Raw genomic sequence first — 115,343 nt, forward strand, 5'->3', positions numbered from 1 at the left:
ACCACCGGCAGCATACACAGAAAATGCACCAGTATAAGAAAACAAATTCAGTACTTTGAGCCCTTTGCTCATCTCGCCAACCATCTGTCTGGTCCTCATATGGTCAAGAAACAAGCCGGTATCAATATGACTGGTCAAATCAACTGTAAAGGAATAGCCACTTTCCTTTACCGGTACTTTCAGGCTTTCCATAGCCTGAAGACCATGCTGTTGTCGGCCTTCTCTTTTCAGACGATGCATAAAAACAACATGATCTGACTGAATATAGCACATACGACGAACAATATCACAGCAATCAGATATGACGTCATCAGCCAATCCCTCAGGACTATAATCAGTTACCCTTGCATAGAGACCATATAAATCAACAGCAACAGGGAGTAAGCCAAGATTTCGGTCATATACCCTCATGCAATCCGTATTCTCATTGAGTACAATGCGCCTCATCGCCAGAGAATTATGTTTGAGTATCTTTCCAAAATCCTTGTATGAATATTCCAATTCCGTCAATTCTCAGTCCCTTTCTCTGAAAAAACTTTCAATAATCTGCTGACTATGATACAGTAATAACAAGATTATTTCAAGGAGAAACAACATGGAAGACACTGAAGCAACAGAGTTTCTACATGAACTAGAAAACAAATGGCAAGGCACTATTTCATGGAAAACTTTCGCCACGTGGTATTGCTGTTCCGATGGAACTCTCAGAGAGTATGGTGTTTTCTTGTTCAAGATCAACAATACCTTTCATTTTGAGGACTTCTATCGGGAATCAACAATCTTCGGCATTCCTTTACCAAAAAAGAAAAATGAAAAAAAGTTCATAAAAATGGAAAGATCTTTCACGATAGGAGATGTTGCAGATGTCTTTCAGATTTCACAAAAATCAGCATTGGATATCGCTGAAGGACGACTACGCATTGAGCAAGCAAAGAAAATTGGAAAATTCGATAAAATATTTAGGAAAGTCGTTACCATTGTCAAACTCAAGGACGGTAGTGCCCATTGCTTTGAACTTCTCGATACAAAACAATTCAAGACCCAATTACAATGAGATAAAAAGCCCCATGTATGCTGCCATGGGGATTTTATCCTGAAAATATATTGAAAAATCTACTTTGAGTAGAATTCAACGACCAACTGATCATTGATTTCTACAGGTACTTCGCTACGTTCAGGAAGTCTCAGCAAAGTGCCTGAAAAAGCTTCCTCATTCTTTTCGATATATGCCAGCTTAAAATGAGCTGCACCTAGGAAATTTTTTCTAAACTGTTCGTTCTTGGTAGATTTCTCTTTCATGGAAATAACATCACCAGGTCTGCAACGATAGGAAGGAATATCAACCTTCTTCCCGTTGACCAAGATATGACCATGTGAAACCAACTGACGTGAAAGTCTGATGGAATTACCAAAACCGATACGATATACAAGGTTGTCAAGCCTGCATTCCAGAGTCGTGATCAATGCATCACCAGTTCTCATAGTTGTAGACTTGGAAGCCTGCTCATAATAATTGCGAAGCTGCCTTTCAAAGATACCATAATATGATTTGACTTTTTGCTTCTCAGTGAGCTGCATACCATAATCAGATACTTTGTGTTTCTTTCGAAAAGCAGGATCATTTGCTCGATCCATAGCCTTGGGGTGACCACAAGTATTCACACCAAGTCTACGACATTCTTTAAAACGGGGACCTCTTCTAGTTGCCATCGTCAATTCCTTTAAGAAAGTCAGATACAATTCCAGCATGAACCAGCATGTTCAGACTTCAATTGTGTGGTACGTAACTTCGTCTCTCGTACCTTAAGACAAAAAATGACTTCCGTCGTTACCTCAGGAAGCCACAGTTGCTCGCCCGGAGGGATTTGAACCCCCGACAGGGTGGTTAACAGCCACCTGCTCTGCCAACTGAGCTACAGGCGAATATCATGCGAACGATAGGAACATTACCCTATCAGCCTTTTTCTGTCAATATATCCCAACTTTTTTTTCAAACATTTTTCTATCAAAAAAACAATGACAAATAAATAGAAAAAACAGAATAAAATACAACTGTCTAAAACCATTTGCCAACAGCACATAAAGAATTTCTACCTAATAAATATTTTTGCAAAAAAAGTACAGAAGTGGGGAAGCATCCGAAGCTGCTTCCCCACATAATTTTACTTATCAACCAAAGCCTTTACCTAACTGGATAATTAGCTTTGAGATAATCCATCAAGGCATCGCTAAGCATACCATATGTGCCGATCACCTTGGTAAACATCGTGTAGCCATCACCACCAGCAACCATGAAGTCATTGGTACAGACTTTATATGGAGTAGAATCCTTCTTGATAATCTTGTCACCAACCAAGACTCTCAGAATCCGCTTGCCAGGCTTTCCGTACTTATTGTACACAACCCTGAGATCTGTCTGGCTATATGAACCTGCAGGTTCAGGCAATCCAGAATAGCCATGCTCCAAAGCTGCATAGACCTGTTCACCAGTCAATTCGCAGACTGTCATGGTATTACCAAACGGCAACACAGTCATTACATCATTGATCGTAACATCGCCTGCAGCAAGGCTAGCTCTGATACCACCACCGTTGGTGATTGAGAAATCAGCGCCTGTAGCTTCAGTCATTGCAGTACAGATCATCCTTGAAAGGTCAGTAGGCCTTGTACGGACATCAGCCCTTTCACCATCCAACCATACTGGCAGTTTGGCAATGACCGTGCCATATTCCTTATCAAGCGCAGCCTGCTTGTCTGCAATAAAGGATGCAACTTCAGGATCATCTGGGACCTCAGTAATTCCATATTTCTGTGCAAGCTTGCTCTCAGCAGGATCCAACACATCAGAAGCCTTGACAAGAGTCTCTGTCTGACCTACGGCCTTGTCGTTGCGAACTGACACATCGACAACACCTACATTCTTCATGTATTCCCCGGCCTGTACAATCAAAGCCCCGTTTACAACCTTGCCACCTTCGATAGCATCATGGCTATGTCCGTCTATAAACAGATCAATACCATTGATATGTTTGCAAATGTCAATGCTTGTCAAGCCACTGGTAACATTCGGATTGATGCCGACGTGACCAAGTACCACTACATAATCAGCATACTTATGAGCCATGTTGACTGCAGCTTGCGCCTCATCAAGTACATCCAAAGGATTCACGAACTTAAGACCGACAACATTCTTTGGATTGGTAGAAGTCATGGTATCAGGAGTAGTGAGACCAATGACAGCCACTTTGAATCCATTGAATTCATAAATTTGATATGGCTGCAACAGGAAATTGCCCTTGCTATCGAGAATGTTGGCACTCAACACCTTAATATTGGTGTACTGGTCAGCATATTTGGCAGCTTGGATAAGTCTATCCTGTCCAAAGTCAAAATCATGATTTCCTGGTGCAACTGCATCATAGCCCAGCATATCAAGCATTACACCGGCAGTCTCACCCTGGAACATGTTGACAATATTAGTGCCTTGGCTTACATCACCTGCATCCAAAACCAAGATATTGTCAGTCAAACTCCTTGCAACCTGCAACATGGTAGAAAGTTTTGGATAACCAATTGTGGCCTTTCCATCAGAAGCGAGCCGTCCATGCACATCATTGGTATGAACAATAAACAAATCGAAATTAGGATTAGAACCCTTGGCTTTAATTATCGGAGTCACACCATACGGATATTTGACAGCAGCCTTTTCGGCAGCAGCCTTCTCGGCAGCGGCCTTCTCAGCGGCAGCCTTCTCAGCGGCAGCCTTCTCGGCGGCAGCCTTCTGGGCAGACATATTCATTTTAGCCGTATATGCCGCACTTACCTTGGCAAGGTAACAAGCAACATCATTATCCGCAGGAATGGAAGCTATACCATATTGTTTTGCCAGCGCACTGTGGGCAGGATCGTTGATGTCAGAGGCCGATACAAAACCAAGGACCTTCGTGGACATCCTGTCACCCTTCACGGACACATCCACCAGACCAATCTGCTGCAGCCCGGCTCCGGTCCCTACCAACGTCGTCCCGTTCACCATTTCGGTATACGGCTTGTCCGACGCCTCAACGAACAGGTCAATGCCCTTGATGTTCTGGCAAATCAGCTTAGCCGTATACTGGCTGTCGTCGACGTTGCCAAGCACCACGACGTAGTCAACCATCGACTTCGCCATGTCAACTGCCGCCTGTGCGTTCTTTATGATGACAGGATCAGTAAAGCTGAGCCCCTCAGTGTCATTCTTTGCAGCCGCAGGAGAAGTCAGCCCGGCAACCAGCACGGTCTTGCCGTTGAAATAGTAGACCTGATACGGCTGGAACACAGGGTTCCCCTTCTTCGTGAGCGTATTGGCCGAAAGGACCTTCAGGCTCGTGTTCTGGTAGGCATAGGAAGCAGCCTGCTCCAGACGAGCGGTACCATAGGCAAAGTCACCGGCACCAGGAGCCACGGCATCATAGCCCAGCATCGCCATCAGCACGCCTGCAGGCTCCCCGCCGAAACTCTCGACCAATGCACTGCCACTGGTCGCATTGCCCGCATCAAGGAGCAAGGTATCGGCAGTAAGACTCCTGCCAGCCTTCAGCAAAGTAGCGAGCTTGGCATAGTCTATGCCATCAAGCGCGCCCTTCACGTTCCCGGTAGCGGCAATGTACAAATCAAAGTCAGAAACCGCCTTGTCGCTCTTCACGATAGTCGAGACATTATAGGGATATTCAGTAGTCTTCTTGGCGGCAAGTTTCTCAGCAGCAGCCTTCTGGGCAGCGGCTTTCTCGGCAGCGGCTTTCTCAGCGGCAGCCTTCTCGGCAGCGGCCTTCTGGGCAGCGGCCTTCTGGGCAGCGGCCTTCTGGGCAGCGGCCTTCTCGGCAGCAGCCTTCTCAGCGGCAGCCTTCTGGACTGGTGTCATCATTTTTTCTGCATATGCCGCACTTACCTTGGCAAGATAACAAGCAACATCATTATCCGCAGGAATGGAAGCTATACCATATTGTTTTGCCAGCGCACTGTGGGCAGGATCGTTGATGTCAGAGGCCGATACAAAACCAAGGACCTTCGTGGACATCCTGTCACCCTTCACGGACACATCCACCAGACCAATCTGCTGCAGCCCGGCTCCGGTCCCTACCAACGTCGTCCCGTTCACCATTTCGGTATACGGCTTGTCCGACGCCTCAACGAACAGGTCAATGCCCTTGATGTTCTGGCAAATCAGCTTAGCCGTATACTGGCTGTCGTCGACGTTGCCAAGCACCACGACGTAGTCAACCATCGACTTCGCCATGTCAACTGCCGCCTGTGCGTTCTTTATGATGACAGGATCAGTAAAGCTGAGCCCCTCAGTGTCATTCTTTGCAGCCGCAGGAGAAGTCAGCCCGGCAACCAGCACGGTCTTGCCGTTGAAATAGTAGACCTGATACGGCTGGAACACAGGGTTCCCCTTCTTCGTGAGCGTATTGGCCGAAAGGACCTTCAGGCTCGTGTTCTGGTAGGCATAGGAAGCAGCCTGCTCCAGACGAGCGGTACCATAGGCAAAGTCACCGGCACCAGGAGCCACGGCATCATAGCCCAGCATCGCCATCAGCACGCCTGCAGGCTCCCCGCCGAAACTCTCGACCAATGCACTGCCACTGGTCGCATTGCCCGCATCAAGGAGCAAGGTATCGGCAGTAAGACTCCTGCCAGCCTTCAGCAAAGTAGCGAGCTTGGCATAGTCTATGCCATCAAGCGCGCCCTTCACGTTCCCGGTAGCGGCAATGTACAAATCAAAGTCAGAAACCGCCTTGTCGCTCTTCACGATAGTCGAGACATTATAGGGATATTCAGTAGTCTTCTTGGCGGCAAGTTTCTCAGCAGCAGCCTTCTGGGCAGCGGCTTTCTCGGCAGCGGCTTTCTCAGCGGCAGCCTTCTCGGCAGCAGCCTTCTGGGCAGCGGCCTTCTCGGCAGCAGCCTTCTCAGCGGCAGCCTTCTCGGCGGCAGCTTTTTCAGCAGCAGTCTTTTCAGCTGGCACAGGTGCCTCTGCAACTGGTGTGCTTGGAACCTGTTCGACCTTAGTCGCAGTAGAAGCACAACCTACAAGGGATATGATCAGCGATGCCGTAAGCACCGATGTCATAATTTTACTGGACAAACGCTTCACGAGTCTTCCTCCTCAACGAAAATCATATGAATTGCTATTTTAAATAATCAATTACGACTATTATAACACAAATTAAAAAGTATATATACAAAATTCCTTACTCTGACAAACAAAACTGCCCCCCTGATATGCCAATTTTCAATTGTACCGTTGGTCAAATCATTCGGGTGGCGGTCAATGCAGTATCAGTGTGTTTTTCAATCATAGCAGACTCCAAGAACACGATAATAAAGTTTCCTCAACTTCCCATACGGATGGGCACAGTCGTACTTCATCCTTTTCCTTATATTACCCCTCGGACTCTCTCATACCGCCCTTTATTATAGACATTAGATATCCAAGTCGTCAATTGGCAATTGTTAGAATTTCAAGCAACTAGCTGGTTTATCTTACAAACATCCCATTTTTTATCATTTTATTAACAAAAAACAATTTCAGTGACTTTACTTTCAAGAAAAAACACACTTTGGTTTTGTTAAGCTAAAAAAATGCCTATGGAATCAAATCCATAGACATTACTACAAGAGCCATGAGACACCTACATCAGGTCCTTGGCTTTACGGGCTGTGTTGCCAGTCTTCTCGCAGTAAGCTACATGTCGCAACTTGCCATTCTCAAAAACGGACTTCATCTTGATCTGTCCGCCCCAGCGGCTGGTCAAAACCGAAGCTCCGGCACGACGTGCATTCTTGGATACAGTACCTGCCATATTGATATTCCTCCATTGACATTACTAAAGACTCAGGCCAACTTAACATGTTCATAGGCAAAAGTCAAATCCCTTACTTCATTTATTGCATAAACCTTAAAAACGGGCTAAATTCAAAGTATGCAAAACCTGCGTAACATACTACGCCAAGTATATCTTATTCCAGTCTATTTATACAAGGGATTGCTATCCCCTTATATGGGTGGATCCTGTATTTACTCACCGACCTGTTCGACATATTTTGTCAATGCAGTTGCAAAACATGGGATAATACGGGGAACTATCATGGGTATCGCCCGCATTACTCGCTGCAGCCGCCATTATCTTGGCGGTAATGATCCGGTACCGGATACTTTCAGCTGGAGTAGGTTCCGTTATGATCGAAAAGTCTTCAGACGGAAACGGAAATAAAATCAACAAACGGAAAAAGTATATTCAGTTACTTCCTCATACACTTTTCCAGCACCATACAGGCAGGAAGGGAAAGTCGGCTGATTCGGAGAATCTGGATAAAATTCTGTTTCCAAGGCAAGGCCCCCATATTGGCAACACGGTATTCCTTCCTTTGTAAGCGTTTCCGATGAAAGAGTATTCGACGTATACATCTGAATGGCAGGCATCGTAGTGGATATATCCAGCTGGCGCCCGCTGTTTTTCTCCCTTACCGTAACCCTATGTTGCAATTTTCCATCAACATCTGCAAACGCAAAACAATGATCATAGCCCCCAGCAAGAGCAATTCTTTCGCCAATTTCATGGAAGAAAGAAAAATCAAAGGGAGTATGCTGACATGGCAGTATCCTGCCCGTCGGAATAAGTTTGCCATCTACTTCAACATAACCTTTGCTGGGCAACAAGACTTCATGTCCAAGAATTCCCTGCCTGACATCTCCTGTAAGATTGAAATAACTATGATTGGTGAAATTCAAATACGTTTTCTTCTTGCTGATTACCTGATAACGTATTCTCAGTTTTCCTTCAGAAGAAAGTGAAAAAAAGACACTGGCATTGATCGGCCCCGGCCAGTTACCTTCACCATCCTGCAGTCCTGAAGTAAAAACAACCGTAGGAGTGCCGTCAATCTCGCTGATAGCATAAGCCCAGTTTTTCCAACAAAGACTGGAACTCCCGCTATGGAGAGAATCCGTACCATCATTGATATTGGCTTCCAGATGATATTCTTTGCCATCGATAAAAAAACGGGCTTTGCCGATACGATTTGCAAAAGGCCCGATTGTCATGCCAAAATAAGTCGTACCTTGCATATATTCCTTGACACTGTCATGCCCAAGTACGACATCTGCAACATTTCCATTCCGATCAGGCACCATCAACCGCCGTATGGTAGCTCCCAAAGTAAGAAGTTCCACAGAAAACAAACCGGACTCGATGGTAATACTCTTGACAGGAGAGCCATCACCATAGGTTCCGAAATCAGTAACTTTAATCAATTCCCTTTCCTCCTTTGTCAGTGGCAACACCCAATTTTACTATCATGAATCGGTTTCGTCACTCTTCAGCACAGCGAGAAAAGCCTGCTGAGGAATCTCGACATTGCCGACCATCTTCATCCGCTTCTTGCCTTCCTTCTGTTTCTCCAGCAACTTTCTCTTCCTGGATATATCACCGCCATAACATTTTGCAGTAACGTCTTTGCGGAAAGCATTGACGGTCTCCCTTGCAATGACCTGGCCGCCTATTGCCGCCTGTATCGCTATTTTATACTGTTGGCGATGAATTTCTTTTTTTAGTCTTTCACAAACCACACGTCCACGGGAAACTGCGTTGTCTCGGAAAACGAGCTGAGAAAGTGCATCGACCTGTTCACCATTGACAAGGATATCCAACCGAACCAAATCCGTCTGCCTGAAACCCTTGACCTCATAATCAAAGGAAGCATACCCTCTTGAAATGGATTTCAGCCGATCATAGAACTCAAAAAGTATTTCAGCCAACGGCATATCATAAGTAAGTTCAACCCTTTTCTGATCCAAATACTGCATACCGGTCTGTGTACCCCGTTTTTCCATAGCAAGGGACATGATGGGGCCTATGAATTCAGACGGAGTAATCACATGGGCCTCTATATAAGGTTCTTCGACAAAGTCAACTTGCATCGGCTCCGGATACTCAAGAGGATTGTCAATAATCAATAATTCCCCATTTCTCATATGGACCTTGTATTTTACGGAAGGACTGGTAAACACAATTGACAGATTGAATTCTCTTTCAATCCTTTCCTGTACGACTTCCAAGTGAAGCAAACCAAGGAACCCACACCTGAAGCCGAAACCTAAAGCCGCAGATGAATCTTTTTCATAGACCAGCGAGGCATCATTCAGTTTCAGTTTCTCCATTGCAGAAGACAACTCTTCATAATCATTGGAATCAACCGGATAAATGGAGGAAAAGACTACAGGCTGGACTTCTTTGAAACCTGAAAGAGGTGCCTTGGCAGGATTATCAGTCCTAGTCACCGTATCACCGACCCTGATATCTCCAATCGTCTTGATACCCGCAATGAAATAACCGACATCACCGGCATGCAGTTCTTCTACAGGAGAAAGTACCAGCTTGAATATGCCTACTTCCTCAACTGTATACTCAACATTCCCATGCATAAACCGAATCTGATCACCGACCTTCAGGCTACCATCAAACAAACGGCAATTGACAACAATTCCCCTATATGGATCGTAGTGGGAATCAAAAATCAAAGCTTGCAAAGGATCTGTATCACAACCCTTCGGAGGTGGAATCAACCGTACGATCTGTTCCATCAGATCATCAACTCCGAAACCAGTCTTGGCACTTACCTTGACCGTAAGATCAGGATCCAATCCCAGGTCATTGTCTATTTGTTTCAGACACATATCGATGTCCGCGGACGGCAAATCCACTTTGTTGATTACTGGTATGATTTCCAAGTCATGTTCCAACGCCATATACATGTTGGCAAGCGTCTGTGCCTCCACACCTTGGGTTGCATCAATCAATAGCACAGCACCTTCGCAGCTGCTGATTGCCCTGGAAACCTCATAGCTGAAATCAACATGTCCCGGCGTATCAACCAAATTCAGTTCATACTGCCGACCATCCTTGGCAACATAAGGAACAGTCACTGCCTGGCTCTTTATGGTAATGCCCCGTTCCCTTTCGATATCCATACTGTCAAGCACCTGGTCTACCTTAGGACCATGTTGATTGCCCAGTTTCGCTTTCTCAATGAAACGGTCAGCCAACGTTGACTTGCCATGATCTATATGCGCTATGATACAAAAATTTCTTGTCAGTGAAGAATCTTTTCCCATTCTTACCCCTTGAGGCTCAGATGTCCGTCCGTAGCCTCAAAGCCAAGCAACTCCCTGATTTCAGCATCGTCCATGGTCTCCCGTACCACAAGCTCCTCCGTCAGGCGATCCAACTGGTCCCGGTGCTCACTGAGAATCTGTCTTGTTTCCTCAAGAGCCGTATCCAATATCTTGCTCATCTCAACATCAATCAGCCTAGCTGTCTGATCTGAAAAATTCTTATGTTGCTGAATATCCCTGCCAAGGAACAACGGTTCATCTTCATCCCCTAGATTTATAAATCCAAGCTCACTCATGCCAAATTCGGTGACCATTCTCTTTGCAATATTCGTTGCCTGCTGAATATCATTGCTCGTTCCCGTCGTGGTTTCCCCATATACAAGTTCTTCCGCGACATATCCACCCATACAGATTTTTATACGGTCAACCAACTTTGACTTCGTCATGGTATAATCATCTTTTTCAGGCAAGCTGATCGTCAACCCCAATGCCCGGCCATGAGGTATGATCGTTACTTTATTAAGCGGATCGACATGCTTAAGATAATAATGCAGAAGCGTATGCCCTGCTTCATGGTATGCCGTAGCTTTTTTATCCTCTTCCGTCATGAATCTACTTTTCCTTGCTACGCCAATAGTTACCTTATCTCTCGCTTGATCAATATCATCCATTGACACAGCGCTCCTGTTTGCACGTGCTGCCAACAGGGCTGCCTCATTGACGATATTTGCCAAATCGGCTCCGCTACAGCCTGGAGTAGCCCTGGCGATACGGCTCAGATCAATGGAGCCTTCAAGCTGTACTTTCTTGCAATGAATCTTCAGGATTGCTTCTCTTTCATGTACATCAGGAAGATCTACGACAACCTGCCGGTCAAAACGACCGGGACGAAGCAAGGCCTTATCAAGAATATCCGGTCTGTTTGTCGCTGCCATGACAATAACATTTGACTTGGTGTCGAAACCATCCATCTCAACCAGAATCTGGTTAAGTGTCTGCTCTCTTTCATCATTGCCGCCGCCAAGGCCACTTCCACGTGCACGGCCGACAGCATCCAACTCATCAATAAAAATAATACAAGGTGCGGCTTTGCGCGCCTGTTCAAAAAGATCCCTGACACGTGATGCACCCATTCCGACAAACATTTCAACAAAATCAGAACCACTGGTATGCAGGAATGATACACCGGATTCACCTGCTACGGCTTTTGCAAGCAAAGTCTTGCCGGTACCAGGAGGACCCACCAGCAACACACCCTTGGGAATCTTAGCCCCGATGGCGTGGAACCGATTAGGATGTTTGAGAAAATCAACGACTTCGGATAGTTCGGTCTTGGCTTCTTCTTGCCCTGCAACATCAGAAAAGTTTATCTTGTTTTCGTCCGGTTTATATTCCTTGGCCAAATTCTTGCCAAGTCCACCACCCATCATGCGTGAATTCATACCGGATGTCTGCTTCCAAAGCATGATGGTAAATCCTATGAAAATAATCCATGGAATCAATTGCAGCAACAATGCTACGTAGCTTACATGCTGGGCAACACCTGTAACGGTGACATGTTTGTCCATCAGCTTCTGCAACAATGTACTGTCCGTATAGGGAATCCTAGTCCTGAACTGTATATTGTTGGCCGTAGTAAATGTAATTTCAGTATTTGCCTCAATGGTTACAGAAACGACCTGTCCAGCGTCCACAGACTGCAGGAAGGAAGAATATGGAACTTCCTGCCCTTTGCCCGATGAAGAAGTGTCAAAGAACATAAAGGCAAGCATTATGAGCAAAAAGACAAACAGGCCCAACGAAAACATGTTTCTTGGATTCTTGCCGGAGCCTCCGCCATTCTTGGGGTTGCCGCCACTGCGCAATCCATTCCAAAAATCGCGGTCATCCTTCTTTTTTTTGTCATCATCGGTATTTCGGTTTCCCTCATCATTTGAAAGAGCCCAAGGGTATATACTTAGCATTGTTTCGTCATTCACTTTTATTTTCCTTGTTTATGATACTATATAGTCTAACCGTCTTTGATACAAGGCTTTTCTTCAGGGTACGGGACAGTCTGTCGCGTCCTCCCGCATGCCGTAGGAAAAGGGCCTTCACACCTTTCCCATCTTCCAAGACAAAACATTTTTGTCTCTCAGCCGGACCGACTTTCCATGATGCAATCAATTTGCTTACAGCCACTTTGCCACCATCCGTAAGCAACATATCCCCTGGTTCAGGACTTCTCAGCACCAGAGGAGGTTTCAAATCCTCATCAGCTATACGGAGTATCCTACCATCGTCTTCCGATAAGTCACTGTTAATTTTCAGTTCAAGTCCATTATCAAGATGTATATCAGCGTCTTTCCCATATGGGACAGGATAACATTGATGGGAAAGAGGACATACGGCATGGTATGTTGCCACTCCATCAGACAATTGGATGTCATAGGTATCAAAATGTTGGGTTCCTTCTTTGCTACCAAGAAGAAAATCATCAATATACTGCAACCTGGCATAAGGAACAGGACTATGGTTTTTCAGTAAGAAAAGGAGAATACGGTAGCGCACAATCGGTATCTGATGCTTATATGCATCAATATGGATTTTTTTTGAACCGTCATACACCTGTGCAACTTTTTCATCAACCAAATTGGAAATACCCGAAGCCAAATAGGTTTTGCGAGCAACTATTTGCTTTGCCTCGGGAAATATCCTTCTGATGACCGGTATGATTTCAGTACGTATCTTGTTGCGCAGATAAGCAGTTTCACCATTGGTCGAATCTTCGCTCCAAGTCAATCCGTTGACTTTGAGCTGCAACCTAAGTTCCTCTTTGCTATAGCCTAACACCGGGCGTATCACACGGATTCCGTCCATAGTCCAATCATCTCTGATACATGTCAGCGAAAGAGGAGAGGAACCATTGAATGTCCTCATGACCATCGTTTCAAGCTGGTCATCGCCGGTATGGGCGGTGGCAAGCATCGGATAACCATGTTCCTCACAATATTTCAACAGAAGATCATAGCGCATGTGACGTGCCGCAGCCTCAATGCCACAGTCATCACTTTTTGAAAGCTGCTCAATCTGCCCCTCATCAAGCCATAGCTCCTTATAGGCAACTCCGATTCTCCGGCAGTTCTCTGCATTCAGTACAGATTCATTTTCCAATTCGGCCTTGTCCCTCAACCGATGATTGACATACAGGGCAATCAGATGATCTGGCTTGAAATAGCAACTGCACGACAGCAGCAAAGCTAGACTATCACTGCCACCAGAAAAGGCAATGGCAAGTCTTTCATTTCCATCAATGCCATGGGAAAGAAAAAATGTCCGAATTTTTTCCAAAACGGTACCTCCTGCAGAAAGTCACGTAAAAAAGATAGCAAGATACCGCAAAAAAGCAAGCAAAAATCTGAATCAGCCGATTGAATTGGTACGATTATATTTCCGCATGACTTCCTGAAGATCCATTCCACCGATAATATCTTCCAGTGCTTCTGCAGCCCGTCCGATTCCCTGTTTCCTGCTCCTTTCATCCGGTTCTTTTCCTAAAACATGGTCAACGACACTGGTACCATTCCCAGGTCTTCCGATACCGACATAGAGTCGGACGAAACCACGGTTACCATGCAAAGCCGCAATAATGCTTTTGAGACCATTGTGACCGGCATCTCCTCCACCTGTCTTTATCCGTATCATACCGACCGGCAAATCCATCTGATCGCAAACGACAATCAGATCCTTTGCCTCAATCTGGGGAAAATAAGACAGGACATCCCCGCTATCATTCATATATGTCAAAGGCGTCACCAGCAGAAACTGTTCCTGCTTTCCTTCCGCCAAGGCATAACGATATGGACGGAAACAGCGTTTCCTCAGTTTCAACTGAAGAAACGCTGTAACCTGACCAATGGTATCAAAACCACTGTTATGTCTCGTAGATTCATACTTGACGCCTGGATTTCCTAATCCAAGCACGAGTCTCATAAATCCTTATTCCTCAGCTGGTGCCGTTCCATCTGCAGGAGCAGCTCCTATTACCTCAGCTTCTGCATTTGCAGACTCAGGCGTAGCAGGTTCAACCTCAGCCTTTACCGTCTTGACGGAAGCAACTGTATCAGCAAGATTATGATGAATCGTAATCCCTGCACCCAATTGCAGATCCTTGACAGCCAGATGTTGGTTAATTCCCAAGCCACTTACATCAACGATAATCTCCGAAGGCAAGTCCTTCGGCAGACATTCAACTTCAATTTCATGCAATACGACATCCAGAACACCACCCTCGCGACATCCTACAGGGTTGCCCTTTGCTATGATAGGTACATATGCACGTAGCTTTTCACCACGCTTGACTGCATAGAAATCTATATGACGGATGGTATCTGACAACAGATCATCCTGGAACTCCTTCAGAAGGACTTCATACTTCTCTCCATCCACGTCCAGAACTATCAATGTGGATTCAGTAAGCTTGCCAACAGCAATTTCAAACTCATGTGCATCAAGCACGATATGCTGCGGAGCGACATGTCCATAGATTACTGCTGGAATCTTTCCAGCACGAACAAGACGACGAGAGCCGGCACTTCCGAAATCTGAAGTACGGCGATGAGCATTAAAAGTCATTTCAGACATTGCTTTCTCCTACTACTCTCATTGGATATAGGTCCAATTACCATGGGATACGGATTCATACGAATCCACAGTCCGTCATCATACAGGAGAAACATCAGCTGTTGCAAGACTCGATACAAAGGAAAATAAAAAAAGAGAAAAAAAATGATCCGCCTGAGCGGATCAAACTGGGAAGGCGGGATTCGAACCCACGATGCCGGCACCAAAAACCAGAGCCTTAACCACTTGGCGACTTCCCAAATCTTACGTTGGAAAAATATATAAGATTGCAACTTCTTTGTCTAGTATGGTCAGAGAAACAAAAAGATCACCAAGCAGTTTTGAAGGCTTATGGAGCCGGACGCTCCAAAGCATCCAAATAGGCAGCAATCACTTTCTTCTGGAGAAGATTCCTGAATTCTGTTGTTATAGGATGGGCAACATCCTTGTATTCATGATTGCTGGTCAATCGGGTCGGCATGGCAATGAAAAGATTGTCATCACTCCTGATGACCTTAATATTGTGAACAACAAACACACCGTCAAACGTAACTGTCGCATACGCTTTCAACTTGCCTTCATCGCCGACCGTCCGAACACGAATGTCAGTAATTTCCATAAGACTCTCCTCCTTTTTCCAATACAACAAAAAAATTAACACTGTATTATTCTACATACGCGAAACTACATTTTGCAACAGAAAAACGTGAAACTAGAGAGACTTTCCTTGATTAATTCAATTTTTTCTTTTCTTTCAGGTACTTGAGAACCCATAAAAGCATAGCAACAGGACCCACTGCCGCTCATTGACACATAGCCATCCAAGCCGACCCGTGCTACAGCATCCCGGAATTGTTGCAATGCTACTTGGCCAGAAACCATACAGAAATCATTCCTGAACAAACCATCCCACAGGGAAAAAGGTGCTGAAAGAGCAGCAACAAGTCGGTCTTTCCCCAGAAATCCTGCCCGTGGAAGCACATCAAGAAGCGAAAACGCGTGTTCCGTTACGATACCATGGTCTGGCATGGCAAGCAAAAAACAACCATCAAGCATTGTTTCAACCGGTATGACATTTTCTCCTCGTCCGGTAACATAGGCAACAGGAACATCCCAGAGGAAAAATGGAACATCTGAACCTATCTCCAATGCCAAAGCCAACAAATCATTCTTCATCAGATGTGACTCAGGAAAAAATGAATCAAGCAAGGACAACAAAGCCGCAGCATCAGCAGAACCACCGCCAAGTCCTGATTTTACAGGAATATGCTTGGTTATTGACACTCGGGTTTCTAGTGCAATTCCCGAACGTTTGCACCAAAGCCTCACTGTCTTTGTCAATGTATCCGTTCCTGCAGGACACAGCCCTTCCAACCCCAAAACCACACAACTGGCTTTTTCCGCCTTTCTACAGGAAAGTTCTATGACATCAGAAAGAGATGGAAGACGCACGAAAATGGATTCCAAATCATGGAAACCGTCATTTCTCTTCTTACCTACCGCCAAGTGAAGGTTTATTTTTGCAGGAGCAAGGGCTGTCCCACTCAGCCAATGGCCGGATGACAATTTCAGTTCCATAGACCAGCGGCTTTTATCTGAGCTGTACAGATACCAGCCCAATCTTTGTTCGCCAAAGGATTGGCAGGAGAAGGATGCAGCAAGGTAATGACATCCTGACCGTCTTTACAGATATGCTTCAGCTTCTTTGCAGCATAATTGCCTATTCCTCCCACATGCAGGGGAGACAAAAGGACAAGTATATCCGTCAGGTAGGCATCACAGACAACTTCCAGCTTCTTCCGGAACTCAAGAGGAAGCTTGTCCGGTGTTATATTCCTGCCATTTTTCTCATTGCTGATGAACGCAAGAGGACAATAGTTGGATACAAAGAGCTTACCCTCCATGGCTTCCTTGTTTCCATAATGGCTCTGCATCAATGTCCATAGTCTTTTTCCTGATATTTCACTTCTGGGACAGGAAAGGCCAAGTACAGGTCGCGAAGGATGTTCGTTTTCAGGTTTGTCTACTTTACCGTCAATTTTCAGAAACTGCTTGACAAAATTGACTTCTCCGAATGGAACCCCGTCCTGGACCATACCAAAGGGTCCTGGGTTCATGCCTAATAAAAAAATTTCAACATGCTCCTGTCCAAAAGTCTCCAGATATTGCCGATGAAGGTCCCATGCATAGTCAAGCGGATTGTACACGGTAACAGCATTTCCAGGCAATTGGGCGATTAATCCATCAGTTTCCATGGCAAAGGCACGAGTCCTCTCGACCAATTCAAAAGTTACTTTATTTATCATCCTGCTCTTCCTTCCCCACTAGGCAAAACCGACCTTCTCGCCTATTATCCATATTATGGAAAATGGCACTCACAAAATCAAGGCAGTAATCTTTGATAAGGACGGAACACTCTATGATTATGCTGAAATATGGAACAGCATATTCACACTTTCCATAAATGAAGGCCTGGCGTTCTTCGGGTTGACTGCCACCGATGATATCGAAAAAGGACTTTTGTCTGTCCTCGGAATTGACAGCACAGGCAAACCTTTGTCAAAGGGTATTGTATTTAATCACAAGAAACGGAATATATTTTTCCGGTCTTTGTTTTTTTGCATAAAATATCGGATTTCCATCAATACATATATAAAATTGGCACATTATATCTATGACCGTTGCGATATCCATTTGGAAAAGCGACTACAAGAAATCGACTTCATCCAATTGCGTCAATTGTTTTCTGCACTCAAACAGCAGAAATATCTGCTCGGCATGATTACCCAAGACAAAAAAGCATCAGTAGACCTTTTTCTTCGCTATATGGGCATTGCCGATAAACTCGATTTCATAAGTACCAGGGATGACAAGCTTCCGGAAAAGCCAAATCCGAAGGCTTTCCATGTTTTCTGCAAAAAATTCAATCTGTCAAATGATGAGGTAGCATTGGTAGGTGATTCCCAAAGCGACATGGAATTTGCAGAAAATGCAAAGGCCGGTTATAAAATCGGCATTCTCTGGGGAGCAGGAGACAGAAAAAGTCTCGAAAAGACATGCAATGCAATCTATCCGGATATCTATGGAATTGGCAAGGATCCGGTACTTTTCCCCAAAAACATGAATGTTGACATTTGAGAAGTGAAATGGGAAAATGGAAAAAGATTATTTTCTGTCGGAATGCCAGTGTGTCGATTGGCACAACAGAATATTTAGGAAAAAAACCGAATGGAACATATGTGGAATGAAAAACTTGCCGATTACAGAGGCACATTCTTTGAAGGTGAATGGCCTACTATTACCCAGGCATTCCTTATTACCCACAGTAAATTCCCAGATAAACCCTGCTTCACAACCTTCAGCCCTGACAGGATCAGCTATACATTTGATGAAATCTATCAACGCCTGCTGAAAATCAGCTCATACTTGCGGGAACATGGATTAAAAAAAGGTGACAAAGTCGTTATAAATGGCAAAAACAGCATCGAATGGGCATTAAGCTACCTAGCTATCAATTTTGCAGGTGGCGTTGTCGTACCATTGGACAACCAACTTCATACACAACGGATAGTACAGTTATGCCAGTTCAGCGATGCCAGTTTTATATTTGCAGATAAAAATGTCTTATTGTCCATTGAAAAAGAAGCTCCGAAACTCCTTTCTTCCATGCAAGGAATTTTTACATTGCAGGGAAAAGATGAAAGGTTTCCTTCGATAATGAATCTGGAACCTTCGGCCATCATGACTCCGGAAGAAGGAAATGAAAATGACATTGCAGCCATTTTGTTTACAAGCGGCACTACAGGCATGGAAAAAGGTGCAATACTGACTCAAAAGAACATCGTAAGTGATGCCTTCCAAGCCTGTGAACCGGAATTTCTTCCTGTAGATGAGACTGATGTCCTCTATGCCCTGCTGCCGCTCCATCATAGTTATTGCTGTACGGCAGTTCTGATTGAAACAGTACTGATCGGATGTGAATGTGTCTTTGGCCATGGTATCGTCATTTCAAAAATGATCAACGATCTCAAGCAGGGACAAATAACCTTCTTCATGGGAATCCCTCTTTTATTCAACAAGTTGCTTTCCGGTATGATGAAGGAAATAAGGAAAAAAGGACCGCTGGTCAATGCTTATATCCACACCCTAATGTGGATCAACGGTTTTTTCAAAAAATACTTCAGAAAAAATCCCCTGAGACCTTACTTCAACAAAATACTGCTTTCAAAAATAGGATTTGCCCACAACAGGATTCTCATTTGCGGAGCAGGTCCCCTTTCGCCTAAGGTCTTCAGACAATACCAACAGCTCGGACTGGACTTCATCCAAGGCTATGGACTGACCGAAACCAGTCCGATCATAGCCCTTAATCCGACCCAGCATTTCAAGGTCAAATCAGTCGGGAAAATACTTCCTCTTGTCGATGCAAAGATCATTGACAAAGACGAAAGGAACATAGGAGAACTGGTAGTCAAAGGTCCGATAACGACTTCAGGTTACTATAAGGACCCAAAGAATACGGAAACATTGTTTACAGAAGATGGTTACCTTAGGACAGGTGACCTAGGATATCTCGATAAGGAGAATTACCTTTACCTCATGGGAAGGGCAAAAAATATCATTGTCACAGAAGGCGGAAAAAATGTCTTCCCTGAAGAAATCGAGGATATGTTCCAGCTCCAGCCGGAAATAGAACAAGTACTTATCAGGGGTTATCAGGCAAAGAAGGATTATCCTGCAGAGTGTATCGAGGCGGTCATCTATCCTTCACCGGAATATTTCAAGGGTAAGGAAAATACAATAGATTCCGCAATTGCATCAGTTATTTCTTCTGTAAACAAAGAACTGTCCGGTTACAAGAAAATCGGTAAAGTAACCATCATAGACAAGCCGATGGTTACTACGAGCACAAGAAAAATCAAGAGAAATCTTGTCAACTGAAGAGAGGTCACACGAAGATGAATATCCTGATCAGGAATGCATTGATCATTCCTATGACCAAAAGAAATTATAGTTACAAGGGGAATCTGTATATCAAGGAAGGAAAGATTTCCGACGGCAAGGATTTCAAGGCTGACAAGATCATAGATGCTTCCCACATGATTGCCATGCCGTCCCTGGTCAATGCCCATACACATGCTGCCATGGAACTGATGAGAAACTACAAGGATACTGCTCCTGACCTCATGTCATGGTTAAGCCAGATATTTCCTATCGAAGCCCGCTTGACTGATGAGGATATCTACTGGGCCTCGAAATTGGCAACAGCAGAAATGATTTCAACAGGCTGTACGGTTTTCAACGACATGTATTTCATGCAGGAAAACACAATAAAGGCGACCTTGGAATCAGGCATCCGAGGAAGTATCGGACTTACCCTTTTCGGTGACATCGATGATACGAAGCAAAGAATCAGCAAATTCGATGAATTCTTACCAAAATATTCCCAGGAAGATTTGATTACCTTCATGATAGCTCCCCATGCCATTTATACGACGACGGCTGCCAGTTACCTGTATGCACATGACTGGATCAAGGAAAGACATCTGAGGATGCATACCCATATGAGCGAGACACAGACAGAAGTCAAGGATTGTCTAACTCAGCATAAGACTACTCCGTTGATGTATCTTGAAAAAGAAGGAGCACTTGAAGACATCAATGTCGTTCTCGCCCATGGAGTCTATCTGACCAATGATGAAGTGAAGCTCTGCAAGGAACGAGACTTCTCCATAGTGCATAATCCCAGCAGCAACTGTAAGCTTGCCAGCGGTATTGCACCGGTATCAAAATTCCGCAAGGCCGGCATCACCATGGCTCTTGGTACGGATGGTTCAAGCAGTAACAATAACCTTGATATGTTTGAGGAAATGCATGTGGCGGCCCTTCTAAGTTCTGTAAGTACAATGGATCCCATAGCAAATACTCCTTACGATATCCTTTCAATGGCAACAACAGGGGGAGCAAAGGCCCTTGGCCTTGCTGATAAAATCGGGACTCTGGAAGAAGGAAAAGATGCCGACATTATCCTTGTCGATACCCATAAGCCACACCTGACACCACTCAATGATCCATTCTCTGCATTGGTCTTTGCGGCACAGGGATCAGATGTCGATACCGTACTTTGCAGAGGCAAGATACTGATGGAAAACAGGAATTTCACTACCATCAATGTAAATGAAATCATGAAACAGACGGAAGCCTGCTGGGCTTCCATACAGAACAGGAAATGAGGCAATATATGGACGAACCATTCAAGACATTGGAATTTACTGACGGCGAATTGAAACTTATTGACCAAAGACAGTTGCCGGCAACCTTCACATACTATACCTGCAAGACATACAGGGATGTCCGTTTTGCCATCAAGGACATGGTCGTCCGAGGAGCACCAGCCATCGGCACCAGTGCAGCCTACGGTGTATACATGGCTTTCCGGGAACTGGGAACCGATGAACAGGATTTCAAGGAAGCCTGTACATTCCTTGTCGAAGCACGGCCGACTGCAGTCAATCTCAAATGGGCCGTAGACAGGATGCTCGTATGCTATGAGACACACAGACATGACAATGACTTGGACAATATCCTACTTGAAGAAGCAAGAAAAATAGAAGCTGAAGATATTGCAGTCAATAAGATGATCGGAGAAAACGGCCTCAAGGTAGTGCCGCAGAATGCTACGATATTGACCCATTGCAATGCAGGCGCACTTGCAACTTCAGGATGGGGTACAGCCTTAGGGGTAATAAAAAGCGCTTTCTATGCAAAGAAAAATATTTTTGTCTATGCAGATGAAACCAGACCTAGATTGCAGGGAGCAAGATTGACAGCTTGGGAACTGACACAGGCAAAGATTCCTAGCAAGCTTATCCCTGACAGTGCTGCCGCAACACTTATCAGGGACGGCAAGATAGATCTTGTCGTGCTTGGTGCCGACAGGATTGCGAAAAACGGTGATGTCTGCAACAAGCTCGGTACTTTTGCGCTTTCTGTCATCTGCAAACACTATGGAGTGCCATTCTATTCAGCAGCTCCTCTCTCAACCATCGATTTCAGCATTGAGGACGGTTCCCAGATTCCCATTGAAGAACGAAGTGCAGACGAGGTAAGGTTCGTCGGAAAAACGCAAGTAGCACCATTGGAAATGGATGTCTATAACCCAAGTTTTGACGTTACACCCCATGGCAATGTCACGGGAATAATCACTGAAAAAGGAATCGTATATCCTCCCTTCAAGGAAAACATTGAAAAACTTCAAGCCGGAATTTCTCTGTAAGGGTTTTCGACAAGATGCAATCCAATCGGTTGCATCTTTTTTTATCAAAATCATAGAATGTAGTCTGGAAAGAAAAATTAATGATAATAATTCTTATTTTCATTAATTTTCTCTAGCCTAACAGCAAAGATGGTGGTATATTAAAGACAAGGAGAAAAAAATGAAAGAACAAGAATTTTATCTTTGCAAGCATTGTGGCAACCTTATAGCTATGGTACACAGTGCAGGTCCCCGTGTCGTCTGTTGTGGAGATGAAATGACCCGGTTGATTCCGAATTCAACTGACGCTGCCGGAGAGAAACATGTACCAGTTGTAACGGTCAATGGCAATACCATTGAAGTAAATGTCGGTTCAGTTGACCATCCGATGACCGAGGCACATCTTATCCAGTGGATTTATATCCAGACCGAACAGGGTGGACAGAGAAAGATACTCAAGGCCGGTGACAAGCCACATGCTACATTCTCACTTGCAGCAGGCGACAAGGCTGTAGCTGCTTATGCATACTGCAATCTCCACGGGCTTTGGAAAGCAGAAATCAAATAGGTTGAAAAGAGACAACCTCAACAGAAAATCGAATCTCCCCTGTTTGACATAGGGGAGATTCTTTCTGCAATATGCTTTGTTATTGCTGTTATTTTACAATGATTCGGAAATATCTCTTTTTCCCGGCTTTCAGCAACAGCTCGCCGTGAGCATCCAGCAATGAAGCATCAACTATGAATTTTGGATCAGAAATCTTCACATCGTTGATTGATGCTCCTCCGCCGACAACAAGCCGTCTGGCATCACTGTTGCTTGCACAAAGCCCTACAGAACTGAACAAGTTGAGTACCGGCAGCCCTTCATCAAGTTCTGCTTTAGAGATTTCCTTTGAAGGCATACCATCCCGCGCTGCAACGGATGTTCCAGCTCCACCGAACATGGCTTTTGCTGCAGTCCTTGCCTTTTCGGCTTCCTCTTCCCCATGTATGATCTTTGTCTGTTCATAGGCAAGACGTTCCTTGGCCTCATTGATATTGACAGAAGGCTTGTCATAACCCTTGATTTCCTCAAGAGGAAGAAAGGTAAAAAGCTTCATGAAGCGAATCACATCTGCATCATTGACATTCCGCCAGTATTGATAGTAATCGTATGGACTGAACATCTCAGGATCAAGGAAAACTGCTCCGTTTTCGCTCTTTCCCATTTTCTTCCCATCTGCACGGGTAATGAGATTGAACGTAAGGCCATAGCATTCTGTCCCTTCCAGTTTCCTGATCAGATCAATGCCGGCAACGATATTTCCCCACTGGTCATCTCCTCCTATCTGAAGCCGACATCCCTGATTACGGTAAAGCGTCAGGAAATCATACGATTGGAGCAACTGATAATTGAACTCAATGAAAGAAAGGCCACGTTCCAACCTTTGCTTATAGGATTCAAAAGTCAACATTCGGTTGACAGAAAAATGCCTGCCGATGGTACGGAGAAAATCAATATAGTTCAGGTTAGTAAGCCAATCTGCATTGTTCAGCATCTTGGCATGCCCCATTCCCTTTCCAGGATGATCAGAAAGATCTACGACCGTCCCCAGCTGGGCACGTAAGCTCTTGGAGTTCTCGGCTACTTGCTCGGGTGTAAGCATCTTCCTCATTTCAGTCTTTCCTGAAGGATCCCCGATCATCGCAGTACCTCCACCGACAAGAATAATCGGATTGTGTCCTGCCTCCTGAAGATGATGCATGGCAAAAATCGGGACCATATGGCCGACATGTATCGATTTACCAGTAGGATCGACCCCGGCATAAAGAGTCACCTTCTGTTCGTCCATAAGATCACTCAAGGCATCTATATCCGTACAAGCCTTGAAGAATCCCCGGTCAATCAATGTCTGTAGTGCACTGTTCATCCTTACGCCCTCTTGTAATCCTTCGTAGCTTTGCGGATAGTTGCAACGATATCATCCATAGGAACCCTTATCTGCTGCATGGAATCCCTATATCGCAAGGTCACGGTATTATCCTTCAAGGTATCATAATCAAGCGTAATGCAGTATGGAGTCCCGACTTCATCCATCCTTCTGTATCTTCTTCCAATCGCACCACCCTGGTCATAGAAAGTAGTAAACTCTTCCCTAAGGCTCTCTTCAAGAGCCTTTGCCTTTTCAGCAAGCCCATCTTTCTTTACCAAAGGAAGCACAGCTACCGTAATCGGTGCAATCGTGGGATGGAAATGCAACACGACACGTGTATCTCCATCTACTTCTTCTTCATCATAGGCATCACACAGTGCCATCAACACATTGCGGGTAAGGCCAGCACTGGTCTCTACGACATACGGAACATACTTTTCATGGGTAACAGGATCAAGGTAATCCTGTGGTTTGCCACAGAACTTCGAATGTTGGGTAAGATCATAGTCAGTCCGGTCATGAACACCTTCCAACTCCTGCCAACCCATCGGGAAAAGGAACTGAATGTCATAAGCATCCTTTGCATAGAAAGCCAGTTCATCAGGCCCATGCTGATGCCATCTGAGGTGGTCCATCCTGATGCCCATCTTGTCATAAAAACTCATTCGCTGTTCTCTCCAGTAGGGGAACCATTTGTCATCGCTACCCGGCTGGCAGAAGAACTGCATTTCCATCTGTTCAAATTCACAGGACCGGAAAATAAAATTCTTCGTAGTAATCTCGTTACGGAATGATTTGCCGATCTGTGCAATGCCAAAAGGAATCTTGACACGTGAAGAATCGACAACGTTCCTGAAATTGACATAGATGCCCTGTGCAGTTTCAGGTCTAAGATACACAACTGATGCAGCATCACTGTTTGCTCCGATATGAGTGGCAAACATAAGGTTGAAGTTCTTCGGCTCAGTAAAGGAATTCTTGTTCCCGCAAACCGGACAGGGAGCATTGAGGTCAATCTGATCTGCCCGGAACCTACTCTTGCAGACCTTGCAGTCTACCATCGGATCACTGAAGTTCGACACATGGCCTGATGCTTCCCAGACTTTTGAAGCCATAAGAATAGATGCATCCAACCCGACGATGTTGTCATGTAACTGGGTCATCTCCTTCCACCATAAATCACGGATATTGTTTTTTAGCTGTACCCCCAACGGACCGTAGTCATACGCACCGTTCAAACCGCCGTAGATTTCACTTGACTGAAAGATAAAGCCACGCCTCTTGCACAGGGAGACGATCTTGTCCATTGTTACATCAACCATACTATCTAACCTCACTCTTGAGCTTTTCTATCGCTCTTTCAATTCTTTCACAGGTTCTGTCCTTGCCAAGCAATGCAATCATATCCTGCATCGGAAGAGTTACATTGCTGCTGGCAAGAGCTACACGCAAAGGAGTAAATACCCCATTGGCTTTCAGTCCCTTTTCTTTTGCCATCTCATTGATTGCGGCCTCGCTTTCACTGAAAGGACGGCCAGAAGCAAAACCTTCCTTGATAATCCTATAATCAGCCTCGAGGGCTTCCAGGGAAGACTTCAGATCCATTTTCTTTGCTATGAACAGTTCAGTAGCGGCCAAAGGTACATCAGTAAAGAAGAAACGTGTCAGTTCAACGACATCAGAGAGAACTTTCATCCGAACCTTTACGGACGGAAGCATCTGCTGGATTTTCTTGTCCTCTGCCTCAGTCGGCGGATCATTGATAAAACCAGCTTTCGCCAAGAATGGTATAAGAAGCAAACGCAACCGTTCATCATCACATTCCCTGATATACTGACCATTGAACCAATCAAGTTTCTTATAGTCAAAGACTCCCGGAGCCTTGTTGATCTTGGCAATGTCAAACAGCTTTTCCAAGTCTTCCCTGGAAAAGAACTCACGTTGTCCATCATAGGACCAACCGACCAAACTGACATAGTTCAGCAAAGCTTCCGGCAAATAACCGGCCTGTCTGAAATCCCTCACACTGGTAGAACCATGACGCTTGGACAATTTCTGTCCATCTTTTCCCATCACCATCGGAAGATGGCAATAGACAGGAGGTTCCCAGCCAAAGGCCTTGTACAGCAGGACATGCAAGGGACCGGAAGGAATCCACTCCTGGGCCCGCATAATATGGGTAATCCCCATAAGATGGTCATCGATGACATTTGCAAGATGATAGGTAGGATACCCATCACTCTTCAGAAGGATGGGATCCGGAGAAACATCACGGTTTCTCCTCGTGATGTCTCCCATCAATACATCATGAAAAGTCGTCTTGCCATCAAGAGGCACTTTAAGCCGTATCACAGGCTTTATACCTCGGGCTTCATACATAGCCCTCTGCTCGGCCGTCAGGTTCCTGCAATGACGATCATATCCCTGTACAGGACTTTTCGAAGCAATCTGTTCTTTCCTGACTTCTTCAAGCCGTTCAGGAGTGCAATAACAATAATAGGCCTGTCCTTGCTCGATAAGCCAGTGTGCATATTTCTGATATATTGCGTATCGTTGGCTTTGTATGTATGGACCATATGGACCACCGACGACCGGACCTTCATCCCACTTGATTCCAAGCCATTCCAACGTATCGTATAAGTCCTGAAGGCTGTCGTCGCTGTAACGTTCCCTATCTGTATCTTCAACACGGAGGATAAACTTGCCGCCTTGGCTCTTGGCAAAAAAATAATTGAACAGTGCCGTCCTTACCCCACCGATATGCTGCAATCCCGTCGGAGACGGAGCATAACGTACTCTCACTTCCATGGAACTCAAAGACTCCTTGTAAAAATTACATATTGTATGTTGTACAGTAAATCAACAGGAATAGCAACCTGACAAAACAACAGCCTTGCAACAGCAGGCAATGCAGTATCTGCGAGACAGTACATAAAAATGTCAGCTGACCGAGATCTTTCAAAACCTAACACAATAAGTCTGGAAACATACTTTTGTACAGAAGCATGAAACGTCCATACATCAGCCAAGGTAAAAAAGAACGCCTCCCCTGCCCAAGGAAAGACGTTCTTCCATAATCAATCGAATGGAATTCAGATCAGATTGAACAATACGGAAACTCCGAATTTACCATTGTCCCATACTGGTTCCATCTTTGAAGCATCAAAATCATTGAAGCTCATGTCAGTCGGAACTGAATAGGAAATACCAGCCATTATGTTACCAAGCATGACATCAGCCGATGCACGGTAGGTAAGTGGTGCAGAAAGCAAAAAATCACCAAAATTATCTGGAGTTTCACCATTTGCACCATAGTAAGTCACTTCATCATCTACATAGCCAGTAGTAAAGGTAGGACCGATACCGACACCGACGCGTACCAGCTTGAGCACATCAAAGGAAACGCCAGCTGTCAACAACGTATCGAACAGATAATCACCATCATCTGAAGAACTCATCACCGCGGATCCCGTTACTTCCAGAATGGCAATTCTGACTCTGGCATCAGCTCCAAATTTGTAGTTACTCAAATCACTGAAATCAGAATCAACAGCATCGCTTGGTTTTTCCTGGTACTGGGCAGTTGCACCAAGGCTGATATCAAAAGCATCATTTGCAAAAACCGTAGCCGGAGCCAGCAAACATGCCACCAAGGCAACCAATAACATTTTCTTTTTCATTTCTTTCTCCTTATGCTTCATCCTAAATGGATGTTCCATCTACATTCAAAAACAGTATGGTAAATTTTTCGTTACATTTGTTATATAAAACCACAAAACACAATCCAAGGAATGAAAGAGCCTATAAATGCGAGAAATATTCCTTGCCGATATTTGTACTCTATAGGTAAAGCTGGACATGGGTCAAGTGAATAAGTATCATAAAGCATACAATTGCTGAAGAATGTATCCTTCCTGTCAGGCAAAACAGACAAACATGAGGTCCCTTCCTCGGTGCTTTTCTGAAATAGGAGTCAAAACAATGAGAAAATATATATTGTTGCCTGTTTTTCTCCTCTGCAGCTGCCTGCAGCTGGCTGCAATGGGAACTACGGAACATGCCGAAACAGGTAATAGTTTCACTGATTCATATGGACGGACTGTTACCATACCGGCAAATCCTCAGAAAATCGTCACCATAGGTCCGAACCTTACTGAAATACTCACCTTCCTTGGAATGGAAGATAAAATAGTAGGAGTCACGGACTATGACGATTGGCCGGCAACCATTACCCATGTTACAAAAATCGGTTCAATTACTTCTCCGGACCTGGAGAAAATCATTGCATTGTCACCCGATCTAGTCCTTGCTTCCACACATTGCCCGCAAAAAGTCGTTGATGCTTTATCGCAAGCAGGTATTCCTGCCTTTGCCATTTACCACGAAGGGAATCTTGAAGCTACGTATCTGTCGATAGAAGATGTCGGTGCCATAACAGGCAAATCTCAGGAAGCAGAAAAAATTGTCCGCGACATGAAGGACAAGATAACAGCAGTCCAAGAAAAAGTTGCTGGCCTGGCCAAGCCAACGGTCTACTATATGATCAGCTACGGACAGTGGGGTGACTTTACTGCAGGAGGAAATACTTTTATCGGCAACATGCTGGATATCGCAGGAGGTTTGAATATCGCACAGAGTGTATCGGGATGGAGTTACAGCCAAGAAAAACTCATAGAAGAAGATCCTGATATGGTGCTCTGCTCAAAGTCAGGAAATGTAGTACAACAGTTCAGCAGTACTTTTCCATACAGTGATTTGAGTGCTGTGAAAAATCATAAGGTATATGCTGTCGATACCGACAGACTTGACCGCCAGACTCCCAGGAATGCAGAAGCCGTGGAAGCATTGGCAAAGATCTTTCATCCCGATGCATTCTAGAAGAAATCCATACCTGATCGCCACGATATTGTTGGCATGTCTTATAGTATGTTCGCTGTCAATCGGCAGTGCACAGTTCAGCTGGAAGGAAACAATGCTTTTCCTGTCAGGGAAAGACATCACAAAAACCCATGCCTACATACTGCTTAACCTACGTCTGCCACGAATCATAACATCCCTGATCATCGGTATGGCAATATCGGTTTCAGGCGTCATATTCCAATCCTTGTTCTGCAATCCCCTTGCAGATCCTTATATCCTTGGCATTTCATCAGGGGCAGCTCTTGGTATTGCAATAGCTTCGACTGCCGGCATTGCCTCTGCAATACTGTTGGACGGCTCGGCATTTTTTGGTGCACTTGCTGCAAGTGTGGTAATTTATTTCATGGCAGGCAGAAGCAGAGCAGATTCAAATACATTGCTGCTAAGCGGCGTTGCTATGAATTTTCTCCTATCATCCGTATTGTCATTGCTGCTGTTCTTCCGTAGAGATAAATTGCAGGACATCATATTCTGGCAAATGGGTTCCTTCGGCTATTCCAGTTGGGACAAGATACTCCGTACAGGTCCCATCCTGTTGCTGTTGATTGCATTGGTTTTCCTGTTCCGCAAGGACCTGGACCTCCTGCTACTCCGGGAAAACTTAGCTCAGACCATAGGAATGGACACAAAAAGAAAACGCCCGATCCTCTTGGCCCTGGCGACCCTGCTGGCGGCTCTTTCTGTCGCTCTCTGCGGCATAATAGGTTTCATAGGCCTGGTAGTACCACACTTGTGCCGATTGCTTGTCGGACCTTCACACAGACGTCTGTTGCCGGCTACGCTCATTTTCGGCGCCATCTTCACCTTGGTCGCCGATACCATTGCAAGAGGCATAATCCCTGGTACTGAAATTCCTGTCGGTATCATCACCTCTCTCTGTGGGGCTCCGATTTTCCTGACATTGCTCAGGAAAAAAAGGAAAGGAGGCCTATGATGGAACCTTTGCTTTCCTGCAAAGACGTCTGGTTTGGTTACCAAGAGGAAAAACCATTGCTGAAAGCAGTAAGCTTCCAGCTTGAAAGTGGCTGCCTGACTTCCATATTGGGACCGAATGGCGCAGGAAAATCCACTTTGTTTTCCCTGATGCTTGGATTGTGCAAACCCCAAAAAGGTATCATCGAACTCCAAACCAAGGATATAAGAACGCTCTCCAGAAAAGAAATCGCCCAAAATATTGCCTGGGTTCCCCAGAGAGAACAGATAAACTTTGAATTTACCGTTGATGAAATGGTTTCAATGGGAAGCTATCTGGTCCAGCCAAATGTACAAGAACGCGAAAGCATTATGGAAAAGGTAGGTATCGCGGAACTCAGAGATAGATCCGTAACCAGCCTAAGCGGCGGCGAATATCAAAAAGTCATGATAGGCAGAGCTTTGATGCAACACCCCCGCCTGCTTCTTCTGGATGAACCGACTACGTATCTCGACCCGCTGCAACAGCAGTATCTGATGGGATTGCTTGCCGACCTAGCTGCACAGGGATTATGCATCTGCTGCATCCTTCATGAAGTCAACATTGCACTTTCATACAGTAGCCGGACCCTTCTGCTCAAGGAAGGGAAAACCCTTGCCTTCGGCCCTACGGACAAAGTACTCACAGAAACAAACCTGACCTCACTTTATGACGTCAGGACAACAATTGAAAACGGCACTAAGACAGGAAAGATTTACTGCAGTTTCACCCTTTGAGCAACCAATCTACAGCGGCTTTGTTGCAAAGGTCCTGGGCATCCCTGTTCTTTTCATATTGGATGAGATGTCCAGCTGCAGGGATGAGCAGGCTACTGTTTTCTCCCGTACCTGTAGTCTCTATCAAATGGGCTACCTCAGGACTGACTGCAAGATCTTGTTCTCCACAGATAGTCAAGGTATCGGTAGCTATGGAAGGTAAAAGTCCTCTCGCCTCTTTGGCAAGTCTTCCTAATTCAAGCAACTGTCTGAAAGCATCATAAGACCAATATTCCCTGCCTAGATACGCATCATCATCAGGATCCCGTTCACAAGTCCCTTGAAAACCAGGATCTGACTGCCAAGGTTTGGAGCGAGTCAAAGCATGCCGGCCGGCTGTTTCCAGTTGTTTCTCATCATAGCCGGTCAACAGCAATGCAGGAGCGAACAATACCATCTTCTTCACAGGGAAACGCGAGGCAAGGATCAAGGCAATAAGTCCACCCATTGAATGCCCGATCAAATAAATATCTTTGTATTGCCTTGGAAGTTCCTTGGCAGCACATTCAGCAGTTCCAAGCCAATCCTGGCCCGTTGTTGCCAAAAAATCCTCCCTGCTGGTCCCATGCCCGGAATACCGGGGACAAAAAACATCAAAACCCGCGGAAAAGAGATCTACTCCCGGTCTAGCCATTTCACCAGGATAGCCAGTATAACCATGACAACATAGTACAGCTACGTCAGGCTTCTTATCATGGACCAATTTCCATGGGCGGGCGCATTTTCTCGGTTTCTTCACATCCCGATAACTTCCGGTATTCCAATCTGTAACATCAAATGAAAATAAAGACATACATGTATCCTGATAAAAAAGAAAGAAAACTTTATTCTCCCCTATGTTTTGTCATGCTAGCGTTTCATACCTATCATTTTTTGGTTATGGGTTATGTCAGCCAGCCCGCAGTTGTCTGTTATTGCATTGAGCATATAGACAAGATTCGTCGCAGGAAGACTGGTTTTCGCCTCAGCCATCTGGTTGTACGAACGTGCATTTATGGCAGCCTTTGCCTTGTTCGGATACAAGGCAAGATGCAGATTCAACCCATCGGCCCCAAGCAGAAAGTCTTTTCCTGGAAAATATCCAGGAATATAACGCGGCAATGCATCATCAATGGCAGCAGCTGTATCGACATAGCCCTTGGGAGCCATTATATGTAACATATACCAAAGCTGTATGCCTGGATTACACCATGCAAGCTTAACTTTTTTCTTTTCTGCAAACGATGTAATAGCTTTGACATCGACGGCAGTAATCCCCAATTCCTCAAATCCGAACAAAAGCCAGGCCTCATTGAATTTACCATGGCTTCGTTTCCTTGCAGTATAGAGAATAAGAGCTTCAAGTTCATCTTTTACTCCCTCAGCCCATTGTACCGTCAGGTTCGTATATCGACAATCCTTGCGCATCTGGGAAAAAAAGAGTGATTCCTCTTCACTTGCCGTAACAATCAGCATCGTCTTCTTGGGAGCGGTAGTAATTCTTTTACGAGCCATGGTTACTTATCCTCCTTTCCAGCATCCTGGAAGCTGAACTCACTGAGCAGTGGCAAAGCACCGAAAGCACCGTTCAGATACTGCTGACTGGTCAAATCCCTTCTGCGGGAATATTTGAATTGTGCCAAGCTGAAATAGACTGTGGAACTTTCCCAGTTTTTTTCGGCAAAATAGATACCGTCACGTCTCATCAATCCCGGTCTCAGAAGAGTCGGATTACAATCAACTGCCAACAATTGTGAACCTGCCTTATCATTGCAGGCTTCAAAGATTTCTATGATATGTGTAAGCACATCAGGATGGAGCAACATGCCGAAGTCATCGATGACGAGAGTCCGCTGCGCCACAAAGCTTTCAAAAAAGGCAATTCCGATCAGTGTCAGTCTTCGTAAAGACAGACTTTCCTGCATGAAATAGGAAGCATAGTGCATGGTCACGTTCGTATGAACAAATATCAGCCGGTCATTCTTTACCAAGATGTTCCTGATATCCGTTATATCGACAGACCAGAGAAAATTGATAAGCTGCTGTACCCATGCCGGATGTGCAGTAATCTGTTCGATGATATATTTCTCACTGAGAGATGAAACTCCCATGGGAAGGATATTCAAACGGACCTTGAACCATTGCTGCACAGAGGAAGCGGTTTCTCCCCCCCGTTCGGCAGCTGCAGCCAAGAAGGTATGCTTTTCATCAACCTTGTTCATCAACCGTCTCTTGTCACCCCTGTACATCTTGCCGAATCGGTATGCATACGTCTTTGGTGTATCATCTGTAGCAAAGGGATCTTCCTTCACCGTCCGCTCGAACATCAGCTTCTTGCTCCTGTCATAGATAAAATACAGGGATTCGCCCGTTATTTGCTTATAGGTAGAATGAAGCGTATAGACGGCTATAATCGATGGTTTGCCAGCCTCCGTATTGCCTTTGTCCAGCAATATCCGCAACTTGATAGTACAAGGTTCACCTTTTTCTTCCGAATAGGCGAATCCAGTGCCCGACAATACCTGGATGGGATTCTCGCTCTCAGCTGGAGCACAGACAATGCTTTTGATTGATTCAAGTGCCCTGACAAAGGAACTCTTGCCGGCACCATTTGGTCCGATTATGGCTGCGGTCTTGATAAGTCGCAGTTTGTCGTTGACCATTACGGTCTTGGAATCGGCAAACCTGTTGTCCCTGACAGCCTCATAAGAAATGGTCTGAGGCTCTTTGACGGACTTGAAGTTCGCAATCGTCATATCCAACAACATACGATAGTACCTCCAAAGTTACAATTAGGTAATCATCTGCACAAAAACTTTCAACTACTCAGAAAGTATATCCTCATTTATGAAAATATGGAAGAAAAAAACAAGTAAAGTTCAAAAATGGGCTATTGTTTGCAAACAATAGCCCATATTTGTCATTAAAAGATCAAGTTTTTGAGAATATAACAGCCTCAGGATGTCATTTGATTATTCTATCAGCTACCTTCTTCATTTTTTCACCGACTGTCGTTCCGCTGATAAACAAGTCAGGAAAATCATCCTTCGTTTTATGGTCAATAATCCAGTCAATAAACTTATCATGTTCAAGTTCCTTTGCACCATCCACTACGGCAATCTGTGCAAAAGCTCCGCTGGAAACCCATCGTTTCAGCTGTTCATATGCCTTGATGCCGTCTCCGGCAGCATAGCGCCTGCATGATGTATTTCCAGTGGCTGCACTTCCTGAAAAATCAATCACTGCCGTCTTCTTTCCTTCTTCAAGCATAGTCAGGACTTTCCCTGTGTCTGCACTTTCTACCATAATGACTTTTGCCATTGACTTGCTCCTATCTATCGGACAATTGTTCCTCTGCATCAGAATTGATGTTTTCGTAGAGTTTCATTCTGTTGATTGCCGCACGAACCTGGCTGTTACCGCTTTTTGCATAGATTTCCTGCAACAGGGATATTGCCTCTTTACGTTTTCCCATTGCCTCTTTGACAATAGCAGCATTATACCCAGACGGTATATGACCATCCTTCTGCCATGCAGCAACAAATACATCATAGGCATCCTGCAGTTTCCCTCGCTTCACCAAATCATATCCTGAGGAAGCTACAGCATTCTTCGGCTTGTTATCCATCAGCGTCACGTTCGTATAGACAGTAGTCGGCACCAAATCAGACAACATGTTCTTTACATAGTTTCTTTCCAACCGCATGTATAGATTTTCCATAGATGGCAATTCAGTACCGTCATCATCAGGGTCTGCAGTAATGCTATGTCTGATTTTATCCGTGTAGGTATCACTGGTAATGAGAGAACCGTCATGGACATTTATCAGCTTATAAGTAATACCAAGCGTCGCCGTCTGGACAATTGTCACTTTTCTTTTGCCTGACGATATGTATTCTTTTCCTGAAGAACCCGATACATAGTCAGGGTTACGAAGCCAGATTTCATCACCGATATATACGCGCTCGCTTTCATCAAGGAAGGACACTTGGCTTACCAACAAGGCATCCATACCTTGGCTTGCAAGTTTTTCAAAGCTACGGGTCCCGTAGTTCGTAGCAAAAAGATAGGTTTCTGTCACAGATGGTTTCATGACATTGAAATAACCGCTGGCAATCAGCTTGTCTGCAATATCGGAAGAGAAAGCAGAAGCCACTTCATCAGGAATCATCCGATTATACCCACTATATCGATATGCAGAAACATCGTCATATTCTATATCAACTTTTCTGTCATAGAACACAGGCACATTGCTTCCGACGGATGTCGGAGCAATTGCTATGTTCGTATATTTTTTCAAATCGTATTTAGCTCCTTTCAGATAGGACACAGTTACTGATGTTGAACAAGACATCAGCAGCAGGCAGGTGCCTGTAGCAAGCAGCAAGAACAATTTCTTTGCTTTCATTTTTTCTCCTTTTGGATTCATCAAGGAAATGCAGTCAAATATATAATAGGGATACCCCTCCCAACTGTCAGCAACAATGCTAACAAAAATACGTATACCTGTCCAGAAAAACAAAATAATAATTGACGTCCTCAGGCAATCAAATTATCATGAGGCCAAGACAATTTCCCAGGAGTGTTGCAATGGCACGTGAAACTGACGAAAAAAAACTTGATCAGGAAGAAGAACAATACTTCAACGACGCCGCATATGATGACAATGAATATGCTGACGATTTGGATTCTCCGCAGGTCATTGACTACGATGATGACGACTTCATGGAAGAAGAAGACGAAGACAATGATGACGAACTCATCAATGACAGTTTTCTTTTCGGTGATGATGAATCATACGAAGAAGATGAAGAAAAGGATGACCAAGACGAAGATCTGGAGGGAGATCTGGACAATTTTGAGGACGTCTACTTCGATGATGATGAAGATGACGACGATTTCCCCGATGACGGCGGTCCGGATGAGGACATGGATTTCTGATAATCACGGCAAACAAGAAAAAACAGGCTGTTGTCACTTCACGACAGCTTGTTTTTTATATTTTGTATTTTTCCTTACGAAACCATCAGTGAATTGAAAATTTGATCATGTTTCTCTATAAAGATACTTGACAGGTCATAGGTTTCTACATATAGTAACATCATTACTATTGAAAGAAACAAAGTACACTGAAGGGAGAAACAAAATGAAAAGAATCATAGCAATGGCATTAGCCATCATGACCATAAGCCAGATAGCCTTTGCACAAGGAAATCCAGAGTTATCAAGCAAAGTCCAGCAGAGCACTGCAAAACCTCTGAAGATCGGCATTTCCAAGTTGGTTTCGCATCCTGCATTGGACGCCATTGAAAAAGGTATACAGGATTATCTCAATGACAACGGTTATTCGGCAGATTTCGACCTGGAAAATGCAAACGGAGAAATTTCGACTGCAATCCAGATTGCCCAGACATTCAAGAACAAAGGTGAGGATATGGTAATCGGCATCGCTACCCCACCTGCCCAGGCTTTGGCTACTGTATATCAGGACAGCAAAGTGCCTGTCATCTATGCAGCAATTACAGATCCGGTGGCAGCAGGCCTGACCTTTCCTGCCGGTACAGATACAAATGTCTGTGGTGTTTCAGATCTCAACCCCATCGATCTCCAAATCAAGACTTTCGTTGAAGTCACGGGCCTGAAAAAGCTTGGCATGATTTATACCAGTGGGGAAGCCAACGGGGTCGCTATGGAAGAAAGAGCAGCAAAATACTGTAAAGAAAACGGCATCGAGTTCATAACTGCAGCAGTAGCGAACAGTGCCGAAGTAAAAACCGCTGCGCTCTCGATCATACACAGGGTTGATGGCATGTTCATAGCAAATGACAATACGGTTGTCAGCGCCCTTGCCAGTGTCGACCAAGTCTGCAAGGAAGCAGGAGTACCTCTTTTCAACAGTGATATCACAAGTAGCTATGGTACGGATTTCCTGATGAGCTGGGGCCTTGACTATTATAAGGTAGGATTGGTAAGCGGCCAAGTTGCAGCCAAAGTCATTGATGGAGAGAAACCAAGTGACATAGGAGCTATTTACCTTACAGACATCAAGCAATTCAAATTGATGCTCAACCTCGATAGGGCAAAGGAACTGGGAATTACCTTCCCGAAGAATGTAAGGGAAGCTGCCAGCATCTTGGTAGAAAATGGCAAAGAAGTAGAACTATAGGAACAATCTCCTCCTTTTTGGCCTCTGATGCAGCCTTTTCAGGCTGCATCTTTCGTATAGGGCGAATCACCATGTTTTTCCCATATTCAGCAGATAAGTTATGATTATATCGATGGACCGATCATTGACTGGCATTCCTACATACAGCAGAAGCACAAAACAGCTACTTGATAAGAAATTGTTCCTTGATAAACAGGATATGTCGGTTTACTATGGAAATGGAGGGACCATGATGGGAAAAAAGAAAATACTGCTTGCTGATGATGAGCAGAACATTACTGAAATCCTCAAGGCTTATCTTGAAAAAGAAGACTATGAGGTCTTTATTGCCGACAATGGGCAACAGGCCCTTGATATATTTTCGGCAATGGTTCCTGATTTGCTTGTACTTGACTTGATGATGCCTGTCCTGACCGGTGAACAGGTCTGCAGACAAATCCGACGACATTCAAGGGTTCCTATCATCATGCTGACGGCAAAAGGCAGTGAAGAGGACCTTGTGAAAGGCATAGAAATGGGAGCAGATGACTACATAGTCAAGCCATTCAGACCTCGCGAAGTCATTGCAAAGATCAAGGCAGTACTCAGACGTAGCGAAGCAGATGTCCTTGTTTCACATCCCCTAGCATTTGGGGACCTTACCATCGACTTCCAGAATGAAACAGTCAGACGGAATGCCATGCCCGTCAAGCTCACGCCGACAGAACGCAAGATCCTTATTACCATGGCCAGGAATCCAGGCAGGCCATATTCACGGGACCAATTGATTGAATTTGCACTTGACGGTGACTTTGATGGTTATGATAGAAGTATCGATACCTATATAAAGAGTCTGAGGAAAAAACTTGAACCCGACAGACATCATCCGGTTCATATCAAGACAATCCATGGACGAGGATATCAATTTGAAAGTTAGTTTTTCAGTTCGCTCCCATCTGGCCTTTGCCTTCGGCCTGCTTTCCCTCTGCGTCACCCTCTTGACAGGCCTTGCCATCAACTACTATGTAGATTATCAGTTTTCACGTTATGCAGAAGGCAGAGGAACTGAAGAATTGCAGACTTTTGCACAGCTGCTCAATGACAGTTCCGACAAGAACCTGATCATCAGCCAGGCCAATCAGCAGGGACTGGAAATATCAGCGGCAGGTAATCCGGCAAAAACAGGCCAGCCTTACCATGGAAATGCCATCCATTTGAATGACGGTACCATATTGCATCTGCGGAATGCCTCAAAACTGGGAACCTTGGAACAGCAGCTCAAGGATTCCATCAACAGGAGTATCCTGGTCATCGGAAGTATTTCCTTCATCATTGCATTGCTCATCGGTATCCTTCTGTCTCACAGGTTTTCTAGGCCAATCAGGAACATAACAGAAGCTACCAAGGAAATTGCAAAGGGAAACTATGGAATTGAGGCCCAAGAGCACTCTTCCATCTCGGAACTCCAGGACCTGGACACAGCAGTTTCAACCATGTCAAGACAGTTGAAACAAAACATGGAACATGACAAGCGGATGACCCAGGATATCCAGCATGAACTCAGGACACCCATCACGAACCTGCAAGCGCAGACAGAAGCAATGCTGGATGGAATCTGGGCAAAAGATGAGCAGCATCTGCAGCTTTGCCATAAGGAAATCGAAAGGCTGGCAGATATCGTCGGGCAGCTACAGGAACTGGGACAGATTGAAGATGGTATTGAAAAGGCTGAAAGACAACAGACAGACATGGCATCATTGGTAACCACGTTGATTGATGAAGCACATCTCAGGCTTGAAGCACAAAGAATGAAAGCCCTGAATGATATTCCTAAAGGAACTAAGATTTTTTGTGACAGCAGAATGATCAATACGGCCTTGACAAACCTGTTGTCCAATGCCATACGGTACAGTGGCAAGGATACCACCGTAACCTTCAGCATAGATTACATCGACAGCCCGATGAGTAGAGAGCAGCAGGAAACCTTTGAACGGCATGGTTTTTCAAAAAGTGCAACATTACAGGATTTCGCAATACTCAATGTTGCTGACAACGGAATAGGTATCCCAAAAGAAAATCTCGCATACTTGACTGAACGTTTCTATAGGGTAGACAAATCACGGTCAAGACAGCTAGGTGGCAGCGGACTTGGCCTGTCTATAGTCGAGGCCATTGCTGTTTCCCACGGCGGGTTCTTGGACATTGCCAGCGAAACAGGAAAAGGGTCTCGTTTTTCACTATTCATCAGGTTATAGCCGACCAACATCCTAAAAAATCAATGGGATGTATTTTTCTTATCACAATATTTTTTTCTACACATTCAGTCCAAGAGCTATAATTTTTTACCTAATAAAGATAGCTTACTATTAATAAAGAATACTATACTACCATAATACCGGTTTATTTTTTATACAAAATACATAATTTGTATAAATTTTAGAAAAATTCACATCAAGTGCTTGAATTACACACTGTGTGAATTTATATTCTGCTTGTATTAGAAAAACAGAAGAACAGAAGACCGGAGGTACTAATAAATATGGTACGATCATCACGAAAAGCTTGGCTGACCATCATAGTGACTGTCATCCTGACAGGCCTGATGGGGTATCAGATTCCAAGCATCATCATTGACAATGACATCAAGAATTACCTTCCGCATACACTTCCGGATTACAAGACAATGGAAGATGCAGACAAGGTATATGGTAGCGAAATATTGATGGATGTTGCATTGCAGACAACAGGTAAAACGATACTGACTGCCAGCAATGTCAAGGAAATCAGGTCGCTTTCAAAGGATATCAAGAACCTGGCACATGTTGATGATGTCCAATCATTGACAAACATTGATTTTCTTACTGCTGTAGATGGCGGCATGGAAGCAAGATCACTTGTTCCTGATGATTTCACGGGTACTGCCGAAGAAGTCGAACAGCTCAAAAAGGATATCGTGGACTGGCAATCCATGTATGATAAGGTAATCATCTCAAAGGACAGAAAAGGAAGCCAGGTAGTAATTACCATAGACAAGGATATTACCCCCCATGAAATGGATGTACTGTATGACCAGGTTGCAGAGATTGTCCAAAAATACAATACCGGTGACCTGAAAGTAACCATGGCAGGCGATCCTGTCTTGTCCCAAATGGCTCGCAGATATATGAATACTGACTTGGCCCATTTGATTCCATTGGTAACTCTTGTCGTCCTCATCTGCCTCTTGCTTTCGTTCAAGAAACTGGAAGGAATGTTATTGCCTGTCATCACCGTGTTGATCAGCACAATATGGACGGTAGGACTGATGGCCGTTACGGGGGTACATTTTACCGTTGTCTCAAGCTGCCTGCCGGTAGTATTGATAGCAGTAGGCTCCGCCTATGGTATTCATGTCCTTAATCACTACTATGAAATGATTGCCAAGGAACATGGAACGGTATCAAAGGAAAGGCAATCCGAAATAGTCAGGGAATCCATGAAAAAGATCAAAGGACCGGTCATCTTGGCCGGCATCACGACTATCGCAGGTTTCATTTCAACAATCACCAGCCCCATCATTCCTTTGAAAACCTTTGCCCTGTTCAGTGCAATCGGTGTTACCATTGCATTGCTCCTTTCCCTTTATTTCATACCTGCCTTACTTATAGTCAAGCCACTAGGTGCAGAAAACAGACGGATAAAGAGAAGACTTGAAGCAGCCAAGACCTTACAGGATGCAAAAGAAGGAAAAACAACCAACAACCGCAGGAACTTGGTTGCCGCTAAGTTGGCAACACGTTCTGATTCATGGCACAAGTCTTTTGTAGGCAGTTTCTACGGCTACTTGGCAGGTAACAGAAGCAGACTCATATTTTTCTTTGTCGTAATCATGGGTCTGTCTTTCTGGGGACTGTCCAGACTCAATGTCGAATCAGCAATCATAAATTATTTCCCGGCATCTTCTTCTATCCGTCAGGATGCAAAGATGATTGATGAAAACTTTGCAGGTTCAAATACCTTCAATTTCTCAATTGAAGGCACAAAGGCCGGTGATTTGACAAATCCTGAGATATTGCAGGACATGGATGACCTTTCTACTTATCTGACAGGAAAATATCCACAGATAGGGAAAATAATTTCCTTCTCCGATTTTATCAAGCGCATGAACCAGGTCATGCATGTAGAGACGGAAGCATCTGCCGAAACCACGGAAGAAACTACAAATACCGGTGCTGCTCCTGACAGCTTCTTCAGCAGTGACACTTCATCCTCTGATACGGGCTCCGCTCCTGACAGCTTCTTCAGCAGTGACACTTCATCCTCTGATACGGGCTCCGCTCCTGACAGCTTCTTTGGCAGTGACGCATCATCTTCTGATACGGGTTCCGCTCCTGACAGCTTCTTCAGCGATTCCGCTGACACAACAGGAACCTCCGAAGGCACTACAGCTTCTACTGAGGTCAAACCTTATGGTTCTTCACAGATGCTTTCACAGACAGTCACAGTTGATCAGATGATGGCCCTGCTTGCAAAATCATATGCAAGAGCTGGTGGTGGAAAAAATCTGACAGTTGATGAATTCTATGAAGCGCTGGAAAAAGAATTGAACTACAATGGCGCGGCTTATGACGAAATCCCGACGGACATAACGAAATATCCTGTGGAAAACGAAGAGGGATTGAAGAATCTCATTTCACAGTACCTGCTGTTATATTCGGGTTCCTTGGACCAATTTTCCAATGATCCGTTGCAGCCTTCAATGGCAAGGATGCAGGTACAGCTTACTACTCATGAAACAAGGGTCGTCGCTGACATAATTGCTGATGCAAATGCCTACGTCGCTGCTCATTTCCCTGCAGGATACACCTTCAAGGCCTATGGAATAGCCGAACTGGAAAATGCATTGACGAACATGATTACTTCAAGCCAGGTTTCCAGCCTGATACTTGCAATTGCCATCGTATTCCTGATTCTGACACTCTATTTCCATTCCCCGATTGCAGGTTTGATCGGTGCCATACCTTTGATGCTGTCAATCCTGATCAACTTCGGCATCATGGGACTTGCACATATCAACCTGGACATGGTAACCAGTCTGATCGGTTCCATTGCCATAGGTATCGGCGTTGATTATACCATTCATTTTATGAGTGATTACCATAATGAATGGCTTGTCTACCACGATCCGGAAAAGGCAACTCTGAATACGCTTGCAGTATCCGGCAAAGCAATTGTCGTGAATGCCGTATCTGTTGGATTAGGTTTCTTAGTATTGGCACTCTCACAGTTCGTCGTCCTGCGATATATAGGTATCCTGGTCGCTATCGTCATGTTGACCAGTTCCCTCACAGCGATGACGATCCTTCCTGCGATGCTGAATGCTTTCCAGCCAAAGTTCCTAAACAGGCCTGTAGCAGGAAAGGCTGAAAAATAAAAAGATGATCTTTTGGGATCAAAAAGAAAACGACTCTTCAGTTGCAGCAAGAAGCTGCAACGACGACATGACAAGGAGAAATGTTATGCAGACAAAATTTAATCTTGGAAAAAAATTTTTAGGTATGCTTTCCATAGGAATAATTACTTCGGCTTCTGTATTCGCCACCGTAACGGGTACAGATGTCATGCAAAAGGCTTATGATGTAAAGAAACCTAATTTTACCCATTCAGCAGTTGAAATGGACCTGATAAGCTCCAATGGCGATGTCCAAAAACGTCTGGTAGAAGAATGGAGCAGAGAAAAGAATGACCTGGCTTCAACTGTTATGATTTTCAGGAGCCCTTCCTCAGTGAAGGATACCCGCTTTCTACAGATAGAAAATGAATCAGGGCCAAATAGCAAATGGATCTATCTACCGGCCTTGAGAACTGTACGTCGTGTTTCTTCTGCAGAAGGTGACAAGTCCTTCATGGGAACAGATGCAACTTATGATGACATGGAAACTAGGAAAGTAGACGTAGATAACCATGAACTGCTTGGCTCAGAATCTTTCAATGGCTACGACTGCTACAAGGTCAAATCGACGGCAAAAGATCTTTCCTCTTCCCAATACGCTTATAGAATTTCTTGGGTAGACAAGAATAGCTACGTACCGGTCAAGATTGAAATGTATGATAAACAGAATGCTCTGGAAAAGGTATTGACGGTTGACAAGCTTCAACAAGTGCAGGGGTACTGGATTCCTCTGATTGATACTATGAAAAATGTCCAGAGCGGACATTCCACAAAGATCGGCATACTGAAACTCGAACTTGATAAAGCAGTTTCAGATGGTATGTTTACTTCTGCCTTCCTCAAGACAGGTCGTATTTGACAAATGATAAATAAAATTTATTACAGAGGCATATATAGATGAAAAAAACTACATTATTAACACTTGCAGGAGCTTCTTTGCTGGTCTGTGCCCCTCTTTTTGCTGATGGCATGGATATGAGCGGATTCTCTGATTTCAGTGACGATGCAACAACAGCCATATCATCAGACAGCACAGACTCTTCGGATAGTTTCGGATCCTTCTTCGGAGGTACTTCATCCTCTTCTGACAGTTCATCTTCCGTGCAGATTACGGGTAAAGCAAAGCTGCAGTCCAGGGCTTATCTGCAGGATAATGATACTGCAGGCTCAGATGCACTGGATACAGGTGTCCTTCCTTCACTGAAGCTGAACCTGAACTATTCAGGTGCAAATTCAGATCTGAGTGGTACAATCCTGCTTGATCCCACGACGCTTGAAACCTATCCTGAAGATATCATCAATGAGTTCAGCTACAGGGCTTACCTGGGAAAGTTCGTATTTGAAGCCGGAAAAACAAAGATTGTATGGGGCAGAGGTGACAAGCTGCACGTTCTTGATCTGTTCAATGCAAATGACTACACCGATTTTGTCATTCCTGATTATATTGACCGAAGGATTGCAGAACCGGAAATAGATATGACATGGAACAGCGGCAACACCCACGACATCAGCATCCAGGCTGTATGGACGCCGGGAATGACCCCTGACCGTTACCCTACCAGCGGACGTTGGGAACCATCACAGATAAGCGATATCTATTCTACAATAGAAACCTATGCGGCAACACAAGCTGCAACAGCAAGTGCAACTGCATATGGAAATACATATGCTGAAGCTTATCAAACCTTTTATGAAACTACATACCAGGCTGCAATAGAAGCTGGGGCAACTACAACTGAGGCTACTGTTGCTGCAACTGCAAAAGTTGAATCCATTGCTACTGCCTCTGCTATCATCGCAGCAGCACAGGCTGACGAAACCTATGGCTCCGAAAGCTACTACCTGGCTGATACCGATAGCCTGAAGTACAGCCAGTACGGCCTGAGGGTCACCGGTACGACAAATAATATCGATTGGGGTACAGAATACTATCTGGGTCACTATAAGACGCCTTCCCTGTCTATCGATGCAACTACAAGCGAACCAAGCCTTGACTATGACCGCTTGCAGGTCTTCGGAGCAGATGCAGAAACAGTCAAGGGACCTTATACCCTCAGGGGCGAACTTGGTTACTATTTGACTGATGATATCGATGGAGATGATCCTTCCGTACATAACAACAGCATCCAATGGCTTGCAGGCTTTGACAGGGATCTGCCTTGGAACGAGATGAACATCAATGTACAGACCATCGGTTCTTTCATCCTCAACTATGATGATGTCAAGGATAATACCAGTGATGTAGACTACAACAGTGCAAAGGCCTGTACCAATGACAAGATTGCAGTCCAGTTCTCTGACAGCTTCATGCATGAAAATCTCAAGCCTTCAGTTACCGTAATGTGGGGGATTCGAGAGAGAAGATCTGTTGGTAATGCCAAAGGTAGAATACGTCGTCAAAGATGGCTTCTCTGTGACTGCAAAAGGCGTATTTATTGCAAGTGGGGATGACGGTGAATTCAATTCCTACAAAGACAATAGTTTCGTACAGTTAAGTGCAGACTATAGCTTCTGACAAATAGTTGTTTTTCACTACTCTGGAGGCTGCATAGCTTCCAGAGTTTTTTTATCGGGTAAGGAAAACATATAAGATAATTGGGAAATAGACCCGAACGCTCCATGCTAAGCTATAAGCAACCTGATCTTATTCGGTTGAAAGAAAATGATACATCGCCTTCAAGGATTCATTGATAAACTCAGTAGGATCTATGTGCAGAGCAATACGAAGCAAGTCATTGTCAGTATCGACACTCTGGATAAAGCTATGCATCATACTTATGAGAATGGTAGCAATTTTTGAGCTGTTTTCAAATTTCCTTATACTCTTGTCATGCATCCCTTCAATAAGATATTGCTCCACAATCCCTGATATCTGTTGAACGGTCCTTTCACAGCTGATGACAGTCTCATCCTCTTTGCCAAGGGACTGCACGCAACTGGTAAAATTCGGTATGAATTGGAAACTGGCACTGTCCATAAGGAAAAGATCACGGTATTTCCCTGCAATCGTCATAACCTTATCCAAGCCACTGTCAGTCGGAGAAATTTCCTTTTTCACCTCATCTACCAACTTATGCAGGGTGTTGACGGCTATCGTCAAAAGTATTTCTTCCTTGTTATGAAAATACAGATACAGAGTTCTTCGGCTTAGATTGGACATATCAGCAATGTCATTCATCGTTGAATCACGGAATCCCTTGAGATTGAATATATCCCTTGCACCATCAAGGATTTCCTTGATTCTCCTTTGTCGATCACGCCTTTTCCGCTCAATTATACCCATTCTTATCCTTTTCCTTATCCTTAGATGAATGATTTTGTAGTACTACATTCCAAATAGTTTGAATATTTTCTTTTGAATTATTGATATAGGTTGTAATGCGCTGTATATTATGTAGTGATATAAAAGACTACTTAAGAGGCGAACATGGCTTTTATCAAAACTCAGAAGACTTGTTGCGATGCCGCAGGCAATTTCATATCCGGTTCGGCTTCGATCAAGGACGTCGCATACGTCCGCGGAGCTAAATATCATTCCAGGCAGATTTCAAGGGAAGTGCTGGGGAAGATAATATTCCTTGATGCTGCAAAGAAAAGGGGGGTCTTCGTTTCTCCGACCAGGGGCCTTGTCTCCTATGATGTGGAAAAGGATGAGTTCAGTCCCGTTGATGACGATGACGGGAGGATCATGTCGCACGGGGAACTGAAGAAGGAGGTACACACCGTCTTCGGGGATGCCTATCTCCTTTTGGAGTTCCTGAGGAAACAGGGGCTGGCAGGGCTCCTGGCGGACGTCTTTACGAAAAAAAAGGACCTCCAGAGGGTGTATGCCCATCTCCTGCATGGGATACTGAGGAACGGAAGTGCGATATCGTGTGACAGCTTCCTGGACAAGTCCTTTGCAGCCTGCCTCCTTGATGACATAGGGACAGCCTCGTTGCATTGTGATTCGGGCTTCTTCTCCCTGCTGGGGGATGACCGTGTGAAGATGGCATTCTTCAGGGGGTTCGTGTCCTTCATGAAGATGAAGGATCCTGGTTTCGGCAATGCGTGCTATGTGGATTCGACCCCCCTGCCGAACAGCATGGCGGACAATCCCTTCGATGCACTGTGCAGCCACGGGGTACATGGGAGCGCCTGCATGATGAGGCTTGTCCTGGTGCTGGACGCACGGCATTCCCTTCCGGTATGGTTCGACATCATCCCGGGGAACCTGCTTGACGTGAGCACGGTGATGGGCATCGTGGAAGACGTGGAGTCAAGCCTGTGCATCAGCGTCGGTTCCCTCACCCTTGATGCCGGATATGCATCAAAGGAAATCATAAGGGCGTTTTCTGACTGCGGGGACAAGTCCCTGATACTGAGGATGCCGGCAAGGAAGGGATATCCATACAAGGAACTGTACTGGAGGCACAAGGAGCAGATCCCAAAGGGCAGATATGCATTTGTCCGCAACAGGCATACTTATTTCGGGACCTGTGAGGAGGCCAGGCTCTTTGATGCGCATGTGTTCCTCTATCCGTTCGTCGACAAGGAAAATGCGCTCATGGGATTCCGTGACGGCATCCTGAGGGATGAGGATGCATACGGGAAGCTAAGTGCCAGGGACAAGGACTTCCTGACAGTGAAATCCGGATATTTCGTACTCATTGCAAACTACCGGGCTGCTCCCAAGGACATCCTTTCCCGCTACTTTGACCGTGCCGACATAGAAGGAGCCTTCAAGACATCCAAGGCATATCTCAAGCTGCTTCCCCTTGCAAAGTGGACCGACTGCACGGTACGGGGCAAGATCCTTGCAGATATGATCTGCCTCATCATCACGCTTCTGTTCAGGAAGGAAGCGAATGGGGACGGCCATCCGCTTGCGGAGATCATCGGCAGGACACAGTCCCTGATGTGCTTCAGGAAACAAGACGGAACGGTCATAGTCGAAACTCCGAACAGGCAAGTAAAGGAATGCTACAGGGCTTTTGGGATTGATGTTCCCTCAAGTCTTGACTCAGGAAAGTTCAAGGAAGCATTGGGGTTAAAAATGTAGTGCTACAATTTCGGGCATCTTGGGCTTATTAAAAGAGTATACTACATCATATAGGAGTTGATAAGTAAATTTTACCCATATGGACAGGAAAAACGTCTATTTGCCATTGTTATTATCAAAATACAGCCAATCTCCCCCGACCAAGAACAGCACTACCATAACATGTATATTTTCTGCATATTATTTCACATAATGTATAAAAAATATTTACAAAGCCAACAATTATCGATATAGTGACAAAAAACACTTAAAGAGGACAACAATGAGAAAACAGTTCAAGTCTTTCCTGATGACAGCGACTCTGGCTGCTCTTGTCGTAGCTCCAGCCTTCTCCAACGGGACAACCGAACAGACGGCAAACGCCAGCACGACAAAGACGTATAAAATTGGAGTTTCTAAGATCATTGCTCATCCTGCACTTGATGCAGATGAAAAAGGATTGCAGGATTATCTTGCAACCACGGGCCTGGATGTTACCTATAATTTTCAGGTAGCGAACGGAGAAGTTTCTACCGCTGCAGCAATTGCACAGCAGTTCAAGGCTGAAGGCTGTGATATCACCGTTGGTATCGGTACACCATCAGCACAAGCTCTTGCAAATGTTTTCCATGACAAACCTGTTGTATTCTCAGCCATCACGGACCCGAAGGGTGCAGGTCTGGTGGCAGACAACCTCTGCGGCGTTTCAGATGCAAACCCCGTTGAAGCTCAGATTTCATTGCTCGTCAAAGTAACAGGAGCAAAAACAATCGGAAACATCTACACCAGCAGTGAAGCCAACGGCGTCGTCCTTAACCAGGAAGCTCAGGCAGCCTGCGATAAGTTAGGTCTAAAGCTCGTCAGTGCAGCAGTCACAAACAGCTCTGAAGCCATGATGGCTGCACAGTCCATCATGCCTAGGGTCGATGCAGTCTATATTGCAACTGACAATGCAGTTATCAGTGCATTGGCTAGTATTGCCGATGTCTGTACAAAGGCTGGTAAACCACTGTTCTCTGCTGATGCAAGTGGTATTGACGGCCTTGATTTCCTCATTGCATGGGGCTTCAACTACTACAATATCGGACGCAAGACCGGTGAATTGATTGAAAAATGTATAAAGGGAGCAAAACCGGGAGACATTGGTAGCGTCATGTTGACCGATCCTGCGGATTTCAAACTTGTTCTAAACCTTGACAATGCAAAGACTCTCGGGATAACATTCCCCGACGATGTTCTGGCCTCTGCAGCTGTTACGGTTGAAAACGGGAAAATGATAGAAAAGAAATAGTCTCATAGACATCATCTTTTTCCCAATGTCATCTACAGGATGCCCGGCTTCCGGACATCCTGTAGTCGTAAAGGGGTTATTATGATTGAAGGCATTTTCGTTGATGGATTGATATTTTCCATCATGGTAATCGGCGTACTCATCTCATTCAGGATTATGGATTTCGCAGATCTTACATGTGATGGATCATTTGCAACAGGTGCTGCTGTGGCGACCATGCATATCGTACATGGAGGTAGTATCTTCATCGCAGTGCTACTTGCATTCGGCGCAGGCCTGATAGCAGGTATGGTAACTGCAGCAATCCACAACAAGTTCAAGATTCCTGGTCTGCTGGCTGGTATATTGACTATGACGATGCTTTATTCAATAAACCTTAGGATATTGGGAAACAAGGCAAACGTACCACTTCTTAAATTCCAGACTTACTATACAAAACTGCCAAGGGTTTTCTCTTTCTTACCCAGTGAATATGCAGCATTGCTCGGTACTTTGATCATCGTAATCATCGTCAAGGTCCTCATTGACTTGTTCTTCAGAACCGATCTTGGCCTTGCCATAGGTGCCATAGGCAGCAATGAGCAGATGGTAATAAGCCAAGGCATGGATCCAAAGGTCCTGAAGTTGATAGGCATCGGTGTCTCAAACGGCCTCATTGCCATGTCAGGAGGCATGTTGGCACAGTATCAGGGATTTGCAGATGCAAACTTAGGTACCGGAATGGTAGTCCAAGGCCTTGCGGCAATAATGCTTGGAGAATTTCTTTTTTCAACGAACCGTATTTCCCTGATTACCCTGCGTGCCGTATTTGGTGCGATAGCCTACAAAGCCCTTATGTTCTTTGGACGTCGTTACGGTTACCTTATCCACATTACCCCGAATGATTTCAAACTCCTTACCGGTATCCTTGTATTACTCAGCCTGTACATCGCAAGCACAAGGTCCAAGGCAAGTGCACGCAGTGCACGCAAGCAGGCCATTCTCCGCAATCAACAGAAAATGGAAGAATCCAAGGAGGCGGCAGAATGATCAAGATAGAAAATGTTACCAAGGTATTTTATCCTGGTACCGTAAATGAAAAAGTTGCAATTGAAAATATCAGCCTGACTATCAACAACGGAGATGTCATCTGCATCGTCGGTTCAAACGGTTCAGGAAAGACGACATTGTTCAATCTTATAAGCGGAACCTATTCCCTGACCAACGGAAAGATTTTCCATGACGAAAAAAACATTTCCAATGTACCTGAATATAAAAGAGCTGCTACGATCGGACGAATTTTTCAGGATCCAACAAAAGGCACAGCAGCCAGCATGAGCATCGAAGACAATATGATCTTAGCTTCTACAAAGGGAATGAAAGGACTCAAAATGAGTCTTAGCAATGAAAAAAGAGAAAAATTCAGAAACATGCTCAAACCGATCGGGCTTGATGACAGGTTGAAGGATAATGTCGGCTTGCTTTCTGGAGGGCAACGTCAGGCTCTTACCTTGCTGATGACCGTCATGAGCAATCCTTCCTTGATTCTCCTTGATGAACATACAGCAGCCCTCGACCCCAGAAATGCAGATGTTGTCATGGAACTTACTGAGAATTATATTCGTGAGAAACACTTGACAGCTATGATGATTACCCATAACATGCAGTTTGCCATCAACTATGGTAATCGGCTTATCATGATGGATGAAGGGAAGATTATCATTGACGTGGCCGGTGAAGAAAAAAAGAAACTGACTGTCGAAAAGCTTGTAAGTATGTTCCGCAATATCAGGAACAAGGAATTTGCAAATGATGAAGGTCTACTGAATATGTAATTCGGTGACTGCCAGATTTTTCATGACAATGGGATACTGTATTTTCTACAGTATCCTTTATTTCAAATTTCCTGGTTCGTTCTGGAAATACTCTATCATGCCAGATGGCAATCGAAGGCAAGTACATGCTACCATCAATGCATCGGAAACGCAAAACAAAGCAATTGGGTCCTTTGCTTTTTGACAACTCTTATCTCATAAAACTTATTGTCCCTTTGATGGGCGAACAGTTCCTTGCCGTAACCATAGGTATGGCAGACACAATCATGGTTTCATCCTGCGGGGAAGTTGCTATAAGCGGCGTTGCTTTGGTAGATACCTTGTCCACCTTATTCATACAGCTGTTTGCGGCATTTGCAACCGGTGGTGCAGCCGTCGTCAACCAATATCTGGGCAAAAAGGATATATCTGCTGCAAATCAAGCAGCGAGACAGCTGTTTTATATCTGCTTGCTGCTTGGCATCATCACTCCTGCAATCTGTCTGCCGCTGAAAGCTCCTTTGCTGAAATTGCTGTATGGCGATCTTAGCCCGGAACTTACAAAAGCCTGCCTTACTTATTTCGTTTTCATATTTGCTTATTTTCCCTTCCTAGGCATTTTCAATGTAGGATCAGCAATATACCGTTCCCTTGGCAACAGCAGACTGACATTCAAGGTTTCCATACTGATGAATGCTACGAATATCCTTCTTAATGCCCTGTTCATATACCACTTCAATATGGGAGTTGCCGGAGCCGGACTTGCGACTTTCATATCGCGGGTAGTTGCTGCTGCCGTATTATTGGTATTGATCCATATACAGGATATTCCTCTACGTCTGACCGGCCTCATGCACGTCCAGCTTGATAAAAAGATGTGTCTCAGGATCTCTTCGATCAGTGTCCCGAATGCCATAGAGAACAGTGCATTCAATATCGGCAAACTGTTGGTCCAGGGCATCATTTCATCTCTGGGGGTCGTTGCAATAGCTTCAGGAGCTGTCCTGAACAACCTTGGCAGTTTGATTACCATCCCCGGTGTCGGTATCTCATTCGCCTCAACAACCATCATAGGGCAATGTGTCGGTGCTGGTGAAAAAGATATGGCAAGGTATTATTGCAAGAAACTTCAGCTCTGGGGTATGGGTGCAATGACAATCATCGTCCTTTTCATCTATCCTTTGCTTCATATTTTCATAGGTTTCTACCACCTTGAGGCAGATGCAACAAATCTTACTTACGGCATTTTTTCAAAGACGCTGATTTTTTTTCCATTATTCTGGACCAGTTCCTTCTCCATGCCGAATTTCATACGTGCAGCAGGAGATGCAAAATTTACCATGGTCGTCTCTCTTGCCAGCATGATGATCGTACGGGTCGGCTGTGCATGGCTTTTCACCTTGGCATTCGGATGGGGTCTGCTGGGCGTCTGGCTTGCCATGTATTGTGACTGGATTGTAAGAAGCATCTTTTTCCTTCAGAGACTACATGGAAACAAATGGTTGGAAAAAAAGGTAATATGAGCAGGCAGAACCGATAGACATCATCAAGATTTTCAGAGATATATATTTCCCCCATCAACAGAAAAGTCATACCAGAATCAAAAAGATTTCTGTTATGGCTTCAGATAGTACAACAATATTACAGAAATTATTATTTCCTACAAATCATAGCTAAATCGAGTAGGTCGGGTTCTCCGGAAAACCGGAGAACCTTTCCTCTCACACCACCGTACGTACCGGTCTGGTATACGGCGGTTCAATCAAATCCGAATCCCAGCGTTAGCTGGCGACTTTCACGTACACGTCTGTCTGTCTCCATTCTCCTGGCATGCGCCTGCCTGTAATAGGCTTCGATGTCAAGCAATCCGTACTCTCGGATTATCGCCGATTTCAGAATGAATGCATTGAGCACTGCCTTGCTGAAATACCAGTGCCTGTTGCTGGAATAGGCATGGAAGTCGTTCAGCTTCCACCTGTCCTGAGGCAGACAGTGCTTCTTCAGCATCTCCTCCCTCCTGCCAGGCTTCTTCCATTGCTTCCATAGGCATTGGCGGATTCTCCTGTATCGCAACCTGCAACGGACTTTCACCGTCTGGATAACACCCATGCTGGGCAAACCGAAAACTAATCCGATCTTCAGCAGACCGGATTAGTACAAAGAGTATACTTGCTATTTCCCAAGAATCAGATTCTTATCAGCTTCAAATGCAGCCAATGTATCATTAAGATACTTTATTGTAGCCTGTGTCCCCGCATAACCAGGTTCCACACAATAAGCTTTTTCAATATCCGATGCATAGTTCGGATTTTCTGATACCTGTTTCATTGCATCCGCCATTTTTTTGATTATTATAGGATCTGTTCCCTTTGGGAATGCCAAGAAATAAGCTCTACTTCCGATTACATCATATCCCTGTTCCTTAGCAGTCGGAACATCCGGGAACAACTGACTTCTTTTTTCCGAAAAAACAGCCAAAGCTCTAAAATCACCACTATCAATATAAGGTTTCATAACACCATAAGGATTGACATTGGTATCAATTTTCTCCGCCAATAGTGCAGCATTACGAGCAGAACCACCACCTGCATCAACCTTATTGAAAGAGACACCAGCAGCCTTTTCAAGGAGACAACCCAAATAATACGTATAACCACCGATAGATGACGCATACTTGAGCTGACCGGGGTTGGCTTTTGCAGCAGCAATCAAATCTCCAAGTGTCTTATATGGGCTTTTTGAATTGACAGCTAGAATATATGTATGGTCAAATACACCAATGCAACAAGGGTCAAGAGCTTCCTGAGCGAAATCGGTAACTCCTACAACTTTATTCATCAGCATACTATCATGAAAAAAGAGTGCGGTATAACCGTCAGGATTTGCATCTCTGACTTGAATGGTACCTGCACTTCCATTTGCCCCTGCAACATTCAAGATAGAAACAGGTTGACCCAATATATCCTTGAGATACTTTGCATAGGTTCGGGCATGGAAATCTGTATCACCTCCAGCATTGAACGGAACGACAATCTGAATGGATTTTGTCGGCCAATCTGTAGCAACATTTGCAGAAGTTTTTTCTTCTTGTTGTCCATTGGCAAACGCCATCGACAATCCCATAAACAAAGCAACAAAAGAAACTACGAACTTTTTCATAAACACCTCCTAGTTAATTTCTTTTTGTTTTTAAATTCTTTGTAATTGCAAATACCAAAGACCCAACCGATGCAATCAAGAAAATGGCTGCAATCGGTGAAGTGACAAAAGGCACATAACTCCCCTGAGAAAACATCAAACCCCTTCTCAAATTTACCTCAACGATAGGCCCTATGATAAATCCAAGAATAAAAGGAGCCGAAGGGATTTCCAATTTATAAAACACATAGCCAAGAGCACCAAAAATCAGTACGGAAACAACATCAAACAATTGATTGTTAACTCCATAGGCACCCACGACGCAGAAAATAAAAATAGCTGGCAACAATACGTTTTTGGGAACATTCAAAACCTGAGAAAAAATCCTTAGACCATAAAATTCAACAATAAGCATAAGAATTGCTGCAACAATCAATGCCACAAAAATGCCATAGACGACATCAACGTTCTGGGTAAACATCAAGGGGCCTGGTGAAATACCATGTAAGGTCAAGCCTCCTAGCAACATAGCAGTTACGGTATCACCTGGAATGCCCAATGTAAGCAAAGGAACCAATGCACCACCTATAGCTGCATTATTGGAAGCTTCTGATGCAACGACACCGTCAATAATTCCAGTTCCAAATTTTTCTGGATATTTTGACTTATTTTTTATTGCTGAATAAGCAATTACATTAGCAATTCCACCTCCGATTCCTGGAAGAATCCCAATACCTGTTCCAATTGATGAAGCATAAAAGAAGTTCTTTATTTGGGACCGAAACTCCTTCAAAGAGAATCCAAATCCCTTGATATCCTTGATATTTACATGGACTGGCAAGGACTTTACTGGATGTCTTGATTGTTCAGCTGCTTTTAGAATTTCAGAGACTGCAAACATACCAATCATAACCGGAAGAATATTAAAACCCATCTTCAACGATTGAATACCATAGGTAAAACGAGGTACAGCACTTATCTGATCCATGCCTACTGTAGCAAAAATACAACCAAACAATGCAGAAGCTACTCCTTTTATTACAGATTTTCCTGATAAACCGCTAATCATCGTCAAAGAAAAAACACCAAGAGCAAAGTATTCATAGGCACCAAATTTGATTGCAACTTTTGCCAGCACTGGAGACAAAAACATCAAGACAATACCACTGAAAACAGTACCTAAGAATGAAAAGACAATACCAACCCCAAGCGCTTTTGAACCAAGTCCTTTTTTTGTCAATGGCCAACCATCAAAACAAGTAGCTATAGAAGAAGGAGTACCTGGTATGTGCGTCAGAATTGCCGAAATCAAACCACCGGAAATACCACCGACATATAGAGCAATCAGTAAGACGACTGATAATTGAGCCGATAATCCATATGTCACCGGCAAAAACAGTGCTATTGCCATTGTTGCACTTAATCCAGGAATTGCACCAAATATGATTCCAATGACAACCCCCATAATCATAAGTAACAGGGCAGGAGCATTCATGACAGTATGAAGACCAATAATAAAATTCCCCATACTTCCTCCTATAAAAGATAACCTGAAGGTAAATTGATGTTGAATAGATTACGAAATAAGAAAAAAGCAAACAATGAAGCAATAACACCAATAAGAAGAAAAAGAACATATTTCCGTTTAATCCCGACAGGAGTAAGTATTACAGCCTGAATAACAAAATAAAGGCTAGAAGAAACAATAAATCCTAACGGTTTCATTAATATAATGTAAAAAGAAATGGCAACAAAGGTATAAAGTATATTCAACTTATCTTCCTTGCCCAGTTTCTTATCATTCTGTGTTTTTTGTTGAGTAGCTTCTTTATTCCCTTCGGATATATTCCTCTCATTTGTTCCTTCTTTTTTCAAACTGACAAAAACTTGTCCGATGCCAAGTGCTAGCATAAGAACCCCATAGATTCTGGGCATGAAATCTGATCCCAACGTTTTTAATAAAGACATCGTTGGAATAAAAGAAGAAGAAACTAAGTAGACTAAAGCAAAGATTGTAAAAATAATTCCACACACAATCTCTTTATTCAGTTTCTTACCCATTGAAATACCTCCTTTCCAAATGTATACATACATGCATAAATTTTAAGAAAACAATCTTGTTTTAACCCTGCAAAATTATCACCTTCCAAAAGAATCGACAGATAATCATTCTACGTTCTTTCAGTTGTCCTTTTCTTCCAACCATCAGTCTCATAAACCTCAGGGTTACAAACATTCTTCCATCTCTCCCCAGCCAAGACTGCAAGCGTCCCTTCGACAGCCATGGTTACTGTCTTAGTGGTAGCCTCAACTGTCTGCGCAGCCATATGTGGAGAAACAATGAAATTGCTTAACTTCATAAGTGGAGAATTAATGTCCATCGGCTCAGTATCCAATACATCGACACCGGCACCAGCTATCCAATGTTTTTCAAGAGCCATATACAATGCTTCTTCATCAACAATGTCACCTCTGGCACAGTTAATTAGGAATGCAGATTTCTTCATCACATTTAAAAATCTTGCATTAACCATTTTTTTCGTTTCTGGTAATGAGGGCATATGCAAAGTAACAAAATCAGCAATGGAAATAGCATCATCTATTGTAGTAGCATATTGGTAACCAAATTTCTCAATCTGTTCCTCCGTATAGAAGGGATCATACACAACTACTTTCATTCCAATTCCAAAAGCCATACGTGCAACATTTTGGCCAATATGCCCAAATCCTAAAATTGCAAGGACCTTACCTGAAACTTCCATAGCACAGTACTTACTCCTGATGGCAAAATTCCCTTTGAGCGTTTCCTCATAACTTTCAATTAGGTTCTTTGCACAGGCAAAAAGCAATGCAATGGTATGCTCCGCAACTGAAACAGCATTGACTCCAGGGCAGATAACCACAGGAATACCATGTTTAGTTGCGCATTTGACATCGACATTGTCCACGCCAACTCCCGGTCTTGTGATTACCTTCAGTTTAGAACACTGTTCTATAGCTTTTGCATCAATTTTACCGATTCTAAGAATAAAAGCATCAGCATTCCTTAAATACTCAATGATATGGTCACTGTTTCCGTCATTCGGAATCACAACTTCATTCCCACTTCGTGCCAATAAATCCATACCAGGCTTATATAACGGATGGGACAAGACTATCTTGCTCATAAAAATTCTTACCTCTTGTCTTATAACCTCTGATTGTTATACGAGTAGTGCACTACTACTCCATACCAATCTTCCTATAATTTTCCAACACTACTTCCAAGGCTTGCACACCTTTTTCAGATAAACCATTGAATGGTGCTCGGCAATCTCCTACTGGATATCCAAGCATCTGCGTAGCTTTCTTGATGATAGTATTTGGATTACCATATTTGAACACAGCTCTGAGATCCTGAATGCGATACTGACATTCCTTTGCCTTCTGGATATCACCGGCAATGAAATTTTCGTAGATACCGACAATATCCTTCGGATAGACATTGGAACATCCTGCAATGCCGCCTTTTCCACCAGCCAGCAGACACCATAAAATCAGAGAATCATTGCCACTCAGAACAGAAAAATCCTTATCCTTAGTCAGTGCAATATATTGAAGCATATTGTTGAAATTGCCACTACTGTCCTTAGCACCGACAATCAAATCCACATCAGCCAAGGTAGCAATTGTTTCAGGAGCCATATTTACTCCTGTTCTCCCAGGAATATTGTACAGGACGATAGGTGTCTTGACCTGAGCTGCAACAGCCATATAATGAGCAATTAGTTCATCTTGACTGATTGCAGCAAACCAAGGAGTAATGATGGAAAGGACATCAGCACCGATGTCTTCTGCCATCTTACTCATCGCAATAGTTTCTTTTGTTCCGATACATCCAGTCCCTGCATAGACAGGTACCCTGTGAGCTACAGTCTCAACAGCGACTTCAAGTACTTTCTTTTTCTCCTCCGGAGTCAGGATATAGCTTTCCCCATTGGTCCCAAAGAAAAACAAACCATGCACACCAGCAACAATCAATCTGTTGATTTGGTTTTTAAGTTCTTCATAATTGATTGATTCATCCTCATACATTGGAGTAAGAATCGGAGTAATGATACCTTTAATTTCCATTTGTTTTACTTCCTGTCTATTTTCTGCAATTATCTGTTCCTTGCCATCAATGTTGCATATTGGATGGCATTGACCAGACTAGCTTCATTCTGCTTTTCCTGACCCAGCATGTCCGAAGGCAGTACCATGGTCCACCGATACCCTGACAATGGGGAAGGCCAAGAGTAATGTTTACCCCACGTACGGCATCCCACTTTTCTTTTTCCTTATCATATACAAAACCGATAACCTTGAGAGGAATATGGCCCTGGTCATGGTACATTACCACAACGATATCGAACCAGCCGCCTCTTGCCTTTGAAAATACAGTATCAGGAGGATAAGGCCCTGTAGCGTCTATGCCGCTTTTTTTAGCCAGCTCGATCGCCGGAATGATTTCCTCAATCTCTTCTGTACCGAAACAAACCATTTTCACCGGCATGGGGATTCAGTCCGGCAACGGCTACCTTTGGTCTTGCAATACCGAGTTTCCTGCAGGCTTCATCAGCCAACCTGATCACATCATAGACACGGTCTTTCTTGACTCGGTCGCAAGCTTCTCGTAGAGAAACATGGGTCGATACATGTGCTACCCGTAGATCACCATCAGCAAGCATCATGCAGTATTTATCGGTATGGGTATACTCAGCATAGATTTCCGTATGTCCGCTGTAATGATGCCCAGCCAAGTTGATCGCTTCCTTGTTCAGCGCATTGGTAACAGTCCCATCAATCTCACCTTTCATGGCAAGGTCAATGACCTTGATGACACACTGAAAAGCTGCCTCACCACACATCTTGCTGACTTTGCCATAGGCAAACTTACCCATATCCACCAAATCCAGATGATAGACATCAATGGTTCCATACTCAAACTTGGCCTGTGAAACAGCAGAAACCTTGTTAAGCCTAAAAACATCTTCCAGTTTCAGAATTCTCAATGAATCCTCAAACATCCTGATATCCCCTACCACCAGTGGCTTGCACTCTTCGTAGATTTCTTTTCTACTCAATGCCTTGATTGTAATCTCCGGGCCACAACCGGCAGGATCTCCCATTGTAATGCCCAAAATAGGTCTTTCAATCATAAACAGACAACTCCTTCAGAGGACACTCTCATATATCTTTCTTATATCATCCAAATTCATTTTCTTTGGATTATTGACCAGCAACCGCTGCTGTTGCGAACCTGCGGTAACCAAGAAATCCAAGTCCTCTTTCTGAACGCCGAATTTATCAAGGGTTACAGGAATTTCCGTATCCTTCACGATGGTCGCTATACGGTCAACGACAAACAGACTTTTTGTTTCAGCAGACTTGCCATACATGCCAGGTTCAATTACATCGCAAAGTTCAGCCAACTGTTTGATACAGGCATTACGATTGAATGCCATGACCTGTGCAAAAAGGATGGCATTTGAAACACCATGGGCAATGTGATACTTTCCTCCCAGAGGATAGGAAAGGGCATGGACTGCTGTCGTACCGCTGCCTGTGATGGCAACCCCGCCATAGAATGCACCCAACATCATATTCATCTTGGCATCAAGGTCATCAGGATTCCTATAAGACTGGACGAGATTACCGAAGATAAGCTTTGCGCCAGCCTTGGCATACAAGTTCGAAAGGGATGTAGCCTTATTGCTGGTATAGCATTCGACACAATGGGCAAGTGCATCTACACCTGTAGCAGCTACGATGCCTTTTGGGAGACGGGCAATCATATTGACATCAAGAATCACTTCATCGGGAATCATTGCACCATTGACAATTCCCTTCTTGGAACTCTCCTCAGGAATGGCAACGATAGCATTGCAAGTAGCTTCAGATCCAGTACCACAAGTCGTCGGAATCATTACTGTGGGTACCATTTTCCGTGCAATGGATGGATCATTGAGCAAATCATAGATAGTATATGGGGCACCGATAAGGACCGAAGCAAGCTTGGCCGTATCCATTGTAGAACCTCCACCGATGGCTACGAGCAAATCGGAAGAATATTTTGCAGCCTGATCAATGACTTTCATGACATCGGCAACAGAAGGTTCAGCTACGACAGAATCAAATATCTGAACTTTTATGCCTTTCATCCTGAGAATTTCCAAGGCTCTATCGCAAAGTCCAGCACCTTTGACACCCTTATCTGTAAAAAGTGCGGCAGAATGTGCACCGACACGATCAATTATTCCAGCAAGCTGTTCCGTACTATCTTTTCCGATATGCAAAAATGCTGGAATCTGAAGTGAAGCTATATTCATTTTTCTCTCCTCAAATATTCAATGCAATCGACAATTACAGATTCTTTTCCAAAACCACCACTCTTGGTAATCATTTCAATTCCATCGCCCTTGCCACCAACCAACGATACCAACGGAATGCCAGGAGCAATCTCATTACGAGGAATCATGCCATAGGAAGCCAAAGCATTGACAATCTGCAAAGCTGTATCACCTCCTGTAGCTATGATAGAAAAGGGACCATGCCGTTCCAATATTTCAGCCGCAACACATCCCATACGCAATGCAAGCATACGTGCAACCGCTCCTTTATCATCTTTTTCAAGCTGAAAGGTATCGACATCATCGAAAATACTTGAAACTGCTAAAAAAACTTCACGCCTGCCGGAAGCAAACTGGGCATCAGCTGCAGAAACAGTCTGCATAATTTCTGCGTCTCCACAAGTTTCATGCACATTAAGCAAGCATAAGGATGTACCATAGTACTGCAGTGCATAGCGGATTTGTGTTTGAGTTACAGGATTACGGGTACCACAGACTACAAGAGTTTTCTCATTGGTAAGGCAAGTAGAAACAGGTACAGAGGGCAACCTGAAACTCGATACCTGCGGAACATACGGAGCAAATCCAGCACTTCCACAATAGACAACATGAAGTTTTGTAGCCTGAGCTATTTTATTGATTGCAATGAAATGATTTTGACTGATGCTGTCAAATATAAACAGCCGGATTCCCTGATGAAAATTCTCTACGATTTGCCGGGCAATCTGCTCAGCCGCCAGTTCAAGCATCTGTAATGTTATCAAAGATGACGCATAGCCTGTCTGATCGGTAAAGCTATGCAACAAGTCAACTTCTTTATTTGAAGATTGCAGTATGCCGTCTCTGACAATCCTACCGTTATCAGGATAGGCCGGTACAACGAAAGCAATATCAGCCCTAATAGCATCCATTACGGCCTTCAGTTCATATCCGGGATTACCCCGTAACAAAGAATCAACTTTCTTATATATAGTATCATGCCTTACAGTAAAAAAGGCCTTCGCAGCTTCTTTGACAATACTGTAGGCCTTATCCCCTTCCATACCTCTGGAATTTGTATTGCAGGCCACTACTTGATAACCTTTGAAGTTATTCAGGTCTATCCCTGTTGTATATTGGGTCATGACTATCGCATCAAGTCCATGCTGTGTATATTGAATAGCGGTATCATTGGCACCGGTAAGGTCATCTGCAAGTATTGTCATGCCAGAATCCATAGCATTATTCATGCCAATCCAGATTATTTGGAAAATAAAACTTTGATTATTACAGACAAATAAAGCAATTAATTATTTCATATTTACTAAACATAAATTTATACCAATTTCAGCATGTTTCAAAAATAATCAGTCATGTTTCAAATTATTACATAAGATTGTTTCATTTTTCATCAACAGGTTTTTCAATCTTACGCCATAGTGTTGTTCTGCTGATTTTGAGTAACTTACAAGTCTGAGAAATAGATTTGTTGCAAGCCTCATAGACTTCTTCCATATAAGATGTTTCAATTTCTTTAAGAGATCGGTAAGTTTTTTTCGATGCAGGAGGTAAAGCTTCTGAAAATGCTTTTACCGGAGAAATTGTATTTCCCTCTACAAACGATACATCATTGATTCGTACCACATTTCCTTCTGCTAATATAACAGCCATTTCCACGATACCTCTCAGCTCCCTGACATTACCAGAATAATCCAAAGAGCAAAGATAATTCATTGCATTCAAATCAAATCCCTTGAGATTTTTGGAATATTGCAGACAAAAGCGTTCAAGGAAAGAAGCAGCAAGCAACGGAATATCTTCACGACGGCTGCGAAGAGGCGGGATTGTAAAATGCAACGTATTGATCCTAAAATAAAGATCCCTTCTGAAATGACCATCTTCGACATCTTTTTCAAGATTGCAGTTGGTTGCACAGATCAAACGAACATCAAGAGGAATGACAGTATTGCCACCGATTCTGACAACTTCCTTTTCCTGGATTACCCTCAGCAGTCTACCCTGCATTTCCAGAGGCAACTCACCTACTTCATCCAGAAATAGAGTCCCTCTATGTGCCATTTCAAAAACACCTGCCTTGCCACCTTTTATGCCACCGGTAAAAGCACCATCAGCATATCCAAACAATTCACTTTCAATAAGGGAAGGAGTCAATGCCGCACAATTGACAGCAACAAAAGGATTAGATTTTCTTTTGCTGGCATTGTGCATGCCTTGGGCAAAAAGTTCCTTACCAACACCTGTTTCTCCTTGTATAAGGACGGGTGCATCATATTTGCTGAATTTCCCGGCAATCGTCATGCAAGACTCCATTGCCTTGCTTTTGTACACAATTGCAGAAAAGGAATGACGGGCAACAAAACCCTTGCCGACCAGTTGTCTCCGGACCTTCTGTTCCAGACTCTGTAGCCGTACGACTTCTTGGAAGACAAGAATCATACCGCAATTTTCTTCATCAACGACCACCGGTAACTTGCTGAGAGACACCTTGACGCCGTTCATGCTGCAGACCTTTTCAACAAATGAAATACTGGCGACAAATTCATCGGCAAAAGTTCCGAATGAAACGATATCCTCAAGTCGGTTACCTACTATTTCATCAGCACGCAAGTCAAGAATATCCTGAGCCAGGCTATTAAGTATCATGATATGATGATGCTCATCCGTTGCAATGACTCCGTCATGGACATAATCGACTACATTATGGTAGCGACTGAACAATTCCTGCTCTTTTTTTATTGCCTGCAGGATACTCAGACCGGTATCAAAGGCTGTTCGGATGGAATCATAGCTGCTTACCCACATAAAACATCTGAGATGTCGTTTTTTGCAGATACCTGCCACGACAGCACCACCGGCAAATGCTTTTATCCCGTTCCTTTCACATTGGATGATCAACGCTTCGACATCACTGTCATGGGTAATCTCTATTTTTTTGACATCCTTCGCAAAATCCAAAAGCAAATCAAAACCTGAAATAATATTCCGATAACCAATGATTGCCAACGGCTCATTGAACTTCAGCAGTTGGGGATAACTGGACATAAGATCATAGGCACTGATCTTGATTTCCACCATAGGAACATCCAGGGCCTCTCGAAGCAAGGAAAAAGTTCCTCCCCTGCTGATGATTATCTTTGCACCTTTTACTACCTTGTCCTTGGCAATGGCAAGCCCTGCATCCAGATCTGCCTGTATTACTTCTATGCCGGCATATTTCGTATCCTTTGTCAGTTCTTTTGCTTTGTTGCAAAGGTCCTCATAAGGAGCAATAAGTACTATTTCCTTGGTCGTGTCATTCATGCTTCAAGCTTAACGAATAGCCAAGACTGAATCAACAAAAAGAAAACTTTGGGAAATACCAAGGCTTTCTCTTGGATACCGAAAAGCATTGCCTATGGTTCATCTACGGCAAACAATCCTTTCTGCAACTTTGCCATTGCAACCTGAAGCGCTTTCTGAGCTGCAACTTCCTGTGTAATCCCAGCTCCGCGGCCGCTGTCAGCATAAGAAAGCACCTGCGTGTCTCGGTCAGTCAAAGAGGCTTGGAGAGCATAGTTGCATAGATAGAAACCGGAAGAAGCCTTGTCGGAAAAAGATCCCTGGTAGGAAATAGACAACAAGGCAGCAGCCCCTTTCCTTACCGTAAGACCTTCGTCAAGCAGAACCTGCCTTACAGCAGTATCAAGCTTCTGACTGACCTTGGAATCAGGGCCTTCCACCTTGAGATCGAGGATAAGCTGTGGTTTGATTGCGTTGACCATAGCCTCCACCTGAGAAACAGGAGAAACCGTTGTAGTCTGATCCAAGACACCAAGCATCAACACTTTAGGTTGAATCTTACTGGCCTGCAAAAGTGCAGAACGGAGTCCCCGATACGCATCGAACGGAGATGTTGCCGCCAATGCCTTGCTTTCCAGAGACAGGATATTCTTCTGGGCCTCGGATACCTGTGACCTGATGGCTGAAGCAGCCTGTTTTCTATCAAGTACTACACGAACCCAGAACGTTCCCGCAGCATCAGCAAAGAGATTGCTGACTTCAACGCCTTCAACACCTTCCAATGTACTTTCAATGGTACTCAATTCCATCAATGAAGATGTAGCAGCTACAGTGTCATCATAATCCATTGCCTGCTGGGTAACGACGACATCAGAAGAAAAAGTCTGGGCCAAGGCATCCATGGCATGGTGCTGAGCCTGCTCCTTGGTCGTACCGGAACCAACTGCACAGACATAGTCCTTCTTGGGATAATGTCCGTCATAGGTATCGCTTACCCAAGAGGGCAGTTCCTTATGGTTCGAGTTCGAAACGGAAGCACACCCTCCAAGCAAGACCAGACAAGAGAGCACCATGTCTAGCAGAAGAAGTCTTTTTTTACCCTTCATAGTCATCGTAGTCAGAATTTATAGGCTGGTTGGGTGACTTGTTTCTTGATCGTATCCTCTCCAAGCCATACCTTTCTGCCACTTTCGATATCGACCAGTTCCAAGTCGACATAATATGTCCTTACCTGCTTGCCGCCGACGCGGTCAAGATTGAACTTGACAGCTCCCTGCAACATATAGTCAGCTCCCTGCTCCTCTCCCAGTGCGGCTGCGGTATCAGGTGAAGCATTGTACTGCTGATCCATCTTCTCATCACGCACATCGTCACGCATCTCATAGTCGGCAACAGTATTCACCTTTCCACTGCCGACCAAAGCTATTTCAATTTTCTTGCTGATGATAGTAGTATCGATATGTTCACTGGAACGGTTAAGAATCCTTCCGACAATAACCGTAGGAAGTTTTCCTTCATTCTTGATCCGATAGGAAGTAATCCAATCGGATGACAGGCAATCTGCAATCAACGCATTGGCCACCTGGCGGATATCAGTATCATTCCAGTATCCGGAAAGATCAATATTTTCATCAGGATTCAGACGTTCCACAGCACGGCTTGATGCACAACCGACAAACAGCAAACTCAAACACACGGCTGACATTACCGCATACAAACGAAATCTTTTCATATACAACTCCATAGAATCTTACAACAATTGTCATCCATATCAGATGCCATTACTATAGTTGACTTCAGAATCCTTTGAAAGTCTGCTTGGATTCCTGTTGCAACTTATCATAGACTTTATCAAAAGAGGCATCCATTCCTGCCAAATCCAACAATCCCTGCTGGTCGCCTATTGTCTCATTCTCTACCTTGGCAGCAAGCTTTGCATCGATAATCTTTTCTTCGATAAGTTTCAGTTTATCGGAATCATCAGCACTGTCTTTCTTCATCTGCTCAAGCATAGCCAGTTTCAGTTGCAGGTCATTGGCAAGTTGCTGCTTTTGTTTTTCAAGTTTCAACAACAAATTTCTTGCCTCAAGTTCATAAGCTTCCTTAAGATTGCTTTTTTCATAAGAAGCAATTACCCACAGTTTACCGGTCTTTGGATCTTGCCAATTGTTTTCAACAATGACATTACGAAGGGTAAGCGAAGCAACCTGAAGCGAAAAATCGTCAAAAACAGCAGCACCTTTGGTCTGTTTGGCAATACCAGCTTCTGTAAAATAATTCAACAGGACATCATTGACCATGATCGATACCTGCTGGGCAATTTCATTCCTTGCCATAGCTGCTGCCCTCGTCTTGCTGTTTTCGATGGTTGATAAATTTCCTGAACCGACTCCATAAAAACGCTGTTTCGAAATAGGAGTCAGCACCGTCCAATAAGGTGCTCCATCAGCAGTATACTGCGGATGCTCAGTAATATAAGGAGACTTATGGGCACATCCTGAAAACAACAGCATCAACAATGGAAGCAGATATAACCATCCGCGTTTCTTCATCAGCAATCCTCCATCCTGCAAAACAGACCCAACATTATTTCCGGGGAATGACAGCAAGGCACCAAACGATATCATCTTTCCCATCATACCAGAAATCAAGTGCTTTGAAGCCTACGATATGTCCACCGCCGGATTGGGACAGTGCCTGCTTGAGTTGCCCCTGCAAACCGTTTACAGATGCATATTCTTCGGTTCCGCCCACATTCAATTCTATGCCCGCAACCTGTACAAGCAAATCAGTCATCGCCCAGTATCTGGCAGATTCAAGGGCCTTGTTCATCGTTGAAAACCTTTTCCCCTTTCCGATCCCCACCCAATACCCATCGATTACAGGTGTATGATTGATCCAATCAGGTTTTCCATCACTGTCATAGACTGTCACATGCAGAGGAACAGAAGAAGGCAGACTCTTATCTCTGGCCAAGACTACAGCTCCATCGTTTTTATTCAACCAGGTACCGACAATTTCCAGACTGTCGATGTTTTCATAAAAATGTGTATCATCATACCCATAGATATCGACGGACTGCAGGGCCTGTTCAGCATTCCGGCTTTCATAATATCCATACGTATCAGCATTGATACCTGCACATATCAAGTCATATTTCAGGCAATCAAAAAGTGCGGCATGCTTCATTTTTTCCTGAGAGTCATAGATACCTGAGACACCGAGGAAAGTATTTACGCCATACCCACTCAAATCAACTTCCCTGAGCAATCCGGAACGGATGTCTTTCGTGCCTGCCGCTTCCGGCTCCACTGTAGGATGATGCCTGTTCATCAAGGCACAGCAAGCAAGCAAAGGGCAAAGCATGGCACAGAAGACAAAGGCTCCAAATCGTTTCATAACTTATAGGATACCAGCTTTTTCATATTCGGCAAATTTTGCTGCAGCGGCATCATTTGCCTTCTGGGCAGCATCATTGACCGTAAAGGTATTCACGACACTCTTTGCCTTTTCGATGATCTCAGCCATATTTTCACGTGGAATTGAACAGAGTACATAGACAGTACCGTCCGTAGCTTTATAGACTTTGGTCCGCTGGACACCCCTCAACGTCACCTTTGAAATCTGTCTTGATACTTCATTCATAGAATCAATTGCCTGACGGTTGTCACCCTCTCCTGCATCATTGAGGAAATTATCCAAGATGTGGGTAACATCAGTGGAGACCTGCTGTGCAAAATTATCTTTTGCATTCATTTCAGCACGGGTCAGGGAATTCTGGAAATTCGCCATCTTTCCCATGCCTGCAGCATAGAAATATTCTTCATCGGGCCTCGGAGTAGCAAGGAACCAATCTGGCATATCCATCCCTTCTGTACCAGTAGTGGCTACCGGCGGTACTTCTTCCTTAGCCTTTGACGAAGATGTCGATGCGCAGCTCATCAACGTAACGGCAAGCACTCCTACCAACGTCAGCAAAAGTATTTTTTTCATTATATCTCTCCTGAATAAGTTTGTTTCAGTATAGAACAAAAAACAATACACGGCAACAAAAGTTAACAGGCTATGGAAAGTATTTGACTAAGTATAATGACAAAAGGAAATATTATCTTTAGGAAATTATCCTGTAGACAAAAATCAAGGAATAAAACTTAATCTGGAAAAATTATTACAGTCAGGAAGCAATATGATATTGCCAAAAAGAAAGAAAAAGACATCTATGGTAAGACAACCATGACAAGGCTCAAATTATAAAGTATATTCTCATGCACAGTAACAATATATCTAATATTACATATCAAGATTTCCCTTAAATACCATGCAAGGTAACAGTAATAAAAAAACTGCTGCAAGTAAGTGATTTCCTGCAGCAATTCAAAATTCATTCAGGATATATCCTATACGTCTTCTTCGGGATCTTTCCAAAGTTTTTCAAGCGTATAGAAATCTCTCAGCTCAGCACTCATCAGATGGATGACAATGTCTCCGCAGTCAATGAGTGTCCAGCCGTCCCCACTCGGTGTCTTATGCCGGTCATTGACTTCAAGTTCAAGCTCACGAAGCAATCCCCACAGCTCATGGGCAACACCTTTGAGATGTCCGACACTGTTTACGGTCGCAATCACAAGGCAATCCGCCCATGAACAACGGCCAGTCACATCAATGACATGTACATCCTTACATTTCTGTTCTTCCAAAAATGTAGCTATCCTGTCAACTTTCGCTTTTAATTCCTCAGTCATTGCCACCTTCTTCTCCTCTATGGCAGTTTTTCTTCTGCCTGTTGCAGCCAAAGAGCAAGTCTCTGCCTTGCAACAGCGGCCTCCCCACTCTTATACCCATCCAAAATCTGAGTCACATCGACCACAAGCAGAATGTAATTCTTTCTTTTCAACTTCACCAGCAGCTCATGGGCCGGCAAACCAAGGCTGTCAAGCCTTTTCTCTATATCACTTCCTAGGAACATACTAGCTTCATTACCGAGTATCCTCCCACGGTCAATCCTGTCCTTTGCTCCCAGCGTGTCCAATACAAATCTAAGATCTGAAAAATCAGATTCCTTTGCTGTCAGGCTTCTGACTTTTTCTTCTGAAAGTTCATCAAGTGAAAGACCTAGCCGTTGCAGGCTTGCTTTCCCTGCTTCCATAAGTACTGCACTATCGTCACCCTCCATAAGCAGATACGCATAGCTTTCAGTCGTTACCATTACGTCTTCACCCATGACAGGAAAAGCAGCAAGCATACTGAACAGTACCAATATAAAAGCCTTTCTCACAATTTTCCGCCCTCACGGAGATAACAATGCAGCACAGTGGTAATGGCAGCTTCCTTCATTCCTTTTGTCTTGAAATGTTCAAGTTGGGCATCCAAGATCATCAGGCAGACAGCTTCAAGGGAATCTTGACGGAAATACCCCTGTCGCTGTTCATCCGTAAGGAAAGTCCTGTGTGGTTCCAGATAATCTGCAGCAAAGAGTATTGCTCCCAACGGTCCCATACTGATACTGCCAAGCGTATGGAATCTGATAGCTATCTGCGATTCTTCAGGAAAACCCATCTGTCGGCTCAGATACCCACCCACAGGAGCATGCAGCAGTTTATAGTTGTCCCATTCTTCCTTTTCCACTTGTATGCTGTGTGCAATAACATAATCCTTGAGCTTTTCTTTATTCCAGTCCCTTGCCAAGTCATGCAACAGACCTGTTGCCCGACAAAGCCGGTCATCAAAACCTGTTTCAAAAATCCCATTCAGCCGAAGACATGTCTCTGCTGTCGACAGACAATGCTGGAAACGTTTGGGAGAAACCTCTTTCATCAGGATATCTTCAATCTCGGTACAACTTATATCGCTCCACATATTCCTTGACCCTTTTACTCAGATATCGTGCCGTATCCTCTCCCTCATGCAAGGCCCTGCGAATTTCCGTCGAAGAATCCTGGAAAGGGACATTATGAAGATAATGGACGGAAAAACCATCAGGAACCGCTGCAGGAATCTCGCTCCTACGGCAGACGACATATTCAACCAGATTCCTGAGTCTTCCTGCCTGATACCAATCAGGCACACCTGCAAGCAAATCATCGCCGATCAACAGGCCGAATTTTCCTTCGACAACATTCGATTCCATAAGCTCGGTCACTGTATCATACGTATAGGAAATACCACCCCGTTCCAATTCTGCAGGACTCACGATCAATTCAAGGTCATCCTGGGGATACAAATCCTTATAATCCTTGACTGCAAGTTCCAGCAAGGCCAACCGATCTTTTCCGCTTGCACCCGGGCAATGTCCCTGTTTGAAATTATTCACATAGGCAGGAACAAGAAAAATCCTTCGATAATCCGTCTCAAGGCAGACCGTATGCAACAGATAGAGATGTCCTCTGTGGATAGGATCAAAGCTTCCGCCGAACATTGCAGCACGCATCAGCGCTCAATCCTTGTAGTCAGGCTCAGGATATTCAGCCGAGGTATCGAGCTGTGCCGTAAAACCTCCGGGAGCTGTTTCCTGAAGTTTTTCAAGCGTCTTTCCTTCCTCTTGGCTGACAAGCCGGATGAATGCCTGCTTGATTTCTTCGATTCCCTGGTCCAGATATACACAGATGCCAAGTATGGTTCTATCAGGATATTTTTCCCGTAGCAGAGCCAGATGCTCCGATGCGCCTTCCTCATCAAGATGCGTTGCAACAATGATATCAGGTTTTGTAGCAAGTTCCTTGCTGAAAGCAGCAAGCTCTTTCTTCAATACATCATAGGCATCCAGATAACGGTCATCAGAAAGATCAATCAAGAACGCAAGCCCAGAAGTCCTGCTGATATGGCGAAGGAACTTGAATCCCATGCCATGTCCAGTGCTGGCTCCTTCGATAATTCCTGGAATATCTGCCAATACCAAATCCCTGTCACCGTAACGCATCATACCAAGCTGAGGTATCTTTGTCGTGAAAGGATATCCGGCAACTTTGCTACGGGCATTGGTCAGGACATTGAGCAAGGAAGATTTGCCTGCATTGGGAAAACCTACGAATCCGATGTCTGCAATGACCAGCAGTTCCACACCGACCCGCATCTGGGTTCCTTTTTCGCCCGGTTGTGCAAAACGAGGTGCCTGTCGTCTGGCTGTACGGAAATGCCAGTTGCCCTGGCCTCCCCGGCCGCCTTTGAGGAATACCCACCGTCGCTCTCCGCTGAGATCCTTGATGATCTCACCGGTCTGGGCATCCTTGATCACTGTACCAGGAGGAACAGGAATCTCTATGTCGTCACCATCGGCGCCATAGCACCGCTGGCTTGAGCCATTATGGCCGTTCTGGGCATGGAACGTCCTGACTATCTTCAGATGTGCCAATGTCCTGAGGTTCTGCCTTATGACAAAGACCACATCTCCGCCCTTGCCGCCGTTTCCGCCGTCAGGGCCTCCTTTAGCGGCGAATTTTTCTCGCCTGAAGGAAACACAGCCGTTGCCACCGTTCCCGGAGGCAACGTCCAAATAGGTCTCGTCTGAAAATCCAAACATAGAAATCCTTTTGAGAAATTATACCTTATTCTGCAGCTTCCGCCGGAGCAATATACTTCCGGTTCGTAGCAGGACATACCTTTACCACACCTTCTGCAGGAATGATATTGGCATATTTGCGGTCTTTTCTCCGTGTATAGGAAACAGTGCCGCCGGCTTTTGCAAACAAGGTATAGTCATTACCACAACCGACATTCTGTCCGGGGTGGATTTTTGTGCCATGCTGGCGAACAAGAATCTCACCAGCAGATACGACCTGGCCGCCGAAGCGCTTTACGCCAAGTCTCTGTGAATTCGAATCGCGTCCGTTCTTGGAGGAGCCGCCGCCTTTCTTATGTGCCATATCTGTCTCTCCTTACTTTGCTATCTGATCGATCTTGATGAGGCTATATTTCTGACGATGGCCCTGGGTCCTTCGATAGCCTTTCCTTCGATGGAACTTGTAGACCTTGATCTTGTCGCCCTTCACCAGTTCGTCTGCAACAGTCGCAAGGACCTTTGCGCCGGAAACATAAGGAGCGCCAAACGTAGCGCCGTTCTCATCAACAATGGCAAGAACGGAATCGTACTCAAGCTTTGCACCATTTTCCTGATTGAGCAAATCAACCTGAATGGTATCGCCCTCAACGACTTTGTACTGCTTTCCTAAAATTTCAACAAGTGCGTACATGTCAATATACATCCTTTATAGAGTTAATGCTCTACTCTTATACCGTACCTTGGGGGAAGCTTCAACCGGTAAAAAGACAAAAATAACAGCATATGGCAGGAACCACACTTGAAAACCGACCGTTCGGTCGGTAAAATAGCAAATATGGAACTCACTGACAACCAGAGACAGTTGCTTCTGGCCTTCATGGAAGAAAGCAGCGCAAAAGGCATGGACAAGGTATCCTTTTCAGACCTGGCAAAGAAAACAGGGAAAAGTAAGAGTACTATCTTTGCACATTTCAGCAGCAAGGAAGATTTGGTAGACAAGCTCTATGCCTACGGCAAGAGCCTGACAGATAAAGACAATCTCAAGATAACTTTCAGTGGCCCTGCCCGGACAGTCATTGACAAGGCCGTGGACTACTGGCATAGGGTCTATGCCCAACAACCCCGTTGCTTTTTCCACAGGATAGTCGAAATGCAAAAATTTACGGACAAGCGTGCACTTGCCATTTCAAAATCCCTTGATGCAATGGTCTATTCACAGACCTTTGTCGTCATGGAAGCATTATCCGATACAGAAAGACTTGAAATCGATGAGCTGGACCTTGCAACTGAAACATTCGCAAGTACAATCCTTACCTACCTCAATGCAGAACTCCTGGATGATCATGCCGAAGACATGGCATGGAAAGAAGAACGTTTCATCACCCGGTTCTGCAGGCAGTATGAGCCTCATACAAAAAAAACAAACCGACAGTAGATATGTTCCGGAATAATAGGAACGTAACATAAAGCAAACAGGAAACAAAACCCTGACAAATCCCAGGATATCAAACAAAGATGGCATTCAAGAGCATGCCAAGTGCTCCCTGTCTGCTCAAAAACCTGCACGACATATCTACATCGATTCCAAGAACGGTATGCCTACCAATGAATAGGCATTCCTCAGCACCTGGAGAACCATACGTGCAAGGGTAATCCTTGCAATGACAAGCTGCTTGGATTCTGCCTTGAGAATCTTCGTATCATGATACCATCTGCTGAAACAGCGGGAAACATCATAGAGGAAACTACAGACCTGAGAAGGATCATATGCCAAACCGGCCTTTTCAACCACTTCAGGGAACAAAGCAACATATTTTACCAGTTGGCGTTCATCTTCACTTTCAAGGAGGTTTCCATCAAAGGCTATTCCCTCATACTCTTTGCTTTCTACTGAAAACTTCCGTAGCATTGAGCTGATCCTTGCTCCCATATATTGCAGATATGGCCCCGTATTGCCATTGAAGGAAAGACTTTCCTCAGGATTGAAGACCATGTCCTTGGAAGGACTTACCTGAAGAAGATAGTAATTGAGAGCACCCAAGGCAATGGACTTTGCCGTTTCGTCCAAGCCATGTACCTGAGTCTCCCTGTTCTTTTCTTCAATTTCCTTCTTCGCCATCGATGCAAGCCGGTCAAACAGCTCATCAGCATCGACTACGGTACCCTCCCTGCTCTTCATCTTGCCGTTAGGCAGGTTGACCATGCCATAGGAAAGGTGATGAAGATTGGAAGCCCATGAAAAACCTAACTTCGAAAGTACATGGAACAATACCTTGAAATGGTATTGCTGTTCACTGGCAACGACATAGATCAAAGAATCAAACGGCCAATCCTTATGACGGGAAATGGCAGTACCGATATCCTGGGTCATATAGAGAGATGTACCATCTTTCCTCAGCAGGACCTTTTTATCCAACTTTATATCTGCGAGATCTATCCATACCGAACCATCTGCCTCACGGTAGAACACTCCATCGTGCAGGCCCTTGAGTACTTCATCCTTGCCAAGCTTGTAGGTATCGCTTTCATAGTAGTATTTGTCAAAGGAAACACCGGTCTTGCGGTAAGTTGTTTCCAAACCCTGCAGTGTCCAGCCATTCATCTTCTTCCAAAGCGCCATGACCTGAGGATCACCATCCTCCCACTTCTTCAACATGGCCTGAGCCTGGGTTTCAGCTGTAGGATCTTCCTTTTCCCACTGGGCAAACTTCACGTAGTAATTGCCGACCAGATGATCACCTTTCAACCCTGTGGATTCAGGTGTTTCACCATTACCGAATTTCTGATAGGCAAGCATGCTCTTGCAGATATGCACACCCCTGTTGTTGATCAGATTGACCTTGCGCACCTGTGCCCCGTTTGCCTTGAGCAGAGCACTTACGCTTTCGCCTAGGCTGTCATTCCTCATATGTCCCAAATGCAGCGGTTTATTGGTATTCGGACAACTGAATTCAATCATGACCTTCTTACCGTCAAAACTATTCCCGTTGCCATAGCTTTCACCCAATGCCGACACAGTCTTTACCAGATTCTCAGCAAGTGAAGCAGTATCCACGCGAACATTGAGATAAGGCCCAGCTACAAGCAATTCACCTTCAGGCCGGTCAGAAGAAGCTTCAAGCTTCTCTTTCAGATCCTGCGCAATTTTGTTCGGTGCCATCCGAAGGATCTTTGCATATGCGAACAGCGGGAAAGCAAGGTCTCCAAGCTCGGGCTTGGGAGGAACCTGTACCACCAGTTCAGGCAAGTCGGCTCCGCTCACCTGCTTCTCTTCTGCCATTCCACGAAGCCCCGTTTCCAGAGCTTTTTTCCACGATGCACTTATCTTCTGTAACATACTGAATTCCTTGTATATAAAAACGAAAGAATAATACAATTATATGGGGCAAGTATCAAGGGAAAAGAAAACCGACCCCATGCAGTCTTCCTGACGACAGACAGGGTCGTTTCCTATCAAACCATAGCATCCGCGGAAGCTGTATCAAACCTCAGGGAAACTTCTCCAGACCCTATTGAAATCTCACTGCCATCATCAAGCGTCACCAACAGATGGGCGTTCTCATCAATGCCGGTTGCAATTCCACTGTTCTTTTTTCCTTGATATGTCATGAAGATTTTCTTTCCGATAACATTCGAACAAGCCCTGTATTCATCAAGAAATGAACGGTCTGGAAGTGCATGCCATAAATCAAGCAATTCCTTCACGACACCGGCAACCAGTTCATTCCTTCCTACACCAGCAGGGGCTTCGGCCTCATCCTCGTAAAGGGACACGGCAACTTTTCTGACCTCAGGAGGGAAATCTTTCTGCGGAATAGCAAAGTTAATTCCGATTCCTGCGACGATAGCCGCCATTGAAGAATTTTCGAGGTCAAATACACCTTCACAGAGAATACCACAGATCTTTTTGCCGTGAAGATAGACATCATTGACCCATTTGATGGCACATTGCTTGCCGCAGAGACGGGAAACGGTCCGCTCAACAGCAACAGCTGCCGCACTGGTCACAAGAAGACTGTCTTCTATGCCACAATGCGGGCGCAGCAGCAAACTGAAATACACGCCGCCTTCAGGGCTGGAAAAACTCCTGCCAAGCCTTCCTCTGCCTTGGGTCTGGAAAGTAGCCGCCACCACCGTACCTTCCGGTTTGCCCGCTGCAGCAAGCTGCTTGCACAGGCGGTTGGTAGAATCAATCGAAAGCAAGTAGTGGATTTCCTGTCCTGGCAACAATGCAGCAAGACCTTCTTGGCTAAGACGGGAACTGGTCCTGACCAACCGGTATCCCTTATTGGTCTTGGCTTCGATTACGGCACCATTTTCCCGCAATGCAGCGATACCCTTCCAGACATAGGCTCTGGTCCGTCCTATTCTTCCGGCAATTTCTTCCCCAGAAATAAATCCAGGACCTTGTGCAACAAGAAGCTTCATAATCTGATCATACTTGTCCATGTCCCTGATACTATTGTTTTGCTTCTGTTCTGGCAAGTATAATAGCCAACAGGTTCGGTCTCCTTTTGAAATGGTTTCATGAATTGTAAACAATATTTATAAAAAACTGTTTACAATAGTGACAATCGGTGCTATTGTTCGGCACATGAATACACGAAAGACCTTATTGAGCGCTTTGTTTTCAGGACTCCTCATCGTGGGAGCTTTCATCAGGATTCCCCTACCGCCGGTTCCTATCACCTTGCAGACACTTTTCATCCTGCTTGCAGGCATGTTGCTCGGCAGGAAACTTGCAGTGGGAGCTACCATCGTATACTTGTTCCTAGGAGCCGTAGGACTGCCGGTCTTTACAGGAGGAGGTGGCATTGCTGCCATGCTGGGACCTACCGGTGGTTTTCTTTTCGGATTTCTCCTTGCATCATTTGCTGCTGGAACCATTGCAGACTTAGGTAGGAAAGAAAACGGAAAGATACAGCTGCCTTATCTGATCACAGCTGCCATCGTAGGAAGCCTTGCAGTCTATCTGATAGGTATCCCATGGCTCAAGTTCAACCTAGGACTGAGTTGGACAAAGGCTTTTGCTGCAGGTATGTTGCCTTTCATCCCCGGTGACCTCATCAAGTCAGCGGTAAGTGTCCTGCTTGGTATAGCCCTTGGACCAAGGACAGCTTCGATGCTTGCAGGACCATCACCTGAAACGAATTGTCAATAGTTTTTTATTCAAAATATAAAAGCCCTGCGGCGGCAAAGCATTTCTATCACAGAGCTTTATCTTTTTTATTGGTATAACCGTTCATTCGTACTCCATTATAGGAAATCCTGAAATCTCGCAAAATCATAACCAGGCCTTAAGATTCGAAGTGGAAGATGTCGAAGACCTTATGTTGAGCTTTCGTCTTCTCGGGATGAATCGGCCTGTAGGTGTCCTTGAACACAACTTCGGTATAGGATTCCAGCCGGTTAAAGACTTCAGGAACAGAATAGCGGGTAATCCAGGTCTTCGTATGTTCTTGCTCATCATCAATCAGAGTATCACGAAGTACTTTCCTTACATGCTCTGTGAGGATAAGCGAGAGGAACCTGAGGAATACAATGGATTCATTCGGTACCGATGGTTCTCAGCCGTTTTCCGTCGATCATATTCTTAAGTTTGTCAAACTGCTTCTCAACCTATCACGTTTCCTATACTGTCGGAGAGCTGTACGGGCATCAGCTTCGCAATTGGTCACCAAAGACCAGTATCCCACATATCGGTCACGGTAGGATTTGATCACATCATTCTTCCAGATTTTGTTCCTCACTTATGTTGTTCCTTAAAATATTTGGAATCACCTTTTTACTTATTACGTTAATAACTAATCCCTTTAGCTCAATCCCCTACGCTAGGAAAGTAATTTTCACATAGGCACCAGAAATTAGCACATTTTTGATATACAAGCAATCTGTATGATCAAACAAATATTTACCCTGAAACACTTCATCAGTATCGTGCGGAAGGATTTTATCACCAACACTTTCCATTACTCGTTTTTGCTCCAAATAAGTATACGTCGGCACAGAAGATGCACGGCTTACTTTCCTCCTAAAGTCTGATAGGGAATAGTCATCGACTATCCAATCATCTCCATATTCTAACAGTTCCGAATCATAGTACATAGACGGATCATCTGTAAGAATACTAACATACTCATAGCTTATTTTTTCCAGTACTTCATCAAAATCATCTGAGACCTCATACGCTTTTTCAAAGTCATCTTCTTCAGAAGAAGGAGTAATTGGAACTCGTAAATATTTTAACACGCGCGATTTTCAAGATTTTCAGATTGATATTGCAATGCAAACGGCATATAATATATATGCAATGGATTGCAAAGGAGTTGATTACCGTGGCTAATACAACAAATTTCAGCGTCCGCATGGACAGAGATATTAAAAAACAGTGCGAAGCGCTTTATGGAGAGCTTGGCATGAATCTCACAACGGCTATCAACGTGTTTTTGAGACAATCGCTTCGGTCTGGCGGTTTTCCGTTCGACGTAACGCTCAACACGCCGAATGCCGTTACCCTCGCCGCCATGCAAGAAGCGGAACGTCTTGCAAAAGACCCCAACGCGAAACGCTACAGTGATGTAGAGGAAGCGTTGAGGGAATTGAAAAGATGAAACTGGACATTGTTTGGACATCTCAGTTCAAGAAGGACTACAAGTTAGCGGTAAAGCGCGGGCTGAAAATGGATTTGCTGGACAATGTCATCCGTCAGCTTTCCAAATGTCAGCCTTTACCTGAAAAAAACACGACCACCGTTTGACCGGGAATTATGTGGATTACCGGAAACGTCATATCCAAAGTGACTGGCTGCTTGTATATCGAATTGAGAATGGCATTTTGGTTTTAACGTTGACCCGTACCGGCTCGCACAGTGATTTGTTTGGCAAATGAAATGCCCGTGCAGAATAGCCGGTGCCGGGATAGAAGGGGTGACGATTTGTCATCCTCATCGTACTATCACTCATATTTCTGCCCCGATCTCGAGACTTCTCCTACCGGGCAAGCTCGTCGGCAGTCTTGCGGATTTTCTCCACAACCTGCACATCCGGGTGCATGGCTTTCATCCGCTGATATAGGGCGCTGTGATGGGCAGTAAGACGCTCCGCTTCGGTCTGCCATGCCTTGGGCGTGAACTTTTCCCCACGGTCTTTCAAGCCCTAAGTTTTCAGGGACTTTGTATAATCAACCCTGCAGCCTAGTCCATGGTTGCCTTCCTGTTTTGGAACTGTTATGCTTGGCCTTCAGTCCGCAGCCTTTCGGTATCTCAAGATTGAAATACTCGCAGACCTTCAGCCGGAAGAAGGCGATGCGGTGCTGACTGGGGCTCCCGACAGGAACTTTACTGTATTGGGAACAGGTATACTGCGGGATACGTTTGCCATTGTTGGTGCGGTGAACGTACATTTTGCCTCCGCAGTCGGCGCAGTACATCAGGCCGGTAAGCGAGTGCGCTTCGCCCCAGCCGTCCGGGTAGCGACGCACGTTTCCCCGGATACGCTGCACATTGTCAAAAGTCTCTTGGTCGATGATGGCCTCATGAGTATTTTCAATAACTGCCCATTGGCTTTCGTCCACTATAGTGGCTTTTCTTGTCCTTGAAATGCTTTCGGATTTTAAGATTGACCGTCTGTCCGAGATATTCACGCTTTTTGAGGATACTCACGATGGTGGAGGAACTCCAGCCGTAAATATCCTTGAACGTCTTGTTTTTATTCACGCCCTCGCCGTGCTACGCCAGATAAACGGCGGGAATCCCCACCTTGCCGGCAGTCAACTGCTGGGCAATCTGGTACGGGCCATGGACATCCATCGTCATGGCGAAAATGCGGCATACCATAGCGGCAACTTCCTCGTCAACGATCCATTTCTCCCGTTTTTCATCCACCCATAAGTACCCGTAAATGACCGTACCGGTCAGGTGTTTGCGGGTCATGCACTTGGCCTTGATCACGGATTTGATTTTCCGGCTGGCATCCCGAACAAAAAATCCATTCATGGTGTTCCGAAACGGCGTAAAATCATCATCGTCTCTTGCACTGTCAACGCCGTCGTTGACGGCAATCAGCCGGACGTTCTTCTGCCGCAGGATCTCCATGATTTAACCGACTTTGAGATAATCGCGCCCCAAGTAGCTCATATCTTTGACGATAACAGTTTCCATATGCCCCGCCTCGACTTCCGTCATCATAGCCGAGAATCTCGGGCAGTCGAATCGGGCTCTGCTTATACCGTCGTCGGTAAAATGCGTCAGGTACACAAAGCCATCCTTTCGGGCATATTCCTACAGTATCTGTTTCTGGTGAGATATGCTGTTGCTCTCACCTTGCAGCTCGTCGTCGCAGGATAGTCGTTCATATAACGGGGTGATTTTTCCGTTTGTCATGTTTGCGCCCTCCTATTATGTAAAATGCTCCAAGTGTGCTCATCAACCATGACAAGAATCATGATAAACAAGCCTCTTGAATCATATAACACCAGGAACCTGATTGTTTTTCCTGTATTCCAATCTTGCCGATTTCCCTCTATTTAAGTATGGTATGGGAAGGAGGAGCACATGACATACAAGGATTATCAGCAGGCATTCCTCAACAGCTTCGAAAGAATCGGGCAGGAAGGCATCAATTTCATCGGACTTAAACCCCTACCCACCAGTTCCTGCGTAGAAAACTGCGCTGACCAGTTGCTTGAGCTGATGTTTCCCGGACGTTGCGACGGTAGCAACAGCCAGTCAATGCAGGACATTGTCGTTCATCAGCTTGAACAGGTCAGATGGACCATGAATACCCTGGTCTTTCAATCATACAACCATGAGTGCAAATGTACTGACAACAATGAGGAAGAAAGCCGGGAGCTGACCGAAAAAGCCATGGCAGTGTTCCTTGAAGAACTTCCCGAAATACGGAGGAAGATCAAACTCGATGCCCACGCAGGATTTGACAATGATCCGGCAGCAAAGGATATACATGAAGTCATCCTCGCCTATCCGTTCATCAAGGCACTCACCATCCACAGAGTAGCCCATTGTCTCTATCAGGTAGGGGTACCGCTCCTGCCAAGGTTGCTCAACGAATGGGCCCATTCCAGGACCGGCATAGACATCCACCCAGGAGCTTCAATCGGTACAAGCTTCTTCATCGACCATGGTACCGGTGTAGTCATAGGAGAGACCACTGCCATCGGAGACAACGTCAAGATATACCAAGGCGTTACTCTCGGAGCCCTGAGTTTTCCAAAAGATGCCTGCGGAACGCTGATAAGGGGAGCCAAACGGCATCCTACCATAGAAGACAACGTCACGATCTATGCAAATGCGACCCTACTGGGGGATATTACCATCGGACACGACTCCATCATCGGCTCTTCGGTCTGGCTCAAACACGATGTACCGCCTTTTACTTCTGTCTTACTGCAGCAGCCTGAGACAATCCATCGGGAAATAAAAAGGTCCAGCAAGAAGGCCTGACGAAAAACCGGCAGTCTCAGGAAAAAGTGCCCTGCAAGGTGGCCAGCATATCTACCCATGTCTTGCCTGCCAGGATGTACTGGTAGTTTCTCAGCGTATTTGTCAGATGAAGACGGATAGCCTGCTCGGCAACCGGCAGATCCATTTCTTCCAAAGCAGAAAGGATCTGGCCGTGTTCCCTCAGTATTGCGACACATCGGTCATGGGTCAGTACGGACAGGCAACGGAGACGTTCACCTTGCAGTTGCATTTGGGAAGCCACGTCAGTCATACGGACATTACCTGCAAGTTCTACCAACTTGACGTGGAACTGTCCGTCCCTTTGAAAATAAGTAGCCAGATGCCGTGCAGCCAGACAGGCCTCCATATCGGAGGCAAACATCCTCAATTCCTGCAGGGAACGCTCCGGCGGGCCACCGCCTGCAATGATTGACCGTACAGCCATACATTCGATTGCTTCACGGGTCTGTAATATTTCCCTTATATCTTCGATTTCAATCGGACAGACAACGAACCTGTTTTTTTCACGTTCAATGAGATGGCATTCCACCAGCTTGAAAATTGCTTCCCTGACAGGAGTCCTGCTCATATCAAGTTCCTGGGATATCGCCAAGTCTGAAACGGTACTGCCAGGCATCAGCTCGAACCTATTGATCTTCTCCCTGATTGTATTGAAGGCAATCTTGGATGAATCACTTTTCGGCCGCGCCATTGCTCCCTCCCCTTTGTGTGTACTACGCTTTTCCTATCATCCTAAGGTACACCATGGCAGCCGTCAACTGTAAATTTTAGAGATTGTATCAACACACACCCAAGAGGTTATCGGACCAAGTCGAACTGTGCCTTGCTTTTTCGCTTCAAGTCATCTGTCATTGCAATGTTGCAGACCACATCATGCACGATCCGGTCAAGCTCACTGCCCTGTGAATAATCGGCTGGAGTTATGAAATCGACCCTGCCGTCCTTCAGCAGGACTTCCACATTCTCCTTGCAATCCTGCCGATACACGGCAATCGAGCAACCACCGTTTACTTTGACCAACTTCATGCAAGGGACGTCAGTCATCCCATCCCCGATATAAACCATGTTCCTGAAAGGTACCGGACGTTCGTCCTCAGGGGTATACTTGTTCAGGCTCATATCATCAGACAGGTCCAGCACTCCTTTGTTGATCCGAAAGAGAAACTGTGTCTTCGTCGTATAGTTGACGACATTCTTCGGCCAGCAGGCAATGTTGTTCTCATCATAGAGAAATTCACAGGCAAAGACTTCTTTGAATTGACGGAAGATATCAGAACCCTCAATGATCTCACGGAGGCCCGAAGAGATAATGTAATGCTCGACTTGTATGCCATTTTCCTGTCCTAGGCTATTGATTCGTGCGAACCACTCCAGCACGCCAGGATAGAACTCCAGATCTTTCCCCAGTGCCACGAAGTCTTCGCGTTTGATGCTTTTCCTTGCAACATGTGCACGTTCCAGCATCAGATGCATATACGCAAGGACTCTGTCCATCTTCTTCTCAGCGGCAAGTGAATTTGATTCCTCCCAGAACTGCTGAGGTGTCATTCCTACACCAGGAATGAAACTATACTCCTGCATTTCCTTCGTACACAGTGTCCTGTCAAAATCATACATCATTGCCAATGTAGGTTCCAAATCAGCCATATGCCTTACCTCCCAACCGGGAATCGCACGGACGCATCAGACATAGTTCAGGGAAGCAGCTCTACATGCATGAAATCTTTCTCAATGGAAACAAACCGTGCCCGATGAAGTTCCCCGACTACACAGAAACTAGGATCCCCGTCCACAATTACATCAATATAGTTGCCGCTGACGCCTGTAAAATGTCCATGTTTACGTTCCTGCAATATTATCTCACAGTCCTTACCCAGCTGTCTTTCCAGATATGTCCTGTGAAGTGAAACAGACAGATCCCTTAGCTTTGCTGCGCGCTCATCACGCAGATACTCCGGCAACTTGTCAGGGGCACCGAAAAGCTCAGTATCAGGCCGAGGGGAATAGGGAAAGACATGGAGCTGTGCAAAATGATATTCCTTGAGAAAATCATAGGTTTCCTGGAAGTCTTCTTCCCGCTCCCCAGGTAGTCCTGCAATGATATCAGCAGCAATAAACGGATCCTGCTTGATCCTGCGCATCTGGGTAATGATATAGATGAGATGCGCCTTGTCATACTTACGGTTGACACGTTTGAGTACATAATCACTTGCACTCTGTACCGGAATATGGAAATGGGGCTGCATCCGCTCATCCCCCAATGCAGCAAGCAACCTGTCATCGACATGGTCGGCTTCCAGTGAAGAAAGCCTGAGCCTTATATCAGGCCCAAGGGCAGGCAAAAGCTTTTCCAAAAGGCCTCCCAAGCCAGCACCCTCATGGTCATACATGGTCAGGTTCACGCCTGTGAGCATAATTTCATGGTACCCCTCTGCCTCAAGTTCACGTGCCCTTTGGATGACAGTAGCTACATCAAGGCTCACGGCTTTGCCTCGTGCCTACATGGACCCTGCAATATGCACAGTCATTGTCACAGCCATCCTGAATCTTCAGATAAGCCCGACTATGGTAAGAAAATGATGCAGCGTCATAATCAAACGGCGAAGCATCTTCATCTGTAAACGTCTGCAGGCAAGCCATCAGATCCAGACCGCTGCGAAGTCCTGCCTTGATATGGCCAGGAAGTTTGAGCAACAAGGGTTTCTTGCTCAGGGAAATCACGATGATCCCTTTCCCCAATGCAGCAATTTCCTTTCCGTTCATCTGGGCATAGCAGCCGGTAACAAGACAAATTCCCTCACGGGCAAATTTCCTGATCATACGTCGGGCCTTCTGCTCAGCCTTGCTGGTCACGGTACAGGTGTTGACGATATAGATATCGGCCCCATCTTCTTCCCTGACGATTTCAAAGCCCTCTTCTGAAAACGCATCTGCAATGCCTTCGCTTTCACATTGGTTAAGGCGACATCCGAGGGTATATACACAGACTCTCAGCACTCTATTGCTCCTTCGATACCAATTCTGCCAGGACATAATCAAGTGCACCCTTGAGTCCCATCCTCATCTGCTTTGTATAAGGATTGTAATGCTGCAGATCATAGAAAAGCTGCAAAGGATCATTGCAGGTCTGTTCTACGATGCTCAGGAGGCGTTTGTAGCCAGTCGTAGCAAGTTCCGTAGGCTGCAGGTCAAGTTCGTCAAGGACTCTTCCGATAAAATGCGTGATACCCTGGGACCACGCAGCTTCCCTATCATGTGCATCCGGTGTCATCTCAAGCATTTTCAGCTTCATATCAGCCATGGCATCATAGACAGCCTTATATTCTTCAACATTGCAATCCATATTGCAGATAACAAAAGGAAGCCCAGCAATCCCATTCTTGCCGGAATCAGGGACCGAACATGGGATGGGTAGCAATACAATGTATACCATCAGACAATTCGGTTTTCATCCAACGTGACGGATAGACTTTGACCGAACAGGTATCCATCACCACAGTCCCAGGTGCAATAAGGGACGATGTCTGCTTCAGGACGGATTCAAAGGCACTGATGGAAACGCAATAGAACACATATGGGCATGAAAGCACTTCTTGTTCACTTGCAAGGGTAACCTGCGGCAACACAGGTCTGCTGTGCCTGCTATAGCCAAGGACCTGATGTCCGTGTGCTGCCAGCTGCGTTGCCCAAAACGACCCGAAACGTCCCAGGCCATAGATACCTATTTTCATCGTTTCTCCTACCTATCTTCCTTCAGTCCTCAAGTCATTGAATAGTAGAACACTTGGCTGATAGTGGCAAGATACCAAAAGAAGGCAAAAGTGTCGACTGCATGGAAATACAGGAAACCCCTGCCGTAAAGACGGTACAGGGGCTTCCTTTCCAGAACCTTGGACTGTTATTTGCCAATCAGATTTTCACATTCACTGCAGCTTCCGTTTGCATTCATAAAACGGTGGGATGCAGTTCCTTCACTGCCAACCTGCCGGTGAGAACCGGAACCGGCATTCCTGCCTTCGCCGTTTCTTTCTCCATCTGATCGTCCGGACCCAGAATGTCTGCTACCGTAGGATTCTCTACCTTCTGCAGGACCGGAGCCATCCATAAGATGCCTGCCATTCTGGTTACCTGAGTAATTCTCACCAGAATCACGTGTTGCATAGTGGAAACCGCTGCCATCAAGAGGCTGTTCACCTGACTGTCTGGCATATCCTGATGTTACTGCCCCATCGATTCCGGCAGAACGGGAAATCCCAGTCCTTCCGCTGGCAAAAATCGAAGCTCCGGCGATAAGTGCCGTCAATGTGATTGCAATGATTGTCTTTTTTGTATTCATGTCTGTCTCCTTGATGAATTTCTTGGTATGATTGTCGGATTTTTAGAACCCGATATAGGAAGATCATAGTGTCAGGCACCAGTTTTTCCTTTTTGAATGCCTGCACTGCCAAAAGGACCGGTTACTGCCTGCAGGAAATGCAAGTACAGTCTTCCCTTTCCATTGCCTGCCGGCCATAATCCTGCATACAGGAACCCACTGCTTTCCCCTGCACTTTGCCATATCCATCTGGCCATCTGGTCCACTGGGAACCCGATCCATCAAGACTCCTGTCACCGACTTGCCTCGTGTACGAAGAGGTGTTTCCTGTTGTCCCTGAAGCCTGATCCCCTCCTCTGGCAAAAAGTGCCGTACCAGCCAAAAGTGCTGCCGCCGTCAAAGCTATGAGTGTTTTCTTTGTGTTCATTTCTGTCTCCTTGTCACAGTTTTTTTTATTGCTTACATACCAGATACTACGGGCCGTATATGGGAAAATTATGGTGATATACCTTTTTTTTCATATGTCGAAAAAGGCAGCTGAAGTTCCCTTTTTAGGACAACTACGGACCTTTATCAATAAAAAACAATGTGGTATCATATATGACAGCCAATGAGTTTTGTGAAGGAGATAAATACTATCATGACATTTGCTGAAAAGATGAAAGGCAACGCAAAGGCTGCTGCCAAATCCTTGGTGTTGCCGGAAGGCACTGAACCCCGTACCCTCCAGGCTGCCAGAAAAATCCTGGATGAGCACATTGCAAAGAAAGTTACCCTGCTGGGCAAACAGGCAGAAATCGAAGCCAAGGCAAAAGAACTTGGTGTAGGACTGGAAGGCCTTTGTATCGTTGATCCTGAAACCAGTGAAAAGAGAAAAGACTTCGGACATGCATACTATGAACTTAGAAAGCACAAGGGTATGAGCGAAGAAGAAGCATACGGAAAAATTGCAAATGAGCTTCGCTGGGGCGCCATGATGGTCCGCATGGGAGATGCAGATGCAATGGTCGGCGGTGCAAGGAACACGACCGGCGATGTACTGGTAGCTTGTTTTACAATCATCAAATGCAAGCCGGGCATCAAATATGCCTCCAGCTGCTTCGTAATGGCCACAGACAAGACCGATCTGGGAGTTGACGGTTCCTTTATATTTGCTGACTGTTCGACAATTCCTAATCCGACGGCAGAACAGCTTGCCGAAATTGCTGCGGCATCCGCAGAAAGCTGCAAGACTTTCCTCGGCGCAGAACCACAGGTAGCCATGCTTTCCTACTCGACCAAGGGTTCCGCAAAAGGTGAACTGGTTGAAAAAGTCCAGCAGGCTACGGCCCTTGTTCAGGCAAAGTGCCCGGATCTTGCCGTCGACGGTGAACTTCAGCTTGATGCAGCCATCATCGGCAGTGTCGCTGCACAGAAGGCAAAAGATAGCAAGGTAGCAGGAAAAGCCAATACCTTGATTTTCCCTGACCTGCAGTCCGGAAATATCGGTTACAAGTTGGTACAGAGACTGGGCGGAGCCCAGGCTTATGGCCCGATTCTTCAGGGATTCAACCATCCTGTGTCAGACCTTTCCAGAGGCTGCAGCGTAGAAGACATTGTAGTTACCAGTGCCGTCACGCTGGCTCAGGCAGGCAGCATGAAATAATTGCTGATATCTGGCCATATCAAGAAGGGTGTCTTTTCCTATAACATGGAAAGGCACCCTTTTCCATATCAAAGGCAATGGAATAAGAAATGGTTAGCCGGCGATGCATATGACTTTTCAAAGCCGGTCAGATATATACAACACTTAGAAAGGCCTCTCACAAGACAGCATCCTGCATAAGCCCCTGAAACCGCCTATCTGACAATCTCTGTATAAACCCATCAAGATAAACGACCTACCAGTAGTATCCAGTATTGCAAGAGGTTATTATAATATTATCAATGATATTAATACTCCTATTAAGGAATGATATATAGTACAACAATAATTTACTTACCCTAATAGAGGTTCTTTTCACCAGATACTACAATCATTTTCAGTAGGAAAACATAATCTTTGACTAATGCACTCTTGTACCGATTATCCTTGCGAGCTCTACAATCTGTGCAATTTCAAGTTTCTCTGCTCGTTCAGAGTCCCTGATCCCTGCAGCCAAGAGACTGTCAAGCACAGCATCCCTGCCGACCATGGCTCCACTTTTACCAGAAAGCAGATTATTCCTTACCGTTTTTCTCCTCTGGTGAAAAAGATCTTTCACTACCAATAGAAAGAACTGATATTCTTCGGCAGGGAACCATGGGCTCCTTTTTCTTTTCAAGGACGGTAACGCTACTGACAACCTTAGGCACAGGATAAAATGCTCCATTGCTGATGTCCATGGCAATTCTGCAGTCATAGTCAACCTGAGCAAGGATGGAAAGAGTCGACCAGTCCTTGTTCCCAGGATCAGCACAGAGCCGACACGCAACTTCTTTCTGCAATGTATAGACCATCCGTTCCGGCCGACAGCCTTTTTCAAGCAAATTTGCAATGCAAACAGAACCGACGTTGTACGGAAGGTTACCACAGATGACATCAGGGGTACCGTGTCTTTTCCACTGCATTTCCCAAGATTTCAGTGCATCACCTTCGACAAGATGGAAGTTCGGCATATCAAGAAAAGCCTGTCCGCTCAAGATCCTGCAGAAACCATGGTCAATTTCGAAACAGGTCACCTCGGCTTTGGAATCCAACAGCAAGGTAGTCAAAGCCCCGATACCGGGACCGATTTCCCAGACTTGTTTCGACTGGTCCAAATCCATCAGGCTGACAATCTTTTCCCTGACTGTTTCAGACAGCAGAAAATTCTGCCCGAATTTCTTTGACATGGCCAATCCATTGACCTCAAGAATATCCCGTATCGCCGTGGGGGATCCGTAGGGAAAGTTCCAGCTCATATGCACGATATCTCCTGTTTCTCAAATACTTGCAAGCATACAGATACACTGCAAGTGAGGTCAAGAGTGTCAAGGCAAAGCATCGGTATCCCCATCGTCCGCTATAGCAGGCCGGTATATACAGCTTGACCCTGACAGACCAAGAAAACAAAGACAGCAAGACATCCTGTACTTTTGCAAGCAAACGGAGACTCCTCAGGCATACCACAGGGAAAGGAAGACAAGACGACATGAGGCAGAACAATGCCAAGGCAAGGGCAAAGGTAATCAGCAATCCTCCCACAGGTGCCGAGACAAGGGCCGCCACCGTCCATTCCCCGCCTATGCATTCAGAAAGAGGATAGACAAGCAGCAGGGCAAAGAGCGTAGGCAGCAAGATACCGGACAATGGAGAAGGAGCCGGAAGCAACAGAGCCATGCACAGCAAAGCCCCTACAGCTCCGTAGCTAAGCAAGGTCCCTGCCTGTCCGATGGCATACGGAAAGAGAAGCAGCTGCACCACGAACGAAAAACCAAACACCTTTTCCCTGGCATAGCATTGCCACGGTCCGATGATTACTGCCAGGAAATTCATAAGCAAAGCCCTGACCAAACTGGGAAGAGGCCCTGCAACAATGGTAAAGCACAATGGAAAGACAAGTGACAGCCGTCGTCCCAGATAAGGACCGAACAGCAAGGTAGGTAAAAAAGAAAAGATAAGCGTCAGGACAGAAAGATGCATGCCAGACAGAGCCAGCAGGTGTGCGCAACCACACTTCAAGGCAGCTTCCTTTATGGGAAAACCTTCCTGGTCGCATCGTCCCAACAGCAACAGACGGCCGAGTGTCACAGGAATCCTGCGCAGCAACTGATGCTGCACACCGGTACGGAACAGGTCCAGCCACCACTGCCAATCAGCAAGGCCCTTACGAAGTACCTGAATCTGCCCGGCCTTGAAACCGATATCTGTTACCTTCCCTTCAGCTGACAGCCTGTCACCGACCTGTACTTCGACAGGTTGTCCATAGAATATGCAGGCGGTACCTCGGCAAGAGAAAGTTCCTCCGTCCTTAGAGGCGACAAGGCTGGTCCTGACCTGCACGAACATGTTACCCCCGGAAGTTTCCTTTTCATCAGAAATAGCAACACCTTCGATTCCTGTAACCATCTGCAGTTCTGCATCCGGGAACAAATGATGATACATCTTCTCCCCTCATAGTCAGCAGCAACGCCAGAAAAGAGAAAACAGTCAACCGGAAACATACATTGATGCAGCTAGGGAAACAAACAACGGACAGGGACATAAAGACAAAGCACGCAACAAGGAAAAAAAGCGGATAACGTAACACCGAAGCTCCCGTAAAGCCAAGAAAGGCAAGTACGGGACAAGACAGATAAGATACAGGCGCAATAAAATTCCTGAGAATCTTTCTTCCATGCTTCTTTAGCACAGAAAACACTGCTTTCGGTTGCTTCAGATACTCCTTATCAATGCATCAAGCGCTACCATCGAAGCAAGAAGTGACAAATCAATATGGCCTGCTCCTGCAAGGTGAAATAATCGTGAAGAAAGTTTTTCACTGCGTTTTTTTTCCCTTCTCAGGTCCAGGACCTTTTCCAATGCATCCTTGGTCTCTCCAGAAGGTACGACGACCTGTTTGTGGAGCATCCAGTAAAGATCACGCAACCAGACGCCTTTCCTTTCCTCCGGCACTTCCAAAGGATCCAAAGCCACTGAACCAAGATTGCAAAGTTCGTCACATAGTTCAATTGCATCCATGGCAGCCATTTTCTCAAGGTACCCCTCAATCATTCCGAGCCCGTCATTGACAACAAAAAGGCTATTGCCAGCGCTCTGTTTCAGCTCAAGCCTACGCTTGTCAACGATTTCACTTTTGGAATCATGCTCGGCCATGTAACGCCACAGCATGAATGCTGCCAGCAATCCACCGGCAAGCTCACCGATGATAGGAATGGGATCACGGATGACCAGGGAAAGAAAAAGATAGACAGCAAGGAAAATACCTGCAGAAGCAAAAAGACGGGGAAAATAGCGGGCATCATTGACCCATCCGTCAATTGCATCGTCAATCTGCACATAGGTCTTGCCACGTGCGATATCCTTGTCCGCGTCCGACCAATTATGGCAGGAGTTCCACCTTACCTCTTCGTTCTCGTCCATCCTGTCGATGTCAGACCGTTTGAAATAAGGAGTCAGATAATATTCCCTTCCTGCAGCCCTGAGATGATAGCAGTCAATCACATCGACACCTCCTGGTCTCAATGATACGCAGAGGCAAGAAAAAAGGCAACGGCACAAGACCTAGTCAAAGCAGGCCTGTCGCAGCAACTCTTCCAGCCGGCCGACATTTTCTGCAACAGGACAACCAAAAGTTTCAAGTGCACTCATAGGACGGAACCCCCAGCTACAGAGAAGGCAGCTGGTCCCTGCATTTCCTGCCGTACTGACATCAACTTCGCTGTCCCCGACATAGCATAGCTGACTAGGTGCAAGGTCAAGCTGTGCTGCAAATTCAAGTACTCCACCTTGGATCTGGTTTCTTTGCATATCCCTCACGCAAACCATGGACAAATGAAAAAGAAACAGCAGGAAACAATGTTGCAACAATAGTCTGCACAAGCGCATCATCCTTATTGGACAGGATACCGAAAGGAACCTTCAAAGAATCCAACATATCTATAATCCCATCATAGGGATAGCTTTTATCCACCGGATGTTCGGTGTAATGGGAGGAAAGCTGGGCATATGCATGGTCAAATGCTACGCCTTCAACATCTTTCCCATAAAGGGAAAGAGCCCTATGAAGGGCATTTTTCAGGCCATGACCGACCAATGTCATTACTTTTTCTTCAGGCAGAGGCAACAGTCCTTTGTCTGACAGCGGCGCATTTATCGCCCCTGTGATATCCCCGATCGTATTTACCAATGTCCCGTCCAAATCAAACAGGACAGCCTTGCATCTTCCTTCGTACATAGAAGCATTATCACAAGAGAACAAGTTTTGGTCAACGCATGATCCGCCCGTTCCCCAAAAGACAGAAAAGGACTATCATGCAGCCATGAACACGATACAGATAAAGAGTGGAAAAGAGAAACAACTGGTTACCCATCATCCATGGGTATTTTCAGGTGCCATAGAATCCCAGGAAGGGACCCAGCCAGGTGTCTGCAAGGTCCTGAAAAGTGACGGTTCTTTCCTTGCCTGGGGCTGGTGGGATGAAAAATCACATATTCCGGTTCACCTACTCAGTTGGAACGAAACAGATCAGATTGATGACAACTGGTGGAAACATACAGTGGCAGCAAGCGTACTGCGAAGAAGAAGTTTCTTTGATAGCGACGGAAGTACTACCGCCTTCAGGATTATCTTCTCAGAAGCAGACATGCTGCCAGGAATCGTTGCAGATGTCTATGGTACGACCATCAGAATTGTCATAAGTGCACGGGTCGGCTGGGACCAGAAAGACAAAGTGGTGGAAACACTGGATAAAATGCTTCACCCGCATCTTATGGTCATTACTACCGACCACAACTTTCTGTCCATCGAAGGGCTGAAGGATACGACATCGTACTACAGCAACGGACAGTATTTTACCCCGGAATCCCGCTTAGAGGCAATTTCCTTCAAGGAAGACGGTCTGGTATATGAAACCATTCCAGGAGGAGGGCAAAAAAGTGATTTTTACTGCGACCAAAGGGACAACAGGAAAAAAATAGAAAAATACTGCAAGGGGAAAAACGTACTTGATGGTTTTTCCTATACAGGCGGTTTTACCCTTCATGCACTGAGAGCCGAAGCACAGTCGGTCTACAGCCTTGACAGTTCGGAACCTGCCTTGCACGGACTATTGCGCAACATACATCTCAATGAGGACAAAGGCACGCTCCCTGAAGGTTCCAGACAGCGCTGTACGACAAAATGCTGCAATGTCTTCGAAGAGATGCGAAACATCACAAAGGACCAGTTTGATGTCATGGTCCTTGACCCACCGAAGCTTGCCAAGACAAAAGGACAGGCCGAAAAGGCAGCAAGGGCATACAAGGATCTCAACCGCCTTGCAATGGAAAAGATCAGGGACAATGGTATCATTGCGACTTTCTCCTGCTCCAGTGCAATCGACGCAGCAATGCTGCGGACAATCCTCGCATGGGCAAGCATCGATGCCCGCTGTGAAGTCCAGGTCCTTGAAATACTTTCTGCAGGATCTGATCATCCTGTCAGATTATCATTCCCCGAAAGCGAATACCTATGCGGATATATACTCCGGGTACTGAAGCACTGACAATCTATCATCCGACAGCCTGTTGCTTTCAAGCAACTTCAGAAAAGGACAGGAGGTACTGGCGGATGATATAATTTTTCAACAAAGTGAAAACGATTACATAAAGATTCTACAAACTTTTAAAAAAACACAAGCAACTTCACAAAAGATTTATAAAGTTTCTAACGACATAAATATTACTAATAAATCCGACACAATTCACATAGATCCCTCCGGTATGATTTTCCTAATAATCCTCTGGCACTGCCGGATGGAAAGCTTTACATGGTACTGCTGCCGGATAAAGGCCTGCAGGCTTTGCCCATCATGGAACAACTTTTGCGAACCTGCAGGAGGTTGCTGGAACAATCTGCCGATTTCTGCAAGTTCATCAGAAGAAAGCCTTGAGGGCCTACCTGTTTTCTTGAATTCATGCAAAGCATCAATTCCTTGCTCACAAGCAATCTTTACCCATCTTTCAATGGTAGTTCTGGTTTCATTTGAAAAATGGCTTAAAGAAGTCGGAGATAGCCCGGCCATCACCAAAGTTACAATCTCTACCCTGTGCAAGTATCTGCAATCAGCAGATGAAGCAAGAATGGATCTCCCTTCAGCAAGCAATGACGACCTTTCTTCTTCTGATATACCCGTATGCATAAAAGCACCTCCTGCCGGCAACCGTAAATCATAACAGAATCTTTGTAAATGAAAATATATTATGACGTAAATAAAATGAAAAACAAAAATCTTATGCAAAAACTTCAGATATATTCGTTGATAGTACTTCAATCTGTGAAAATTTCAGTAATGTAAACGTTGACATTCGTAGTGCGATTACAGTACATTGGAGTCCGCCTCAGATTTATAAGCAACGAGGTCAAATTAAATTTTTGGTCCAACGTATCAAAAAGGAGTACACGAAATGAAAAACTTACGTTCTACTGTACTTGCATTGGGCATAACGGCACTGCTGTTGGTCTCATGTGCAAAAGGACAGACAGAAAACACTGCCACACAGGCAACTTCAACGCAAGCGACTGATGCTACACCTGCTGCAACGGCAACGACCACTGCTCCAGCAACGGCAACCTCCCAAGCATCACCCGCAACTTCGAATGACAAAATCGGACAACCTTTTGCCAATACGGTCAAGATTACCGTCATGAACTCGAAACCTGAAATCGAAGATGCTCTTGAAGCAGGCGCGAAGGCCTTTGGCAGTGAGTATAATGTCTCAATCGAAATCTATGAGACAGACTCTCCGGGCAATACACTTGCAGAAAGATATGCAGCCGGAGATGCGCCGACAATAGGCATCATGGATATAGCAAACATCCGCGACCTTGCGGCTGAAAAGCTTGTTGATCTGTCAGACCAACCATGGGCCGATGTCGGAGGCAGAACCATGGGAGCTGTCCGTGATGGAAAAATCTACGGCATGCCGCTTACTGTCGAAGGCATGTGCCTGATTTACAATAAGACTGCAATTGAAAAAACAACAGGACATGCATTTGATCCTACGAAGTACACTTCCCTTGATGCATTTTCTTCTCTGTTGAAAGAACTGCAGGCCGGTGGCATGAAATATCCAATGGTCCTGAATGCTGAAGATTGGTCAATCGGACAGAAAGGTTATCAGTTTGTCTATGACTATCAGGATGGTACGGCGGCAGGTGCCATTTCATTCCTCAAGAACGTACATGACGGCAAGACATCCTTCAGTGAAAATACAGTCTTCAACAAAGTCTATGATGCCTTTGACCTGTTCATTGCGGATAATATCAACCATGAGGATCCCTTGGCTGCAGATTACGATCTGAATGCAAACTATGTGGCAGACGGCGAAGCCGCCTTCTGGCTCAATGGTACATGGGCATGGCCTGATTTTGCTCCATATGCACAGGAAGGTTCCGAATATGGCATCTGTGCCTTCCCACTCAACGACGAGCCGGCAACCCAAGGCAAAGTAGTCGCAGGAGCAACAAAATTTGCAGCAGTTGACAAAATCGATGCATCAGAGGACCAGCAGAAAGCTGCTGAAATGTTCTTGAATTGGCTTGTATTCTCAGATGAAGGGCAGGATACTTTGGTCAACAAATGTGGTATCGTCACTGCATTCAAAAACATCAAGCTGCAGCCAAACAATCCGTTCAATATAGGTCTCAAGCATTACATTGACGAAGGCATGGTCATTGATGGCGCAACCTATATGCCTTCAGACCACAGGAGCCTTCTGGCAGCCAACATGCAGGCCTATATGGTAGGAAAGATGACCAGGGCAGATATCGCCTCAAAACTTGATGCTTACTGGAAATCTCACACACCGACCGAATAAATTAGCACGCTATTGGTATTTTTCTTTTCCACAGCAGCAGTTTTCTGCTGCTGTGGTTTAGCGCAATGGTTCAATTATTGGAGTTCCTATGAATCAAAAAATGAGCAATGGGAAAAAAACATTCCTGTTCCTGTCTTTTGCAGGTCCATCGGTACTGTTTTTTATACTCGCCTTTGTCTTTCCTCTCATCTATGGTGTCTATCTGACATTCACAGATTGGAACGGCCTTTCAAGCACAGTCAACTTCGTCGGACTTGCAAACTACAAAGTAGTATTGCATGACGCTTCATTCTGGAAATCACTTTCACTGACAGTCGGCTACTCACTGGTTTCCGTTCTGACGATAAATCTGGTTGCCTTCGGCCTCGCCTATCTTTTGACCAGCGGCATAAAGGGACAGAATTTCCTGAGAGCCGGTTTTTTTACCCCGAATCTGATCGGCGGGCTGATCCTTGGATACGTCTGGCAGTTCATCTTCAGCAGGGTATTGGTCCCATTTTATAAATTCCTGCCTGTCGCACTACTCCAGAAATCATGGCTTTCATCGCCACATACGGCCATGGCTGCAATGATCATAGTCACGACCTGGCAATACTCCGGCTACATGCTGCTGATTTATATTGCAGGCTTCGTAGGAATTCCTTCAGATTTGATTGAAGCCGCTAAGATTGACGGAGCAAATGAGCACAGGATAACACGAAGCATACGCTTGCCACTGATGGTACCCTCCATCGTCATAAGCCTTTTCATTTCCATCACAAGGACGTTCAAGGTATATGACCTGAACCTTTCACTGACAGCAGGCGGTCCTTATGATTCAACGAAACTGGCTGCAATGCATATATTTACCAAAGCATTCGAAGAACAGAAATATGGAATCGGACAGGCAGAAGCCCTAGTCATGTTCATTGTCATGGCGGCCATTGCTTTGACGCAGACTTACATTGGTAAGAAACGTGAATTGGAGATGTAACATGAAAAATCCTTATCGTTACAGTCAGAAAATATCCACCGGTAGCAAGGTAAAAACCATCTTGGCTTCCTTTCTGCTGATTCTCTATCTTGTTCCCTTTGCCCTTGTTGCTATAAATTCACTGAAACAGAAAATAAATATAGTCAGGTTTCCACTGGAACTGGTTGACCCCAAAGGCCCCCAATGGATCAACTATAAACATGCAATAGAAGAAATGGCTTTCTTCCGGTCATTTGGAAACAGTTTCATCATTACAAGCTGCAGTGTAGTCCTACTGCTGGTCTTTTCCGCAATGGCAGCTTATATTTTCGTCCGTGCTTCAGAGTGGAAAGCCTGTAAAATCAGTTTTGCCCTGCTGCTGGCATCCATGGCTGTTCCATTCCAAGTCGTCATGATTCCACTTATCTCCATATATGGAGGTATCTTCGGTATTCTCAATTCAAAAACCACTCTGATATTGATGAACTTTGGCTTTGGGACGGGCCTATGCATATTCATGTGTGATGGTTTCATAAAGACAAGCGTCCCCATTGCACTGGAAGAGGCTGCAACAATTGACGGCTGTTCCTATCATGGCATCTTTTTCAGGATTGTCCTGCCATTGATGAAGCCTATTCTTTCCACGATAGCCATACTCCAAATCCTTGGATTCTGGAACGATTACCTGCTTCCTTCCCTCGTACTCGGGAAAAAGCGTCTGTATACCCTTCCTTTGGCAATCAGGACTTTCTATGGAACGTTTACGAATGACTATGGGAACATCATGGCAGGTCTGATGCTATCAATCATTCCTATCATCATCGTGTACATTTTTCTACAAAAATATATCATCGGTGGTGTTATTGCCGGCGCAGTAAAATCATAACGCCGAAAAGGAGAAATGCATGGCAACAATCAAGGATGTCGCAAAGGAAGCCGGGGTTTCTACGGCAACAGTCTCAAGGGTACTTAACAAACGGAGCCCATTGAGTCCAGATGCAATCAAGAATGTCCGGCTTGCAATGGAAAAATTGAATTATCATCCGAACGCAGTCGCCAGATCACTGGTAAAAGGAAACAACAACTGCATAGGTATCATGTTACCGGACCTCATCATGCCGTTCTGGACGCAGATGGCTCATGAATTGGAGCATGCAGCCGCCAAGCACGGCTACAGCATCATCGTCACGTCAGCCCCGGGAAATGCTACTGACTATATCCGCGAATATGAGTATCTGACAAGGAACATACCCAACGGCATCATCACCTCCTATATAAAAGACACGGAAGATTACCTGCACAAATCGATGACTCCGACGGTAATCATCGGAAATGCTGATTGCCCCCCGTCTGTTTCCTCAAACGACAAGCAAGGCGGTCTGCTTGCAACCAGACATCTGATTGCAAAAGGATGCAAGAATCTCATACATATCAGCGGTGAACTGGAAATCAGCAAATCGGCAAATGATCGCTCATTCTCCTTCATACAGGAATGTGAAAGGAAACATATCAAGTACAAGATCTATCAGGTAACCGAAGCACAGCAGAAAATGCTGGATTTTGCAGGAGTCATCAGCGATATCTTCTTTGAGAACAATGATTTCGACGGTATATTCACCAGTAATGACATACTGGCAACCTACTGCATATCCACAGCATTGTCACTCGGCTACAGAATTCCTGAAGATATCCGTATCATCGGATACGACGATATCCTTGTCAGTGCACTGATCTACCCGTCATTGTCAACGATCCGCCAGAATTACCAGAAACTCGCAGAAACCGCAGTCGAGACCTTGATTGCAGTCATAGAGGGAAAGAAAGTCCCTCCCAAACAAATAATACCAGTAGAGTTGATCGAAAGAAAATCAACCTGACAGGGAGTATTGCATGCCACAGAAACTTACGAACAAGATTATGTTGATTACCTATGCTGACTGCATGGGTAAAGACCTCAAGGACCTTTCTTATGTTCTTGACCACTACCTGCAGGATGCGGTAGGCGGCATCCATCTGCTGCCATTCTTTCCTTCCTCTGCAGATAGAGGCTTCACGCCGATTACCTATAAGGAAGTTGACCCCGCTTTCGGCAGTTGGGATGACATACAGGACCTTGGGGAAAACTACTACCTGATGTTCGACTACATGATCAACCATCTGTCCGCAGAGAGTGATATATACAAGGATTTCATCAAGAAAAAGGATAATTCTGTCTACAAGGATTTCTTCATACGATATAAGGATTTCTGGAAACATGGCGGAGAACCGACCCAAGAGGAATATGAAAAGCTGTACAAAAGAAAGGAAGTGCCGTACATCGAGGCTGAATTTGCTGACGGAACAAAAGAAAAGCTCTGGACGACCTTCAGTGACCATCAGATAGACATCAATCAAGATTCCCTTGCAGCAAAACGTTTCATGAAGGAAAATCTATCATTCTTGGCAGAACATGCAGCGGCAGTCATCCGTCTTGATGCATTGGGATATGCATCCAAACGCGAAGATACACGATGTTTCTTCATCGAACCGGAAGTCTGGGACATCTTGGCTGAATGTGACAAGGTATTGGAACCGTATGACGTCACTATACTTCCCGAAGTCCATGAACACTATTTTCTGCAGAAAAAGCTTGAAGAAAGAAACTACTATACCTATGATTTCCAGCTTCCGATGCTATTGCTCAATGCTTTCTACTTCGGTAAGACCCTTTACCTCAAGAACTGGCTGAAGATCTGCCCAAGGAAGCAATTCACCACATTGGATACACATGACGGCATCGGTGTCGTCGATGCACGTTACCTGATGCCGGATGAGGAACTGCTCAAGACAAAACGCAAGGTATTCGAGATAAATCCTGGCATATCCGAGGTATATGTCAAATCGAACATGAAAATAGACTTCAATACTTTTGATACCTACCAAATCAACTGTACATATTTCTCGGCATTAGGCGAAGATGAACAGAAGTATTTCATTGCAAGGGCCGTACAGTTCTTCACTCCTGGTATTCCACAAGTCTACTATGTAGGTCTTTTTGCCGGTAAGAATGATTTTGAACTGTATCATAGGACAGCAGTAAACAGAGACATCAACAGGCATTATTATTCTCTTGAAGAAATAGACCAGCTGTCTCAGGCCTCTATCGTACAGCGACTTAACAGGCTGATGAAATTCAGGAATTCACATCCGGCTTTCAACGGCCAGTTCCTCCTATTGCTTTCCGATACCCAAAGCCTGCACATGCGTTGGGAAAATGATATGGACTATGCAGACTTATCAGTAGATTTTATCAGTCTTGAATGCCAAATAACCTATTCTTGCAAAGGCAAGGAAAAGGCATTTGTATAAAGAAGGCGCATATGAGCAACAAGGTAATCGTTATTTCTTCCGACGCAATGGTCGGGGAAGACCTGGAATATATGTCTACATTGCCAAACTATCAGAAGTATCTTGCAGGTGGGTCCACTATTACCAAGGTATCTTCGATCTATCCCTCGGTGACGTTTCCTGCACATGCAACCATGATGACAGGGATGTTTCCTGACCGGCACGGCATTTTCTCCAACTTCCAGTTTCCTTCAGATAAAGAACCGGTACCATGGCAATGTGACTATCGTTTCCTCAACTGTACTGATATTTTCCGTGTAGCAAAATCAGCAGGCAGATCCACAGCTGCAGTCCTGTGGCCGGTAACGGCAGGCAACCCTGCAATAGATTACCATATTGCAGACTACTGGGCACAAAATGAACACGAAACAACAAATGAGGCATTCGTTCAAAGCGGCACCTCCCCACAGGTACTGGAGATCATCAAGAAACATGAGTACCTTTTCAAAGGTGTAGAACGTTGCCATCCGCAGAGAGATGAATTCGGCATCGCCTGTGCAGCAGACATCATACGTGAATTTCAACCGGATCTGCTGATGGTCCATCCTGCAAACATAGATGCAGTGCGACACGCAAAAGGTGTCTTCGGAAGCCATCTTAAACCAGCCATAGAATCTGTTGACCGGTGGCTTGGCAAAATCTGCCATGCAGCAGAACAAGCCGGGACCTTCAATGATACCGACATCTTTCTGGTAAGTGACCATGGACAGATGGACGTACGAAGGACTATCAGCCTCAATGTCCTCTTTGCAGAACATGGATTCATCAGACTGACAGCAGATGGAAAACTTGCAGATTGGACTGCCTACAGTGTCTCAAACGGCATGTCTGCAGTCGTCTTCCTCAAAGACAAGCATGATCATACCTTACGGGAAAAAGTACAGGAATTCCTTGAACAGCTTTTGGAAAGGGAAGTCTATGGTTTTTCCAAGATCTTTACCGAAGAAACATGCCGAAAAGAAGAGCGATACGGAGGAGATTTTTCTTTCGTCATCGAAACGGACGGGTACACTGCCTTTGCAGACTATCTGACCCGTCCTTTGGTCAGAGAGCAGGATAACAGTGACTACCGTTTCGGCCGGGCAACCCACGGTTACCTGCCGCAAAAAGGACCACAGCCGATTTTGGTAGCAAAAGGGCCGGATATCAGAACCAAAACGACCCTAGAAGGCAATCACATCGTAAATGAAGCTCCTACATATGCAAAGTTACTTGGCATCGACCTAGGAGCTACGGACGGACATCCGATCATGGAAATATTACGGTAGAAAAAAGCAACGGGCTGACCGTCAGGCAATACTGTCGGTCAGATATTTTGGCTCCTGCTTTTCTCTCTCTTCCGCTTGTTCGAAGGAAAGACCTTCATGGGACGTTTCCTTTGGAGCTTTACGGGATCTTCCAGTGAATTTGCTTTTCGCAAAGCTCTGTCACTTCTTTTGTCAGAAAGGAAAACAGACCCGAATCCAGCTGAAAAAATACAAGCAATCAACAACCATATCCAAATCCTGGACAATCCGCTGAATGGTAATTTGACATTCATACCATAGAAACTGGTAATGAATGTCGGAAACATCAAGGCAATTGAAATGATGGTCAACCGTTTCATTATCATATTCATATTGTTGCTGATCACAGAACCAAAGACTTCCATGGTACCACGAAGCAAATCAGTATAGATACTTGCCATCGAAATTGCCTGTTTGGTATCGGTAATGGTATCTTCAAGAAAATCTTTTTCCTCTTCACCTGAGAGTTTAAAGAAAGGATATTTCTGCAATTTTTCCAAAAGCATTTCATTCGTGGTAAGGCTGGTCGTAAAGAACACGAGGCTTTTTTGGATCTGCTGCAGTTGCAGTAACTCCCGGTTCATGACGACACCGGAAAGCCTTTCCTCCACCTGATTGCGCTGTCGGTTGATGTACTTCAGGAGTCTGATGTAGACCATGGCAGCCCTTCCCATGATTGAAATGACGAAACCTTCCTTTGTTGCTATGGGATATTGGCGGAAACGTCTTTTTGCAAAATCCTCCAAAACAACGGAATCACTCTGACAAATGGTAATTACCATATTTTCATAAAGCACGATACCTAAAGGAATGGAATATTGATGCAACCCTTCGCAGTCATCATCCTTGGCAGGAAGTCGGACAATCAAGGAAGTATATTCATCTTCCTTTTCGATACGGGCCTGTTCGTCGGGATCAAGTATGTCTGCAAGTAATTCACTGTCAATGGCAAATTCTTCTTCCAGACGGGCTATATCATCCCTGTTGATGTCACGGGCGTCAACCCATGTATACGCTACATTCTGGGACATATCTCCCGGAATCGGCGAAACGACATTATTCCTGATTGTAATCATCTAGCTGTCCTCCCTCGAAGAGCAAATCCTGCTTATGGACAACTGAAGGACCCTGAAACAGACTACAAGGCCTCTCCTGAAGAAGAAAGGATGCTCATCGTTCTTGATATTGTTATTGAAGCAGGCAGAGGTTTACCACTATCGTCCGGCAATGACATACATTCTCCTCCTCTGTGATTGAAAATTCACCATTATCCTAACACAAGTGGAAATCAAAAGAAAGGCAAGAAGGAAAGAAAAAAGCAATTTTCTGAACATATTGGAATTTGATGCAAAAGTGCTTACTATACAGGAAATTAGGTGCCAATTTGCCAATGTAATTGACATCGGAAATGGAATTTCTTACCACTTAATTAAACTATAAGTTTAATTAATTAAGGATTGACAAAGGGAAGAAGGAAAAAGGAACCGGTCGAAGTACATCGCAACAAAATTGCTTCATCGGCAGAAAAACTGTTCAGAGTAAAAGGAATCGAGGGAACCACAATGGATGAAGTTGCTGCAGAAGCTGGCTACAGCAAAGCAACGCTATATGTATATTTCAAAAACAAGCAGGATATCGTACATGTACTGGCACTAAGAGGTATGACCATGCTGCACACGCGTATCTGCACGGTCATTGCATCATGTACAGGAACAGAGGCACAATATATGGCACTTTGTACAGAACTGGTACGATACCAAGAACAGTTTCCCTTTTATTTCACCATCCTCCAGGCAGGCATCACCAAGCATTTTGAAAATTGCACCGAAACCGAGAGAAAAATATTCGAATAAGGAGAACAAATCAACAAAGAGATTGTTTCCCTGCTTGAAACAGGTATCAGAAATGGTAACCTGCACAGCAGCCTCCATATATTACCGACAGTCTTCTTATTTTGGGCAAGCTTATCCAGCGTCATAAGGATGTCAACCGAGAAAAAAGAATACATTGCAAAAGTCATGAAAATGACCAGGCTCGAATTCCTTAAGGAAAGTTTTGAAACGTTGTACAACTCAATCAGGCAGGATAGTTCCGATGGCAAATGAAAAGAACAAAGGTTTACCGGCACTACGGCTTCTGGCAATATCAGGAAGTCCTCATGCAACCGGTACCAGTACATTGATGCTTGACTGTGCAGTCTCCGCTGCAAAAGCAAGAGGATGGCACATCGATGAAATCCATCTATATGACTGCAAAATAAACTGCCTTGGTTGCCGTACTTGTCTCAAGGCTGACAGCTGTGTACAGGATGATGATATCCATCAGATTGCCGACCTATTATCAATGTTGCAGTACTTTCAGCTCCTACGTACCGGGGCAATGTCCCGGCTATCGTAAAAAACAAAAATATCTTTTGCTGACCTCATGCAATGGAAACATTCTTCCGACAGACGGGCATGCAAGCGCTTGGCAGGATCAGCGCTGACGGTATGAGTAAGAAAACAGGGCTCTCTCCTGGTATTGTTCAAAAAATCGAGAGGTATTGGAAATGAAACTGAGCAAACATACCTATTGGTATCTGGTCATCGGGCTCTTACTGCTATCATCTTGCCTATATGGCTTCCACTATACCCATAAGATAGCAGCTTACAGGAAGGCAGTAGCTGAAATTTCCATTTCGGACGTCAATATCCCAGCTATCCCAAATGGTACTTATATCGGCGAATGCAATGTCGACCTGATCTCTGCGAAAGTGCAGGTTACCATGCAGGATGGAAGAATCGTTGATATCATCTTATTGAAACACAAGAATGGCCATGGTACTGCAGCAGAAACCATCCCTGATAAGATTGTCAGTGAACAGCGCATTGACATCGATGCCATTTCCGGTGCTACGAACTCAAGCGAAGTGATAGAAAAAGCAATTGAAAACGCATTGACCTCCGATTTTGAGACGAAATGACCAGCTGCATACCAAGATTTTCTTAATTTTCTGACAGCAAAAAGTAGGCCGGTCACGGTATACGAAGAGTTTCAATCTGCATATACTTCTATGGAGGAGGACAGAACCGATGACAAGAGATGAAGCATTCGCATTATTGAAGAAATACACGAAGAATGAAGCCCTCATTCACCATGGCATGGCCGTCGAGGCAACAATGAAAGCCTTTGCCAAGGAATTGGGAGAAGATGAAGCTTATTGGGGCAATGTAGGCTTGCTGCATGACATAGACTGGGACATGTGGCCTGAACAGCATTGCAAGAAAGCACCTGAACTGCTGAAAGAAGTCGGAGCTGATGAAGATTTCATCCATGCTGTATGTAGCCATGGGTGGAACATCTGCAGTGATGTGGAACCGACAAAAAAGATGGAAAAAGTCTTATACACCATTGATGAGTTGACCGGATTGGTAAATGCAACGGCTTTGATGAGACCTACCCACATGGAAGGCATGACTGTCAAAAGCGTAAAGAAAAAATTCGCCAGTAAAGGATTCGCTGCCGGCGTAAACCGGGACCTCATCAAAAATGGTGCCGATATGTTGGGAATGGACCTGTCACACATCATTCAGGTTACCATTGATGCAATGGCCTCTGTAGCACCTCAGATAGGGTTATAGTCACTTCTCAGAGAAATAAAGCCATCATATGGATAAGCCTTTGCTGCTTCCATGCTCCAAAGGCTTAGCTTTTTTCTGTCAGGAAGGGTAAAATCCACATCTTCGGCATCAAGGCCAAAGGCAGCATATACATTCCGACCGGTAAGATCCATGAGCCTTTTCCTGCTGCAGCCATGTTCCCACAGGGCTTTCAGCAGCAACAGTGTCCCGCTGAAGCCGGGAATTCCGGCAGCTCCCCTCTGCTTATCCTTCAATGTATGGGGAGCATGGTCACTTTCAATCCAATCAATCCTGCCATCCAGCAGACCTTCAAAAATCTCATTTCGGTCTTCTGCACTGCGCAGGGGAGGATTCATCCTGGCATAGGAAAGGGAAGACGCATCACAGCTGGTCAGCAGCGCATGGTGCGTTGTCGCCCCACAGGTCACATGCATTCCCTTTTCCTTGGCTTCAGCAACCAATGAAAGTGCTTTCGCCGTTGAAATATGGCAAATATGCAACGTCCCCCTGAAGCCGGTCTCAGCAGCAAGGCGAAGCATGTCACTCACGGAATCGATTTCAGCCTGTGCAGGACGTGCAATACTCTGGGAAGAAAGATCCTGTGGATTGAAACGTGCCATGTCCAGCAGAGCTTCCTTCTCACAATGGACAGCCAGTACACCCTCATATCCGACTTCGGCAAGGGTAGCAAAGACCATACGCTGGTCTTTTTCCTTTATGATCCCCATGCCTCCTGTACTGTTTCCGGCAAACAGTTTCAGACCGACGACCAGAGGGAACAGTTCCATCACTGCATAGGCCATCTGGACAATCTGGTCATGGTCGGCCTGCAAGCCTGCCCAGACATGATAGGAAATTTCCTTTCCAAGGTCCTTGATTGCAGCTTGGGCATCGGAAAGCCTGTCAAGCAAGGCATCCCGGCTTACCAAAGGCGGATCAGTATTGGGCATATCAAAAACTTCATCAATGCCACATGCATAGGCAACCGAAAGGCCATGGACAAGCGTTTCCTTGTCTTTTTGATTCCAATCACGAAGATGCACATGAGGATCTACCATTATTTCTTCCTTCCCAGCAACTGAGGCATTTCCTGTTCCAGATACCCGTATTCCATGAACGTCCCCCACTGGCAGGTAAGACGATCACCACAGGCACACTCTCCACACATGCCTATCCCGCATCTGGTATTTCTTTCCATGGAAAGATACATGAGTCTTTTATCAGCACCGGCAGCAATCAGCTTGTCGGCGGCAATGGCCATGAACTTTTCAGGACCGACTAAATAGCAAGCAGTCGTTTCATCGATATGCAAAGATGGAATCAGAGACAAGACCCGGCCAGGTATTCCATCATCGGCAACACAGGTGAAATTACCATATGCAGCAAGTTCATCAGCAAGCAAAGGTTTTTCATCCTCCCTTTCACTTGTTCCGACCAATATATCCATTTTTGTATTCTGTCCTTGCAGTTTCCTAGCCAAGGCAGGAAGTACCGCAATTCCTGTACCTCCGGCAATCAGGATTGCCCTGGCAGTCTTGGCATTGACCAAAGGAGCACCATAGACGCCACGGACATACAGGTCGCTTCCTACTTGGAGATTCCAAAGAGCGGCAGTAAAAGTACCCCGTCTCTTGATAATGAAAGTAACAGGATCATCACCGGCAAGAGAAAAAGGCTTCTCTCCCACTCCAGGAAGCCAAAGGAAAGCAAATTCTCCAGCTTCGGTAGGAAGTTTTCCATCAAGGGTAAGGACGATGGTATCATTGCCATGGAAATTTATGCTGGTAACCGGCATCCGGCTGTATGCCATCTGACGTTGGGTCGAAAGGAACATATCTGCAGCATGGCTGTCAGCATCGACAAAATCATGCTTTACGGCAACAAGATAGGATGGCCACAGCTTCTGATTTACTCTTCCAAGGGCAGAACCTATGCCTACTGCATCAGCACCGGCATCCATCAGCTTACGACAATCTGCTCCTGTTGCAATCCCTCCCATGCCGATGATTGGCACTGTCGGACCGACAGCCTCTCGAATTGAAGCCACACAAGCCAGCGCCCGTTCCTTGACCCAGCTACCACTGCACCCACCTTTTCCACCAAGAGAGTTCTGAAGGATCGGGGCATTGGCAACACGATCCACATGTAAGGCAGGACCAGTCGTATTGATGGCTACGATACCATCGGCACCAGCTTCAATACAGGCTTTTGCTATCAGGCCGATATCATCGACATTAGGAGTAAGCTTGACAAAAAGCAAAGATTTCTGACTTTGAACAGCTTTCCTGATTTCCCGTACATATGAACTTGCAATGCCGGCATCACAGCCGATTGAAGCCCCATAGCCAGCTGCAGCATGCGGACAAGAAAAGTTCAGTTCAATGGAATCAGCAATTGCATCGAATTTTTTGACCAGGATTATAAAATCCTCAGGGCAATCTGCCGAAACACTGACATTCAGGAAAGCCCGTAGACCTTCATCTTTTACCTGTTTCAATTCAGGATAGACCGCATCCATCCCAGGATTTCTCAGTCCGACCGAATTACCGAAGTTTCCAAGACTGGTCTCACAGATAATCGGTTCCCGGTTGCCAGGGTTTTCCTTCACTTGGAAGCTCTTTGTCGTAATGATATCAATCGCAGGTACCTTATGGTCAAAGTATCTGATCATCCGTGGCGTAGTCGATGCAACTCCACTTACAGTTGCAAGATAAAGCTGACGGGCCTCCCGTGCATGATTGCCGCTGAGCAGGCTGAAGAACTCTTTCCCTTCCATCTAGAGCGACGCCTCCCCGACCAATGCACGCAGATTTGCAATACAGAGGTCAAGCCAATCATCAGGGGCAGCACCATGTTTCCAAGGATGGGTCAGGGAACTGCTGCTGTTGATCCTTGCAAGCGGCATCGGATAGCCGGCTTTCTTAAGTGCAGCCATGACTTCTGTTGCGCTGCCACCCTGGGAACCCACGCCCGGAATCAACAAAGGAATCTGTCTGCCGCTCTCAGCATAATATGCAGCCAGCCGTCCCAGTTCCTCCATGTTGGTTGCTCCGACGACCGCACCGACTCCTTCGTGGATATCTGCCCATCCTGCGATGGCATGGGCAACGGCCATATAAAGCGGATACACATCACTTGCATCAACCTTATCCATCACCACAAGATCCTGCAGGTCTGCACCGCCAGGATTGCTCGTACGGTCAAGGATATATACACCCTTGTCAGGATAATAAAACGGAGATACTGAATCCGTTCCCATGTAAGGAGAAACTGTAACTGCATCAGTACCCCAGGCTTCAAAGGCTTCCTTTGCATAGTTGAGGCTGCTCCGTGCAATGTCACCCCGCTTGGCATCCATGATTACAGGAACACCCGGAAAAAAAGAGTCCAGCATGTCAAGGATATCGCAAAGACATTGTGAACCTGTAAAATCATCATCCCGAGGCTTGTCCAGACTCTGATAGTACCCGATGTTCGGCTTGAAGGCTGCAGGGAACAAGCCCCCCAATGACATCCTGCGAAACAGGTTGCTGAAGAAATCATTCATACGTTCCCTCAGCTCCTTTCCTTCAGCATCAGGAAGAAGTTCAGGCTTGGGATCCAATCCCATGCAGACGATATTTCCTACTTGTCCGGCACTTTCTTTCAATTGCTCCAGATAGTTCATTTTTTTCTCCTGTCAATCATTTCTGTGGCATAAAACCGTTCTTTTCTCCCCATCCGAACGGATCACCTTTCCATTGTACCAGCAATTCCGCACCCTTGTCCCTGATGTATTCTTTTTCCAAGGCACATTGTACCATAAGATCATAGTCAAGGATAGAAAGGGCAGTACAGGAAGGATCCAGATCATCAAAGGCCTTGGCTGAAGCGTCAAGCCCATACGTAAAGATGGCAAAAGTATACGGACATACTCCGCCGGCAGCAACAATTGCCTGTACAGCCTTTATAGATGAACCTCCCGTAGAAATGAGATCCTCTATCAAAAGGACGGAGGCCCCTCCATAACTGTGGCTGTCCAGGAGCCCTTCGATCTGCTGCTGCATGCCATGGTTCTTGCTGCTGCTCCTTACATAGGAAAGCGGCAGTGCAAGTGCATCTGCCAATGTCGTGGCATGGGGAATCCCTGCAGTGGATGTCCCTGCAATGTTCTGGGGTTTGAAACCGACCTCCTCAAGCATAGCCTGGAAAGCCTGGCAAACCAATTTGCGCGCTTCCGGTCTTGAAAGCAACCGCCTGTTGTCATTGTAAATCGGCATCCTGTACCCACTGGCCCAGGTAAAGGGATCATCAGGCCTTAGCTTGATGGCCCCCAGCTCAAATGCCAAAGCGGCCAGTTTCCGTCCATAGTTCTCCCTGATGTCACTGCTGTTCATGATCTGTCTCCTATTTTCCCCAGATTTCCTTGAAGGAATGGGTCTTTCCGCAATATGCACATGCATATTTGTTGTCACTTGTACGATAGAACATTGCCGGTACATTCTCCCCTGCAGCAGGAGAGGAAATGCAGGCGTCGTTCTTGCAGGCCAAGTCTGAAAAGTTGTAAATCCGAGGAGGCATCTTTGTCCGGTACTTTTCAGCAACCTTGCCATTCTGGATGATATTGAGCGTACAGCCAGGGGCAACTGCAGCCAACCGTTTCAGTTCCTTTCTGGAAAATGTCTTGTCACCAGGCCGGAACAGAATACCTTTATATAACCCGTCGTGCCCCTGGCTGACCCATTCACCGCCCTTGCCATCATCAAGACCGAGTACCCTTGACATCAATGCCATATGGGATCTGATTTCGGCCGGTGTATCACCTTTGCAGATATGGTCGATCACAATACCATCCTTTATCGGATGTACACCTTCGCTGTATACCTTGGCCTTCTTGTTGCATTCCGCATCCGGCACCCTGAAAATATACTCTTCGTCCTTGTAGCTTGGCTTGCTTTCTTCCTGCGGCAGGAAGTCTGCACCGATCTTCCCTCCGATCAGCCCCAGCAGCACGATTCTTACATACATACCGTTGATAGATTCCCTTTCCCATGCATTCAGGCTGGTATCATCAAGAAATGTCGGTATGGTCGGTGTAAGCTTATGCCGAGGAAGCGGATGATAGAACTTGCAGTCAGCAGGCAAAAGAGGTAAGAATTCAGCCCTGAACGTAATTGACTTTCTCAGTCCATCCTGCCTTTGGAGAATCTGTTCACCCATTCTTTCCAGCTGAGGTCTGGTAAAATACCATTTATGGGCCACATCAGGTGCAGAAAGATATTCACGTATGGAAGGAAATGTCCGTACTTCAAATCCGTTGTCCTTCATCGTCTGCAGGTAGGATGCAGGCATAGAAAGTTCATCAGGTGCAATCAAGTCAACTTTCACATGCTTGAATATATTCAGTCCATTGGCCTTGGAATGTACGGTCCTTCCATGGAAAAGGTCACCGACCATGGCCAGATGGATACTGTCATAACTCCATTCATTGTCTTCAAGGAACGTAAACTCATCAAGCAGTTCCTGGGTAGGATGTTCGTGCCTGCCGTCCCCCGCATTGATGAATGCCGGTGTATAGGACAGATGGTTACGCCTTGCATAGGCTCCGCAGGTTTCTTCCAGATGCCGGCACAGGCCTTCGACTTTGCTACGGATGACAAAGATGGAATTCCTGTAGCCCGCCAAAGTATTGAAGGTATCGCTGAAACTTTCCCCTTTGTTGATGGAAGAACTTTCACTATGCAGTTCACTTACCTTGACAAGATGAAATTCCGCGGCATTCCTGAAGGATTCCTTTGTACGGGTAGAGTCTTCCAGAAAAACTTCATAGATGCCGAAATCCGGATCATTGATCCTGAACTCATCCAATTCAGTCTTGTCTCCGCTCAAGACGGCCTGTTTCAGTTGTCTGACCTTGGAAAACAGATACTTTCTCTCTTCGATAGTGAAGTCATCGATTACCGTAAGAGACCTGGACTTGAATACGTTGTGCATACGCTTCCTCCAAAAAAAAATCAGCCTTGGAAAAGACTGATTCAACAAATAAGAAAGAAAAGGGAAAAAGGTGATAAACCCGGTCTGTTGCTGCATAGGGTACAGCCCCGCCAATTCATCTGCATACTTCTGCCCTCCTCACCTTTAGGTACTACCCAATTTACATTTCTGCCTATTTTGCAACAAATCATATATTTCTTCAAGCATCAAAAGAGACTTTTTTCAATCAAATATCCAAATACATAGGGTGACCCATGCTATCAGGTAACAGTTCTTGGCATATGCGTGCAAAGCGTACATCAATTACCTTACACCATGACAATTTTGATTTTCAAAATGAAAACTTACGTCAAATCTGCACCATTACTATCACATATTTGATATCTATCTTGCATTTACTATGTTTTAGGAACTTTTCTATACTACATTATCTGAAATTATAATTAAAAATATTTAAATGAATTTATGTTTATATAAATTATATTTTAGTATTTTTATAAATCAATAAATAATCAAATAAACAATTTTCTTTTGACATGGGTTCGTTCTCATAATATAATGGCAAGGTCAAGTGTGCATTGCACACAGCATTCACATTTTTCAAGGAGAAAAAAGAATGAAAAAAATCACTGTTGCCTTGCTGTCTGCCCTTTTTGTCACAGCCAGCGTGTTTGCCCAAGGCGGAACGGAAACGCAGGCTACCGCTCCAGCAAAAACCAATGAGCCGTTCAAGGTAGGTTTCCTTTATATTTCTGCTCCCGGTGACTTTGGCTACTCCTATGCCCACGACCAAGGCACAAAGGCTGCTGAAAAATATTTCGGAGACAAGATTAAAGTCTATCGTGCTGAAAATGTCCCTGAAAACCAGGACAGCGAACGCTACATGGAAGATATGATTGATGAAGGCTGCAAGATGATTTTTGCTACTTCATATAACTATATGGATTATGTCCTTCAGGAAGCACAGGCTCATCCTGACGTTTATTTCGAGCACTGTTCCGGTTACAAGACTGCTGCAAATATGTCAAACTACTTCGGCAGGATGTATCAGATGCGTTATCTCTCAGGTATGATTGCCGGCAAAATGAGCAAGAGCGGAAAGATCGGCTATGTCGGTGCCTATAATACTCCTGAAGTTGTGCGTGGTATCGATGCCTTCACACTCGGCGCACGTTCCATCAACCCGAAAGCAACAGTGACTGTCGTATGGACAAACACATGGTTTGATCCAGCTCTTGAAAGACAGGGTGCTGTTTCTCTCCTTGACCAGGGCTGCGATATAATTGCACAGCACCAGGACACCACGGAACCTGCAAAGGCTGCAATCGAGAGAGGTTGCTATGCCATCGGTTACAATGCAGATTTCAGAAGCATCATCAAATCAGACAACGTATTGGTTTCCCCGATGTGGAACTGGGGCAACTACGTAATTCCTGAAATCAAGGCTGCCATGGATGGAACATGGAAGAGTCAGTCCTATTGGGGTGGCTTGGATGACAAGATGATCCAGCTTTCTGAGATTTCTCCGTTGGTACCGAAAGATTTCCAGGATAAGGTTGCAGCAACGGAAGCCAAGATGGCTGATGATTCCTTTGATGTCTTCTGGGGTGAACTCAAAGACAACCAGGGCAAGGTCCGCCAGCAAGCCGGTGAAAAGATGTCTGATGCAGATATGCTCAGCCTCGACTGGTTTGTGGAAGGTGTCATCGGCTCTGTCAAATAATTTAGGGATAGACCGGACACATCCGGTCTAAAGCCTATTGGATAATAGGGGTGGGGAATTCCCTGCCCCTATTTTGCATCAATCGGCCTGACAAGCCATCAAACAGGAACAGTTATGGAAAATATACCTGTCGTCGAGATGCAGCACATTACCAAACGTTTCCCTGGCGTCGTCGCAAACGAAGATGTCAACCTTACGCTTCATAAAGGAGAAGTACTTGCTCTCCTAGGGGAAAACGGAGCTGGAAAAAGCACCTTGATGAACATGCTCGTCGGTCTCTACAGACCTGATGAAGGAAAAATACTGGTCAACGGCAAACTTGCACGCATCGAAAATCCAAATGACTCAATGAAACTCGGCATCGGTATGGTACATCAGGAATTCATGCTGGTAGACAACCTCACGGTTGCGGAGAACATAGTGCTTGGTCTGAGAGACCTGCCTGTCGTACCGGACTTTGAAAGAATCTGCTCTGAATTGACACAGCTCAGCAAAAAATATGATCTGCATGTCGAACCACGCAGAAAAATAAGCTCACTTACAGTAGGTGAGCAGCAAAGGGTGGAAATACTTAAATTGCTCTATAGAGGAGCAAATATACTGATCCTTGACGAACCGACGGCTGTTTTGACCCCACAGGAATCCAAGGAACTGAACATGATCATCAAGAAAATGCTCAGTGAAGGCAAAAGTGCTATCTTCATTACCCACAAGATGGCGGAGGTCAAGGAATTTTCTGATACAGTAATGGTCCTGCGCAAAGGCAAATGTGTCGGTACAAAACCGACTTCAAGCATAGAGAAACCAGAAGACATAGCAAAGTTGATGGTAGGTCGGAATGTCCTGTTCTCATTGGACAAGGGCCCGTACAATCCCTGTGAAGTGAAAGTAAACCTGAGCCATGTCACCGTCAACCATGAAGGTGATCCCCGTCCTTTGCTCAACGACATCTCCTTTGAGATAAGAGGCGGAGAAATCTTCGGCATTGCAGGTGTAGCAGGGAACGGACAGCAAGCTCTCTCACAAGTCATCACAGGATTGATGAAAGTCACAAGCGGTACAATTACGCTGAATGGCAAGGACATGACAAACAAGACTCCTCTTCAGGTAATCAAGACAGGAGTAAGCCATATCCCCGCAGACAGAGGTCACATGGGTGTAGTAGGAGACATGAGTGTCGGAGAAAACCTGGCGATGAAAAAATATCGTACCCCGGAGCTTACCCAACACAATGTCGTCCAGAAAGCTTTGCTCAGACGTTTTGCTGATCGTCTGATTGAGACTTTTACAATCAAGACTCCTTCTCAGGCTACGGAAGTCAAGTTCCTCAGCGGAGGCAACATACAGAAGACAATCCTAGCACGCGAGATTGATTCCTGCAGAGGCATTCTCATTGCAGTATATCCCTCAAGGGGACTGGATGTAGGGGCCACCGAATCCGTAAGGGAAAATATCATAGCACAGCGCGACAAAGGATGTGCAGTCCTGTTCGTAAGCGAAGAACTTGACGAACTGCAACAGGTCTGCGACAAAATTGCCGTCATGTTCGAAGGGAAAATCATGGATATCCTTGATGTAGCAGACGCCTCTACTGAACGCCTTGGCCTTCTGATGGCAGGTGTAAAAACCAAAGGAGAAGAAAAGTGAGATTCGTCATTGAAAAACGCAATGTGCGGTCCCGGAAAATGGAACTACTCGTCCCACTTTTCTCCTTACTCGTATCATTCGTACTAGGTGCAATAGTACTTGCACTTTCCAAGGCGCCGCCGCTTGAGACATATAGGGCACTCATTCACGGTGCCTTCGGCTCACGGACAAAACTTCAGTATACGATTGTAAAGGCCCTTCCCTTGCTTATGTGCGGATTGGCAGTCGGTATTGCATTCAGATTGAAATTCTGGAACATCGGTGCCGAAGGCCAGTATGTCATGGGTGTCATCGGTATCACATGGGTAATCCAGTTCTGGAACTTACCCCCCACGCTGATGTTACCTGTCGGTTTGGCCATGTCCATCGTTTTCGGAAGTATCTGGGGAGGTATTCCCGGTGCACTCAAGGCAAACTGGAAGGTCGATGAAACCATAACGACCCTTATGATGAACTATATAGCAATCGGCATTGCAGAGTATCTCTATATAAACGCATGGAAGGCCCCGAAAGGCAATATGGGAACCATCAAGTTTCCTGAAGCTGCTTGGCTCAAGGGAATCTGGGGCAGGGTCCATGCGGGTATCATCATTGCCTTGGTTCTCGTAGTTGTTCTCTATTTTGTACTCTACAAGACAAAATGGGGATTCGAACTCAATATGATAGGCAAGAACCCGACCGCAGCCAGATGCCAAGGCGTAGCAATCAAAAGGAATATCATCCTTGCGATGCTTGTTTCAGGTGCAATAGCCGGGTTGGCAGGCGGTATCGATACTGCAGGGGTCACACATTGCCTGACAAAGGGCGTTGACAGCGGTTACGGCTTTACCGGTATCATCGTTGCATGGATGAGCGGACTCAATCCTTTCATTTCCATCCTCGTAGCAATGTTGCTGGCAGCATTGGAAACAGGAGCCGATGCTTTGCAGATTTCATTGCATCTGCCTGCCGCAATGGGCAATGTCCTGGAAGGACTTATCCTTATCCCGTTGCTAGCCGGAAACATTTTCATTGATTACAGGCTCAAGAAGATTGATACCAAGGAGGAAAAGGCATGAACACATTGATATTTATCCAGAATCTGCTTGCTGCGACACTGGCAATGGGAACAAGTCTCACCTACACGACCTTGGGAGAAGTCTTTACTGAAAAGAGCGGCATATTGAACCTTGGACTTGAAGGGACGATGCTGTTCGGAGCCCTTTGTGGTTTCGCCACGGCATATCACACCGGTAGTCTCCTGCTTGGCCTGCTCATGGCTATGGCGGCCGGAGTATTGCTTGCTGCAATCCATTCGTTTCTCTCAATCACGCTAAGAGCAAACCAAGTAGTCACAGGACTTGCAATTACCATGTTTGGTTCTGGATTGGCTAATTTCTTGGGAAAAAGACTCGGTCCTGTGTCGAATGACCTGAACTTGGTCGGCATGTCCCTAAAGGCAACCTTTGACAACCTTGCCATCCCAGGCTTGAGCAAAGTACCGATACTCGGTGCTTTCTTCAATGTATCAATTCTGACCTATATCATGTATCTGTTGCTTCCTTTGGCCTGGTACCTGATGTATAAGACCAGATATGGGCTTACCATCCGTGCTGTCGGGGAAAATCCGATGACAGCAGCAGCCATGGGGATAAGCGTAACAAAAGTCCGCTACCTCTATACTTTGATCGGAGGTGCAATGGCTGGCTTGGGCGGGGCATGTCTCTCCCTTTCGTTCACACCAAGTTGGAACGACAACATGACAGGAGGAATGGGATGGATTGCCATAGCCTTGGTAATTTTCTCAGGATGGAACCCCGGAAGAGTAGCAATAGGAACACTGGTGTTCGGCGGCATCACAAGCTTGCAATTTGCCATTCAGGCCGCAGGGCTTCAAATTGGTCATACCGGCGCAGTTATTGGGTATCACTCCTTATTTCATCACACTGCTGGTCCTCATTGTCATGACCATCAGCAGTCAGAAGCAAGGCAACAGCTTTGCTGCACCTTCTGCATTGGGCACATCCTTTGCAATTGATGAAAAATAACAGAAATGCTATAATTGTTGACAGGCAAAGATAGATGCAATTGTCTCTTTGTCTTGCAAACAAAACATAGAGACAGATCATCAATCTCATCACGATGATCTGTCTCTTTTTTACTGCAGAAGCAGCAACTGCTTCTGCCCCGGCTGATGAGTTATCCTTCACCTGCCATATCGAAGCAAAAACGATAGATTTTCATCGGATTGACGGAAATTTCTTCTGATCTTAAGATAGACCGTATGGCAGCGAAACTGAAAAAAACAAATGCAATGAGAATCCTTGAAACAAAAGGACTACCTTATGAAGTATTTACCTATGAGTTTGACCTGGAACATCTGGATGCAATCCATGCCAGCGAGAGTGCCGGACTTGATCCCCAACGCGTATTCAAGACCATTGTCATGGTAGACAATGAGAAAAATGTCTTTGTCTTCTGTCTGCCGGCACAGTTTACCATAAGCATGAAAAAAGCCAGGCAACTTACAGGAAGCAAGACCATGGATCTCATCAGACTGGAGGATTTGCAGAAAGTCACAGGATATGTCCGTGGAGGCTGTTCCCCCCTTGGCATGAAAAAGCAGTTCATGACATTCATCGAGGAAGTTGCACAGCTGGAAGACTATATCTTTGTCAGCGGAGGTCAACGCGGCATCCAGCTTAAAGTCAAGCCCGATGACCTCCTGGAAGCAGCAGAGGCCCGTTACGCCGACTTCACAATCTGACGGACCATGTTTTGCTTCTATAAACAAAAGATGATTACCTAAGAGCGATGGCCTCTATTTCAACCAAAGCAGCCTTAGGCAATTTTGCTACCTGTACCGCAGATCTGGCAGGAAGGATTCCTTCCCCAAAGAATTGGGCATAGACCCCGTTCATTGCGGCAAAATCATCCATATCAGCTA

Annotated in this window: 115 protein-coding genes, 2 tRNA genes and 2 pseudogenes (2 of these 119 running past the window's edge); 45 read left to right on the forward strand and 74 right to left on the reverse strand. The window is 45.2% G+C overall.

The window, feature by feature from the left end; genetic code table 11:
• Positions 1-510: the 5' end (the start) of a class I SAM-dependent methyltransferase gene (locus LKE40_05990; protein MCH3917000.1), read on the reverse strand. 1,881 nt of this gene lie to the left of the window's left edge; 510 of the gene's 2,391 nt are visible here — the first part of the coding sequence; the start codon lies at positions 508-510; its stop codon lies off the left edge, out of view.
• 85 nt (positions 511-595) lie between these two features.
• On the opposite strand from LKE40_05990, the gene LKE40_05995 reads away from it, so the two are divergent.
• Positions 596-1,054 (forward strand): hypothetical protein, encoded by a 459-nt coding sequence (locus LKE40_05995; GenBank protein ID MCH3917001.1) that lies wholly within the window; start codon positions 596-598, stop codon positions 1,052-1,054.
• A gap of 59 nt (positions 1,055-1,113) precedes the next feature.
• On the opposite strand, the gene rpsD is transcribed toward LKE40_05995, so the two are convergent.
• The 4 genes from rpsD to LKE40_06015 form a co-directional block, all read right to left on the reverse strand.
• Positions 1,114-1,710: a 30S ribosomal protein S4 gene (gene rpsD, locus LKE40_06000; protein MCH3917002.1), complete on the reverse strand. Its 597-nt coding sequence runs from the start codon at positions 1,708-1,710 to the stop codon at positions 1,114-1,116.
• 140 nt (positions 1,711-1,850) lie between these two features.
• Positions 1,851-1,923, reverse strand: a tRNA-Asn gene (locus LKE40_06005).
• Positions 1,924-2,182: 259 nt separating this feature from the next.
• A complete protein-coding gene (locus tag LKE40_06010; protein MCH3917003.1) occupies positions 2,183-6,130 on the reverse strand; it encodes a 5'-nucleotidase C-terminal domain-containing protein in 3,948 nt (1,315 codons plus the stop codon).
• Between the two features lie 538 nt (positions 6,131-6,668).
• The gene (locus LKE40_06015) at positions 6,669-6,839 is read right to left on the reverse strand and encodes a hypothetical protein (protein MCH3917004.1); all 171 of its coding nucleotides are present in this window, start codon (positions 6,837-6,839) and stop codon (positions 6,669-6,671) included.
• A gap of 120 nt (positions 6,840-6,959) precedes the next feature.
• Between LKE40_06015 and yidD the strand changes: the two genes are divergently transcribed.
• Positions 6,960-7,250 carry a membrane protein insertion efficiency factor YidD gene (yidD, locus tag LKE40_06020; protein ID MCH3917005.1) on the forward strand — a complete coding sequence of 97 codons (291 nt, stop codon included), beginning with the start codon at positions 6,960-6,962 and terminating at the stop codon, positions 7,248-7,250.
• Between the two features lie 2 nt (positions 7,251-7,252).
• Here yidD and LKE40_06025 read toward each other — a convergent pair whose 3' ends face one another.
• From LKE40_06025 to LKE40_06070, 10 genes are all read right to left on the reverse strand, one after another.
• On the reverse strand, positions 7,253-8,290 hold the full coding sequence (locus LKE40_06025; GenBank protein ID MCH3917006.1) for a galactose mutarotase: 1,038 nt from the start codon (positions 8,288-8,290) through the stop codon (positions 7,253-7,255).
• 42 nt (positions 8,291-8,332) lie between these two features.
• Positions 8,333-10,150 (reverse strand): translation elongation factor 4, encoded by a 1,818-nt coding sequence (gene lepA / locus LKE40_06030; protein ID MCH3917007.1) that lies wholly within the window; start codon positions 10,148-10,150, stop codon positions 8,333-8,335.
• A gap of 2 nt (positions 10,151-10,152) precedes the next feature.
• Complete coding sequence (ftsH, locus tag LKE40_06035) at positions 10,153-11,958, reverse strand: ATP-dependent zinc metalloprotease FtsH (protein ID MCH3917008.1); 1,806 nt, start codon at positions 11,956-11,958, stop codon at positions 10,153-10,155.
• 163 nt (positions 11,959-12,121) lie between these two features.
• On the reverse strand, positions 12,122-13,480 hold the full coding sequence (gene tilS / locus LKE40_06040; GenBank protein ID MCH3917009.1) for a tRNA lysidine(34) synthetase TilS: 1,359 nt from the start codon (positions 13,478-13,480) through the stop codon (positions 12,122-12,124).
• Positions 13,481-13,552: 72 nt separating this feature from the next.
• Complete coding sequence (pth, locus tag LKE40_06045) at positions 13,553-14,122, reverse strand: aminoacyl-tRNA hydrolase (GenBank protein ID MCH3917010.1); 570 nt, start codon at positions 14,120-14,122, stop codon at positions 13,553-13,555.
• Between the two features lie 6 nt (positions 14,123-14,128).
• Entirely contained in the window at positions 14,129-14,773 is a 645-nt protein-coding gene (locus LKE40_06050; GenBank protein ID MCH3917011.1) for a 50S ribosomal protein L25, read from the reverse strand.
• 167 nt (positions 14,774-14,940) lie between these two features.
• Positions 14,941-15,012, reverse strand: a tRNA-Gln gene (locus LKE40_06055).
• Between the two features lie 89 nt (positions 15,013-15,101).
• Positions 15,102-15,371: a SpoVG family protein gene (locus LKE40_06060; protein MCH3917012.1), complete on the reverse strand. Its 270-nt coding sequence runs from the start codon at positions 15,369-15,371 to the stop codon at positions 15,102-15,104.
• 65 nt (positions 15,372-15,436) lie between these two features.
• Positions 15,437-16,330: a hypothetical protein gene (locus LKE40_06065; protein ID MCH3917013.1), complete on the reverse strand. Its 894-nt coding sequence runs from the start codon at positions 16,328-16,330 to the stop codon at positions 15,437-15,439.
• Entirely contained in the window at positions 16,321-17,058 is a 738-nt protein-coding gene (locus LKE40_06070) for a single-stranded DNA-binding protein (GenBank protein ID MCH3917014.1), read from the reverse strand. The genes LKE40_06065 and LKE40_06070 overlap by 10 nt, the downstream gene beginning before the upstream one ends.
• Before the next feature lie 55 nt (positions 17,059-17,113).
• Here LKE40_06070 and LKE40_06075 point away from each other — a divergent pair, with 55 nt between their 5' ends.
• The 5 genes from LKE40_06075 (at position 17,114) to LKE40_06095 (ending at position 22,575) form a co-directional block, all read left to right on the forward strand.
• Positions 17,114-17,890 carry an HAD family hydrolase gene (locus LKE40_06075; GenBank protein ID MCH3917015.1) on the forward strand — a complete coding sequence of 259 codons (777 nt, stop codon included), beginning with the start codon at positions 17,114-17,116 and terminating at the stop codon, positions 17,888-17,890.
• Between the two features lie 90 nt (positions 17,891-17,980).
• Positions 17,981-19,693, forward strand: coding sequence for an AMP-binding protein (locus LKE40_06080; GenBank protein ID MCH3917016.1), 1,713 nt, complete (start codon positions 17,981-17,983; stop codon positions 19,691-19,693).
• A 17-nt stretch (positions 19,694-19,710) separates the two neighbouring features.
• Positions 19,711-20,985: an amidohydrolase gene (locus tag LKE40_06085; GenBank protein ID MCH3917017.1), complete on the forward strand. Its 1,275-nt coding sequence runs from the start codon at positions 19,711-19,713 to the stop codon at positions 20,983-20,985.
• A gap of 8 nt (positions 20,986-20,993) precedes the next feature.
• A complete protein-coding gene (gene mtnA, locus LKE40_06090) occupies positions 20,994-22,028 on the forward strand; it encodes an S-methyl-5-thioribose-1-phosphate isomerase (GenBank protein MCH3917018.1) in 1,035 nt (344 codons plus the stop codon).
• Positions 22,029-22,188: 160 nt separating this feature from the next.
• On the forward strand, positions 22,189-22,575 hold the full coding sequence (locus LKE40_06095) for a desulfoferrodoxin (protein ID MCH3917019.1): 387 nt from the start codon (positions 22,189-22,191) through the stop codon (positions 22,573-22,575).
• Between the two features lie 88 nt (positions 22,576-22,663).
• Here the strand turns inward: LKE40_06095 and tyrS are convergent, their stop codons facing one another.
• The 4 genes from tyrS to LKE40_06115 all read right to left on the reverse strand — a co-directional run bounded on the left by tyrS (position 22,664) and on the right by LKE40_06115 (position 27,603).
• Positions 22,664-23,920, reverse strand: a complete 1,257-nt coding sequence (gene tyrS, locus LKE40_06100; GenBank protein ID MCH3917020.1) for a tyrosine--tRNA ligase — start codon at positions 23,918-23,920, stop codon at positions 22,664-22,666.
• 2 nt (positions 23,921-23,922) lie between these two features.
• Positions 23,923-25,245: a glycine--tRNA ligase gene (locus tag LKE40_06105; protein ID MCH3917021.1), complete on the reverse strand. Its 1,323-nt coding sequence runs from the start codon at positions 25,243-25,245 to the stop codon at positions 23,923-23,925.
• A 1-nt stretch (position 25,246) separates the two neighbouring features.
• A complete protein-coding gene (gene gltX / locus LKE40_06110; protein ID MCH3917022.1) occupies positions 25,247-26,731 on the reverse strand; it encodes a glutamate--tRNA ligase in 1,485 nt (494 codons plus the stop codon).
• A gap of 284 nt (positions 26,732-27,015) precedes the next feature.
• Positions 27,016-27,603: a hypothetical protein gene (locus LKE40_06115; protein ID MCH3917023.1), complete on the reverse strand. Its 588-nt coding sequence runs from the start codon at positions 27,601-27,603 to the stop codon at positions 27,016-27,018.
• Positions 27,604-27,904: 301 nt separating this feature from the next.
• On the opposite strand from LKE40_06115, the gene LKE40_06120 reads away from it, so the two are divergent.
• Genes LKE40_06120 through LKE40_06130 form a run of 3 tightly spaced genes read left to right on the forward strand, consistent with a single transcriptional unit; the run spans position 27,905 to position 30,532 of the window.
• Complete coding sequence (locus tag LKE40_06120) at positions 27,905-28,801, forward strand: ABC transporter substrate-binding protein (protein MCH3917024.1); 897 nt, start codon at positions 27,905-27,907, stop codon at positions 28,799-28,801.
• The gene (locus tag LKE40_06125; GenBank protein ID MCH3917025.1) at positions 28,791-29,777 is read left to right on the forward strand and encodes an iron ABC transporter permease; all 987 of its coding nucleotides are present in this window, start codon (positions 28,791-28,793) and stop codon (positions 29,775-29,777) included. The genes LKE40_06120 and LKE40_06125 overlap by 11 nt, the downstream gene beginning before the upstream one ends.
• The gene (locus tag LKE40_06130; protein MCH3917026.1) at positions 29,777-30,532 is read left to right on the forward strand and encodes an ABC transporter ATP-binding protein; all 756 of its coding nucleotides are present in this window, start codon (positions 29,777-29,779) and stop codon (positions 30,530-30,532) included. The genes LKE40_06125 and LKE40_06130 overlap by 1 nt, the downstream gene beginning before the upstream one ends.
• On the opposite strand, the gene LKE40_06135 is transcribed toward LKE40_06130, so the two are convergent.
• The 5 genes from LKE40_06135 to LKE40_06155 form a co-directional block, all read right to left on the reverse strand.
• Positions 30,522-31,364: an alpha/beta fold hydrolase gene (locus tag LKE40_06135; protein ID MCH3917027.1), complete on the reverse strand. Its 843-nt coding sequence runs from the start codon at positions 31,362-31,364 to the stop codon at positions 30,522-30,524. The genes LKE40_06130 and LKE40_06135 overlap by 11 nt on opposite strands.
• Positions 31,365-31,420: 56 nt before the next feature.
• Positions 31,421-32,065 (reverse strand): RloB domain-containing protein, encoded by a 645-nt coding sequence (locus LKE40_06140; GenBank protein ID MCH3917028.1) that lies wholly within the window; start codon positions 32,063-32,065, stop codon positions 31,421-31,423.
• Positions 32,066-32,067: 2 nt separating this feature from the next.
• Complete coding sequence (locus LKE40_06145; protein MCH3917029.1) at positions 32,068-33,318, reverse strand: AAA family ATPase; 1,251 nt, start codon at positions 33,316-33,318, stop codon at positions 32,068-32,070.
• Between the two features lie 196 nt (positions 33,319-33,514).
• Positions 33,515-33,871, reverse strand: coding sequence for a hypothetical protein (locus LKE40_06150; protein ID MCH3917030.1), 357 nt, complete (start codon positions 33,869-33,871; stop codon positions 33,515-33,517).
• 10 nt (positions 33,872-33,881) lie between these two features.
• Positions 33,882-34,958, reverse strand: a complete 1,077-nt coding sequence (locus LKE40_06155) for a hypothetical protein (GenBank protein ID MCH3917031.1) — start codon at positions 34,956-34,958, stop codon at positions 33,882-33,884.
• A gap of 182 nt (positions 34,959-35,140) precedes the next feature.
• On the opposite strand from LKE40_06155, the gene LKE40_06160 reads away from it, so the two are divergent.
• The 7 genes from LKE40_06160 to LKE40_06190 all read left to right on the forward strand — a co-directional run bounded on the left by LKE40_06160 (position 35,141) and on the right by LKE40_06190 (position 44,577).
• Positions 35,141-35,491 carry a DNA primase gene (locus LKE40_06160; protein ID MCH3917032.1) on the forward strand — a complete coding sequence of 117 codons (351 nt, stop codon included), beginning with the start codon at positions 35,141-35,143 and terminating at the stop codon, positions 35,489-35,491.
• A gap of 205 nt (positions 35,492-35,696) precedes the next feature.
• Positions 35,697-36,716 carry an ABC transporter substrate-binding protein gene (locus LKE40_06165; GenBank protein MCH3917033.1) on the forward strand — a complete coding sequence of 340 codons (1,020 nt, stop codon included), beginning with the start codon at positions 35,697-35,699 and terminating at the stop codon, positions 36,714-36,716.
• A gap of 232 nt (positions 36,717-36,948) precedes the next feature.
• Positions 36,949-37,632, forward strand: a complete 684-nt coding sequence (locus LKE40_06170; GenBank protein MCH3917034.1) for a response regulator transcription factor — start codon at positions 36,949-36,951, stop codon at positions 37,630-37,632.
• A complete protein-coding gene (locus tag LKE40_06175) occupies positions 37,622-38,950 on the forward strand; it encodes an ATP-binding protein (GenBank protein ID MCH3917035.1) in 1,329 nt (442 codons plus the stop codon). The genes LKE40_06170 and LKE40_06175 overlap by 11 nt, the downstream gene beginning before the upstream one ends.
• A 284-nt stretch (positions 38,951-39,234) precedes the next feature.
• Complete coding sequence (locus LKE40_06180) at positions 39,235-42,108, forward strand: MMPL family transporter (GenBank protein ID MCH3917036.1); 2,874 nt, start codon at positions 39,235-39,237, stop codon at positions 42,106-42,108.
• Positions 42,109-42,193: 85 nt separating this feature from the next.
• On the forward strand, positions 42,194-42,985 hold the full coding sequence (locus tag LKE40_06185; GenBank protein ID MCH3917037.1) for an outer membrane lipoprotein-sorting protein: 792 nt from the start codon (positions 42,194-42,196) through the stop codon (positions 42,983-42,985).
• 38 nt (positions 42,986-43,023) lie between these two features.
• Positions 43,024-44,577, forward strand: a complete 1,554-nt coding sequence (locus tag LKE40_06190; protein MCH3917038.1) for a hypothetical protein — start codon at positions 43,024-43,026, stop codon at positions 44,575-44,577.
• 193 nt (positions 44,578-44,770) lie between these two features.
• Here LKE40_06190 and LKE40_06195 read toward each other — a convergent pair whose 3' ends face one another.
• Positions 44,771-45,409 (reverse strand): TetR/AcrR family transcriptional regulator, encoded by a 639-nt coding sequence (locus LKE40_06195; GenBank protein ID MCH3917039.1) that lies wholly within the window; start codon positions 45,407-45,409, stop codon positions 44,771-44,773.
• Between the two features lie 144 nt (positions 45,410-45,553).
• Between LKE40_06195 and LKE40_06200 the strand changes: the two genes are divergently transcribed.
• From LKE40_06200 to LKE40_06220, 5 genes are all read left to right on the forward strand, one after another.
• Positions 45,554-47,167 (forward strand): transposase, encoded by a 1,614-nt coding sequence (locus LKE40_06200; GenBank protein MCH3917040.1) that lies wholly within the window; start codon positions 45,554-45,556, stop codon positions 47,165-47,167.
• Positions 47,168-47,429: 262 nt separating this feature from the next.
• A complete protein-coding gene (locus LKE40_06205) occupies positions 47,430-48,437 on the forward strand; it encodes an ABC transporter substrate-binding protein (GenBank protein ID MCH3917041.1) in 1,008 nt (335 codons plus the stop codon).
• An 81-nt stretch (positions 48,438-48,518) separates the two neighbouring features.
• Complete coding sequence (locus LKE40_06210) at positions 48,519-49,466, forward strand: ABC transporter permease (GenBank protein MCH3917042.1); 948 nt, start codon at positions 48,519-48,521, stop codon at positions 49,464-49,466.
• Positions 49,463-50,251, forward strand: a complete 789-nt coding sequence (locus LKE40_06215) for an ATP-binding cassette domain-containing protein (GenBank protein ID MCH3917043.1) — start codon at positions 49,463-49,465, stop codon at positions 50,249-50,251. The genes LKE40_06210 and LKE40_06215 overlap by 4 nt, the downstream gene beginning before the upstream one ends.
• Positions 50,252-50,355: 104 nt before the next feature.
• A complete protein-coding gene (locus tag LKE40_06220; GenBank protein MCH3917044.1) occupies positions 50,356-51,753 on the forward strand; it encodes an MATE family efflux transporter in 1,398 nt (465 codons plus the stop codon).
• Positions 51,754-51,988: 235 nt separating this feature from the next.
• Here LKE40_06220 and LKE40_06225 read toward each other — a convergent pair whose 3' ends face one another.
• The 23 genes from LKE40_06225 to rplU all read right to left on the reverse strand — a co-directional run bounded on the left by LKE40_06225 (position 51,989) and on the right by rplU (position 71,204).
• Positions 51,989-52,237: a hypothetical protein gene (locus LKE40_06225; protein MCH3917045.1), complete on the reverse strand. Its 249-nt coding sequence runs from the start codon at positions 52,235-52,237 to the stop codon at positions 51,989-51,991.
• A gap of 165 nt (positions 52,238-52,402) precedes the next feature.
• Positions 52,403-53,389, reverse strand: a complete 987-nt coding sequence (locus LKE40_06230) for a tripartite tricarboxylate transporter substrate binding protein (GenBank protein ID MCH3917046.1) — start codon at positions 53,387-53,389, stop codon at positions 52,403-52,405.
• 13 nt (positions 53,390-53,402) lie between these two features.
• Positions 53,403-54,896: a tripartite tricarboxylate transporter permease gene (locus tag LKE40_06235; protein ID MCH3917047.1), complete on the reverse strand. Its 1,494-nt coding sequence runs from the start codon at positions 54,894-54,896 to the stop codon at positions 53,403-53,405.
• Positions 54,897-54,904: 8 nt separating this feature from the next.
• Complete coding sequence (locus tag LKE40_06240) at positions 54,905-55,429, reverse strand: tripartite tricarboxylate transporter TctB family protein (protein ID MCH3917048.1); 525 nt, start codon at positions 55,427-55,429, stop codon at positions 54,905-54,907.
• Between the two features lie 110 nt (positions 55,430-55,539).
• Positions 55,540-56,535: a hydroxyacid dehydrogenase gene (locus LKE40_06245; protein ID MCH3917049.1), complete on the reverse strand. Its 996-nt coding sequence runs from the start codon at positions 56,533-56,535 to the stop codon at positions 55,540-55,542.
• A gap of 55 nt (positions 56,536-56,590) precedes the next feature.
• Positions 56,591-57,481, reverse strand: coding sequence for a 4-hydroxy-tetrahydrodipicolinate synthase (gene dapA, locus LKE40_06250; GenBank protein ID MCH3917050.1), 891 nt, complete (start codon positions 57,479-57,481; stop codon positions 56,591-56,593).
• A gap of 46 nt (positions 57,482-57,527) precedes the next feature.
• A complete protein-coding gene (locus tag LKE40_06255; protein MCH3917051.1) occupies positions 57,528-57,902 on the reverse strand; it encodes a 4-hydroxythreonine-4-phosphate dehydrogenase PdxA in 375 nt (124 codons plus the stop codon).
• Complete coding sequence (locus tag LKE40_06260) at positions 57,862-58,548, reverse strand: 4-hydroxythreonine-4-phosphate dehydrogenase PdxA (GenBank protein ID MCH3917052.1); 687 nt, start codon at positions 58,546-58,548, stop codon at positions 57,862-57,864. Before LKE40_06260 ends, LKE40_06255 begins: the two co-directional genes overlap by 41 nt.
• Before the next feature lie 15 nt (positions 58,549-58,563).
• Positions 58,564-59,718, reverse strand: coding sequence for an iron-containing alcohol dehydrogenase (locus tag LKE40_06265; GenBank protein MCH3917053.1), 1,155 nt, complete (start codon positions 59,716-59,718; stop codon positions 58,564-58,566).
• Positions 59,715-60,956: a four-carbon acid sugar kinase family protein gene (locus LKE40_06270; GenBank protein ID MCH3917054.1), complete on the reverse strand. Its 1,242-nt coding sequence runs from the start codon at positions 60,954-60,956 to the stop codon at positions 59,715-59,717. The genes LKE40_06265 and LKE40_06270 overlap by 4 nt, the downstream gene beginning before the upstream one ends.
• A 163-nt stretch (positions 60,957-61,119) precedes the next feature.
• Entirely contained in the window at positions 61,120-63,039 is a 1,920-nt protein-coding gene (locus LKE40_06275) for a sigma 54-interacting transcriptional regulator (GenBank protein MCH3917055.1), read from the reverse strand.
• A 92-nt stretch (positions 63,040-63,131) separates the two neighbouring features.
• Positions 63,132-64,130, reverse strand: a complete 999-nt coding sequence (locus tag LKE40_06280; protein ID MCH3917056.1) for an LPP20 family lipoprotein — start codon at positions 64,128-64,130, stop codon at positions 63,132-63,134.
• A 5-nt stretch (positions 64,131-64,135) separates the two neighbouring features.
• On the reverse strand, positions 64,136-64,750 hold the full coding sequence (locus LKE40_06285) for a penicillin-binding protein activator LpoB (GenBank protein MCH3917057.1): 615 nt from the start codon (positions 64,748-64,750) through the stop codon (positions 64,136-64,138).
• Positions 64,751-64,814: 64 nt separating this feature from the next.
• A complete protein-coding gene (locus LKE40_06290) occupies positions 64,815-65,570 on the reverse strand; it encodes an LPP20 family lipoprotein (GenBank protein MCH3917058.1) in 756 nt (251 codons plus the stop codon).
• Between the two features lie 34 nt (positions 65,571-65,604).
• On the reverse strand, positions 65,605-66,417 hold the full coding sequence (locus tag LKE40_06295; protein ID MCH3917059.1) for an LPP20 family lipoprotein: 813 nt from the start codon (positions 66,415-66,417) through the stop codon (positions 65,605-65,607).
• Positions 66,418-66,420: 3 nt separating this feature from the next.
• The gene (locus tag LKE40_06300) at positions 66,421-67,011 is read right to left on the reverse strand and encodes an LPP20 family lipoprotein (protein MCH3917060.1); all 591 of its coding nucleotides are present in this window, start codon (positions 67,009-67,011) and stop codon (positions 66,421-66,423) included.
• Between the two features lie 404 nt (positions 67,012-67,415).
• Positions 67,416-67,760: a ribosome silencing factor gene (gene rsfS, locus LKE40_06305; protein ID MCH3917061.1), complete on the reverse strand. Its 345-nt coding sequence runs from the start codon at positions 67,758-67,760 to the stop codon at positions 67,416-67,418.
• A gap of 17 nt (positions 67,761-67,777) precedes the next feature.
• The gene (locus LKE40_06310; protein ID MCH3917062.1) at positions 67,778-68,293 is read right to left on the reverse strand and encodes a hypothetical protein; all 516 of its coding nucleotides are present in this window, start codon (positions 68,291-68,293) and stop codon (positions 67,778-67,780) included.
• Entirely contained in the window at positions 68,290-68,832 is a 543-nt protein-coding gene (yqeK, locus tag LKE40_06315; GenBank protein MCH3917063.1) for a bis(5'-nucleosyl)-tetraphosphatase (symmetrical) YqeK, read from the reverse strand. Before yqeK ends, LKE40_06310 begins: the two co-directional genes overlap by 4 nt.
• Before the next feature lie 10 nt (positions 68,833-68,842).
• Complete coding sequence (locus LKE40_06320) at positions 68,843-69,445, reverse strand: nicotinate-nicotinamide nucleotide adenylyltransferase (GenBank protein ID MCH3917064.1); 603 nt, start codon at positions 69,443-69,445, stop codon at positions 68,843-68,845.
• A 6-nt stretch (positions 69,446-69,451) separates the two neighbouring features.
• Entirely contained in the window at positions 69,452-70,534 is a 1,083-nt protein-coding gene (obgE, locus tag LKE40_06325; GenBank protein ID MCH3917065.1) for a GTPase ObgE, read from the reverse strand.
• Positions 70,535-70,559: 25 nt separating this feature from the next.
• Positions 70,560-70,877, reverse strand: a complete 318-nt coding sequence (rpmA, locus tag LKE40_06330) for a 50S ribosomal protein L27 (protein ID MCH3917066.1) — start codon at positions 70,875-70,877, stop codon at positions 70,560-70,562.
• Positions 70,878-70,889: 12 nt separating this feature from the next.
• Entirely contained in the window at positions 70,890-71,204 is a 315-nt protein-coding gene (rplU, locus tag LKE40_06335) for a 50S ribosomal protein L21 (GenBank protein MCH3917067.1), read from the reverse strand.
• A gap of 144 nt (positions 71,205-71,348) precedes the next feature.
• Between rplU and LKE40_06340 the strand changes: the two genes are divergently transcribed.
• On the forward strand, positions 71,349-71,948 hold the full coding sequence (locus tag LKE40_06340) for a TetR/AcrR family transcriptional regulator (GenBank protein MCH3917068.1): 600 nt from the start codon (positions 71,349-71,351) through the stop codon (positions 71,946-71,948).
• Positions 71,949-72,086: 138 nt separating this feature from the next.
• On the opposite strand, the gene argS is transcribed toward LKE40_06340, so the two are convergent.
• Together argS and LKE40_06350 are read right to left on the reverse strand one after the other, a co-directional pair.
• Positions 72,087-73,793 (reverse strand): arginine--tRNA ligase, encoded by a 1,707-nt coding sequence (gene argS, locus LKE40_06345; protein MCH3917069.1) that lies wholly within the window; start codon positions 73,791-73,793, stop codon positions 72,087-72,089.
• Positions 73,794-73,966: 173 nt separating this feature from the next.
• Entirely contained in the window at positions 73,967-74,962 is a 996-nt protein-coding gene (locus LKE40_06350; protein MCH3917070.1) for a biotin--[acetyl-CoA-carboxylase] ligase, read from the reverse strand.
• Between the two features lie 145 nt (positions 74,963-75,107).
• Between LKE40_06350 and LKE40_06355 the strand changes: the two genes are divergently transcribed.
• Together LKE40_06355 and LKE40_06360 are read left to right on the forward strand one after the other, a co-directional pair.
• The gene (locus tag LKE40_06355) at positions 75,108-75,674 is read left to right on the forward strand and encodes a biotin transporter BioY (protein MCH3917071.1); all 567 of its coding nucleotides are present in this window, start codon (positions 75,108-75,110) and stop codon (positions 75,672-75,674) included.
• Between the two features lie 380 nt (positions 75,675-76,054).
• Complete coding sequence (locus LKE40_06360) at positions 76,055-76,225, forward strand: hypothetical protein (protein MCH3917072.1); 171 nt, start codon at positions 76,055-76,057, stop codon at positions 76,223-76,225.
• Between the two features lie 114 nt (positions 76,226-76,339).
• On the opposite strand, the gene LKE40_06365 is transcribed toward LKE40_06360, so the two are convergent.
• Positions 76,340-76,762: a hypothetical protein gene (locus LKE40_06365; protein ID MCH3917073.1), complete on the reverse strand. Its 423-nt coding sequence runs from the start codon at positions 76,760-76,762 to the stop codon at positions 76,340-76,342.
• Positions 76,763-76,848: 86 nt separating this feature from the next.
• On the opposite strand from LKE40_06365, the gene LKE40_06370 reads away from it, so the two are divergent.
• On the forward strand, positions 76,849-77,124 hold the full coding sequence (locus tag LKE40_06370; protein MCH3917074.1) for a type II toxin-antitoxin system RelB/DinJ family antitoxin: 276 nt from the start codon (positions 76,849-76,851) through the stop codon (positions 77,122-77,124).
• A pseudogene (locus tag LKE40_06375) lies at positions 77,121-77,401 on the forward strand (type II toxin-antitoxin system YafQ family toxin). The gene LKE40_06370 and the pseudogene LKE40_06375 overlap by 4 nt, the downstream one beginning before the upstream one ends.
• Before the next feature lie 414 nt (positions 77,402-77,815).
• Here LKE40_06375 and LKE40_06380 read toward each other — a convergent pair.
• A pseudogene (locus LKE40_06380) lies at positions 77,816-78,767 on the reverse strand (recombinase family protein).
• A gap of 297 nt (positions 78,768-79,064) precedes the next feature.
• On the opposite strand from LKE40_06380, the gene LKE40_06385 reads away from it, so the two are divergent.
• On the forward strand, positions 79,065-79,973 hold the full coding sequence (locus LKE40_06385) for a serine O-acetyltransferase (protein MCH3917075.1): 909 nt from the start codon (positions 79,065-79,067) through the stop codon (positions 79,971-79,973).
• Positions 79,974-79,989: 16 nt separating this feature from the next.
• Here LKE40_06385 and LKE40_06390 read toward each other — a convergent pair whose 3' ends face one another.
• The 8 genes from LKE40_06390 to LKE40_06425 form a co-directional block, all read right to left on the reverse strand.
• Entirely contained in the window at positions 79,990-80,685 is a 696-nt protein-coding gene (locus LKE40_06390; protein MCH3917076.1) for a GntR family transcriptional regulator, read from the reverse strand.
• Positions 80,686-80,792: 107 nt separating this feature from the next.
• A complete protein-coding gene (locus LKE40_06395) occupies positions 80,793-81,641 on the reverse strand; it encodes a haloacid dehalogenase-like hydrolase (protein MCH3917077.1) in 849 nt (282 codons plus the stop codon).
• A 47-nt stretch (positions 81,642-81,688) separates the two neighbouring features.
• Positions 81,689-82,477 (reverse strand): radical SAM protein, encoded by a 789-nt coding sequence (locus LKE40_06400; GenBank protein ID MCH3917078.1) that lies wholly within the window; start codon positions 82,475-82,477, stop codon positions 81,689-81,691.
• Entirely contained in the window at positions 82,467-82,991 is a 525-nt protein-coding gene (locus tag LKE40_06405; protein ID MCH3917079.1) for a hypothetical protein, read from the reverse strand. Before LKE40_06405 ends, LKE40_06400 begins: the two co-directional genes overlap by 11 nt.
• 1 nt (position 82,992) lies before the next feature.
• Positions 82,993-83,427, reverse strand: coding sequence for a hypothetical protein (locus tag LKE40_06410; GenBank protein ID MCH3917080.1), 435 nt, complete (start codon positions 83,425-83,427; stop codon positions 82,993-82,995).
• A complete protein-coding gene (locus LKE40_06415) occupies positions 83,384-83,725 on the reverse strand; it encodes a prephenate dehydrogenase/arogenate dehydrogenase family protein (GenBank protein ID MCH3917081.1) in 342 nt (113 codons plus the stop codon). Before LKE40_06415 ends, LKE40_06410 begins: the two co-directional genes overlap by 44 nt.
• A 167-nt stretch (positions 83,726-83,892) precedes the next feature.
• Positions 83,893-84,330: a hypothetical protein gene (locus LKE40_06420; GenBank protein ID MCH3917082.1), complete on the reverse strand. Its 438-nt coding sequence runs from the start codon at positions 84,328-84,330 to the stop codon at positions 83,893-83,895.
• A 121-nt stretch (positions 84,331-84,451) separates the two neighbouring features.
• A complete protein-coding gene (locus tag LKE40_06425; protein ID MCH3917083.1) occupies positions 84,452-84,736 on the reverse strand; it encodes a hypothetical protein in 285 nt (94 codons plus the stop codon).
• 213 nt (positions 84,737-84,949) lie between these two features.
• Here LKE40_06425 and pta point away from each other — a divergent pair, with 213 nt between their 5' ends.
• Entirely contained in the window at positions 84,950-85,954 is a 1,005-nt protein-coding gene (gene pta / locus LKE40_06430; protein ID MCH3917084.1) for a phosphate acetyltransferase, read from the forward strand.
• A gap of 400 nt (positions 85,955-86,354) precedes the next feature.
• On the opposite strand, the gene LKE40_06435 is transcribed toward pta, so the two are convergent.
• The 6 genes from LKE40_06435 to LKE40_06460 all read right to left on the reverse strand — a co-directional run bounded on the left by LKE40_06435 (position 86,355) and on the right by LKE40_06460 (position 90,206).
• Positions 86,355-86,552: a hypothetical protein gene (locus LKE40_06435; GenBank protein MCH3917085.1), complete on the reverse strand. Its 198-nt coding sequence runs from the start codon at positions 86,550-86,552 to the stop codon at positions 86,355-86,357.
• The gene (gene rsmA, locus LKE40_06440) at positions 86,509-87,231 is read right to left on the reverse strand and encodes a 16S rRNA (adenine(1518)-N(6)/adenine(1519)-N(6))-dimethyltransferase RsmA (protein ID MCH3917086.1); all 723 of its coding nucleotides are present in this window, start codon (positions 87,229-87,231) and stop codon (positions 86,509-86,511) included. The genes LKE40_06435 and rsmA overlap by 44 nt, the downstream gene beginning before the upstream one ends.
• The gene (locus LKE40_06445; GenBank protein MCH3917087.1) at positions 87,179-88,414 is read right to left on the reverse strand and encodes a ComEC/Rec2 family competence protein; all 1,236 of its coding nucleotides are present in this window, start codon (positions 88,412-88,414) and stop codon (positions 87,179-87,181) included. Before LKE40_06445 ends, rsmA begins: the two co-directional genes overlap by 53 nt.
• Positions 88,415-88,684: 270 nt before the next feature.
• Positions 88,685-89,473: a hypothetical protein gene (locus LKE40_06450; protein MCH3917088.1), complete on the reverse strand. Its 789-nt coding sequence runs from the start codon at positions 89,471-89,473 to the stop codon at positions 88,685-88,687.
• A gap of 60 nt (positions 89,474-89,533) precedes the next feature.
• Positions 89,534-89,779, reverse strand: coding sequence for a hypothetical protein (locus LKE40_06455; protein MCH3917089.1), 246 nt, complete (start codon positions 89,777-89,779; stop codon positions 89,534-89,536).
• The gene (locus LKE40_06460; protein ID MCH3917090.1) at positions 89,745-90,206 is read right to left on the reverse strand and encodes an HAD hydrolase-like protein; all 462 of its coding nucleotides are present in this window, start codon (positions 90,204-90,206) and stop codon (positions 89,745-89,747) included. The genes LKE40_06455 and LKE40_06460 overlap by 35 nt, the downstream gene beginning before the upstream one ends.
• Before the next feature lie 85 nt (positions 90,207-90,291).
• Between LKE40_06460 and LKE40_06465 the strand changes: the two genes are divergently transcribed.
• Positions 90,292-91,515, forward strand: coding sequence for a class I SAM-dependent rRNA methyltransferase (locus LKE40_06465; GenBank protein MCH3917091.1), 1,224 nt, complete (start codon positions 90,292-90,294; stop codon positions 91,513-91,515).
• A 198-nt stretch (positions 91,516-91,713) separates the two neighbouring features.
• Here the strand turns inward: LKE40_06465 and LKE40_06470 are convergent, their stop codons facing one another.
• The gene (locus tag LKE40_06470) at positions 91,714-92,151 is read right to left on the reverse strand and encodes a hypothetical protein (protein MCH3917092.1); all 438 of its coding nucleotides are present in this window, start codon (positions 92,149-92,151) and stop codon (positions 91,714-91,716) included.
• A 265-nt stretch (positions 92,152-92,416) separates the two neighbouring features.
• Here LKE40_06470 and LKE40_06475 point away from each other — a divergent pair, with 265 nt between their 5' ends.
• The 6 genes from LKE40_06475 to LKE40_06500 all read left to right on the forward strand — a co-directional run bounded on the left by LKE40_06475 (position 92,417) and on the right by LKE40_06500 (position 99,436).
• Positions 92,417-93,829: an ABC transporter substrate-binding protein gene (locus LKE40_06475; GenBank protein MCH3917093.1), complete on the forward strand. Its 1,413-nt coding sequence runs from the start codon at positions 92,417-92,419 to the stop codon at positions 93,827-93,829.
• An 88-nt stretch (positions 93,830-93,917) separates the two neighbouring features.
• Positions 93,918-94,802, forward strand: a complete 885-nt coding sequence (locus tag LKE40_06480) for a sugar ABC transporter permease (protein MCH3917094.1) — start codon at positions 93,918-93,920, stop codon at positions 94,800-94,802.
• 1 nt (position 94,803) lies between these two features.
• Positions 94,804-95,667, forward strand: a complete 864-nt coding sequence (locus tag LKE40_06485) for a carbohydrate ABC transporter permease (GenBank protein MCH3917095.1) — start codon at positions 94,804-94,806, stop codon at positions 95,665-95,667.
• A gap of 19 nt (positions 95,668-95,686) precedes the next feature.
• Positions 95,687-96,658: a LacI family transcriptional regulator gene (locus tag LKE40_06490; protein ID MCH3917096.1), complete on the forward strand. Its 972-nt coding sequence runs from the start codon at positions 95,687-95,689 to the stop codon at positions 96,656-96,658.
• 13 nt (positions 96,659-96,671) lie between these two features.
• Entirely contained in the window at positions 96,672-98,129 is a 1,458-nt protein-coding gene (gene gtfA / locus LKE40_06495) for a sucrose phosphorylase (GenBank protein ID MCH3917097.1), read from the forward strand.
• Between the two features lie 11 nt (positions 98,130-98,140).
• A complete protein-coding gene (locus LKE40_06500) occupies positions 98,141-99,436 on the forward strand; it encodes an ectonucleotide pyrophosphatase/phosphodiesterase (protein ID MCH3917098.1) in 1,296 nt (431 codons plus the stop codon).
• A gap of 38 nt (positions 99,437-99,474) precedes the next feature.
• On the opposite strand, the gene LKE40_06505 is transcribed toward LKE40_06500, so the two are convergent.
• Positions 99,475-100,530, reverse strand: coding sequence for a magnesium transporter CorA family protein (locus LKE40_06505; protein MCH3917099.1), 1,056 nt, complete (start codon positions 100,528-100,530; stop codon positions 99,475-99,477).
• A 381-nt stretch (positions 100,531-100,911) separates the two neighbouring features.
• Between LKE40_06505 and LKE40_06510 the strand changes: the two genes are divergently transcribed.
• The 4 genes from LKE40_06510 (at position 100,912) to LKE40_06525 (ending at position 103,074) form a co-directional block, all read left to right on the forward strand.
• Positions 100,912-101,307: a TetR/AcrR family transcriptional regulator gene (locus LKE40_06510; GenBank protein MCH3917100.1), complete on the forward strand. Its 396-nt coding sequence runs from the start codon at positions 100,912-100,914 to the stop codon at positions 101,305-101,307.
• A gap of 241 nt (positions 101,308-101,548) precedes the next feature.
• Positions 101,549-101,851, forward strand: coding sequence for an NAD(P)H-dependent oxidoreductase (locus LKE40_06515; protein MCH3917101.1), 303 nt, complete (start codon positions 101,549-101,551; stop codon positions 101,849-101,851).
• 151 nt (positions 101,852-102,002) lie between these two features.
• A complete protein-coding gene (locus LKE40_06520; protein MCH3917102.1) occupies positions 102,003-102,416 on the forward strand; it encodes an FMN-binding protein in 414 nt (137 codons plus the stop codon).
• A gap of 109 nt (positions 102,417-102,525) precedes the next feature.
• On the forward strand, positions 102,526-103,074 hold the full coding sequence (locus LKE40_06525) for an HDIG domain-containing protein (GenBank protein MCH3917103.1): 549 nt from the start codon (positions 102,526-102,528) through the stop codon (positions 103,072-103,074).
• Here the strand turns inward: LKE40_06525 and LKE40_06530 are convergent.
• From LKE40_06530 to pyrB, 5 genes are read right to left on the reverse strand one after another with little or no spacing between them, the layout of a single operon-like run.
• Positions 103,059-104,132, reverse strand: a complete 1,074-nt coding sequence (locus LKE40_06530) for a dihydroorotase family protein (GenBank protein MCH3917104.1) — start codon at positions 104,130-104,132, stop codon at positions 103,059-103,061. The genes LKE40_06525 and LKE40_06530 overlap by 16 nt on opposite strands.
• Positions 104,132-105,850 carry a dihydroorotate dehydrogenase gene (locus tag LKE40_06535; GenBank protein ID MCH3917105.1) on the reverse strand — a complete coding sequence of 573 codons (1,719 nt, stop codon included), beginning with the start codon at positions 105,848-105,850 and terminating at the stop codon, positions 104,132-104,134. The genes LKE40_06530 and LKE40_06535 overlap by 1 nt, the downstream gene beginning before the upstream one ends.
• Complete coding sequence (gene pyrF, locus LKE40_06540) at positions 105,851-106,741, reverse strand: orotidine-5'-phosphate decarboxylase (GenBank protein ID MCH3917106.1); 891 nt, start codon at positions 106,739-106,741, stop codon at positions 105,851-105,853.
• A 16-nt stretch (positions 106,742-106,757) separates the two neighbouring features.
• Positions 106,758-107,450: an orotate phosphoribosyltransferase gene (locus tag LKE40_06545; GenBank protein MCH3917107.1), complete on the reverse strand. Its 693-nt coding sequence runs from the start codon at positions 107,448-107,450 to the stop codon at positions 106,758-106,760.
• Between the two features lie 10 nt (positions 107,451-107,460).
• Entirely contained in the window at positions 107,461-109,047 is a 1,587-nt protein-coding gene (gene pyrB / locus LKE40_06550; protein MCH3917108.1) for an aspartate carbamoyltransferase, read from the reverse strand.
• A gap of 616 nt (positions 109,048-109,663) precedes the next feature.
• Between pyrB and LKE40_06555 the strand changes: the two genes are divergently transcribed.
• The 5 genes from LKE40_06555 to ybaK all read left to right on the forward strand — a co-directional run bounded on the left by LKE40_06555 (position 109,664) and on the right by ybaK (position 115,163).
• Positions 109,664-110,770 carry a BMP family ABC transporter substrate-binding protein gene (locus LKE40_06555; GenBank protein ID MCH3917109.1) on the forward strand — a complete coding sequence of 369 codons (1,107 nt, stop codon included), beginning with the start codon at positions 109,664-109,666 and terminating at the stop codon, positions 110,768-110,770.
• 114 nt (positions 110,771-110,884) lie between these two features.
• Complete coding sequence (locus LKE40_06560; GenBank protein MCH3917110.1) at positions 110,885-112,417, forward strand: ABC transporter ATP-binding protein; 1,533 nt, start codon at positions 110,885-110,887, stop codon at positions 112,415-112,417.
• 38 nt (positions 112,418-112,455) lie between these two features.
• Positions 112,456-113,475, forward strand: coding sequence for an ABC transporter permease (locus LKE40_06565; protein MCH3917111.1), 1,020 nt, complete (start codon positions 112,456-112,458; stop codon positions 113,473-113,475).
• Entirely contained in the window at positions 113,472-114,434 is a 963-nt protein-coding gene (locus LKE40_06570; protein ID MCH3917112.1) for an ABC transporter permease, read from the forward strand. The genes LKE40_06565 and LKE40_06570 overlap by 4 nt, the downstream gene beginning before the upstream one ends.
• A gap of 246 nt (positions 114,435-114,680) precedes the next feature.
• Positions 114,681-115,163 (forward strand): Cys-tRNA(Pro) deacylase, encoded by a 483-nt coding sequence (gene ybaK / locus LKE40_06575; protein MCH3917113.1) that lies wholly within the window; start codon positions 114,681-114,683, stop codon positions 115,161-115,163.
• Between the two features lie 34 nt (positions 115,164-115,197).
• On the opposite strand, the gene LKE40_06580 is transcribed toward ybaK, so the two are convergent.
• Positions 115,198-115,343: the final stretch of a RidA family protein gene (locus tag LKE40_06580; protein MCH3917114.1), read on the reverse strand. It continues 244 nt past the right edge of the window; the window shows 146 of its 390 coding nt (coding positions 245-390); its start codon lies off the right edge, out of view; its stop codon occupies positions 115,198-115,200.

It is taken from the genome of Spirochaetia bacterium (assembly GCA_022482625.1).
GTDB lineage: Bacteria > Spirochaetota > Spirochaetia > Sphaerochaetales > Sphaerochaetaceae > Pleomorphochaeta.

Excerpts from the sequence above, each read along its gene's own strand:
- LKE40_06080 (MCH3917016.1), top strand. The coding sequence starts at position 17,981 with ATGGAACATATGTGGAATGAAAAACTTGCCGATTACAGAGGCACATTC.
- LKE40_06155 (MCH3917031.1), bottom strand. The coding sequence starts at position 34,958 with ATGAAAGCAAAGAAATTGTTCTTGCTGCTTGCTACAGGCACCTGCCTG.
- pyrB (MCH3917108.1), bottom strand. The coding sequence starts at position 109,047 with ATGCACAACGTATTCAAGTCCAGGTCTCTTACGGTAATCGATGACTTC.
- rsmA (MCH3917086.1), bottom strand. The coding sequence starts at position 87,231 with ATGAGCTGGAACTTTCCCTACGGATCCCCCACGGCGATACGGGATATT.
- obgE (MCH3917065.1), bottom strand. The coding sequence starts at position 70,534 with ATGTTTGGATTTTCAGACGAGACCTATTTGGACGTTGCCTCCGGGAAC.
- LKE40_06070 (MCH3917014.1), bottom strand. The coding sequence starts at position 17,058 with ATGATAAATAAAGTAACTTTTGAATTGGTCGAGAGGACTCGTGCCTTT.
- LKE40_05995 (MCH3917001.1), top strand. The coding sequence starts at position 596 with ATGGAAGACACTGAAGCAACAGAGTTTCTACATGAACTAGAAAACAAA.
- LKE40_06115 (MCH3917023.1), bottom strand. The coding sequence starts at position 27,603 with ATGAAAAAGAAAATGTTATTGGTTGCCTTGGTGGCATGTTTGCTGGCT.
- LKE40_06385 (MCH3917075.1), top strand. The coding sequence starts at position 79,065 with ATGACATACAAGGATTATCAGCAGGCATTCCTCAACAGCTTCGAAAGA.
- LKE40_06350 (MCH3917070.1), bottom strand. The coding sequence starts at position 74,962 with ATGGACAAGTATGATCAGATTATGAAGCTTCTTGTTGCACAAGGTCCT.
- LKE40_06095 (MCH3917019.1), top strand. The coding sequence starts at position 22,189 with ATGAAAGAACAAGAATTTTATCTTTGCAAGCATTGTGGCAACCTTATA.
- LKE40_06340 (MCH3917068.1), top strand. The coding sequence starts at position 71,349 with ATGGAACTCACTGACAACCAGAGACAGTTGCTTCTGGCCTTCATGGAA.
- gltX (MCH3917022.1), bottom strand. The coding sequence starts at position 26,731 with ATGGAAGTGAGAGTACGTTATGCTCCGTCTCCGACGGGATTGCAGCAT.
- LKE40_06240 (MCH3917048.1), bottom strand. The coding sequence starts at position 55,429 with ATGGGTAAGAAACTGAATAAAGAGATTGTGTGTGGAATTATTTTTACA.
- ftsH (MCH3917008.1), bottom strand. The coding sequence starts at position 11,958 with ATGTTTTCGTTGGGCCTGTTTGTCTTTTTGCTCATAATGCTTGCCTTT.
- LKE40_06395 (MCH3917077.1), bottom strand. The coding sequence starts at position 81,641 with ATGGCTGATTTGGAACCTACATTGGCAATGATGTATGATTTTGACAGG.
- ybaK (MCH3917113.1), top strand. The coding sequence starts at position 114,681 with ATGGCAGCGAAACTGAAAAAAACAAATGCAATGAGAATCCTTGAAACA.
- LKE40_06140 (MCH3917028.1), bottom strand. The coding sequence starts at position 32,065 with ATGGCTCGTAAAAGAATTACTACCGCTCCCAAGAAGACGATGCTGATT.
- LKE40_06085 (MCH3917017.1), top strand. The coding sequence starts at position 19,711 with ATGAATATCCTGATCAGGAATGCATTGATCATTCCTATGACCAAAAGA.
- LKE40_06065 (MCH3917013.1), bottom strand. The coding sequence starts at position 16,330 with ATGGAACTGAAATTGTCATCCGGCCATTGGCTGAGTGGGACAGCCCTT.
- LKE40_06260 (MCH3917052.1), bottom strand. The coding sequence starts at position 58,548 with ATGATTGAAAGACCTATTTTGGGCATTACAATGGGAGATCCTGCCGGT.
- LKE40_06130 (MCH3917026.1), top strand. The coding sequence starts at position 29,777 with ATGGAACCTTTGCTTTCCTGCAAAGACGTCTGGTTTGGTTACCAAGAG.
- LKE40_06470 (MCH3917092.1), bottom strand. The coding sequence starts at position 92,151 with ATGCATACGGGTATATCAGAAGAAGAAAGGTCGTCATTGCTTGCTGAA.
- LKE40_06490 (MCH3917096.1), top strand. The coding sequence starts at position 95,687 with ATGGCAACAATCAAGGATGTCGCAAAGGAAGCCGGGGTTTCTACGGCA.
- pth (MCH3917010.1), bottom strand. The coding sequence starts at position 14,122 with ATGAGACTCGTGCTTGGATTAGGAAATCCAGGCGTCAAGTATGAATCT.
- LKE40_06500 (MCH3917098.1), top strand. The coding sequence starts at position 98,141 with ATGAGCAACAAGGTAATCGTTATTTCTTCCGACGCAATGGTCGGGGAA.
- LKE40_06060 (MCH3917012.1), bottom strand. The coding sequence starts at position 15,371 with ATGGAAATTACTGACATTCGTGTTCGGACGGTCGGCGATGAAGGCAAG.
- LKE40_06545 (MCH3917107.1), bottom strand. The coding sequence starts at position 107,450 with ATGAACAGCAGTGACATCAGGGAGAACTATGGACGGAAACTGGCCGCT.
- LKE40_06505 (MCH3917099.1), bottom strand. The coding sequence starts at position 100,530 with ATGATTACAATCAGGAATAATGTCGTTTCGCCGATTCCGGGAGATATG.
- LKE40_06530 (MCH3917104.1), bottom strand. The coding sequence starts at position 104,132 with ATGGTAGATCCTCATGTGCATCTTCGTGATTGGAATCAAAAAGACAAG.
- LKE40_06125 (MCH3917025.1), top strand. The coding sequence starts at position 28,791 with ATGCATTCTAGAAGAAATCCATACCTGATCGCCACGATATTGTTGGCA.
- LKE40_06415 (MCH3917081.1), bottom strand. The coding sequence starts at position 83,725 with ATGAAAATAGGTATCTATGGCCTGGGACGTTTCGGGTCGTTTTGGGCA.
- LKE40_06205 (MCH3917041.1), top strand. The coding sequence starts at position 47,430 with ATGAGAAAACAGTTCAAGTCTTTCCTGATGACAGCGACTCTGGCTGCT.
- tyrS (MCH3917020.1), bottom strand. The coding sequence starts at position 23,920 with ATGAACAGTGCACTACAGACATTGATTGACCGGGGATTCTTCAAGGCT.
- LKE40_06355 (MCH3917071.1), top strand. The coding sequence starts at position 75,108 with ATGAATACACGAAAGACCTTATTGAGCGCTTTGTTTTCAGGACTCCTC.
- rpmA (MCH3917066.1), bottom strand. The coding sequence starts at position 70,877 with ATGGCACATAAGAAAGGCGGCGGCTCCTCCAAGAACGGACGCGATTCG.
- LKE40_06275 (MCH3917055.1), bottom strand. The coding sequence starts at position 63,039 with ATGAATGACACGACCAAGGAAATAGTACTTATTGCTCCTTATGAGGAC.
- LKE40_06150 (MCH3917030.1), bottom strand. The coding sequence starts at position 33,871 with ATGGCAAAAGTCATTATGGTAGAAAGTGCAGACACAGGGAAAGTCCTG.
- LKE40_06075 (MCH3917015.1), top strand. The coding sequence starts at position 17,114 with ATGGAAAATGGCACTCACAAAATCAAGGCAGTAATCTTTGATAAGGAC.
- LKE40_06230 (MCH3917046.1), bottom strand. The coding sequence starts at position 53,389 with ATGAAAAAGTTCGTAGTTTCTTTTGTTGCTTTGTTTATGGGATTGTCG.
- LKE40_06455 (MCH3917089.1), bottom strand. The coding sequence starts at position 89,779 with ATGCAAAGAAACCAGATCCAAGGTGGAGTACTTGAATTTGCAGCACAG.
- LKE40_06525 (MCH3917103.1), top strand. The coding sequence starts at position 102,526 with ATGACAAGAGATGAAGCATTCGCATTATTGAAGAAATACACGAAGAAT.
- LKE40_06105 (MCH3917021.1), bottom strand. The coding sequence starts at position 25,245 with ATGGTTGATGTAACAATGGACAAGATCGTCTCCCTGTGCAAGAGGCGT.
- LKE40_06410 (MCH3917080.1), bottom strand. The coding sequence starts at position 83,427 with ATGGTATACATTGTATTGCTACCCATCCCATGTTCGGTCCCTGATTCC.
- rplU (MCH3917067.1), bottom strand. The coding sequence starts at position 71,204 with ATGTACGCACTTGTTGAAATTTTAGGAAAGCAGTACAAAGTCGTTGAG.
- LKE40_06535 (MCH3917105.1), bottom strand. The coding sequence starts at position 105,850 with ATGGAAGGGAAAGAGTTCTTCAGCCTGCTCAGCGGCAATCATGCACGG.
- LKE40_06235 (MCH3917047.1), bottom strand. The coding sequence starts at position 54,896 with ATGGGGAATTTTATTATTGGTCTTCATACTGTCATGAATGCTCCTGCC.
- LKE40_06190 (MCH3917038.1), top strand. The coding sequence starts at position 43,024 with ATGAAAAAAACTACATTATTAACACTTGCAGGAGCTTCTTTGCTGGTC.
- LKE40_06120 (MCH3917024.1), top strand. The coding sequence starts at position 27,905 with ATGAGAAAATATATATTGTTGCCTGTTTTTCTCCTCTGCAGCTGCCTG.
- LKE40_06300 (MCH3917060.1), bottom strand. The coding sequence starts at position 67,011 with ATGAAAAAAATACTTTTGCTGACGTTGGTAGGAGTGCTTGCCGTTACG.
- LKE40_06390 (MCH3917076.1), bottom strand. The coding sequence starts at position 80,685 with ATGGCGCGGCCGAAAAGTGATTCATCCAAGATTGCCTTCAATACAATC.
- LKE40_06290 (MCH3917058.1), bottom strand. The coding sequence starts at position 65,570 with ATGAAGAAACGCGGATGGTTATATCTGCTTCCATTGTTGATGCTGTTG.
- pta (MCH3917084.1), top strand. The coding sequence starts at position 84,950 with ATGACATTTGCTGAAAAGATGAAAGGCAACGCAAAGGCTGCTGCCAAA.
- LKE40_06160 (MCH3917032.1), top strand. The coding sequence starts at position 35,141 with ATGGCACGTGAAACTGACGAAAAAAAACTTGATCAGGAAGAAGAACAA.
- LKE40_06135 (MCH3917027.1), bottom strand. The coding sequence starts at position 31,364 with ATGTCTTTATTTTCATTTGATGTTACAGATTGGAATACCGGAAGTTAT.
- LKE40_06210 (MCH3917042.1), top strand. The coding sequence starts at position 48,519 with ATGATTGAAGGCATTTTCGTTGATGGATTGATATTTTCCATCATGGTA.
- LKE40_06180 (MCH3917036.1), top strand. The coding sequence starts at position 39,235 with ATGGTACGATCATCACGAAAAGCTTGGCTGACCATCATAGTGACTGTC.
- LKE40_06515 (MCH3917101.1), top strand. The coding sequence starts at position 101,549 with ATGGCAAATGAAAAGAACAAAGGTTTACCGGCACTACGGCTTCTGGCA.
- LKE40_06015 (MCH3917004.1), bottom strand. The coding sequence starts at position 6,839 with ATGGCAGGTACTGTATCCAAGAATGCACGTCGTGCCGGAGCTTCGGTT.
- rpsD (MCH3917002.1), bottom strand. The coding sequence starts at position 1,710 with ATGGCAACTAGAAGAGGTCCCCGTTTTAAAGAATGTCGTAGACTTGGT.
- yidD (MCH3917005.1), top strand. The coding sequence starts at position 6,960 with ATGCAAAACCTGCGTAACATACTACGCCAAGTATATCTTATTCCAGTC.
- LKE40_06265 (MCH3917053.1), bottom strand. The coding sequence starts at position 59,718 with ATGAATATAGCTTCACTTCAGATTCCAGCATTTTTGCATATCGGAAAA.
- LKE40_06270 (MCH3917054.1), bottom strand. The coding sequence starts at position 60,956 with ATGGATTCTGGCATGACAATACTTGCAGATGACCTTACCGGTGCCAAT.
- LKE40_06220 (MCH3917044.1), top strand. The coding sequence starts at position 50,356 with ATGGCAATCGAAGGCAAGTACATGCTACCATCAATGCATCGGAAACGC.
- dapA (MCH3917050.1), bottom strand. The coding sequence starts at position 57,481 with ATGGAAATTAAAGGTATCATTACTCCGATTCTTACTCCAATGTATGAG.
- lepA (MCH3917007.1), bottom strand. The coding sequence starts at position 10,150 with ATGGGAAAAGATTCTTCACTGACAAGAAATTTTTGTATCATAGCGCAT.
- LKE40_06170 (MCH3917034.1), top strand. The coding sequence starts at position 36,949 with ATGGGAAAAAAGAAAATACTGCTTGCTGATGATGAGCAGAACATTACT.
- LKE40_06480 (MCH3917094.1), top strand. The coding sequence starts at position 93,918 with ATGAATCAAAAAATGAGCAATGGGAAAAAAACATTCCTGTTCCTGTCT.
- rsfS (MCH3917061.1), bottom strand. The coding sequence starts at position 67,760 with ATGACTGAGGAATTAAAAGCGAAAGTTGACAGGATAGCTACATTTTTG.
- LKE40_06200 (MCH3917040.1), top strand. The coding sequence starts at position 45,554 with ATGGCTTTTATCAAAACTCAGAAGACTTGTTGCGATGCCGCAGGCAAT.
- LKE40_06145 (MCH3917029.1), bottom strand. The coding sequence starts at position 33,318 with ATGTTGTTGGATATGACGATTGCGAACTTCAAGTCCGTCAAAGAGCCT.
- pyrF (MCH3917106.1), bottom strand. The coding sequence starts at position 106,741 with ATGAACTATCTGGAGCAATTGAAAGAAAGTGCCGGACAAGTAGGAAAT.
- LKE40_06295 (MCH3917059.1), bottom strand. The coding sequence starts at position 66,417 with ATGAAACGATTTGGAGCCTTTGTCTTCTGTGCCATGCTTTGCCCTTTG.
- LKE40_06555 (MCH3917109.1), top strand. The coding sequence starts at position 109,664 with ATGAAAAAAATCACTGTTGCCTTGCTGTCTGCCCTTTTTGTCACAGCC.
- LKE40_06285 (MCH3917057.1), bottom strand. The coding sequence starts at position 64,750 with ATGAAAAGATTTCGTTTGTATGCGGTAATGTCAGCCGTGTGTTTGAGT.
- LKE40_06475 (MCH3917093.1), top strand. The coding sequence starts at position 92,417 with ATGAAAAACTTACGTTCTACTGTACTTGCATTGGGCATAACGGCACTG.
- LKE40_06185 (MCH3917037.1), top strand. The coding sequence starts at position 42,194 with ATGCAGACAAAATTTAATCTTGGAAAAAAATTTTTAGGTATGCTTTCC.
- gtfA (MCH3917097.1), top strand. The coding sequence starts at position 96,672 with ATGCCACAGAAACTTACGAACAAGATTATGTTGATTACCTATGCTGAC.
- LKE40_06320 (MCH3917064.1), bottom strand. The coding sequence starts at position 69,445 with ATGCGTGCTGCAATGTTCGGCGGAAGCTTTGATCCTATCCACAGAGGA.
- LKE40_06520 (MCH3917102.1), top strand. The coding sequence starts at position 102,003 with ATGAAACTGAGCAAACATACCTATTGGTATCTGGTCATCGGGCTCTTA.
- LKE40_06560 (MCH3917110.1), top strand. The coding sequence starts at position 110,885 with ATGGAAAATATACCTGTCGTCGAGATGCAGCACATTACCAAACGTTTC.
- LKE40_06465 (MCH3917091.1), top strand. The coding sequence starts at position 90,292 with ATGAACACGATACAGATAAAGAGTGGAAAAGAGAAACAACTGGTTACC.
- LKE40_06165 (MCH3917033.1), top strand. The coding sequence starts at position 35,697 with ATGAAAAGAATCATAGCAATGGCATTAGCCATCATGACCATAAGCCAG.
- LKE40_06420 (MCH3917082.1), bottom strand. The coding sequence starts at position 84,330 with ATGAATACAAAAAAGACAATCATTGCAATCACATTGACGGCACTTATC.
- LKE40_06245 (MCH3917049.1), bottom strand. The coding sequence starts at position 56,535 with ATGAGCAAGATAGTCTTGTCCCATCCGTTATATAAGCCTGGTATGGAT.
- LKE40_06460 (MCH3917090.1), bottom strand. The coding sequence starts at position 90,206 with ATGTACGAAGGAAGATGCAAGGCTGTCCTGTTTGATTTGGACGGGACA.
- LKE40_06255 (MCH3917051.1), bottom strand. The coding sequence starts at position 57,902 with ATGCCGGTGAAAATGGTTTGTTTCGGTACAGAAGAGATTGAGGAAATC.
- yqeK (MCH3917063.1), bottom strand. The coding sequence starts at position 68,832 with ATGAAAGAGGTTTCTCCCAAACGTTTCCAGCATTGTCTGTCGACAGCA.
- LKE40_06425 (MCH3917083.1), bottom strand. The coding sequence starts at position 84,736 with ATGAACACAAAGAAAACACTCATAGCTTTGACGGCGGCAGCACTTTTG.
- LKE40_06195 (MCH3917039.1), bottom strand. The coding sequence starts at position 45,409 with ATGGGTATAATTGAGCGGAAAAGGCGTGATCGACAAAGGAGAATCAAG.
- LKE40_06570 (MCH3917112.1), top strand. The coding sequence starts at position 113,472 with ATGAACACATTGATATTTATCCAGAATCTGCTTGCTGCGACACTGGCA.
- LKE40_06280 (MCH3917056.1), bottom strand. The coding sequence starts at position 64,130 with ATGACTATGAAGGGTAAAAAAAGACTTCTTCTGCTAGACATGGTGCTC.
- LKE40_06215 (MCH3917043.1), top strand. The coding sequence starts at position 49,463 with ATGATCAAGATAGAAAATGTTACCAAGGTATTTTATCCTGGTACCGTA.
- LKE40_06360 (MCH3917072.1), top strand. The coding sequence starts at position 76,055 with ATGGATTCATTCGGTACCGATGGTTCTCAGCCGTTTTCCGTCGATCAT.
- LKE40_06225 (MCH3917045.1), bottom strand. The coding sequence starts at position 52,237 with ATGCTGAAGAAGCACTGTCTGCCTCAGGACAGGTGGAAGCTGAACGAC.
- argS (MCH3917069.1), bottom strand. The coding sequence starts at position 73,793 with ATGGCAGAAGAGAAGCAGGTGAGCGGAGCCGACTTGCCTGAACTGGTG.
- LKE40_06050 (MCH3917011.1), bottom strand. The coding sequence starts at position 14,773 with ATGTCTGAAATGACTTTTAATGCTCATCGCCGTACTTCAGATTTCGGA.
- LKE40_06485 (MCH3917095.1), top strand. The coding sequence starts at position 94,804 with ATGAAAAATCCTTATCGTTACAGTCAGAAAATATCCACCGGTAGCAAG.
- mtnA (MCH3917018.1), top strand. The coding sequence starts at position 20,994 with ATGGACGAACCATTCAAGACATTGGAATTTACTGACGGCGAATTGAAA.
- LKE40_06445 (MCH3917087.1), bottom strand. The coding sequence starts at position 88,414 with ATGTATCATCATTTGTTCCCGGATGCAGAACTGCAGATGGTTACAGGA.
- LKE40_06565 (MCH3917111.1), top strand. The coding sequence starts at position 112,456 with ATGGAACTACTCGTCCCACTTTTCTCCTTACTCGTATCATTCGTACTA.